73 protein-coding genes, 1 tRNA gene and 3 pseudogenes (2 of these 77 only partly in view) are annotated in these 115,343 nt (G+C 46.1%); 39 read left to right on the top strand and 38 right to left on the bottom strand.

Annotated features, from left to right (window positions below; all coding sequences use genetic code 11):
• Together C3V43_RS00695 and C3V43_RS00690 are read right to left on the bottom strand one after the other, a co-directional pair.
• Positions 1–676: the 5' portion of an alpha/beta hydrolase gene (locus tag C3V43_RS00695; protein ID WP_106068172.1), read on the bottom strand. It extends 617 nt beyond the left edge of the window; 676 of the gene's 1,293 nt are visible here — the first part of the coding sequence; its start codon is at positions 674–676; the stop codon falls past the left edge of the window.
• Positions 677–687: 11 nt separating this feature from the next.
• The gene (locus C3V43_RS00690; protein WP_106068171.1) at positions 688–1,656 is read right to left on the bottom strand and encodes an SPFH domain-containing protein; all 969 of its coding nucleotides are present in this window, start codon (positions 1,654–1,656) and stop codon (positions 688–690) included.
• A gap of 468 nt (positions 1,657–2,124) precedes the next feature.
• Between C3V43_RS00690 and C3V43_RS15125 the strand changes: the two are divergent.
• The 4 genes and pseudogenes from C3V43_RS15125 to C3V43_RS00670 all read left to right on the top strand — a co-directional run.
• Positions 2,125–2,220: pseudogene (locus C3V43_RS15125) on the top strand (IS982 family transposase); the annotation flags it as partial.
• Between the two features lie 407 nt (positions 2,221–2,627).
• Positions 2,628–3,416 carry a Cof-type HAD-IIB family hydrolase gene (locus C3V43_RS00680; protein ID WP_106068170.1) on the top strand — a complete coding sequence of 263 codons (789 nt, stop codon included), beginning with the start codon at positions 2,628–2,630 and terminating at the stop codon, positions 3,414–3,416.
• A 51-nt stretch (positions 3,417–3,467) separates the two neighbouring features.
• Positions 3,468–5,210 (top strand): ATP-dependent DNA helicase, encoded by a 1,743-nt coding sequence (locus tag C3V43_RS00675; protein WP_106068169.1) that lies wholly within the window; start codon positions 3,468–3,470, stop codon positions 5,208–5,210.
• A 65-nt stretch (positions 5,211–5,275) separates the two neighbouring features.
• Entirely contained in the window at positions 5,276–5,887 is a 612-nt protein-coding gene (locus C3V43_RS00670; RefSeq protein ID WP_106068168.1) for an L-threonylcarbamoyladenylate synthase, read from the top strand.
• A gap of 5 nt (positions 5,888–5,892) precedes the next feature.
• On the opposite strand, the gene C3V43_RS00665 is transcribed toward C3V43_RS00670, so the two are convergent.
• The 3 genes from C3V43_RS00665 to rsmA all read right to left on the bottom strand — a co-directional run bounded on the left by C3V43_RS00665 (position 5,893) and on the right by rsmA (position 10,084).
• Entirely contained in the window at positions 5,893–7,746 is a 1,854-nt protein-coding gene (locus tag C3V43_RS00665; RefSeq protein ID WP_106068167.1) for a DUF349 domain-containing protein, read from the bottom strand.
• Positions 7,747–7,861: 115 nt separating this feature from the next.
• The gene (mgtE, locus tag C3V43_RS00660) at positions 7,862–9,208 is read right to left on the bottom strand and encodes a magnesium transporter (RefSeq protein ID WP_164996202.1); all 1,347 of its coding nucleotides are present in this window, start codon (positions 9,206–9,208) and stop codon (positions 7,862–7,864) included.
• An 84-nt stretch (positions 9,209–9,292) separates the two neighbouring features.
• Positions 9,293–10,084, bottom strand: coding sequence for a 16S rRNA (adenine(1518)-N(6)/adenine(1519)-N(6))-dimethyltransferase RsmA (gene rsmA / locus C3V43_RS00655; RefSeq protein WP_106068166.1), 792 nt, complete (start codon positions 10,082–10,084; stop codon positions 9,293–9,295).
• 166 nt (positions 10,085–10,250) lie between these two features.
• Between rsmA and C3V43_RS00650 the strand changes: the two genes are divergently transcribed.
• Positions 10,251–11,267: a lysylphosphatidylglycerol synthase transmembrane domain-containing protein gene (locus tag C3V43_RS00650; protein WP_106068165.1), complete on the top strand. Its 1,017-nt coding sequence runs from the start codon at positions 10,251–10,253 to the stop codon at positions 11,265–11,267.
• A 274-nt stretch (positions 11,268–11,541) separates the two neighbouring features.
• Here C3V43_RS00650 and C3V43_RS00645 read toward each other — a convergent pair whose 3' ends face one another.
• Positions 11,542–15,504, bottom strand: coding sequence for a hybrid sensor histidine kinase/response regulator transcription factor (locus tag C3V43_RS00645; RefSeq protein ID WP_235655868.1), 3,963 nt, complete (start codon positions 15,502–15,504; stop codon positions 11,542–11,544).
• A gap of 254 nt (positions 15,505–15,758) precedes the next feature.
• Here C3V43_RS00645 and C3V43_RS00640 point away from each other — a divergent pair, with 254 nt between their 5' ends.
• A complete protein-coding gene (locus tag C3V43_RS00640; RefSeq protein ID WP_106070382.1) occupies positions 15,759–18,986 on the top strand; it encodes a SusC/RagA family TonB-linked outer membrane protein in 3,228 nt (1,075 codons plus the stop codon).
• Positions 18,987–19,007: 21 nt separating this feature from the next.
• Positions 19,008–20,783: a RagB/SusD family nutrient uptake outer membrane protein gene (locus tag C3V43_RS00635; RefSeq protein ID WP_106068163.1), complete on the top strand. Its 1,776-nt coding sequence runs from the start codon at positions 19,008–19,010 to the stop codon at positions 20,781–20,783.
• Between the two features lie 150 nt (positions 20,784–20,933).
• On the opposite strand, the gene C3V43_RS00630 is transcribed toward C3V43_RS00635, so the two are convergent.
• Complete coding sequence (locus C3V43_RS00630; RefSeq protein ID WP_106068162.1) at positions 20,934–25,397, bottom strand: hybrid sensor histidine kinase/response regulator transcription factor; 4,464 nt, start codon at positions 25,395–25,397, stop codon at positions 20,934–20,936.
• 94 nt (positions 25,398–25,491) lie between these two features.
• On the opposite strand from C3V43_RS00630, the gene C3V43_RS00625 reads away from it, so the two are divergent.
• From C3V43_RS00625 to C3V43_RS00600, 6 genes and pseudogenes are all read left to right on the top strand, one after another.
• A complete protein-coding gene (locus C3V43_RS00625; protein WP_106040528.1) occupies positions 25,492–26,646 on the top strand; it encodes a dienelactone hydrolase family protein in 1,155 nt (384 codons plus the stop codon).
• 292 nt (positions 26,647–26,938) lie between these two features.
• Positions 26,939–27,469, top strand: a complete 531-nt coding sequence (locus C3V43_RS00620; protein WP_106040529.1) for an RNA polymerase sigma-70 factor — start codon at positions 26,939–26,941, stop codon at positions 27,467–27,469.
• A 132-nt stretch (positions 27,470–27,601) separates the two neighbouring features.
• Positions 27,602–28,786: a FecR family protein gene (locus C3V43_RS00615; RefSeq protein ID WP_106068161.1), complete on the top strand. Its 1,185-nt coding sequence runs from the start codon at positions 27,602–27,604 to the stop codon at positions 28,784–28,786.
• Positions 28,787–28,960: 174 nt separating this feature from the next.
• A pseudogene (locus C3V43_RS00610) lies at positions 28,961–32,271 on the top strand (TonB-dependent receptor).
• An 18-nt stretch (positions 32,272–32,289) separates the two neighbouring features.
• Positions 32,290–34,128, top strand: a complete 1,839-nt coding sequence (locus C3V43_RS00605; RefSeq protein WP_106068160.1) for a RagB/SusD family nutrient uptake outer membrane protein — start codon at positions 32,290–32,292, stop codon at positions 34,126–34,128.
• Positions 34,129–34,380: 252 nt separating this feature from the next.
• Positions 34,381–35,925, top strand: coding sequence for a Gfo/Idh/MocA family protein (locus C3V43_RS00600; protein ID WP_106068159.1), 1,545 nt, complete (start codon positions 34,381–34,383; stop codon positions 35,923–35,925).
• 132 nt (positions 35,926–36,057) lie between these two features.
• Here the strand turns inward: C3V43_RS00600 and C3V43_RS00595 are convergent, their stop codons facing one another.
• From C3V43_RS00595 to C3V43_RS00580, 4 genes are read right to left on the bottom strand one after another with little or no spacing between them, the layout of a single operon-like run.
• Positions 36,058–37,368: an acetylxylan esterase gene (locus C3V43_RS00595; protein WP_106068158.1), complete on the bottom strand. Its 1,311-nt coding sequence runs from the start codon at positions 37,366–37,368 to the stop codon at positions 36,058–36,060.
• Between the two features lie 15 nt (positions 37,369–37,383).
• A complete protein-coding gene (locus C3V43_RS00590) occupies positions 37,384–39,156 on the bottom strand; it encodes a pectinesterase family protein (protein WP_106068157.1) in 1,773 nt (590 codons plus the stop codon).
• 34 nt (positions 39,157–39,190) lie between these two features.
• Entirely contained in the window at positions 39,191–40,168 is a 978-nt protein-coding gene (locus tag C3V43_RS00585) for a pectinesterase family protein (RefSeq protein WP_106068156.1), read from the bottom strand.
• Entirely contained in the window at positions 40,165–41,397 is a 1,233-nt protein-coding gene (locus tag C3V43_RS00580) for a glycoside hydrolase family 88/105 protein (RefSeq protein ID WP_106068155.1), read from the bottom strand. Before C3V43_RS00580 ends, C3V43_RS00585 begins: the two co-directional genes overlap by 4 nt.
• Before the next feature lie 292 nt (positions 41,398–41,689).
• On the opposite strand from C3V43_RS00580, the gene C3V43_RS00575 reads away from it, so the two are divergent.
• From C3V43_RS00575 to C3V43_RS00565, 3 genes are all read left to right on the top strand, one after another.
• Positions 41,690–43,084: a PTS galactitol transporter subunit IIC gene (locus C3V43_RS00575; protein WP_106068154.1), complete on the top strand. Its 1,395-nt coding sequence runs from the start codon at positions 41,690–41,692 to the stop codon at positions 43,082–43,084.
• A 59-nt stretch (positions 43,085–43,143) separates the two neighbouring features.
• Positions 43,144–44,100 (top strand): 5-dehydro-4-deoxy-D-glucuronate isomerase, encoded by a 957-nt coding sequence (kduI, locus tag C3V43_RS00570; protein ID WP_106068153.1) that lies wholly within the window; start codon positions 43,144–43,146, stop codon positions 44,098–44,100.
• Positions 44,101–44,283: 183 nt separating this feature from the next.
• Entirely contained in the window at positions 44,284–45,753 is a 1,470-nt protein-coding gene (locus tag C3V43_RS00565; protein WP_106068152.1) for an MFS transporter, read from the top strand.
• Positions 45,754–46,281: 528 nt separating this feature from the next.
• Here C3V43_RS00565 and C3V43_RS00555 read toward each other — a convergent pair.
• Positions 46,282–46,352, bottom strand: a tRNA-Gln gene (locus tag C3V43_RS00555).
• 215 nt (positions 46,353–46,567) lie between these two features.
• Here C3V43_RS00555 and rsfS point away from each other — a divergent pair.
• From rsfS to C3V43_RS00540, 3 genes are read left to right on the top strand one after another with little or no spacing between them, the layout of a single operon-like run.
• Entirely contained in the window at positions 46,568–46,927 is a 360-nt protein-coding gene (gene rsfS, locus C3V43_RS00550; RefSeq protein WP_106068150.1) for a ribosome silencing factor, read from the top strand.
• Positions 46,928–46,936: 9 nt separating this feature from the next.
• A complete protein-coding gene (ftsH, locus tag C3V43_RS00545) occupies positions 46,937–48,985 on the top strand; it encodes an ATP-dependent zinc metalloprotease FtsH (RefSeq protein ID WP_106068149.1) in 2,049 nt (682 codons plus the stop codon).
• A gap of 15 nt (positions 48,986–49,000) precedes the next feature.
• A complete protein-coding gene (locus C3V43_RS00540) occupies positions 49,001–49,840 on the top strand; it encodes a phosphatidate cytidylyltransferase (RefSeq protein WP_106068148.1) in 840 nt (279 codons plus the stop codon).
• Between the two features lie 6 nt (positions 49,841–49,846).
• Here the strand turns inward: C3V43_RS00540 and C3V43_RS00535 are convergent, their stop codons facing one another.
• From C3V43_RS00535 to surE, 3 genes are all read right to left on the bottom strand, one after another.
• Positions 49,847–50,590 carry a NigD1/NigD2 family lipoprotein gene (locus tag C3V43_RS00535; RefSeq protein ID WP_106070381.1) on the bottom strand — a complete coding sequence of 248 codons (744 nt, stop codon included), beginning with the start codon at positions 50,588–50,590 and terminating at the stop codon, positions 49,847–49,849.
• A gap of 125 nt (positions 50,591–50,715) precedes the next feature.
• Positions 50,716–51,864 carry a lipid-A-disaccharide synthase gene (gene lpxB, locus C3V43_RS00530; protein ID WP_106068147.1) on the bottom strand — a complete coding sequence of 383 codons (1,149 nt, stop codon included), beginning with the start codon at positions 51,862–51,864 and terminating at the stop codon, positions 50,716–50,718.
• A gap of 12 nt (positions 51,865–51,876) precedes the next feature.
• The gene (surE, locus tag C3V43_RS00525; protein ID WP_106068146.1) at positions 51,877–52,644 is read right to left on the bottom strand and encodes a 5'/3'-nucleotidase SurE; all 768 of its coding nucleotides are present in this window, start codon (positions 52,642–52,644) and stop codon (positions 51,877–51,879) included.
• Positions 52,645–53,383: 739 nt separating this feature from the next.
• Between surE and C3V43_RS00515 the strand changes: the two genes are divergently transcribed.
• The 5 genes and pseudogenes from C3V43_RS00515 (at position 53,384) to C3V43_RS00495 (ending at position 59,672) form a co-directional block, all read left to right on the top strand.
• Positions 53,384–54,175, top strand: coding sequence for a ParA family protein (locus C3V43_RS00515; RefSeq protein WP_106068144.1), 792 nt, complete (start codon positions 53,384–53,386; stop codon positions 54,173–54,175).
• A gap of 87 nt (positions 54,176–54,262) precedes the next feature.
• Positions 54,263–55,150: a ParB/RepB/Spo0J family partition protein gene (locus C3V43_RS00510; protein WP_106070380.1), complete on the top strand. Its 888-nt coding sequence runs from the start codon at positions 54,263–54,265 to the stop codon at positions 55,148–55,150.
• Positions 55,151–56,001 (top strand): annotated as a pseudogene (locus C3V43_RS00505) (DUF5683 domain-containing protein).
• Positions 56,002–56,049: 48 nt separating this feature from the next.
• Positions 56,050–57,342 (top strand): lytic transglycosylase domain-containing protein, encoded by a 1,293-nt coding sequence (locus C3V43_RS00500; RefSeq protein ID WP_235655867.1) that lies wholly within the window; start codon positions 56,050–56,052, stop codon positions 57,340–57,342.
• Positions 57,343–57,413: 71 nt separating this feature from the next.
• Positions 57,414–59,672, top strand: a complete 2,259-nt coding sequence (locus tag C3V43_RS00495) for a RelA/SpoT family protein (protein ID WP_106068142.1) — start codon at positions 57,414–57,416, stop codon at positions 59,670–59,672.
• An 86-nt stretch (positions 59,673–59,758) separates the two neighbouring features.
• Here C3V43_RS00495 and C3V43_RS00490 read toward each other — a convergent pair whose 3' ends face one another.
• The gene (locus C3V43_RS00490; protein WP_106068141.1) at positions 59,759–60,145 is read right to left on the bottom strand and encodes a MerR family transcriptional regulator; all 387 of its coding nucleotides are present in this window, start codon (positions 60,143–60,145) and stop codon (positions 59,759–59,761) included.
• A gap of 147 nt (positions 60,146–60,292) precedes the next feature.
• Here C3V43_RS00490 and C3V43_RS00485 point away from each other — a divergent pair, with 147 nt between their 5' ends.
• The 7 genes from C3V43_RS00485 to C3V43_RS00450 all read left to right on the top strand — a co-directional run bounded on the left by C3V43_RS00485 (position 60,293) and on the right by C3V43_RS00450 (position 65,001).
• Positions 60,293–61,243: a helix-turn-helix transcriptional regulator gene (locus tag C3V43_RS00485; protein WP_106068140.1), complete on the top strand. Its 951-nt coding sequence runs from the start codon at positions 60,293–60,295 to the stop codon at positions 61,241–61,243.
• Positions 61,240–61,605 (top strand): hypothetical protein, encoded by a 366-nt coding sequence (locus tag C3V43_RS00480; protein ID WP_106068139.1) that lies wholly within the window; start codon positions 61,240–61,242, stop codon positions 61,603–61,605. The genes C3V43_RS00485 and C3V43_RS00480 overlap by 4 nt, the downstream gene beginning before the upstream one ends.
• A 343-nt stretch (positions 61,606–61,948) precedes the next feature.
• Complete coding sequence (locus tag C3V43_RS00475) at positions 61,949–62,755, top strand: hypothetical protein (RefSeq protein WP_106068138.1); 807 nt, start codon at positions 61,949–61,951, stop codon at positions 62,753–62,755.
• A 441-nt stretch (positions 62,756–63,196) separates the two neighbouring features.
• On the top strand, positions 63,197–63,763 hold the full coding sequence (locus C3V43_RS00465) for an SH3 domain-containing protein (protein WP_106068136.1): 567 nt from the start codon (positions 63,197–63,199) through the stop codon (positions 63,761–63,763).
• Positions 63,764–63,782: 19 nt separating this feature from the next.
• The gene (locus C3V43_RS00460) at positions 63,783–64,361 is read left to right on the top strand and encodes a uracil-DNA glycosylase family protein (protein ID WP_164996201.1); all 579 of its coding nucleotides are present in this window, start codon (positions 63,783–63,785) and stop codon (positions 64,359–64,361) included.
• Positions 64,362–64,401: 40 nt separating this feature from the next.
• Complete coding sequence (locus tag C3V43_RS00455) at positions 64,402–64,704, top strand: DUF4373 domain-containing protein (protein WP_106068134.1); 303 nt, start codon at positions 64,402–64,404, stop codon at positions 64,702–64,704.
• 12 nt (positions 64,705–64,716) lie between these two features.
• Positions 64,717–65,001 (top strand): hypothetical protein, encoded by a 285-nt coding sequence (locus C3V43_RS00450; protein ID WP_106068133.1) that lies wholly within the window; start codon positions 64,717–64,719, stop codon positions 64,999–65,001.
• A gap of 653 nt (positions 65,002–65,654) precedes the next feature.
• Here the strand turns inward: C3V43_RS00450 and C3V43_RS00445 are convergent.
• Positions 65,655–66,623 carry a M23 family metallopeptidase gene (locus C3V43_RS00445; RefSeq protein ID WP_106068132.1) on the bottom strand — a complete coding sequence of 323 codons (969 nt, stop codon included), beginning with the start codon at positions 66,621–66,623 and terminating at the stop codon, positions 65,655–65,657.
• Between the two features lie 208 nt (positions 66,624–66,831).
• Between C3V43_RS00445 and alaS the strand changes: the two genes are divergently transcribed.
• On the top strand, positions 66,832–69,450 hold the full coding sequence (gene alaS / locus C3V43_RS00440) for an alanine--tRNA ligase (RefSeq protein ID WP_106068131.1): 2,619 nt from the start codon (positions 66,832–66,834) through the stop codon (positions 69,448–69,450).
• Positions 69,451–69,495: 45 nt separating this feature from the next.
• Positions 69,496–69,807, top strand: a complete 312-nt coding sequence (locus tag C3V43_RS00435; protein ID WP_106068130.1) for a DUF4298 domain-containing protein — start codon at positions 69,496–69,498, stop codon at positions 69,805–69,807.
• A gap of 73 nt (positions 69,808–69,880) precedes the next feature.
• Here the strand turns inward: C3V43_RS00435 and C3V43_RS00430 are convergent, their stop codons facing one another.
• The gene (locus C3V43_RS00430) at positions 69,881–71,299 is read right to left on the bottom strand and encodes an ATP-dependent DNA helicase (RefSeq protein ID WP_106068129.1); all 1,419 of its coding nucleotides are present in this window, start codon (positions 71,297–71,299) and stop codon (positions 69,881–69,883) included.
• A 95-nt stretch (positions 71,300–71,394) separates the two neighbouring features.
• Here C3V43_RS00430 and C3V43_RS00425 point away from each other — a divergent pair, with 95 nt between their 5' ends.
• From C3V43_RS00425 to C3V43_RS00415, 3 genes are read left to right on the top strand one after another with little or no spacing between them, the layout of a single operon-like run.
• Complete coding sequence (locus tag C3V43_RS00425; protein ID WP_106068128.1) at positions 71,395–72,081, top strand: hypothetical protein; 687 nt, start codon at positions 71,395–71,397, stop codon at positions 72,079–72,081.
• A 23-nt stretch (positions 72,082–72,104) separates the two neighbouring features.
• Complete coding sequence (locus tag C3V43_RS00420; RefSeq protein WP_106068127.1) at positions 72,105–72,884, top strand: DUF3822 family protein; 780 nt, start codon at positions 72,105–72,107, stop codon at positions 72,882–72,884.
• Positions 72,875–73,414 carry an RsmD family RNA methyltransferase gene (locus C3V43_RS00415; protein ID WP_106068126.1) on the top strand — a complete coding sequence of 180 codons (540 nt, stop codon included), beginning with the start codon at positions 72,875–72,877 and terminating at the stop codon, positions 73,412–73,414. Before C3V43_RS00420 ends, C3V43_RS00415 begins: the two co-directional genes overlap by 10 nt.
• 21 nt (positions 73,415–73,435) lie before the next feature.
• Here the strand turns inward: C3V43_RS00415 and cls are convergent, their stop codons facing one another.
• The 3 genes from cls to C3V43_RS00400 all read right to left on the bottom strand — a co-directional run bounded on the left by cls (position 73,436) and on the right by C3V43_RS00400 (position 78,742).
• A complete protein-coding gene (gene cls, locus C3V43_RS00410) occupies positions 73,436–74,875 on the bottom strand; it encodes a cardiolipin synthase (protein WP_106068125.1) in 1,440 nt (479 codons plus the stop codon).
• Positions 74,876–75,303: 428 nt separating this feature from the next.
• Positions 75,304–78,219: a TonB-dependent receptor gene (locus C3V43_RS00405; RefSeq protein WP_106068124.1), complete on the bottom strand. Its 2,916-nt coding sequence runs from the start codon at positions 78,217–78,219 to the stop codon at positions 75,304–75,306.
• Between the two features lie 109 nt (positions 78,220–78,328).
• A complete protein-coding gene (locus C3V43_RS00400; protein WP_106068123.1) occupies positions 78,329–78,742 on the bottom strand; it encodes a hypothetical protein in 414 nt (137 codons plus the stop codon).
• 286 nt (positions 78,743–79,028) lie between these two features.
• Between C3V43_RS00400 and aroB the strand changes: the two genes are divergently transcribed.
• A complete protein-coding gene (gene aroB / locus C3V43_RS00395; RefSeq protein WP_106068122.1) occupies positions 79,029–80,090 on the top strand; it encodes a 3-dehydroquinate synthase in 1,062 nt (353 codons plus the stop codon).
• 37 nt (positions 80,091–80,127) lie between these two features.
• On the opposite strand, the gene C3V43_RS00390 is transcribed toward aroB, so the two are convergent.
• The 15 genes from C3V43_RS00390 to C3V43_RS00315 all read right to left on the bottom strand — a co-directional run bounded on the left by C3V43_RS00390 (position 80,128) and on the right by C3V43_RS00315 (position 110,156).
• The gene (locus C3V43_RS00390; protein WP_106068121.1) at positions 80,128–80,760 is read right to left on the bottom strand and encodes a cytidylate kinase-like family protein; all 633 of its coding nucleotides are present in this window, start codon (positions 80,758–80,760) and stop codon (positions 80,128–80,130) included.
• A gap of 408 nt (positions 80,761–81,168) precedes the next feature.
• The gene (locus tag C3V43_RS00385) at positions 81,169–83,739 is read right to left on the bottom strand and encodes a DUF4962 domain-containing protein (RefSeq protein WP_235655891.1); all 2,571 of its coding nucleotides are present in this window, start codon (positions 83,737–83,739) and stop codon (positions 81,169–81,171) included.
• 302 nt (positions 83,740–84,041) lie between these two features.
• Complete coding sequence (locus tag C3V43_RS00375) at positions 84,042–84,971, bottom strand: ROK family protein (protein WP_106070378.1); 930 nt, start codon at positions 84,969–84,971, stop codon at positions 84,042–84,044.
• A gap of 25 nt (positions 84,972–84,996) precedes the next feature.
• The gene (locus C3V43_RS00370; protein ID WP_164996200.1) at positions 84,997–86,625 is read right to left on the bottom strand and encodes a Tat pathway signal sequence; all 1,629 of its coding nucleotides are present in this window, start codon (positions 86,623–86,625) and stop codon (positions 84,997–84,999) included.
• A 16-nt stretch (positions 86,626–86,641) separates the two neighbouring features.
• Positions 86,642–88,252 carry a sulfatase family protein gene (locus tag C3V43_RS00365; protein ID WP_106068120.1) on the bottom strand — a complete coding sequence of 537 codons (1,611 nt, stop codon included), beginning with the start codon at positions 88,250–88,252 and terminating at the stop codon, positions 86,642–86,644.
• A 29-nt stretch (positions 88,253–88,281) separates the two neighbouring features.
• Positions 88,282–89,949 (bottom strand): RagB/SusD family nutrient uptake outer membrane protein, encoded by a 1,668-nt coding sequence (locus C3V43_RS00360; RefSeq protein ID WP_106068119.1) that lies wholly within the window; start codon positions 89,947–89,949, stop codon positions 88,282–88,284.
• Between the two features lie 24 nt (positions 89,950–89,973).
• A complete protein-coding gene (locus C3V43_RS00355) occupies positions 89,974–93,162 on the bottom strand; it encodes a SusC/RagA family TonB-linked outer membrane protein (RefSeq protein WP_106070376.1) in 3,189 nt (1,062 codons plus the stop codon).
• 473 nt (positions 93,163–93,635) lie between these two features.
• Positions 93,636–95,633, bottom strand: coding sequence for a heparin-sulfate lyase HepC (hepC, locus tag C3V43_RS00350; protein WP_106068118.1), 1,998 nt, complete (start codon positions 95,631–95,633; stop codon positions 93,636–93,638).
• A gap of 23 nt (positions 95,634–95,656) precedes the next feature.
• Positions 95,657–96,946 (bottom strand): DUF4995 domain-containing protein, encoded by a 1,290-nt coding sequence (locus C3V43_RS00345; protein WP_106070375.1) that lies wholly within the window; start codon positions 96,944–96,946, stop codon positions 95,657–95,659.
• Between the two features lie 168 nt (positions 96,947–97,114).
• Positions 97,115–98,881, bottom strand: coding sequence for a RagB/SusD family nutrient uptake outer membrane protein (locus tag C3V43_RS00340; RefSeq protein WP_106068117.1), 1,767 nt, complete (start codon positions 98,879–98,881; stop codon positions 97,115–97,117).
• A gap of 24 nt (positions 98,882–98,905) precedes the next feature.
• Positions 98,906–102,112, bottom strand: coding sequence for a SusC/RagA family TonB-linked outer membrane protein (locus C3V43_RS00335; protein ID WP_106068116.1), 3,207 nt, complete (start codon positions 102,110–102,112; stop codon positions 98,906–98,908).
• A 447-nt stretch (positions 102,113–102,559) separates the two neighbouring features.
• Positions 102,560–103,015 carry a cupin domain-containing protein gene (locus tag C3V43_RS00330; RefSeq protein WP_174704377.1) on the bottom strand — a complete coding sequence of 152 codons (456 nt, stop codon included), beginning with the start codon at positions 103,013–103,015 and terminating at the stop codon, positions 102,560–102,562.
• Positions 103,016–103,044: 29 nt separating this feature from the next.
• On the bottom strand, positions 103,045–104,169 hold the full coding sequence (locus C3V43_RS00325) for an aldose epimerase family protein (RefSeq protein ID WP_106070373.1): 1,125 nt from the start codon (positions 104,167–104,169) through the stop codon (positions 103,045–103,047).
• A gap of 12 nt (positions 104,170–104,181) precedes the next feature.
• A complete protein-coding gene (locus C3V43_RS00320) occupies positions 104,182–108,219 on the bottom strand; it encodes a two-component regulator propeller domain-containing protein (RefSeq protein ID WP_106068115.1) in 4,038 nt (1,345 codons plus the stop codon).
• Positions 108,220–108,257: 38 nt separating this feature from the next.
• On the bottom strand, positions 108,258–110,156 hold the full coding sequence (locus tag C3V43_RS00315; protein WP_106068114.1) for an ulvan lysase-like protein: 1,899 nt from the start codon (positions 110,154–110,156) through the stop codon (positions 108,258–108,260).
• Between the two features lie 249 nt (positions 110,157–110,405).
• On the opposite strand from C3V43_RS00315, the gene C3V43_RS00310 reads away from it, so the two are divergent.
• Together C3V43_RS00310 and C3V43_RS00305 are read left to right on the top strand one after the other, a co-directional pair.
• Positions 110,406–112,373 carry a sulfatase family protein gene (locus tag C3V43_RS00310; protein ID WP_106068113.1) on the top strand — a complete coding sequence of 656 codons (1,968 nt, stop codon included), beginning with the start codon at positions 110,406–110,408 and terminating at the stop codon, positions 112,371–112,373.
• 4 nt (positions 112,374–112,377) lie between these two features.
• Complete coding sequence (locus C3V43_RS00305; protein ID WP_106068112.1) at positions 112,378–113,553, top strand: heparin lyase I family protein; 1,176 nt, start codon at positions 112,378–112,380, stop codon at positions 113,551–113,553.
• A gap of 49 nt (positions 113,554–113,602) precedes the next feature.
• On the opposite strand, the gene C3V43_RS00300 is transcribed toward C3V43_RS00305, so the two are convergent.
• Together C3V43_RS00300 and C3V43_RS00295 are read right to left on the bottom strand one after the other, a co-directional pair.
• On the bottom strand, positions 113,603–114,964 hold the full coding sequence (locus tag C3V43_RS00300; RefSeq protein WP_106068111.1) for an MATE family efflux transporter: 1,362 nt from the start codon (positions 114,962–114,964) through the stop codon (positions 113,603–113,605).
• 169 nt (positions 114,965–115,133) lie between these two features.
• On the bottom strand, positions 115,134–115,343 hold the 3' portion of the coding sequence (locus C3V43_RS00295) for a TlpA family protein disulfide reductase (protein ID WP_164996199.1). The gene runs 1,119 nt beyond the window's last position; 210 of the gene's 1,329 nt are visible here — the last part of the coding sequence; its start codon lies off the right edge, out of view; the stop codon is at positions 115,134–115,136.

Below are 115,343 nucleotides of genomic sequence, written 5' to 3'. Positions count from 1 at the left end.
TCTTCGCACCATATACTTTTGTCCGTTTATCGTAGCGGATAACGGCAACACCTCTCTCCGCCAGCCCCCAAGCAAGGTCTCGAAAGGGTTTATTAGGGCCTATCGTCTCGTCGCGGTCGTTAGGGCCGGAGCCATGTACCAGAATGACGCAAGGCACTTTACACTGCTCCGAAGCCGATAAAGGCAACGTCAATGTGCCGGGAAGTTCAAAGCCTTCAGCTCCTACGGTAATCTCCCGCTCCGTTATCTTCGCCACATCATACGCCACCGGTTTAGCAGAAGAAAGTGCAGGCACCGGAGCCAACCGGATGGTATTCATCCCTCCATCCGCATCAAAAGCCAATATAAACCGAAGGCTATAACGTTCGAATACTAAATCGCGATAATAAACGGTTACCCCCTGCACGGAATCTGTGTGCCAATCTCCTTCCGATTGCAACTTGCCAAAAGTTTTCTCCGTCTGTCGGTACGTATCATTGAACACGACAGGCGACAGTTCAGCCTGCAATTCTTTGTTCAGGGCAGCATGAATACTGTCGCCCTGACCTGCCACAAACTGTTCGTAGATGCGCTGTGCACGTACCATATGGCCGTCTTGTGCATGAACAGCACATACATAGCCTAACAGAAAGCCGACCCAGATCAGCCACCATCTCAAAGAGCCGAAAACCTCCATTTCCTGAAAGATTAATGATTCAACGTTCCTGTGTTCACTACCGGTTGTGCCGCCTCGTCTGCACAGAGCACCACCAGCAAATTGCTGACCATAGCCGCTTTTTTCTCTTCATCCAGTTCCACAATCCCTTCATCGGACAATTTATGAAGTGCCATTTTTACCATGGAAACTGCTCCTTCCACAATCTTCTCGCGGGCAGTAATGATGGCCGATGCCTGCTGGCGTCGCAACATCACTGCGGCAATCTCAGGCGCATAAGCCAGATAATTGATACGCGCTTCCACCACCTCCATGCCTGCCATTGCGAGGCGTTCATTCAGCTTCTGTTCCAATTGTTCGTTGATTTCCTCACCGCCCGAACGAAGGGTCAGCTCTTCCGTATCAGCCTCATTGTCATCATAAGCATACTGCCCCGCCACCTGACGAAGCGCAGCATCGCTTTGTATCTTGACGAAGTTCTCGAACGCATTCATCCGGCCGGCCACCGCATACCCGGCACTCGCCTGCCTGTTGTTTCCTACACCCACAGCAGATGCCGCCATAGTCTGTGAATCAATCTCAAACATCGCCTTATAAGTGTCCTTCAATTTCCACACCAGCACCAACCCTATCAGAATGGGATTACCAATCTTGTCATTAACCTTAATAGGCTCCACATCCAAATTGCGCGCACGAAGCGAGAGTTTCTTCTTATTCAAGAAAGGATTGACCAAAAAGAATCCGGTTTCCTTGAACGTTCCTTTGTATTTGCCGAAGAACACCATGGCTCGCGCCTCGTTCGGCTCCAACTCCATGTATCCGGCAAACAAAATGAACCAAAGCACCAATAGAATCATAGAGAAAAACATGAGGGGCACACTGCGACCGACTCCGATGATAAACCCGAATACGATTATCGCGCTAAACACCACCAGATGCAAGAATAGGGCTACAAAGCCATTCATCTTAAAACCATTGAAATCCAACTCTTTCGTTTCCATACTTAATAGATTTAATTAATATCATTATGATATCACAAATATATCTTATATTTTTAATGAAAAGCAAAGAAAGTGAGGAGAAAAGAATAGAAGATTAAAATAAATTAACATTGTTGAGGGATTTGTGCTATTCGTAAATGCAAGACATACTATTTAACGTCAGTTCGAGATAAGAAAAGTGTACTAAAAGTTAGTAATCTCACTTATTTATGGTTGAATACCGATAACTGTGTAAAACAAATCCTTTATCCCTGTCGATTGTAAAGATATTCTGTAAGGGCTATAATGCCATCATCTTCGTTTTACCATCTTCGTACCATGTTCGTATCATGTTCGTATCATGTTCGTGTGGAGTTGCTCGCTATAGACACGAAGAAAATACGAAGATGATAAGAGTGAGTATCAACTTTTTTCAAAGGAAGGAGGGGCTTTTATCGGGTAATGTCTTTCCCGGAAATAAGAATAAACAGTTTCCTCTTGTCAGGGCTGACAGCTTATAACCTGCTGCCAAAGAAGCCGTCCATGAATATTGACATTATTGACAAAAGCAGATTTATTGCATAAGAATTATATCGAATTCACGTTATTTAGCCTGAGTTCGGGATAAGAAGCAGGTCAGCTGTCTCACCCGACGGATTGTATTTCAAAATCAAACCTCATTGGTTATCAAACGTTTACACCTTCCTTGCCAGACACTTGCATCTGACGGTTCAAACACTTGTGTCTGTCACGTCAAACACTTGTGTCTGTCGGCTTGAACACTTGCCTCTGTCACGACAAAGGATTGCAGCCGTCAAACAGGGGGAAGACGACAAGCGTATAGAAACTATCAACGATGAACCCAAGAACATTTGCCAAACGGAACATACACGACACAGGTAATTTGCAAACTCATATTTATTTGCCTGCAAAAGCGCTAAAATTCATCCCTTTTTGAGTACTTTTGCACACAAGATACAAAGAACAACCTTATGATAAAAGCTCTTTTTTTTGACATCGACGGCACATTGGTCAGCTTTAAGACGCACGAAATACCCCTTCCGACCATCGAAGCGCTAACCGCCGCCAAAGCCAAAGGCATACATATTTTCATCTCAACAGGACGGCCGCCTGTCATCATCAACAACCTTTCGGCCTTGCAAGAAAGGAATCTGATAGACGGCTATATCACCATGAACGGGGCTTATTGCTTTGTAGAAGATACCGTCGTCTATAAAAGTCCCATCCCGACTGCCGAGGTGGACATTCTGACAGCCTTCTGCCACAATCGAAACATCCCATGCATCTTGGTTGAAGAGAACGACATCTACGTAAACCAACCGGACGAAATAGTGGAAGAGATTTTCCATAGACAACTAAAAGTGGATCCCATTGGAGCAAGACCTTATATCGGCAATCATTCGGGCCGAGAGATTTATCAGCTCACGCCATTCATCAATGCCGAAGAAGAACAGGCTCTACTGCCCACCCTTCCAAACTGTGAAATGGGGCGCTGGCATCCTGCTTTCGTCGACGTAACGGCCAGAGGAAACACCAAACAGAACGGAATTGACCGGATTAACCGCCATTTCAACATCCGGCGCGAGGAGGTCATGGCTTTTGGCGATGGAGGAAACGATATCGGTATGTTGCGCCACGCCGGCATCGGCATAGCTATGGGAAACGCCCAAGAGGATGTGAAATCCGCTGCCGACCACATAACCTCCGAAGTGGATGACAATGGCATAGCCAATGCCCTGAAACACTTCAAGATAATCTGATATCAGACAACAAGAACAGAACGCGAATCATTAATTAACTCCTGCCGAACATTGAACTTCGTTCCCGATAGCCAGAATAAAGAGTTTCAAGATGCCTTGCAGCTCATCCAATACACCCGCCAGTCCGTCTTTCTGACGGGCAAGGCAGGTACGGGGAAATCCACTTTCCTGCGCCACATTTGCAACATCACGAAGAAGAAACATGTGGTACTGGCTCCCACAGGCATTGCCGCCATCAATGCCGGGGGCAGCACGCTGCACAGCTTCTTCAAACTGCCTTTTTATCCTTTACTGCCCGAAGACCCTAACCTCAGCCTGCAACGGGGACGCATCCACGAGTTCCTCAAATATACCAAGACTCATCGCAAATTGCTTGAAGAGCTGGAGCTTGTCATCATCGACGAGATTTCCATGGTACGTGTAGACATCATCGATGCGATGGACCGTATTCTACGTGTCTATTCCCACAACCTGCGCGAGCCTTTCGGTGGCAAGCAGATACTGCTGGTGGGCGACGTTTTCCAGTTGGAACCGGTTGTAAAAGGAGATGAGCGGGAAATACTGAACCGTTTCTATCCCACCCCTTACTTCTTCTCGGCAAAAGTATTCAGTCAGATAGACCTTGTATCCATTGAATTGCAAAAAGTATATCGCCAAACCGACAAAGTATTTATCAACGTATTGGATCATATCCGCAACAACACAGTCAACTCCTCCGACCTGCAACTGCTGAATACCCGCTATGGCACACAAATCGAACAATCGGAAGCAGACATGTACATCACCCTCGCCACCCGCCGTGATAATGTGGACTATATCAATGATAAGAAGTTGGCAGAACTTCCCGGTGAGCCGGTCAGCCTCCATGGTGAAATCAAGGGCGACTTTCCGGAAAGCAGCCTCCCCACTTCTCAAGAACTCACTCTGAAACCCGGCGCACAAATCATCTTCATCAAGAATGATTTCGATCGTCGTTGGGTAAACGGAACCATCGGTGTCATCAGCGGTTTCGACCCCATGGAGGAAACAATCTACATTATTACTGATGACGGCAAGGAGGTAGACGTAAAACGAGAATCGTGGCGAAACATCCGCTATAAATATAACGAAGAGAAGAAACAGGTTGAGGAAGAGGAACTGGGTACATTCACTCAATACCCTATACGCCTGGCATGGGCCATCACCGTGCATAAGAGCCAAGGACTGACCTTCAGCCGAGTGGTCATCGACTTCACCGGCGGTGTATTTGCCGGCGGACAGACCTATGTAGCCCTCAGCCGCTGTACGGCACTCGAAGGCATACAACTGAAGAAACCCGTCAGTCGCGCCGACATATTCGTTCGCCCTGAGATTGTCAGCTTCGCAGCGCGTTTCAACAATCAGGCTGCCATTGACCGCGCCTTGAAACAGGCGCAGGCAGACGTGCAATATGTTGCTGCCACCAAAGCCTTCGACAAAGGCGACTTCGACACCTTCCTGAACGAGTTCTTTAAGGCCATTCACTCACGCTACGATATAGAAAAGCCCAATATCCAGCGCCTCATCCGCCGGAAGCTCCACACCATCAACACGCTGCGAGAAGAGAACCGAGCCTTGAAGCAAGCTGCTCTGGAGAAAGAGAAAGCGTTAGTGAAATATGCCCGCGAATACATCCAGATGGGCGATGAATGCTTGAAGCTGGACATGAAAGAGGCCGCCATGAGAAACTACAACAAGGCCGTCACCCTATGTCCCAAGTTCAAGGAAGCCTGGAAGAAGATAAAGAAGCTGGAAAAGGAGATGCTTAATAGGTAAAAACTTTGGTTATAAGCGTTTATTCTCTATTTTTGTATTATATATAATCCATATTCCTAACAACCATGCTTCTGAAACTCTATGAAAAGAATAACAATGCTGCCGACCTTCAACAGGTTATCGATATTTTGAACGACGGTGGCATCATTATCTATCCTACCGACACGATGTATGCCATCGGCTGTCATGGACTGAAAGAACGCGCCATCGAACGCATCTGTCGTCTCAAAGATATAGACCCGAAGAAGAATAACCTCTCCATCATCTGTTACGACTTGAGTAAGGTTAGCGAGTATGCCAAAGTGGACAATGCCACTTTCAAACTGATGAAGCGCAACCTTCCCGGCCCTTTCACCTTTATTCTGGCAGGTACTACCCGGCTTCCCAAGATATTCCGCAATCGCAAAGAAGTAGGCATCCGCATGCCCGACAATGCCATCATTCAGGAAATAGCCCGTCTGTTGGATGCTCCTATCATGACCGCCACACTACCTCACGACGAGCACGAAGACATAGAATATTGCACCGATCCTGAACTGATAAAAGAAAAATACGGAACCGCCGTCAATTTAATAATCGACGGCGGTATCGGCAGCACTGACCTTTCTACGGTGGTGGACTGCACTAATGGAGAGATAGAAATCGTACGACAAGGAACAGGATGGTTGGATGAATGACATCATCACTCCCTGCTTTCAATATTCTCGTCAATCACCTTGATTTTCTCTTTAACGAGTTCGATATCCGCTTTCAGTTTTTCCACCTTGCGGTTAATTTCCGTCAGTAGACTATTGCCTTTTTTGGACGACGCCGTGAGGAATCCGAGATTGTTCTCGTAAGTCTGCAGTTCGCTCTTCATATTTTCAAAGGCACGCACCAACTTCTCACGCTCGCGATAAAGAGCTTGCGGACTGTTTTCCTGAATGGAAACAACTGTTGATTTGAAGTTACTTAATTTTTTGTTCGATGCACTGATATTGAATTGGTTGAACAGTTTATCGATCCGATTGTGATATTGCTTATAGATTTTATCCTTTTCTTTGAAAGGCACATGTCCGATACTATTCCACTCCTTCATCAGATTGCGCACCAATTGTGAGGCTTCTTCTGTATCCATTTCATCGCTAATCGCGTCCAGCTGTTCAATGATAGCCCTTTTCTTTTCCAGATTATCATACTCCACGGAACGTTGAGAAGAAGCTGCTTTATTCTTTTGTTCGAAGAAATAATCGCAAGCAGAGATAAAGCGTTTCCACACGGCATCCGAATATTTCTTCGTCACCGGCCCGATGGTCTTCCATTCCTTTTGAAGCTTGGTCAGCTCGTCAGCGGTCTGTTTCCAATCCGTGCTCTCTTTCAGCGCCTCCGCCTTTTCACACAACAGCCGTTTCTTTTCCAGATTTTCGGCCATGCTCTCCTTCAAGGTCTTCACAAACTCACCTTTCTTGCGGAAGAATTCATCACACGCTTTGCGGAAGCGTTCGAAGATTCTCACGTTCATCTTTTGCGGAGCAAAGCCGATGGTTTTCCATTTATTTTGAAGGGCGATGATTTCCTGCGTCTTATTCTCCCAAGAAGCAAAGTTTGTCAGTTCGCTATAATCAATGGCCTCGATGATTTCACAAATCACAGTTTTTTGGTCCAGATTATTTTGCTCCACTTCTTTCAATGCTTCGAAATGTTGCTGGTGACGACGGTTTACGGCAGTAGAAGCAGCCTTGAAACGCACCCAGATTTCATCGCGTAACTCTTTGGCCACCGGCCCCGTATCACGAAATTCCTGATGCAACTTTTGCAACTGATGGAAAGCTGAAACCACATCAGCTTCATCCGCCAACTTCTCGGCTGCATCACACAAATGCATCTTGATTTCCAAGTTTTTCTTGAAGTCATACTCACGAAACTCATTGTTCAGCTTCAAGAGGTCATAGAACTTCTCTACATACAACTGATAGTTTTTCCAAAGTTCATTGATTTTTCCTTGCGGCAACAAGGTCACCTCGTTCCACTGCTGTTGCAGTTTCTTAAATTCCGTATAGTTTTTGTTCGGGTCATCGGGAGATTCCACCAACTCCTTTAGTTCTTCAATGATGGAAAGCTTGATTTGCAGATTCATCTCTTTCTGCTTTTCCTGTTCGGCCACAAATGCACTTCTCTTTTCTTTGATGACGGACATGACATGTTTAAACTCCTCTTCCAAGCTGTCTGCCTGCGGAATAAAATCTTCCGCCGCCCCACCGTTTTCCACAAACAACTTTCTCGCAACCTCTTGTTCGGCATTGTGCAATCTGTAGAAAATTTGCTTCAAGGTGTCTATCTCCGGTTTCGCCGCATTCTCCACATCAGCAGCCATTTCTTTCAGCTTGACCAGGATTTCCTCCTTTGTGAGTTTCCGATCAGATTCTACCGGCTTTGTTGAAACAACTTCTTCAGCGGGAGTTTCCGTAACTTTATTATCGGAAACCTCTGCTGCTTTTTTTTCTTCTTCTAACTCTACCTTTTTTTCAGGGAGATTAGTGTCATGAGCGTCCATCATTGTATTTATTTTTAGTAACGGGGGAAACCCGTTAGGGTTACATCAGACTACAAATTAATGAAATAAAAAGATTACTTCATATATTTTTCCTTAATATTTTCTCTTTTTCTTCCATTTATGATAACAGCACGGTAATACCCATGTAAAGCATCATGCCTATAATGTCATTGGTAATTGAAATAAACGGACCGGTAGCGATGGCCGGATCAACCTTCAACTTCTCCAATGTCATGGGCACCAACGTACCGAAGATAGAAGCGAACATCACGACCGCAAAGAGACTGATGGAAACGGAGTAAGTGACCGTGGCCGTTGCCCCGAAGCGAATAAAATTATAAATATATACCAGCAAAGAAATAATGGTGGCATTGATCACTGCCACAACAGATTCCTTAGCAATCTGCTTGAAAGTGTCTTTGGCATCCAAAGAGCTGTTGGCCAGTCCTTGCACAATGATGGCCGAAGACTGGGTTCCCACGTTTCCACCTGTACCGCCTATCAACGGAATGTAGAGAGCCATTTCGGGATGAGCGGCAAAGGTCGTATCGAAGTTGCCCAATATCATAGAGTTGCCTATACCGCCCAACATGCCGATGAGCAGCCACGGCAGGCGTGCAGATGTCTGACGCATTACGTTGTCGTCCGTCTCCACATCCTGAGACAAACCCGATGCCAACTGGTAATCGCGTTCCGACTGTTCACGCACCTCATCCATGACGTCGTCCACAGTGATCTGTCCCACCAGACGCCCTATACTGTCTATCACAGGAACCGCCACCAAGTCGTACTTTTCGATGACCTGCACCACTTCGTCGATGGAAGTGTCTACATGGACGGAAATAGGGTCTTTCTTCATCACATGTTTCACCTTAGAGACAGACGGAGAAGTTATCATCTTCTTCAACGGAAAGACTCCTTGCAGGCGGTCTTCATCGTCGATGACATACACGTAATAGATTTCGTCCAGTTTTTCAGCTTGCAAGCGCATCTCTTTCAGGCACTCCGGCATACTCCAATTCTCATTGACGGTCACCATCTCGGTTCCCATCAATCCACCGGCCGTGTCTTCATCATACTTCAACAAGTCTACGATGTCTCCCGCCTGTTCAATGTCCTCGATGTGCGAAAGGATTTCCTCCTGCTTTTCCTCATCAAGTTCGCGTATCAGGTCTACGGCATCGTCCGTATCCATGTAATCAACGAAGCGCTTGGCAATGGTCTCCGAAGGAAGGATTTCCAGAAATTCTTTCCGGACATCTTCATCCATCTCCACCAACACGTCGGCTGCGGTTTCATTGTCCAGAAGACGGTAGACGAAACGGGCCTCCTCCGAATCAAGGTCATTGCATAGCTCCGCAATATCCGCCGGGTGGAGGTCAATCAAAAGCGCCTTGACAGTATCTGCGTCCTTTTCTTCAATCAGCCCTTTGACTCTATCTATATATTCTTCAGTTATTTCCATGTGTAAATCAGTGATGAGTGATGAACGATTAACGATGAGTGATGAGCGGTGAACGGTGAACGATAAGCGGTGAATCACTAACCGCTAACCACGTTTTTCCGGAACTGCTGCCACTCTGTTTGTCAAATCAATAAATTCTTGCACGGATAGTTGTTCGGGACGTTTGTTGAACAACGGATCTTCCGTCAGCGGACAATCTTTTCCAAGTATCGGTTTTATGGAGTTCCGCAATGTCTTACGGCGTTGGTTAAAGGTCGTCTTCACTATCTGTTTGAACAGTTTCTCGTCACATCCCAACGCTTGCGTTTCGTTGCGCGTCATGCGGATAACGGCACTCTTCACTTTCGGCGGAGGATTGAACACATGTTCGTGCACAGTGAACAGATACTCTACCTTGTACCATGCCTGTATCAGCACGCTCAATATGCCGTATGCCTTGTTGCCTGGCCCTGAGGCAATGCGTTCGGCCACCTCTTTCTGTATCATGCCCGTGCAACAGGGAATCAAGTCTTTATACTCCAGCATCTTGAAAAATATCTGGCTGGAAATATTATAAGGATAGTTTCCCGTCAGCACAAAAGGCCGACCGCCGAACAATCGTTGCAGGTTCATCTTGAGGAAATCGTCCTCGATGATATGGTCTTCCAATTGCGGAAAGGCTTCCCTCAGATAAGCCACCGACTCGTAGTCCAGCTCCACCACTTTCACCTCACGCCCCTTAGGCAGGAGAAAACGTGTCAACACGCCCATCCCCGGCCCTACTTCGAGAATAGGTATTTCGGGACAAGCATCCACCGTGTCGGCAATGTCCTGCGCCACCTTCCGGTCGTTCAGGAAATGTTGGCCGAGAAACTTTTTGGGTTTAACTAATCTCATGTATCAACTAAATCATTACTTTTGCTCCGCAAACGTAAGCCGTCATTCGTCATTACAATCCCTACGGATTGGTTTTGTAATGAGGCATAACCTGCTTTTGCGGAACAAAGGTAATTCTTTTCAACGAAGAATAAAGAATGATGAATGAAGAATTTGGATATATCAGATGAAGAAACTGCTGAAAAAGACACTGAAAGCCGTACTGCCCATCCTTTTGGGGGGATTTATCCTTTATTGGGTATATCGTGATTTTGACTTCGGAAGGGTGAAGACAGTGCTTCTGCACGCCACAAACTGGTGGTGGATGCTTTATTCTCTCTTGTTCGGTGTCATGAGTCATGTGTTTCGCGGCTGGCGTTGGAAACAGACATTGGCGCCTTTGAATGCCCATCCCAAGACGAACGATTGCGTGGATGCCATTTTTGTGTCGTACGCGGCCAATCTGATACTGCCCCGTTTGGGCGAGGTGTCGCGTTGCGGCGTGCTTGCCAGATACGACAACGTGTCCTTTGCCAAATCGCTGGGGACGGTAGTAACCGAGCGGCTGGTCGATACACTCTGCATCTTGCTGATTATGGGTATCACCTTTCTGCTGCAAATGCCGGTATTTTTCCGTTTCTTTGAAGAAACGGGCACAAAAATCCCCTCATTGCTGCATCTGGTCACCTCTCCTTGGTTTTATGTCGTGCTTTTCTGCATCATCGGAGTGGCGGTGCTTCTTTATTTCTTGCTGCGGACGCTCTCTTTTTTTGAAAAAGTGAAAGGGGTCGTACTGAATGTGTGGGAAGGGGTGATGTCGCTCCGGAAAGTAAAAAACATCCCGTTATTCATCCTTTACACCCTGCTCATCTGGATTTGCTATTTCTACCATTTCTATATCACCTTTTACTGCTTTCCTTTTACGGAACAGCTTAGCTACCTTGCCGGATTGGTGATGTTTGTAGGCGGCACTTTTGCCGTCATTGTCCCTACGCCGAACGGTGCAGGGTCTTGGCACTTTGCCGTCATCACCATGATGATGCTTTATGGAGTGAATGCCACGGATGCCGGCATTTTTGCACTGATAGTGCATGGCGTACAGACATTGCTGGTCATCGTATTGGGCATTTGGGGATGGATGCACCTTTCGTTGACAAACCGGACGAAGAGCGACAAAACGGTAACAGAAGATGCTGTAAAATAAAAAAGGGAAGTCTCACGACTTCCACAATTCTTCTAACCTTAAATCTAAATCTCTATGAAAAAAACGTGTTGCAAAGATAGCGTTTTATTGCACACGACATTCCCTCCAAACCCTATAAAGAAGAAAAATATATATAATATATGCTAAAACAGACTTGTTTAATGGTATAGATTCACTTCTTCGTTCAATTATGGAGGTTGTAAACATGCCGGTGTCGCATCTTCCTCCCTACGGGATAGCACCTTCACCGTCTGCCACCGCTAATCCCTAATCGTCAACCGCTATTCTTCCGCCACTGCCCCGGCGTCATCCCCTTTTCGGACTTGAAGAGGGTGCTGAAATTGCGTGCATGGCGGAAGCCCGATTGTTCGGCCACTTCGGATATCCCCAAATCTGTCTCTTGAAGTAAGCGGATGGCATGTTCCATGCGGCAACGGACGATATACTCGCCCAAACCGATGTCCATCACCCCCTTCAGCTTATTGTAGAGCGTGGCACGGCTCATACCCATGTGGGAGGCAAGAAAGGAGACGTCCATCGCAGGGTTGCCAATGTTTTCGCAGATGATGTGTTGCAGTCGCAGCAGCAGTTCTTCGTCACGATGATTGCGCGGAGCAACGGGTGAAGCCGGCAAGTCGGCGGCAGGCCGATAGTGTTCCTTCACGATGTGGCGTGCATGCAAAATGGTATGTATGCGCAGGCTGAGCATCTCCATGTCGAACGGTTTGGTGATGTAGGCTTCGGCACCCGCCTTATAGCCCTCTTCCATCACCTCCTCGTCGGCACAAGCGGTGAGCAGTATCACGGGGATATAGTCCAGTTCGGGACGTTGCTTGATGTACCGGCACAGCTTCAAGCCGTCCATACGGGGCATCCGGATATCGCTCACCACGATTTGCGGCGCTTTGGAAGCAAGCAGGGACAATGCCTCCAGACCGTCGTGTGCCTCGTACACCTCCTCGAAGAGGGCTTGCAACTCGCACACCAGCAGGTGGCACAAGTCGCGGTCGTCCTCCACAATCAGTATCGAGTGGTACTTCTCCCGCCCCACCGATTGCACATTTTCCACCTTCGGCAAAGGCATGTCGGGGGCAAGGCGGTTCAACAGTTCGATGCGGGGAGAGGATTTGATGTGAGCGGCCTCTGTGCGGAGAGGCAAGGTAAACGAGAAAGTGGCTCCTTGTGTGCCGTCGTCGTTGGCATGCGCACTGATGACACCTCCGTGCATTTCGACCAACTGGCGGGCGTAGGAAAGGCCGATGCCCGTACCCTCCGAGCCATGATCGCCCCGATAGAAGCGGGTGAAAAGATGCGGAAGGTCTTCGTCGCGAAGCCCGATGCCGTGATCGGTGACTGTGACCCGCAGGTATGAGCCGCCGTCTTCGCACGAAGTGCGTACAACGGTTTCCGTCTCCGCTTCGCTGAACTTGTAAGCATTTGTCAGCAAGTTGTTCATCACAATTTCACATTGTGCGCGGTCGAGGCAGACCGTCCCTATACGCCGGTCCGGCTCGAAGCGGAGGGTGATGCCGCGTTCGCCGAACTCCATCCGGAAGTCGTCGAGCACACCTCCCAGCCACTCGTTGAAGGGAACGGCGGACATGCGCAGGATGTTCTCCTCCACCTCCATACGCCGTATGTTCAGAATCATGTCGATGAGGTTCTTCATCTGTCGCGTCTGCTTGAAGATGCCCCTCAACCGCATGCGCACCTCGTAGGGAATGTTCCGACCGGCTACAAGCTGCTTCAACGGCGTGTAAATCAGCGTGAGCGGCGTGCGCAGCTCGTGGCTGATATTGATGAGGGCGCGCACCTTGTCCTTGTATATCATCCGTTCTTTCTCCCTCAACCCATCTTGCATCCGCTTCTCGCGGGCACGAATGGCAAGCACCGCCGCCAACAGCAACAGCACACCCACCGCCACAAGAAAAGGAGTGCGCAGCCACCACGGGGGCAACACGGTAAGTGTCAGCAACGGGAAAAGTCCGGTCCATTCGCCGTTATCGGCAGTGCATTGACCTGTAATGCGATACGTGCCCGGAGGAAGAGTTTGCAAAGTCAGCTTCGGACGGGAAGTCTCGATATAGCCCTCGTTCAGTCCGCCGATACGGAAGCGATAAATGCGTTTATGGAACAGGTCGGCTCCACTGAGGCTTACAGAGAGGTTGAGCGAAGTGAAACCATTCTCCACTTCCATCATTCCGTCGGACGGCAGAGCCACAGGCGCACCTTCCAAAAGCGCCTCTTGCAGGAACAGCCTCGGAATGCGTGGAAGGGCGTCTTCCTTCAGTGCCGGGTTCACGCGCAACAGTCCTTCGGAGCCTCCCATATAGACACTACCGTCGCGAGCGTTCAGCACAGGCTTGGGCAGGAAATCGTTGGGCAACACGCCGTCCGTCTCGCTGTAAATGACGAAATGCCGCCGTTGTGGGTCGTAGGCATACAGCACGCCTACCGCACCCATCCACACCGTACCGTCGCGTCCGGCAACCAACGAAGTCACCAAATCATTGCCATCGGGAAGAACGATGTTCTCCGGTTTCTGCCCTGCGGGTAAAAGACGGCTCACACCTCCGGGTTCGGCAAACCACAACGTTCCGTCCGAGCCGAGAGCGGCGGTCAGTATTCGGTTGACAGCACGCTCTACGATGTATCGGAAGCTGTCGGTAGCCCGGTTGTGGCAGAAGATACGTGTGCGGTCGTGATAATAATCTTCGGTTCCCGCCGTACCTATGTATATCCACGAAGGAGCCGTCCGGGGCAAGCCGGTGCGTATGGGTGTCAACAATCCTTTATGAGGATGATAGCGATAGGCGGCCGAACCGTAAATCTCAATCCCTCCGTCAGAGGTAGGGCGCAGGTTGACGGGACTTCCCGAAGCCTCCAGCCTCCTCTGTATTTCCTTATCAGGCAAAGCGATGCGCCGATAAGCACCCGTGCGTTTGTTCAGAGCGAAAAGTCCGCGTGTAAAGCTGGAGAGCAACAGCTCGGTGTCCGACAAGGGACAAAGCGAAACAATCTTTTCGCCCTCCGTGGCCGGATAGTGTACAAACTCTTCCGTATCAGGCGAAAAGCGGTTCACTCCCCCACCGTCCGTACCTATCCAAAGCGTTCCGTCACTCTCTTCCCAAAGGCACAAAGGGCACTTGTCCGACAGCCCGAACCGTGGATTCAACGAGGCCTTGGTATAGGTCTTGATAAAACTCTTTCGTGCGCCGAGTACACCTTCGCGCACCATACCTATCCACAAATAGTCGTCCGTGGGACAAAGGCAGGTGGCGGAGTTGGCAGGGAAATTGGGAGAGTTTTGCGCAGTGATGTGCTGCACGGTTCCGGTATCCGTATAAAGCACATTGACGCCCCCGCCATCCGTAGCCATCCAAAGAGCGCCTCCCCACTCCTTGATGTCGAGCACGATGTCGTTATTCAACCTGCCGTTGGAACGGTTATACTCCGCCAGCAGTGTGCCATCGTGCGCATAGCACTTCACCCCCCTGCCGTAACAGGCAATCCAGTAGTGCTCCTTTTTGTCCCGATAGAGGTAATTCACCGCCGAAACATCTCCCTGCATGGGTGCCGCAATGATGTTTCCGTTTCGCTTGTTCAGCAACATCAACCGCCCGGATGAGTCGTTCATCAGAAAGTGCTCTTCATCATAGGGCAGCAACAGCTCCGGACGTACTCCTCGCAATGAAAAGGGAATGGCATATAGCGGCGCTTTGTTCAGATCGTAAATCAGCAAAGAGTCTGCCACGGGTACAATGACCTGATCTCCGTGGGGTACGACATGATTGGCCGCTACCGGCTTTCCGTCTCGAAACAACGGCTTCAGGTCTCGTTGCTCCGGTTCGTAACAAAGTACCCCGCCGATGGTGGTAAACCAGATGCGTCCGCTTTTATCCCCTTGTATGTGCAGTACGTGGTGGAGATTATTGGCAACGCCGACCATATCACACCCATCTGCGATATATTTCCTTATCTTCTCTCCATTGAACCGATATACGCCCTGTTTGGTTCCTATCCATAAAGACCCTCTGCCATCGTCGTAAAGTGCGGTGACGGACGAAGGCAAACCTTCGTTGATAGACAATTGCTTGAAGTGATAGTAAGGCGTTTTGTTTGCCCCCGCCCGTAATGAGAGCAGGCATAAGAAAAGCAAAACAAACAGGCTTCCGAACCTTTTCCCAAGGCTCTCCGCCAAGTATTCTTCCATGTATTTCAGATTTAAATTCAGCATAAAGGATCCTTATTAAAGCCATATAGTGAAACATTCCTATCAGCAACACAAAATTAATAGAAAGATTCCATATCCGCTGCTTTCTTTGATGAGTATTTCGGGAGGCCGCCACAGACAAAATCTCATTTTTTCCCATAAAACGACAAATATTTCCACATAGATATCCGCATCAATCCATAGCTTTGTGTTCGATAACGGGAAGCACCGTTCTGTCGATGTTAACCATACATTATTATAACTATAAAAACATGATTATGAATCTAAAAAGACTTGCCCAAAAGGCATTGGCTACTCTATCATTGAGTATGTTGTGTTCAGTCGCTTTTGCACAAGGACGCCTGATATCAGGTACCGTTGTCGACGGTACGGGCGAACCGATAATTGGCGCAAACGTATTGGAAGTTGGTACGACCAACGGAGTAATTACCGATATAGACGGTAATTTCAAACTTCAAGGCGTGCAGCCCGGCGCTAAAATTCAGGTATCGTTCATCGGTTATATTCCGCAAACCGTTGTCGCGGGCAACCAAACAAACCTCAGAATAACATTGAAGGAAGACGCGCAAGCATTGGACGAAGTGGTTGTGGTAGGCTACGGTACGATGAAAAAAACAGACGTAACAGGTTCCTTGTCTTCCGTATCGGCCGAAAAGCTCGCTGCACGCGGCGTTCTGCGCGTAGAAGACGCGTTGCAAGGTTCTGTTCCGGGCGTCAACATCACCCAGTCCAACAGCCGCGCCAATGGAGGATTCAATATCCAAATCCGCGGCCAGGCCTCCATCAACAACACAAGCGGTCCGCTCTATGTAGTAGACGGTATGGTCGTGTCTTCCATCGACTTTCTGAATCCGGAAGACATTGAACGCATCGACGTCTTGAAGGACGCTTCCTCCACAGCCATCTACGGATCGCGCGCATCCGAAGGCGTTATCATCATCTCCACCAAAGGAACCGGCGCCGGACAGAGCAAGGCACAACCCGTTGAAATCTCTTACGACGGCTATTATGGCATACGCAAAGTGGCACGCATGCCCGACTTCATGGATGCAACGGAATGGATGAACTACCGTTTTGCGCGTTATACCACCACAAGCGGCCCCAACAGTGACGGAACTGTCACCTATAAGATTTCGGACGGCGACCTCCAGTCAGTCTTCCAGAACGGTGCGGAATGGAAAGGCTCTCCCTTGTACAACCGCTGGATGAACAACGAGGGATATGATTGGGCAAACCAAGTACTTCGTACAGCTTCTCAACAGAATCATTTCATCAGTGCCTCCGGCGCTACAGAAAAAACGACCTACCGGTTGGGAGCAGGCTATCAAGGCGAAGAAAATGTCTTCAAGAAAAACGATTACAAGCGTTTCAACATCAAGGGTTCTTTTGACAGCAAACTGTCGAAGGCGGTAGAGGCCGGTATGTCCGTCAATCTGGTGCACGATGTGCAGAACGACTGGATTACAGACAGTTCCAACTCCTACTCTCCTTACAACAATGCTTTCTGGTTTGCTCCGGTAGTGTCGCCATGGGATGAAAACGGCAACCTTCTGGCCATTCCCGCCAAAGTGGGCAAGATGTCATTAACCTCCACTCCTTCTCCACTGGTAGACTTCGAAATCGATGCCTATCAAAATGAAACCCGCAAGTTTCATGTCTTCGGCAATATCTATATGCGTTTCAACATCATGGAAGGACTGAAGTTTACCACAACTTTCTCTCCTAACTACTACCACGGCCGCCAAGGAGTGTTCATGGGTACCGGCGTGTCGGAAAAACATCCTTTGGGAACCGCCTATTATCAAAACAAGAAGTACAATTATGCCGAAGCGACCAACACGGAACGTTTGGACTGGACTTGGGACAACCAGATCGACTTCAGCAAAACATGGGGCGACCACAGATTGAACGCAATGGCAATGTATTCACTCTACTCTACCAACAAAGAAATCTATTCGCAAAGCGTAACGAACATTTCTGACGACAAACTCTCATTCTACTCCATGGGGAAAGGTTCCGGCACAAAAGGCCTCGGCTCTTCCTATACCGAATCTTCTCTCGTATCCTTAGCTACGCGCCTGAACTATGCCTACAAAGAACGCTATATGGCTACCATAACCGTGCGTACCGACGGCTCTTCACGTTTTGCCAAAGACAACCGTTGGGGCTGGTTCCCCTCGGCAGCCGTTGCCTGGCGTGCTTCGGAAGAAGATTTCCTGAAAGATGTGAAATGGATAGACAACCTGAAACTTCGCCTCTCTTATGGTGTCACCGGTAACAACAACGTGGGCGACTACGTCACGGCTTCTTCCGCCGCAGGCCCTTCTTATGCCACCATTGGCGGACAAGAATATCAAGGCTATTATGCCAACGGATTAGTGGACAAGAATCTGATTTGGGAAAAAATAAAAGAGTTCAACTTCGGCGTAGACTTCGCCGTTCTTCAAAACCGCATCGGCCTGACGGCAGACGCTTACCGTCGTTTGTCCGACGGGCAGATAATGAAAGCCACCGTTCCTTTGGAGACGGGTGAAAGTTCCATAACCACCAACATCGGCTCCGTACAGAATACCGGCATCGAATTGGCCCTGAACCTCGGCATCATCCGCAACAATAGCTTTACATGGGATGTCAATCTGGCTTTTGCCCGCAACTGGAGTAAAATCAAGGAACTGCCGAATGGAGACGACGTAGCCAACAACTGGTTCATCGGCGAGCGTCTGAACGTGTTACGCGACTATACCAGTGCCGGAATCATCACCAAAGACGGCGTCACCATGCACACCATCAACGGCGACCGCCATTATACACTGCAAGAAGTCTATGACAAATTCGGCCCGAAAAGCAGCAACAAGCTGAAATGGTATGAAGGACAGATGGCTGTGAACGACTGGAACGATGACGGCAGGATAAACGATGACGACAAACAGATTTATGCCTGTACAGACCCCACATGGACAGGCAGTTTAAGCTCCTCCATGGCATACAAAGGCTTCGATTTTTCCTTCATGCTCTATACCAAGCAAGGACAATGGTCGCGCAGCTACTTTCACGAGCAATACATGAACTATGGCGACCGCGGACGCCAGAAAGTGAGCTTCGACTACTACATTCCCGCAGGAACGCCGGTAATGGATAAAGAGAGCGGTAATGTGACTTACCTGGAGACCGCCCATATTGGCAAATATCCTTATCCGAACAATACGGAAAAGACCGGAGGCGGTTACTTCAGCAGTAGCAGCGCATCTGTCCGCTATCACAAAACATCTTTCGTAAAAGTGAAGAACATCACCTTGGGTTACACTTTCCCCAAAGCATGGCTGAGTAAGATTGCTGTCAAGCACCTGCGCCTCTATGTAAATGTACTCAACCCATTCTGCTTCACTAATTACAAAGGATTCGATCCCGAATGGGCAAGTGCAAACCTGACCGATGGAGGCCCGGCTTCCATTACCTATCAAATCGGTACCAACATCAAGTTCTAACAAATCTAATAGTATAAGAAAATGAAGACTTACAAGAAATTACTATATACTGCATGCCTGGCAGGAACCTGTATACTGACCGGTTGCGACAGTTTCCTCACACCGGACAATAAAAGTTCTGTGACCGATGTCGACTATTTTGCGACAGCTCCCGGCTTTCAGTCACTCGTTTATGATGCATACGCACAACTTTCGAACATCTACAACAGTGACAATGTAGCCACTTATTTCAATTCAGGAACCGATCTCTACCAAGACGGACGCAACGACATAGAAGCGGCTCTGCATCGTTGGTCGAACTTTACCCCCGAAAACGGCACGGTAAAGACATTCTATACCGATTGCTATGACGGTATCCGCTCTTGTCTTGCCATCGGGTATTATGCTCCGTCGGCCATCGTCAGCGATGACGTCAAACAAAAGGCCATCGACGAAGGGCGTTTTGTGAAAGCCTTATTTTATTACCTGCTGGTGAACAATTACGGAGGCGTACCATTGATAACCGAGTATGCAAGCAGTGCAATCAAGGGCTATCCACGCGCAACAGCTGAACAGGTATACACTTACATCATAGACGAGTTGAAAGAGATTATCGGCAACAATAAACTGGCAGCCTCAACCGCAACACGTGGTGGGGGTGAAGCCAGCATCGAAGCGGCCAAAGCTTTGTTGGCGAAAACGTATCTTTCTGCCGCATGGGATTTAAACAAAGCAGACTACTTCAACGAAGCAGCCAGATATGCAGACGAAGTCATCAACGGACGTTCATTGACAACAGAATTTTCCGATCTATGGGCTGCCGATCGCTCGGGAGACGACAATGCGGAATTCCTATTCGACGTAGAATATGATTACGACAGCACCCACGATCAAACCATAGGCAATCGTTGGCAATCATTCTACTGTGGCTACTACGGCGGTGCCGAAGAAGGTATGAAGTATGGCGCTTCTGCATTCATCCCTCTCATGCACACACTGAAATACTTTGAGCCGGGAGACAAACGCTACGATGCAACATTCATGAAGACATTGCTGGTAAAAAAAGCATGGAATCCGAACAACGGCTTCAAGGAAAACGGTATGCCGATTGGCGACTACTTCGCTTTCTACGCCAACGGAAAGACGGCAAAAGGCAAAATGGTAGGTGTATATTATCCGGCCTATTGGGAATGTGATGCAATTTCCGTAGCGGCATGGCGTGCCGAAGATCCTGAGAACAGAGCCAACACATTCATTATTCCGCAAAACAATCTGACAGCCGAAATGGAGCCTATGAGCAACTACATCAAAGACTTGAAAGATTTTCCCGACGGAGTGATTGCCAAATACGACTTCACCGAAGCACAAAGGATGAGTTGGGCCGTCAGCCCATGCTGTAAATTTGACGACAGCAAGACTGCACAATACACTGCCGGCAAGAGTTTCCGCGATCTGCATGTCATCACCCTGCCGGAAATATTCCTCGTTGCGGCAGAAGCTTATTTGAAAATCAATAATAACGACAAAGCCCTTGCCCGTATGAATGCACTCCGTACACGTGCAGGCCTATCCGCCGCAACCCATATCGACATCGATGCCATACTCAAAGAATCGGCCTGTGAATCGTTCGGCAACGGTTATCGTCGCATGGATTTGCGTCGCACCGGCAAACTTGTGGAATATAACAATCTGTATAATCCCCATCTGATAGGTAGTGCAGAAACCGCTATCGGGAAAAAACTCTTGTGGCCTATTCCGCAAGCTGCTATCGATGCTAACGACCTGCTGAATGCAAATGACCAGAATCCCGGATATTAAGGAATACCAACAAATATTTCATGGATTAGTAATAAAAAAGAGACGAGTTTGCGAGTAAAGTCGAGAGATTAAAAAAACAGACATTCTTTGCAACGAAAGAGAGGGGGGACCATTTTACCGATGCCCCCCTGCTTTTATTCGCATAATGAATTATTTCTTCTTTCCTCTGTCCCTGTACTCCGTCGGGGTCATCCCCATCTTCTGCTTGAAGCACTTGCTGAAATAGCGCGGGTCGTTGATACCCACCATATAAGAGATTTGAGTCATGGTATATTCGCCTGTTTCAATGAGCTGAACGGCACGATTGATACGCATTTCCTTAATAAACTCAATCGGTGCCAAACCTGTCAATGTCTTCAGCTTCTTAAAGAAAACAGAACGGCTGACTGCCAACTCCTGCACCAAATCATCCACAACCAAATCACCGTTATCCATATTCTTCTCCATCAGTTCCCGCAGTTTATCCATAAATTTGCGGTCATTAGGCGATAGCTCCGGAGCTTTTTGTTCTTCTGCTCCTTCCGCCGTCAGAGACGAGGCTGCTGTTCCGGAAGAGATTAAATCAGCCCGGTATAGATCCTGAAGTTTACGGCGTTGTATCAACAGATTCTTGACACGCGCCTTCAGATACGTCGCGCTGAAAGGCTTCGTAATGTAATCGTCCGCACCGAACTCCAACCCTTCCACCTTACTTTCCATAGAGGTCTTTGCCGTCAGCAAAACAATGGGAATGTGGCTGGTGGTCATATCGGCTCGCAAATCGCGGGTCATGGAGATACCGTCTTTTTCCGGCATCATCACGTCGCTGATAATGATATCCGGAAGGAACTTCAGGGCCTTGCTCATCCCTTGCACACCGTCTACCGCCTCCACAACCCGATACTCGGATGCAAAAACTGTGCGCAGAAACAGCCGTAATTCCGAGTTATCTTCCACCAGCAACATGGTCTCCTTATCCACTGCCGCCTCTTCATCCTCTTGTTCCTGCAATTCTTCTTGTTCTGCCGTATGCGAATGAACCGCTTCATCCGCATCCATCACCTGCCCTGCCATTTCCACTCTTGCCGCCGCATCATCCTGAAGGAACTCCACTCCGTCATCGTAATGTTCTTTACCCTTCAGAAAATCGACCTTAAAACAACTGCCCTCGCCCAACTTGCTGTCAACGGAAATCACGGCTTTATGCATTTCAACCAGCTCTTTCACCAACGACAGGCCTATTCCTGTACTCGACTGATTAAACAACCCTCGGTCTACCAGATTCTCAAACCGCAGAAAGATTGACTTCTTCTTGTTTTCGGCAATGCCGATGCCTTGATCTTCCACCCCGACAGATACGGATTTCTCTTCTTCACGAACAAAGACCGTTATCATTTTCCCGTCAGGGGTGTATTTAAACGCATTGGATAACAGGTTGAACACTATCTTTTCATACTTGTCGACATCCACCCATAGATAAAGCTCTTCCTTCTCCGTCTCAAACAAAAAGTCGATACGATGCTCTTCGGCCATGGCATCGAAACTCTCCATAATCTTACGGGTAAACGCCACGACATTGACGCGCTGCACCTGCATCTTCATTTTCCTGTTCTGTATCTTGCGGAAATCGAGAATCTGATTAATCAGGCGAAGCATGCGGTTGGTATTGCGCTCTACTACCAGAAGCTGCTCGCGGGCGTCATCCGGCAGTGTGGTATTCGCCAAGACATGCTCCACAGGGCCTGAAATCAGAGTCAGGGGGGTGCGCAATTCATGGGAGATGTCCGTAAAGAAACGCAATTTCATATCAGCCATTTGCCGTTCCATATCTACCCGATGTTTCAACCGGTAGATGGTGAACAAGATATATACCGCCGTAATGATAATAAGCAGCACCAACAAGACGTAGAGGACATAGGCAAAAGGCGTTTCCCAAAACGAAGGAAGTACCTCTATATCGAGTGTACGGATATTATCCACCCATACTCCATCGGCATTCGTCGAGCGCACTTTAAAGACATAATCTCCTTTGGGAAGATTCGTATATGTAGCCATCCGTTGTTTCCCCACATAGTTCCATGATTTTTCAAATCCCTCCAGAATATAGGCATACTGAATCTCGGACGGAGCCGAGTAATCGAGCGCCGCATATTGAATGGTGAAGATATTTTCTTTGTGAGACAGCTCCAGTTTGCGCGTGTCGTCCAGACTTTGCTTCAAGACCGACTTCTCTCCAGGCATTACATTCTCATTGGAAAGCAACAGACCGGATAATACAATGGGAGGAACGTAATCGCTCTTGCGTGTGGAATCGGGGTTGAACACAAAGATGCCGTTGCTTGCACCGAACAGGACATTGCCCTGAGAAGTGCAGGCAGCAGCCGCCTCGCTGAAACGTACCCGGGAAAAAACACCTTTATTATCATAATTCTCAAATCTTTCTTCCGAAGGAATAAACTTGCTGATACCGTTCTCGGTACTCATCCAAAGATTGGCACTGCCATCCTCGATTATAGACAAAAGCACATCGGACGGCAACCCGTCTTGTACGGAGTAAGATTTGAACCGGGCATTGCCGTCCCGGTCCAGAGAAACCAGCTTGTTCAACCCTCCGCCGAAGGTGGCCAGATAAAGCTCTTTGTTCCGGGTGGAGATAATCCAGTGAACATCGTTATTGCTCAAGCTATGTATATCTTCCGGCACACGCACGTAATGATGAAAAACGGCATCTTCCGGAGAAGCAAAATCTTCGTTCAGCATCAAGGCTCCCACGGTTGTGCCAATCCAGATATGTCCCCGGCCGTCGCCGGTAATGAAACGTGCTTTGTAGCAATCGTCTATGGGATAACCCTTCAGGTTATTGCGATGATTGACGAAGATTTCCTTCTCCTCCTTGTCATGCGTCATGTAGTTTACACCGCCGGCAAAGGTAGCCACCCAGATTCTTCCGCGAGCGTCTTCGTACACACAATAAACGTTATCGTCACTCAAACTGTAAATATCATCTCTCCGATACCTGTAACGTGTCAGTTCATAGCGTGCATCGCCTTTCCGTTCGGCTTTTACCAAACCGTCTCCTTTCGTTGCAATCCAAAGGTTGCCTTTTTTGTCCTGTAAGATGAAATAAACATTCCCCCGCAACGGAACACCGGTATGTGCTATTACGCCTTCCTCCGTCAAATAGCCCCGCTCCTTACGATTTTTATCATACACCCTCAGTTTGCCGTCTTTCAGGCCTACCCAGAGATTGTGTTCCTTGTCCTCGCAAAGTCCCCTCACCTCGTTGCTCAACGATTCGTAATGATGGGGCACAGGGGTAATCATCTCAAATTGCGGGGGACGGAAAGTCACTTTCTCCAAGCCCTTTGAGTGGGTGCACATCCATAAATTGCCCTGCCTGTCCGAGAAAGCGGCATGAATCTTATTGGAGAAACGCCAGTTGCCGTCCGCCAAACTATTATAGAAAGGACGCAGACAGTTCTGCTTTCTGTCGAAATAGGAGAATCCTCCTCCGTAAGGATGTACCCACACCATACCGTGGATGTCTTCATGTACATGAAAAGCCGGGCGCGAACGGTCTGTACTGGTAGGTTCCACGGCGATGGTTTCGGTTTTCAGCGCCTGTGTTTGGGGATTAAAATGTGCAACGATGCCCGGTATGTGCTGTTCAAACCACACTTCCGAATATTTGTCCACATAGACGGAATGAACAGGAGCGTCCGGCAAGCGGGACGCCTCATAATGTTTCGTTGTCTTTGTACGGAACTGATACACGTAAAAGCCGTCGGTAGCGGTGGCTATAAGCATCTCGTGTTCATTCAGTTTCTTGATAGATACGATTTTTGAAGTACCCGGCAGTCGGAACAGGCTAAACTTGCCCGTCGGCTTCCGGTAGCACCATATACGCCCGTTCTCCGACCCAAAGAGTATTTCATCGCCCTGCTCCAGACAAGCATAGAATGGCTGTCCGTCCTTCGTTTCTTTTTCTGCCGTCTCCGTAAAAAAAGACACGGGCGTTTTCCTTCCGGACACAAGCATGCCCAATCCATTGTCGGTCAGCATCCACTCATGGCCGGAAAGGTCTTCATACACCTCGCGTACGCGTACGGCCGGAAACAGACCGGTTTCCGCAGCATACCATTCCGTAGTGAGCCTGTAAGTGTCAGGCGACGTTACGACCCGAATCGCTCCCTCCTTTTCGGTAAGCAACCATACGACACCACCGGGTAGAAGCTTGATAGACGTTATTGTGGCAGCGCTTCCTCCTGCATTTCCCGAAGGCACTTGCTCGAATATCTCGGTGCGGGGATCGAAACGATAGACGCGGTTATCATAAGTCAGAAGCCAGAGAAAACCATACCGGTCTTCATACATCCGGTCTATACGGTTATTGGTCAATGCTATTTGGTTGCCCAGCCTCGCTTTATACGTTTTGAATGTATATCCGTCAAAGCGGTTGAGGCCATCCCAAGTGGAGAACCACATGTTCCCCCTGCTGTCCTGCAAGATGCCCATCACCGTGTTTTGAGACAAGCCGTCCTCAGATGAATAATGAGTTAAAAAACAATCGGGCTGCGCGCAGACAGTCCATACATACATCAAACTCGTAATCAGATATAAGATTCTTTTTGCCATAATCAGTCCATTCTGTGCGGTAAAGATACATATTTCATAGAGAATTATCGTATCTTTGTTTTTTATTTAATAATCACAGACAAACCGCCAAGCCATGAGATACACCACCATTCTTTTCTGCCTATTCCTCCTTATGCACTCCACCGCCTCCGCACAAACCGACACCATCCCTTACGGGACAGTGAAGAACATGCCCACTTTCTATGAACAACTGAAGCGGCAGCTGACCTACCCCATGGCATGGGGCAACTCGCCGACAAAGGATTTTGACCGATGGCGTGCAGAAGCCCGCAACATCCTGACGGAATGCATGCAAAACCTTACTCCCGCCCCGCAGAGCTATGACATGGAAACCGTAGACACAGAATCTCGCAACGGATACAAAGCACATAAAATCCGCTTCAACGTCTCTGCATGGTGCCGCATCCCCGCCTATCTGCTGGTTCCCGATGGCAAGGGTCCTTTCCCCGCCATCGTCGTGCTGCACGACCACGGCGCCCATTTCTCCATCGGCAAGGAGAAGATGATACGCCCCTTCCATGTAGCGCCGGAAACATTGGCCGATGCCGACGACTGGGCAGAACGTTGTTACGACGGCCGGTATGTGGGCGATTATTTTGCAGCCCACGGCTATGCCGTTCTGTCCATCGACGCCTTGTTTTGGGGAGAACGCGGTCGAAAGGAGGGCGTCGACTATGACGGACAGCAGGCACTTGCATCCAATTTCCTGCAAATGGGCAGTTCTTGGGGCGCATTTATCCATATGGACGACGTGCGCAGCGCCGAATTTCTTGCTTCCTTGCCCTTTGTCGATAAAGAGCGAGTGGGATGCCTCGGTTTCTCCATGGGGGCTTATCGTTCATGGATGCTGTCCGCCCTCACCGACTGCGTGAAGGCCTCCGCCTCGATATGCTGGATGAACACCACAGACAGCCTGATGACGCCGAACAATAACCAGAACAAAGGCGGTTCGGCCTACGCCATGCTCATCCCCGGCCTGCGCCGCTATCTGGATTACCCCCATACCGCAAGCATAGCCTGCCCCAAGCCCACCCTCTTCTTCAACGGAACACAAGACAAGCTATTCCCGATAGCCGGAGTGAAAGACGCCTACGCCACCATGCAGTCCGTATGGAAGAGCCGGCATGCGGCAAATCGTCTTGTCACCAAAATCTGGGATGAGAAACATTTTTTCAGCCAAGAGATGCAAAATGAAACTTTGGATTTTTTCAACAAATGGCTGAAGTAACACGTGTTTCGCCACCATGAAACTTTTAGTTTCACCCCTTCTCTAAGGATGAGACCCTACTTCCCAATACAACTGAAACCACTTCCCAATACGACTGAGGCTGCCTCAGTCGTATTGGGAAGCGGCTTCTCCATACATGGGAACAAATAAGGCCGTAAACACCGTTTCACAACCGCCACACATCGTGCAGGCATGCATCACATATCGCAACCGGCCATTTCTATCCCAAATCCTTGCATACCTCAAGTATTTTAGCGAATATTGCACGTAATTCGTTACAATTATAGAATAGATGTTTCCGCATAATCATATAACAGACATGGACGAACAGCTCTTCAGAAGCTTTGTAGAGGCATATTCGGGCGACCTGTTGTATTATGCGCGCTACCTTGTCCGCTCCAAAGAGGAAGCGGAAGATATTGTGAGCGATGTCTTTGTCGAAGTCTGGCAGAACAGAAATAAACTGGCGGAAATAAAAAAGATAAAAGCATGGCTGCTGACCATTACCCACAACAAAGCTGTCTCTTACCTGCGCAAGAAAGCCGGCTCCATGACCTTCGTCTCATGGGACGATTTGGCCGCACACACCATGCCCGACGAATTGCAGACACCCGACGAACGACTCATCAGCCGGGAAGAGATGACCCGCATCAACAAAGCCATCAACGATTTGCCACCCCGCTGCAAGCAAGTATTTGTTCTGGCCAAGATAGAGAAACTCCCTTATAAAGAGATTGCCACGATGCTGGACATCTCCGTAAAGACCATCAACATACACGTGGCCAAAGCCTTAGAACACATAGCAACAGCCTTGGAAAAATAAATCGGAGAAACAAATAAGCACCCCATTGGGCCTTTCCGGCTGACCCGTTTTCCCACCCGCACAAAAAAAACTATCTTTCGGAATAGGAGATTTTAAAACAAGCTGCGTCATATTAATAACACTGTCACACAGATGGAAGATAAAAAGAACAAAGAAAACGAAAAATACCAACAGTTGGCCTCTTTCTTGGACAACCGTTCAGCCCGCCCCGATGAGAGTTTTTCTCAATCGGAAGAAGAAGATTTGCAGAAGTTGATTTTCTTATGGGACGAGTGCACACCTTCCCAGACAGAGGCAAACGAAGTGTGGGACAAAGCGCTTCGGAAGATAGAAGAGCAGGCCGGCAAACAAACGCCCCGTATCAAGAAGCGCACGGCCCTTATGCTGTATGGCGGACTGGTGGCAGCATCCATCGCCCTCTTGCTCGCCTTTTTCTATTTCCTTAATCAAGGAGGAAAAGACGTTGAAGACGAAAAGGCCAAGATGGAGCAGTTTCTGCTTGCCAACACGGGTGATGAAGAGATAAAAGAAGTGACACTGGTGGTTTCGGACAAGAAAAAAATAGAGATAGCCAACAATGCCCAAGTGGCTTACACACAGGGCGGTCAGGTACAGGTCAATTCCTCCAAAGTAGATGAAGCGCCCGTAGCGGAAGAAGCCGTGGAAGAAACTGAAGAATACAACCAGATCATCGTACCCAAAGGACGCCGCTCCATGATTGTGCTTGCCGACAATAGCCGTATATGGATAAATTCCGGCAGCAAGGTGATTTATCCGCGCACATTCAAAGGAAAGAAACGACAAATCTTTGTAGAGGGTGAAGCCTACTTGAAAGTAGCGCACAACAAGGAAAAGCCTTTTATAGTCAGTACTTCCGCCTTCGAAGTCGAAGTATTGGGCACATCTTTCAACATTGCCGCACGTAAGGGAAGCAATCGGGCCGATGTCGTACTGGTAGAAGGCTCGGTAGACGTAAAAGACCATCAGGAAAGACATATAAAGATGCAACCCAACGAACGGGTGGAACTGAACGAGGCGGGCATCGCAAAGAAAGAAAAAGTAAACGCGCTCGACTACATCCATTGGGTAGACGGAGTATGGGTGCTGAACGGAAAACCACTGAAAGAGGTATTGCGATATTTGACAGAGTACTATGGACGTCCGATAACTTGTCAACCTTCCATCGCAGATATTCCTTTCTTCGGAAAACTTTATTTGAATGAAGAGTTGGACGCCGTACTGGAATCAATCAAACAAACCTTAGCTCCGGAATTCACCTCTCGAAAAGACGCAATCTATATAGACGAAAACCAATGAGAAAGAAAAACATATTGTTAACCCTAAAACGTACTAACATGAAATCACAAAAAGAATCGACATAGAACACCCTCCAATAAGGATAAAGAATGGTCGGGCAATATAGCAGGTATTGCCCGACCGGAATTGATTTTAATCCAATCTATTTTTAGTAACCAAAATCAGTACGAAAGTATGAAAAAAGAAATGATTATCGAACGGATAAATAGTCGTTTTATGTCTATTTATCTATTATTATGCGTTTTTTTAGCGACAGAGGGCAGTTTGCTCTGCCTCTATGCTGCGGATTATCGCGGTTCTGAGAACGAGCAAAAAGTGGCAACGGCACAAACGGTGAAGCAAGTGTTTGACCATATCGAGCGCAACAGCAACTATGTCGTTCTGTATTCCGACAATGTGCTGCCGGAATTAGAGAAAAAAGTTTCCGTCAATACAAGCGGAAAGGCTGTGACGGAAATCTTGCAAGAACTCTCTTCTACCACGAACCTTGAGTACAAGATGAACGACCGCCAGATTACGGTAGCAAAGAAGTCTCCGTTCACCGCTCCTCAACCACAACAAAATGCAACGATTAAAGTAACCGGCCAAGTAGTGGACGAGAACGGGGAAACCATCCCCGGTGCCAACGTAGTGGTAAAAGGCCAGACCGGAATCGGCACGGTGACTGACTTGGACGGCAAATTTACGTTGGACGTTCCACAAGGCTCTGTATTGGTAATTTCTTTTATCGGATATGTAACACAAGAACATTCCGTGAAAGCCGGAGAAAAGCTGACAGTGAAATTGATTCCCGATGCTCAGGCCTTGGAAGAAGTTGTGGTAGTTGGCTATGGCGTACAAAAGAAAGAAAGTTTGACCGGTGCCATGCAGACAGTGAGTAGCAGTAAGCTGAAAGACATCACTACCCCTTCTGTTGAAAATATGTTGAACGGTAAAGCAGCAGGTGTATACGTGGCTCCGGGTTCCGGCCGACCGGGTGCTTCGGGTGCGGTGGTCATTCGCGGACAAGTGACTTTGAGTGGAGGAACCGCTCCGTTGTGGGTCATCGACGGTGTGATTGTAGGCAGCAGTGCCGGGCAGTTGAACCCGAATGACATCGAAACAATGACTATCTTGAAAGATGCTTCTTCAACAGCCATCTATGGTTCCGAAGGTGCCAACGGCGTAATTGTGGTTACTACAAAGAGCGGAAAGGCCGACAAGATGAGTATCAATATTTCTACCAAGTTGGGTATCAGCAACCTGAACAATGGAAATCTGGAAATGATGAATGGTGCGGAACTTTACGATTTATACAGTTCTTTCTCTAATTCTGGAAATATCAGTTTCCCTCGTTGGAATCCCGATTTGCGCAACAGCAATTTCAGCTGGTGGGATTTGGCAACCAAGACGGGCTTTACACAGGACTACAATATATCTTTGCAAGGTGGAAGCGAAAAGCTAAACTCTTTTGTTTCCGTAGGAGTATATGACGAAACCGGTTCTGTTAAGGGATATGACTACACCCGTTACAACTTCCGCACGAAAACAACCTATAAGCCCTTTAAATGGTTGACCGTAAAACCATCTTTGTCAGGAGCGCGCCGCAATATTACCGATACGCAGTATAGTGTAGGATCTATGTATTCCATGTTTCCATGGGATAGCCCTTATGATGAAAACAGCAATTTAGTACCTCACCGCTATTCGGGCTGGGTCAACAATACAGCGACCAACTATCTGCTCGACCTTAGTTATGGCAATAAATCCAGTTCTCGCTATCTTGAGTTCATGGGTAATTTTGATTTCGACATTCATCTTACCGACTGGCTGACCCTCTCCTCCGTAAACAGCTACAAGCTCATCTCCTATGCAAGTGAAAGCTACGCCGATCCTCGTTCTAACGGTGGTAAAAGCGTACAAGGACGTGTCACCGACTACAGATGGGAAGCCGCACGCCGCTATACCAATCAGATATTGCGCTTTAACAAGAACTTTGACAAACATTCTATACAAGCATTAGCGGCACACGAGTTCAAAGATTATTGGAGCAAAACACTTGATGTTAATGGAACAGGACTTATCTCTGGTTTTGAAGTATTAGATGTCACTTCATTAGCCGAAAAAGCAAAGGGAGGAATCACTGAGTGGGCTGTTGATTCTTACTTTTTCAGAGGAAATTACAGCTATGACAACAAATATTTGGTAGAAGCTTCGCTTCGTCGTGACGGTGCTTCCAACTTCGGTGACAACGCCAAGTGGGGTAACTTCTTCTCTATCAGTGCAGGTTGGAATATTAACCGTGAAGAATGGTTCAAATGGGACTTTGTGAATAACTTGAAACTTCGTGCTTCTTATGGCACAGTAGGAAATCGTCCGGACTCTCTTTATCCTCAATACGACCTCTACTCTGTATCTTCAAGTTATAGTTACGACGGTGTTCCCGGTGCCCTAATCAGTCAAATAGGAAATAAAGATTTGACTTGGGAAGAAACGAAAACCATCGGTATAGGTTTGGACTTATCAATGTGGCAAGACCGCTTCCGTTTTACCTTTGATTGGTATTCTAAAAACACTGACAACATCTTGTATGCCGTACCCATATCCGGTTTAACAGGCGTAACTCGACTTTATAAGAATGTTGGCAAAATGCAAAATCAAGGTTTTGAGGTATCTATTGGCGGAGATATTATCCGCACAAAGAACTGGTTATGGAGTATTGATGCCAATTTAGGGCACAACAGCAACAAGTTGAAAGATTTGTTCCAGACTCGTGCAGCTGACGGCACTATAGTACGGCTAGAATGATCATCAGCGACAATTCCGGAATTGCAGGAAGTGCACAGCGAGTTTTAGAAGTTGGTTCTCCGGTAGATACCTACTGGATGCCGGAATGGGCAGGAGTGAACCCTGAGAACGGTGCGCCGCAATGGTATGATAAAAACGGAGAAAAGACAAGCAAATACGCAGATGCCGCTTATCGTAAATGCGGAACTTCCAATCCAAAAATTTTCGGCGGATTCTCCACGGTATTGAAATGGAAAGATATAGATTTCAACGCAGTATTCGGCTATTCGTTGGGAGGACATCTTTATAACTACTCTCGTCAAGAATACGACTCTGATGGTACATATACAGACCGTAACCAAATGAAATTAAAAGACGGTTGGTCTCGTTGGGAAAAAGCCGGAGATATCGCAACCCATCCGGTAGCTTCTTACAACAACTCTAACAACTCTAACAAAATGTCTTCCCGATATATTGAAAAGAATGATTTCTTAAAATTACGTTCGATAAGTATCGGTTATAATTTACAGCTTCCCCAATATTATATTCAGAATATGCGTATATTCTTCACGGGTGAAAACCTGCTGACCTTCACCGGTTATTCGGGTGTTGACCCTGAACTTCCTCCCAAAGATGATGGTTCTGTAATAGGAACAACTGGACCTTCTGTTTATCCTTCGGTACGGAAATTCATGTTTGGCGTTAATCTTACATTCTAATTAAAAAGAGATAGATATATGAAAAAAATAATTCTTATCATATTAGCTGTTATATCGTTCACTGCTTGTGACATCGATCGCCTCCCTTATGGCTCGATGGCAGCAGAAAATATCACTGCAGATCCCAACTCTTCACTCGAGTCTTTATTGAACGGCTGTTATGCACAACTCAAACATTGGTCCGACCCCATGCACCGTTGTGGTGAATACGCAGGTGATAACATGATGATTCGCGGTTCGTCCACAGATGCATTCTATGAGTTTATTTCATTCAGCCGTACTCCGCAGAACTATCGTTTACAGAGCTTTTGGGATTACAGTTACAAAGCCATTGCTCAGAGTTCCAATATCATCAATATGATAGCTGAAGGACAAAATGATGAAGTAGATAATAAATTAGGAGAATGTTATTACATCCGTGGTATGCTCTATTTTTATTTATGCCGTGCTTACGGTCGTCCTTATGCCCAAAATCCTGAAACCAATCTCGGGGTTCCCATCGTAAACGGGACACCTGCAGATATCAACAACCTAAATTTACCGGATCGTGCAACCGTAAAGCAAACTTATGCACAAGCTATCAGCGACCTTCGCAAGGCGGCGGCAATGATGACTATAAACAACGGAGCAATCTATGCCTCCAAAGAAGCTGCACAAGCTATGCTTTCACGTATTTATCTGTATATGAGCGGTACTTACGAGAAACCCAATACAAATTATGCCGATTCTGCTGCCTATTTTGCCACACAGGTTATCAACTCTGATAAATATTCTTTATTATCCCGTTCCGACTTTATGAGATACAACACATTCACGCCGGAAGAGAATAGAGAAACGATCTTTGCAATCAAACGTGTTGCATCCGAGTATTCCGGATACGACCATTATTATGGTGTCGGCGGTATGTATGCCAATATTGGCGGTATGGGATGGGGTGAAATGTATGCCAGTGCTAAATACATTGGCCTTTTGAATGAAACCGGACGAAACGATTGGCGCGAAGACCACTACAAAATTGTTGATGCTCGCGCGGCTTTCATTGAACCCACGTATGATAAATCCAAAACAGAAGTTTTCCGATTTATCAAACCTACTTTTCCATTGGAGGTAAACATCTCAAAAGATAAAATCACCGGTTATAATTATGTGCAAGCCACTCTTTTGAAAGAGAATGGCAAATATTACGCAATAGAAAAGAATGTAACACAATATAAAATCAAAGCGGACGATCCTAATAAGCTGGAAGCTGATAAAGATAATACAGGAAAAGTTATAACAAAAGACATCAAATATGAACTGGAAATAATAGATGCAGAACAAGGTTATTTCAAGATACTCAACTACAACGCAGGAACAAATATTACCAATGTTCTTGTAGAAGTGAAAGGCGTTGAAGATTATTTCATCTCTTTGAATCGTGTTTATCCACAATTCTACATCGTCAAATGTTCGCGCGAAGGTGAAGATTCCCATTTACACTCTCCTGTTATTTCCCGTTTGGGCGAGATTTATCTGAATCGTGCAGAAGCTTATGCCAAACAAGGCAAATATACAGAGGCCCTTGCCGATTTGAATATAATTCGTAACCGTGCCATCGTAGGTGGAGGATATGAATCTTTAGACGCAAGTAATGCTAAAGAACGCATTGATAAAGAACGCCAGCTGGAATTGGCTTATCAGGCAGAACGTAGCTACGATGTGTTTCGCAACAACGACCCATTGGTACGTCGTTACCCGGGGCCTCATCGTCAACTCGAAGATATTCCCGCTACGGATTATCGTGTAGTTTATTACATTCCTCAAGATGCTATCAACTCATATCCGGGTACTTTGACACAAAATCCGACGCATAACTAAATTCACAAATTCTCTAACAAATCTAAATCAATAAACGTAAGAGGACTTGCTTACTGTAATGCTCTGAATTAAGCGGTAAGTAAGTCCTTCTTATTTTTCAAATAGTCAAAGACTGTAAAAATCAGGCATTTTATACAGAAGGATTTTTTTAGAATGCCTAAAAAAATAATATCTTTGATGCGGAAAAACAATATCTGAAACATATCTGATGCTTTGATAAATATATATTACTAACTTTAAGTTTTTTAAATCATGAGAAAAATCGGAATTTTATTGTTAGGCTTATGCCTTGTGTTAGGTGCATGCACCACCCGAACTTCCACCGCTCTGCAAACCACAGCAAAAGGAACCCAATGGGAATGGAAAAACGGAACGATTGTCGTGAAGTCTCCCGAACGTCCTGCCGGTCAGAAAAGCGCGATAGGCTTGACTGCTCCGAAACTGGAAGTAGTCCGTGTAGGATTCGTAGGTTTAGGAATGCGCGGTCCGGGTGCAGTAGAACGTTTCACATATATTCCCGGTACACAGATAGTGGCACTCTGCGACTATGAAGCATCACGTGCGGAAAGATGTCAGGAATATCTAAAGAAAGCTTCGATGCCAAAGGCAGCCATCTACTCCGGTGAAAATGGCTACGAAGAGTTGTGCAAGCGTGAAGATATAGACTTAGTGTACATCGCCGCCGACTGGCTACACCATTTCCCTGTGGCTAAATGCGCTCTTGAAAACGGAAAGCACGTAGCCATAGAAGTTCCTTCGGCCATGAATCTGCAAGAATGCTGGGATCTGATAAACCTCAGCGAAACCACCCGTAAACATTGTTTCATTCTGGAGAACTGTTGCTATGACTGGTTCGAAATGAACGCCTTGAACATGGCGCAGAACGGAGTGTTTGGTGAAGTTATCCGCGCACAAGGTGCATATATTCACAACTTGGCCCCCTTCTGGAATCATTATTGGAAAAACGGAGAAAACGACAAATTAGGATGGCGTCTGGACTACAACATGCGTCATCGCGGTGACGTATATGCCACTCACGGCCTCGGCCCCGTGGCACAAGCACTCGACATTCATCGCGGCGACCGCATGACCACGTTGGTAGCCATGGACACCAAATCGGTTGTCGGTGCAGAATTGGTTAAGGAACGTACGGATTCTGTTTGCAACAACTTCCGCAACGGCGATCACACCACGACCTTGATTCGCACAGCCAACGGCAAGGTAATCGAGATTCAACACAACGTAATGACGCCGCAACCCTATAACCGTCTTTATCAACTTACGGGTACTAAAGGTTTTGCCAACAAATACCCCGTTGCAGGATATGCTTTGGATGCAGCCCAACTGGCAGCATCGGGCGTACAACCCAAGGTAGACGACCTGAACTCTCACGGATTCTTGCCGGAAGCAGAAAAAACGGCTTTGGAAGCCAAATATCAACACCCTATTCTGAAGAAATACGGTGAAATGGCTAAAGAAGTAGGCGGTCACGGCGGTATGGACTTCATCATGGACAGCCGTCTGATATATTGCCTGCAAAATGGATTGCCTTTGGATATGGACGTATATGACTTGGCCGAATGGTGCTGCCTGGCCGAACTGGGCGAGATTTCGATGGACAATGGTTGTGCCGCCGTAGAGTTCCCCGACTTCACACGTGGCGAATGGAACGTAGTGAAAGGTTACAGACATGCCTATGCCACTCCTGAAGAAGAGGCTGCCTCTATGGAAAAAGCAAAAGCTTTTACCGCTCAACTGAAAGAGAGAGGTGCCAAAGAGTGGGCAGAAGAAAAATAAGAATCTAAGGAAATGTACTGAAATCCACTTATAACTTTTAGGCGCTGGTTTCACAGATTGGCACGGAAGGTTAAAACCTAACCCGTGAGATTCTGTGAAATCCGCGCCTTTCGATTTTACTGAACCATCCTCTTACCGAAGATGATTCAACATCCATGTCAGATGTCCGTATTCGGTATCTTCTGATGTCCAATGTTCATTAATCGGAGTAATCAATGCTTCCTTCGGACACTGCAATACATTATATACCGCATAACTCGTGGTAGGCGGACAAACATCGTCGTTATATCCCCAAGTCATACGAGTAGGCACTTTAATAGAGCGGGCAAAGTTCACCACATCATAGTAAGCCATCGTATTCAGCTTATCGGGAGTATCCATTCCTGCCACCCGAAAAAAGTGCGGATAGCCCCCCGCACGTCCCGCCATATATCCGGCCATATCGCTCAACGCCGGATGATTGGCGATACATGCCGTGACACGAGGGTCAAGACCGGCAGCAACCAAAGCCAAAGCACCGCCTTGACTGCCACCTTGCACAACCACATTTCTTCCATCCCATTCGGGTAGTGAAACAAGCAGGTCGATACTGCGGATACATGCCATATAGACACGCTTCATGTAGTAATTGTCGCGGTTGTCAAGTCCATTATTCAAATAACCGTTCTCCTTGCCATTGAAGGCATTGCTGATATCTTTAAAATCTTCTGTCGGCATTTTCGGATTCAAACCGTGAATTTCTATTTCAAAACGGATACAGCCGTGCTCTGCATAATATTTGTGACGCAAAGGCTCCTTAATCGTTTTGATGCCTGCTCCCGGAGGACAAAGTACCACAGGACAGGACGCCTCCTTTGCATGCTTTGGATAAAACAGATAACCGTAAATGGCTTGACCTCGCTCATTTACCTGTAATTTCAGCAAATAGCAATCCATCTGATCCGTGCAATACTCCTTAACCAACTCCTTGGTATATATCAAAGGGACTTTAGCAAGTTCGGCTTTGTTTTTATTCCAAAAATCCCCGAAGTCGGCCGGTATTTGGGTATAAGGCCGTATCTTCTCGGGAGAAAAGCCCACCTTGATATGGTGCTTATAGGTCTTACCATCAACGGTTGCAGTCATACGGCAATCACGAAAACCGGGCTCGCTCATCGTCCCCATCGGTATAACCGCCTTCCCGTTCTTCAAAACTATCGTTCCTTTGATTTCTGAGGGCATCATGTCCCCTCCCAGTTCATAGTTTACCGTAACTCCATTCTGAGGAATACCATATTTATAAAATTGAACCTCAACAGTTGCTTCCTCACCGGTCTTATAAAGCCAGTCGGCATGATTGGGAACAGTCACCCAAAGCACATCGCTTCTGTACGGATAGTTCTCTGCAAAAGCAGTCAATGAGAGCAATACTACACACAATACAGACAATAAATTTCTTTTCATAAGCACCTATTTGTTTCAACGTTTTATATCCGGCAACGCATTCCCGCCTTTAACCGGATTCCAACCATCAACTCCGGCAAGTACGGTTTCCATCTCATACCCCTTTACAGTTTTCAACTGATGGGAAAAGGCCGCACGCTCTTTCGGTGCAGCACCCTCACCCTTACTCTGGTATTCGGCATAGAAAGCCGTTTGTTCATTCCCTTTCTTTCCCCAATTGTCCCATCCGACAGGAATAATATGCCTGCCTAAATCACAGCATATAAAAACCGCCTGAGCATAAGGACGCCAAGGACGGGAAAGATATACCTTATCCACACCGGCGTCCGCCGTCAGCTTGCAGTCATGGAAGACGTAGCCATACCGTTGCCCTTTATCTGTGGAGGGCGCCGTCACATATCCATTACCTTTGCTATGAATACGGCAACGGTGGAATACCGCGACAGACCATCCGAAAATAAAATCGACCGTACCTTCTATATAGCACTCCTCAAAATAGAGCCGATCAGCCTTACCGTAAGTATAGAGTGTATCTTGATAACCAAGAAAACGGCAATTCTTGAAATATACACGATCGGCACTTACAAAGCATGCCACGGCCTGCCCCACCGGACCGGACGTATTTTCAAAGGTGATATTCTCCGCATAAAAATCGTGTGCATACACATAGCAGGAAGACGAACCGGAAGTTCCCTTGTTCTCGCCGAAGCGGTTAGCTTTACCGGCATAATCATCATAAGAGATAACAGCCCCCTCCTGCCCTATAAGGGAAATATTGATTTTACTTTCGGGTATGACGACCTTTTCCTTATACACCCCTTTTCTGACCAATATGGAACTACGCACATTCTTGCGATAATCAGGCACGGCGTCGATGGCTTCCTGCACCGTGAAGAAATCTCCGCTACCGTCTTTAGCCACTACAAAATCGTAGTGACGAACATACTTTGCCAATTCGGGCACTGCCTCGGCAATGGCATCCATAGCCAATCCCGCTATTACACGCCCGCCATATACATTGAGATGAGTATTGTCTTCACGTCCTTTAGGCATGGCGGGAACTATGTCGGGAGCCACCCACATAAACAATTTCTTTGACTCGTCCGGACCTAAACCCTCTACTAACTTATGGGTAATTCTGTTCATATCCACAAATGGCACATTCAGTTCTTCGGCAACATTGCGCGGAGAGTCAAGATAGGCTCCATGAGTATCTATCAGCCGCCCGCCTTCTTTCCGATGCGGTGAAGAGGAAGCATCGCGCTTGGCATCCGGATTAGCATCCTTGCGAAAATCATCTTGGCTGACGGCACTATCCACTGCCAGCATTCCGGCAACCGTCTCAAAGTTACGGCGTACAATGGAATTGAACAGTACAGGAATTCCTCCCCTTGCACGTGTATCCATCACGAAACGCTTCAGGTTGGCATCGAAAGAGCCTCCACCAGCATCAGTGTGACGTTTCGGGTCGGTTTTCTCATCGTTATGACCGAACTGGATAAAAACATAGTCACCTTTCTTAACCAAGGAAAGCACCTTGTTCCACCGGCCTTCATCGATAAAACTCTTGGAACTACGCCCATTCACGGCATGGTTATCCACCCGTATCTCCTCCGAAAGATAACCGGGCAACATCTGTCCCCATCCCCTTTCGGGATTTCCTCCGGTCAAGTCTTTATCGGCCATTGTGGAATCGCCGATCATGAAAATAGTGATGTCCGGTTTGTCCGCTTTGAAAGACGAAAATAAGAAAAAAAGCCCCCAAAGCAAAATAAGTTCACGTTTCATGGTTTTACTTATAAGATTATAAATGATTCAGACATTATTCGTTCATTGGATTCCAATCACTGCACATCCCGAAGACATAGCGCATATCGTTGTATTTATCAGCTTCCTCTCTTGTCAGTTGCCTTGCCCACTTTACGCGAGCGTAGGTCATTCCACCTTCTCCCGTACTGCCATATTCCGCATAACGGGCTGTTTTTTCATTCTCCCGATTACGCCAGTTGTCCCATCCATCAGGGCAGATATGCTTGCCCAACTCGCAATCGATGAACACAGTTGCAGCATAAGGACGCCACGGACGGCCCAAATAAACCTTACCCACTCGGTCATCAGCCGTCAGCCTGCAACTTCTGAAAACATAACCCACCGCCACATCCGCCGGAGTAGAAGCAGCCGTGATATACGAATCAGCCTTACTATGAATCCGGCATCCTTCAAACAAAGCTGTGGAAGGACCGAAAATAAAATCCGTGGTTCCCTCTATATAACAATTAAGGAAACAGAGACGAGTGCCTTTTGCTCCAGTGTAGACCGTATCCTGATTTCCCAGAAAACGACAGCCAATAAACAGCAGGCGATCGCCCTCCGTATGAAGTGCAACCGCTTGTCCCAACCGGGCTGCATTATTCTCTATCGTCAGATTCCTGAAAGAAATGCCACTTCCTTCCACTTTCATGGTATAAGTACGGAACGTTCCCATCTTATCGATATTGGCATGGTCATCATAGGTGATAACGGTATTCTCAGCACTCTCACCCACAAAATCAACGTTTTCAATCCACGACGGAATAACTACCTTCTCTTTATACGTACCGTTTTTGATGAAAACCGTCACTTTATAATCCATAAAGGCACGAATTCCTTCCATCGCTTCGGTCAAGTTACGATAATCGCCCGTCCCATCACGTGCCACTACGATATTACGCTTCCACTGCGTCTGTTGTGCAGCCAAAGACATTGCCATGCAGCACAAGGCTGCCACGAATATGCCCGACAAGCGTATCACTCCTCTCATCTGCATTTCCGGTTAACGATTTCTTTCACCTCCTGAAGGCGTTCCCACTCCAGCGAAGCCAAAATGAACGGTCCTACCGCCTTGGGATCATTGTTGCGGATGGTCTCATTGATGTAATAATCATAATCGCCCGAACGATAGACCTTACCACCCAGTCCGGCAACGGCACAAGCCCGTGTAATGGATACTACACCCTCCTTATCCACCTCAATAAAATGTCCGAGAATGCCTTTATATCCCTTGACTGCCACATCCAAATACGACTTGTCGAGATAGCCCTTACGCACGCCTTTGAACAAAGCATACACAAACATGGCAGAACAGGAAGATTCTAAATAATTTCCTTTGGCTCCGCTCCTGTCCAGCACTTGATACCACAACCCTGTTTTAGCATCCTGCAAACGTTTCACCATACCTGCCAGATGATCGAACACAACCAGCATTGAATCACGTCCCGCCTCGTGCTGCGGGATGAAGTCGAGCGCATCGACAAATGCCATGGCATACCACCCCATCGCACGCCCCCAACTATGGAGCGACTGCCCCGTTTCCTTATCCGACCAGCGCTCCTTACGGCTTACGTCGCAAGCATGACGGAACAAATCCGTTTTAGGGTCATAGGTATGACGGGCTGCCATCAGAAACTGATTGATGACATCCGCATAGTCGCCCACCCGATTGTTGCGATAAGCATATTCCGCATAGAAAGGCGCTCCCATATAAACTCCGTCCAGCCACACTTGATTCGGATAAATCTGCTTATGCCAAAAGCCGCCATCGTCATTACGCGGATGCTCGTCAAGCTGGCTTCGCAGCAGCGCCAGTGCTTTTTTATATTTTTCATCCTTTGTCTGCTCGTAGATGCGGAAAATGAATTTGCCGGAATTAAGACGGTCAAGGCTGAACTCCTCGCGCCGGTACATTTTGATAGTGCCGTCGTCATTGACCATCGTATCGGCATAAGCCAAAGCATAATCATAGATTTTCTTGTCTCCATAACGGTCGTACACATCCAACATGGATTGAAGTTCCAGCCCATGACAATAATCCCATTTCAGCTTCGTTTGAAAATCGAGCTGCCAAGACTTCGGGCAACGAATCATTTCCGATTCGACCATGCGCACAGACCAAGGTTGTTCACTACTTAAACGTTGTGCAGACATCCATAACGGGAAAGCCAAAGACAGCAATCCGGATACAATAAATTTACAAATCGAGTTCTTTTTCATGAAGTCGTTCTTTTTGGGTATCAGACTTGATTTATTTCATGAAACAAAAGTAAGGTTTTCCTTGCAAACAAGTGTGCACTTTTCAATACAGAGAGTGTATTATTTGATTTTCGTGTGCGAGAACGAGCATTTTTGTGCACGATAACGACAAGATTTGTCCAAAATCGTCCCATTTACTAATTATTATGTTCTCCAAATTTGATTAATTGATAAAAGGTCTTATTTTTGACCCCGATTTTTATTTATAACTATTGCAAAAACATTATCTATTATCCAATTAATTCACAAGAGAATGGAACAAGTTTTCGGTTACATCATCGGCTTAGGCGCAGCAGTAATGATGCCTATAATCTTTACAATTTTAGGAGTGTGCATCGGCATCAAATTCAGCAAAGCGTTGAAGAGCGGCTTGCTTGTAGGCGTCGGTTTCGTAGGTTTATCGGTCATTACGGCATTGCTGACCAGCAGCCTTGGCCCTGCCTTGAGCCAAGTGGTGGAGATTTACGGCCTTCAACTCAAGGTCTTCGATATGGGATGGCCCGCCGCTGCGGCCGTGGCCTATAACACATCGGTGGGAGCTTTCATCATTCCGGTATGTTTGGGTGTAAATCTGCTGATGTTATTGACGAAAACTACCCGCACGGTCAATATCGACCTTTGGAATTACTGGCATTTTGCATTTATCGGTGCTGTGGTATATTTTGCAAGTGACAACATCTGGTGGGGATTCTTTGCCGCCATCATTTGCTACATCATCACCTTGATTATGGCCGATTATACCGCCGACAAATTTCAAGGATTCTACGACAAGATGGAAGGAATATCCATCCCCCAACCTTTCTGTGCAGGTTTTGTACCTTTTGCCATCGTCATCAACAAAATGCTGGACAAGATTCCCGGATTCGACAAGTTGAACATCGATGCCGAAGGCATGAAGAAAAAGTTCGGTCTGATGGGTGAGCCTCTGTTTCTGGGTATTCTGGTAGGTTGCGGCATCGGTGCGCTGTCTTGCAAGAACGGGCAGGAATTGGTAGATAAAATACCTTATATATTGGGTCTGGGCATCAAGATGGGCGCCGTAATGGAATTGATTCCGCGTATCACCGCCTTGTTTATCGAAGGATTGAAACCGATTTCCGATGCTACGCGCGAACTGATTGCAAAGAAATTCAAAGGCGCTGTCGGCCTGAACATCGGCATGAGTCCTGCATTGGTCATCGGCCATCCCGCCACATTGGTGGTGTCTCTGCTGCTGATTCCGGTCACCATCCTGCTGGCTGTGATATTGCCGGGAAATCAGTTCCTCCCTTTAGCGTCTCTTGCCGGCATGTTCTACCTGTTTCCACTGGTATTGCCTATTACCAAAGGCAATGTAGTAAAGACATTCATCATCGGGCTTATAGTATTGACGATAGGGCTGTATTTCGTGACCGACCTTGCACCCTACTTTACACAAGCGGCCCATGATGTATATGTAAAGACGCAGGATGCCGCCGTAAATATTCCCGCCGGCTTTGAAGGCGGTGCGCTCGATTTTGCCTCCAGTCCTTTCGCTTGGATCATCTTCCACATGACTTACTCGTTGAAATGGCTTGGCGCAGGCGCTCTATTGTTGTTTACACTGTTTTTGATGCTTCTGAACCGCCGCGCCATCATCAAATACCGGGAAACGGTGGTAAAGAATTAGCGGTTAGTGATGAATGATTAGTGATGAATAAGTATATATTTAAAATAAAACTACGGATTATGAAAAAGTTAGCAATTGCATTGATGATGGGAGCGGCTGCATTGGCAGCCAATGCCCAAATGAACTACAAGGTGCAGACAGCCTGCCATCCGCAGGACGTAAAGCACTATGATACGGAGCGCCTGCGCAGTGCCTTCGTGATGGAAAAAGTGATGGTAGCGGACGAAATCAACATAACTTATACCCTCTACGACCGTTTGATTTACGGCGGAGTGATGCCGGTGAACAAGACTCTCAAGCTGGAGGTGTTCCGCGAACTCGGTCCGGAAATCACTTATTTCCTCGAACGTCGCGAATTGGGAGTAATCAATACCGGTGGTGACGGAGTGGTTACGGTAGACGGCAAAGAGTATCCAATGAAGTACAAAGAAGCGCTTTACGTGGGATGCGGCAACAAAGAAGTAACCTTTAGAAGCAACGATTCCACCCGACCGGCCAAATTCTACATCAACTCGGCTCCGGCCTATAAGCCCTATGTCACTCAATTAATTACCACCGATGCCAAACTTCAGAAAGCCAACTCCAAGAAATATGCATTGGGCATCTCCGACCGCTACGGAAAGATGGAAGACAGCAACGACCGCATCGTGAACCAACTGATTGTGAAGGATGTGTTGGAAAGAGTGAAAGACGGCGGTACGAACCAGTTGCAAATGGGGCTCACTGAACTGGCTCCCGGCTCGGTATGGAACACCATGCCCGCCCATACGCACACACGCCGCATGGAAGCCTACTACTATTTCAACGTGGCCGAAGGCAATGCCATCTGCCACCTGATGGGCGAACCGCAGGAAGAACGTCTGGTGTGGCTGCACAACGAACAAGCCATCACATCTCCCGAATGGTCTATCCACGCAGCAGCAGGAACACGCAACTATACTTTTATCTGGGGCATGGCAGGCGAAAACCTGAAATACAGCGACAAGGATGAAATAAAATATACGAATATGAAATAAGATTCGTACACGAAACACATACGGGCACAGAGCTTTTCATTCTATGCAACATGGGAAGCTCTGTGTTTCTGTATCTGCGTGTCCAATGTCCGTTTCGTCATTTTATACAGTTTTTCCACCAATTATTACACCTTGCACAACACACAAAACCCTATTTTTGCAACCAAATAATAAATCTATATCATGAGTACATTTTCAAACACATCGGGCAAGATGACCAATTACCGCTGGGTCATCTGCTGCATGCTCTTCTTTGCCACAACAGTCAACTATCTTGACCGCCAAGTCCTTTCTCTCACTTGGAAAGATTTCATCGCTCCGGAGTTCCATTGGACAGATGCCGATTATGGCGACATCACCGCCGTCTTCTCCATTGTATATGCCATCGCAAACCTGTTTGCCGGCCGTTTCATCGACTGGATGGGAACCAAGAAAGGCTATCTTTGGGCCATCTTCGTCTGGTCGTTGGGCGCATGTCTGCACGCAGCCTGCGGCTGGGCCACCGAACACGTAGTGGGCATTCATGATGCGGCAGCCATGGTTTCGGCCACGGGGGCAGTGGCATCGACCATCGCCATTACCAGCGTCTATTTCTTCATAGCCGCCCGCATCGTGCTAAGCGTGGGCGAGGCAGGCAACTTTCCGGCCGCCATCAAGGTGACGGCAGAATATTTTCCTAAAAAAGACCGAGCCTTTTCTACCTCCATCTTCAATGCCGGAGCCACGGTAGGCGCTTTAATCGCCCCGGTCACCATTCCCCCGCTGGCACGCTATTTCCAAAGCATAGGCATAGGCAACGGCTGGGAAATGGCATTTATCGTCATCGGCGCATTGGGCTTCGTATGGATGGGACTGTGGATGTTCCTTTATAAAAAGCCGAATGAAAACCCCGCAGTCAACGCCGCCGAGCTGGCATACATCGAACAAGACAAACCGGCCGAAGAAAACAACAGCTCCTCTAAAGACGATAAAAGGGAGCGGAAACTCTCATTCCTCGAATGCCTCAAGTACCGCCAGGCATGGGCGTTTGCCATAGGCAAATTCATGACGGACGGCGTATGGTGGTTCTTCCTATTTTGGACTCCCGCCTACATTTCGGACGTTTACGGTTTCTCATCGGATAGCGCAACCGCACAGTTGCTGATATTTGTGCTTTATGCCATCACGATGCTCTCTATCTATGGAGGCAAGCTGCCCACCATCATCATCAACAAGACCGGCATGAATCCATACGCTGCCCGTATGCGCGCCATGCTTGTTTTTGCCCTGTTCCCGTTGCTTGCCTTGTTTGCGCAGCCTTTGGGGGCTTATTCCTACTGGTTTCCCATCATCATCATCGGTATTGCGGGAGCCGCCCACCAGTCATGGTCGGCCAACATCTACTCCGTGGTAGGCGACATGTTTCCGAAGAGTGCGGTAGCCACCATCACCGGCTTCGGAGGCATGGCAGGCGGTGTCGGCGCATTCCTTATCAATAAAAGTTCCGGCATGCTCTTCACCTATGCCGACGAGAGCCAAATGGCGTTCATGGGTTTCGTCGGGAAACCTGCCGGCTACTTCATCATCTTCTGCGTCTGCGCCGTGGCTTACTTGATAGGTTGGTGCATCATGAAGGCGCTGGTGCCGAAATACAAACCGATTGTGGCAGACTGACACTTTCCAAACCGAATTTACCTGCAATATCGGGGTTGGGTGGTTTCACCCGACCCCGACACGTATTGCACATCAAAAAATCTTTCCAAAATTTCCATAAAAACAACCCTTGAAAAGCCGACAAAAGGAACGAGAAAAGTTCAGTTCCGTATTGAAGGTACATCAGTCGTATACTGATGTAGGATGAGTCGTATACTGAAGCCACATCAGTCGTATACTGATCTTCCCCCCTGCCAGAAGGTGCTCTGACAAGGGTATGACTTTCCTCGTCCGTTTTCTCCGAAAGCTCTTTTGAAGAAGTAAATATTCGCAACACCATATTCCCCAAAACGCCTCTTCATCGAAAGTTTTCGTAATATCAGCCGGAAGCCCATTATAGAAGAATGTTTTTTCGGAATGAATTGCAATAATATCACCAACACAATCTTCGGAGTAATCCGGAACAGCTCCATAACGACACATAATCTGAAAAGACCCAACAAAAAGAGAACGCTTTGCAGATTTCGTCTGCAAAGCGTTCTCTTTTTGTTGGGCTATCTGGACTCGAACCAGAAATGACAGGACCAGAATCTGTAGTGTTACCATTACACCATAGCCCAATAACAGGTTATTTCTGTTTTGCGGTTGCAAAGATACAAAAAAAACGAGAATCCAAAACTTTATCGAACATTTTTTTTCTATCAAAGCAGATAAGCCATGTCAAAGATTCGCACAACTAAAAAAAAGCAAAAAATCAAACTCTTTTCCTCTTTTGCGTGTTTGGTATGAGAAATCAATGTATATTTGCCATCTGTTTTTAATATAATAATGTATAATGAACGAAACCAAAAGACTGATTCAACAGATTACAGAAGGAATTCAAGATAAAAAAGGAAAGAAAATCGTCGTTGCCGACCTCACAAAAATAGACGATACAATATGCAACTATTTCGTCATCTGCCAAGGAAACTCACCCAGCCAAGTGACGGCCATCGTAGAATCCGTCAAGGATTTCACGCGCAAGGGGGCCGATACCAAACCTTTCGCCATCGACGGATTGCGCAACGCCGAATGGGTGGCAATGGACTATTCGGATATTCTGGTACATGTATTCCTGCCGGAGGCAAGAGAGTTCTATAACTTGGAACACCTTTGGGCAGACGCCAAATTAACCCAAATCCCCGACATAGATTAATCAAAATGTATGGACAATAATACCAACAAAAAGCCTAATAAAGTGAACATGCCCAAGTTCAACCTGAATTGGTTGTACATGATAATAGCAATCATGCTGGTGGGATTGTACCTCACCAACGAAAGCGGCACCACCTCCAAAAACATCTCCTATGATGAGTTTCAGCAATACGTGCGCAACGGCTATATCAGCAAAGTAATCGGCTACGACGACAACTCCGTTGAAGCATACATCAAGTCGCAACACGTAGGAAACGTCTTCCGCCAAGACTCTAACCGGGTAGGCAAAAACCCGCTCATCACAACCGAAGCACCTTCGCGCGAAAGCCTGGGAGACTTTTTGCAGAAAGAAAGAGATGAATCGCACTTCGACGGTTCCATCAATTACGAAAAGAAAAGAAACTATTTCGGCGCCTTCCTATGGCAGGTTCTTCCTTTTGCCTTCCTCATCGGTTTCTGGATTTACCTCTCGCGCCGGATGAGCGGCGGAGGCGGAGGCATGGGCGGCGGCGGAGGCATCTTCAGCGTAGGCAAATCCAAAGCCCAGCTCTTCGAGAAAGGTTCTACCATAAAGATAACCTTCAAGGATGTGGCAGGACTTGCCGAAGCCAAACAGGAGGTAGAAGAAATCGTAGAGTTCTTGAAAGAACCGCAGAAATACACCGACTTGGGAGGTAAAATACCCAAAGGCGCTTTGCTCGTAGGTCCTCCGGGAACCGGCAAGACACTGCTCGCAAAGGCCGTGGCAGGAGAGGCGAACGTACCATTCTTCTCGCTGGCCGGTTCTGATTTTGTCGAGATGTTTGTGGGTGTGGGGGCGTCCAGAGTGCGCGACCTCTTCCGCCAAGCAAAGGAGAAAGCTCCCTGCATCGTGTTTATCGACGAGATTGACGCCGTGGGACGTGCCCGCTCCAAGGCTGCCGCTATGGGTGGCAACGATGAACGCGAAAACACGTTGAACCAATTGCTGACCGAAATGGATGGCTTCGGCTCGAACAGCGGCGTCATCATTCTGGCCGCTACCAACCGTGTGGATGTTCTGGACAAAGCCTTGCTTCGCGCCGGACGCTTCGACAGACAGATACACGTGGACCTTCCCGATTTGAACGAACGCAAAGAGGTGTTCGGCGTACATTTACGCCCCATTAAGATAGACAATACGGTGGACATCGATTTACTGGCCCGCCAGACACCCGGCTTCTCCGGAGCCGACATTGCCAACGTCTGCAACGAAGCAGCCTTGATAGCCGCCCGCCACGGCAAGAAGTTTGTCGGCAAGCAGGATTTTCTGGATGCCGTAGACCGTATTGTCGGCGGTCTGGAAAAGAAAACCAAGATTACAACCGAAGCCGAACGCCGTTCCATAGCCATACACGAAGCCGGCCATGCCAGCATATCATGGCTGCTGGAATACGCCAACCCGTTGATTAAAGTAACCATCGTGCCCCGCGGACGCGCTTTGGGTGCAGCATGGTATCTGCCTGAAGAGCGACAAATCACCACCAAAGAACAGATGCTGGACGAAATGTGCGCCACTTTGGGAGGGCGTGCGGCAGAAGACCTCTTCTTGGGAAGAATATCCACAGGCGCCATGAACGACTTGGAGCGTGTGACGAAACAGGCTTACGGCATGGTGGCTTATCTGGGTATGAGCGAGAAGATTCCCAACCTCTGCTATTATAATAATGAAGAATACTCTTTCAACCGCCCGTACAGCGAAAAGACAGCCGAACTGATTGATGAAGAAGTGAAGCAAATGATAAACGAGCAATACGAACGTGCCAAGAAATTATTGTCCGAACATAAAGAAGGACACAACCGGTTGGCACAATTGCTGATTGACAAGGAGGTAATCTTTGCTGAAGACGTCGAACATATCTTCGGCAAACGCCCGTGGGCCTCACGCTCTGAAGAGATTATCAATGCCAAGGTTTCCGCCGAACAGGAAAAGGCGGAAGAAGAGGAAACAGAAAAGGCCGCAGAGGCAGAGAAAGAGGTGAAGGAAAAGGAAGGAGCAGCCGAGAACACCACATCGGCAGACCTTGTATCTCAAAACTAAAAAAAAGAAAGTAGCGTGAAAAACAACTTTATCCAACGTGCCGTCACCGGCGTGCTGTTCGTAACAGTATTGGTGGGCTGCATTCTTTACAGTCCCTTCTCATTCGGAATATTATTTACCATTATCAGCGCACTGAGCGTGCACGAGTTCGCCCGGTTAATCAATCAAAACGGCGAGATAAGCCTCAATAAGACCATCACCTCTTTAGGAGGAGCATACCTGTTTCTCGCATTGATGAGCTTCTGCACGCAACAGAGCGTAGGGGCACGGGTATTCCTCCCCTATCTGGCACTGTTGCTCTATCTGATGATAACGGAATTATATCTTAAGAAAAAGAACCCGACAGGTAATTGGGCATACTCCATGCTAAGCCAATTATACGTGGCATTACCTTTTGCCCTGTTGAACGTACTTGCGTTTCAAAACTCACCGGAAACAGGCAGTGTGACTTATAACCCCGTCCTTCCGTTATCTATCTTCGTCTTCATCTGGCTGAGCGATACCGGAGCTTATTGCGTAGGATCGTTAATCGGCAAACACCGCCTGTTCGAGCGTATCTCGCCCAAGAAATCGTGGGAGGGAAGCATTGGCGGCGGCGCATTCTCCATAGCCTCCTCCTTGGCTTTTGCCCATTTTTTCCCTTTCATGTCATGGTGGCAATGGGCCGGATTGGCAACAATCGTCGTCATTTTCGGTACGTGGGGAGACTTAACCGAATCGTTGATGAAACGCCAATTGGGCATCAAGGATTCCGGCAACATCTTGCCGGGACACGGTGGAATGCTCGACCGCTTCGACAGTGCACTGATGGCTATTCCGGCCGCAGTAGTCTATCTATATGCCTTGAGCATGTAAGCATTCTCATTGCAACTGCATGTCCGACAAGTCCGGAATGTTTATTTCCTTTATGTTGCTTGTCGAGCTCTTCAGATCGAATGCTATCTCCACCTTACCGTTTACTTCCGAGTGGAGTTTCAACTTGAAGCCTTTGATATCGTGAGTGATTTTCAGGCTATTCAGATTATAAGACACGGCAGCATAGGAGCGACGGCCGGTCAAGTCGTCATAATCATTGTAGCGCAGTTCCAAATGAATATAACCGTCATCGCCATATAAGTCCTCATCCTTCTGCGGACGCACCAGGCTTATGCGGTGTTTCTTCGCAGATGGCAGGTTCTGAACGAAAAAGATGTTCATATAACCGCCGCTGATGTTTATATCGCCCTTATATATCCGTACAGGGTCATTACCAAACTCCTGTTCGGTTTCGGGAGTCAGCGTTTCTACTCCTTTCGTCAGAACATTTTGCAGTTTCAGCAACTTTACGGCATGGTCGTATCCCTCGTAGTTATCCCACAAAGGGTTGAACACAGTCAGCACACGCTGCCCGTCCACGGCCTCATACCATCCAAGATCGACATTCACCGGCCAGAGGGTTCCCCACCTATCGCAATTCAGATAGAAAGCATTTCCCGTAACACGCACAGTGGCCCACAAAGGCGGAGTAAAATCACCTACCGAATATCCTTCGGAATCTCCACACGATTGCAATGACGGCATCAGCGCCAAGCATATCACCATAAATAAGCAATGTAGTTTTTTCATAATCAAAATCTTTTTCCGTTTGTTTCTGTCTGAAAAATACAAAAGCCGGGCGTTTACTGCACCGGCTTTTGTGTTTTTTATTGTTTTAACAGAATACTTCCGGCATCTGCCGTACTCTTCGCATCTCATCCTCCACGCCGTTTTTTAAGCAATGCCACCATCTTGGAGGCAGCATGCCGGGGTGCACCCGCTTTGCCCAAACGAGATGCCACATGCTCGTAACCGTCAAGCATCTGCCGTCGATATTGCTCGTCATATAGAATACTCTTCAACTCCGAGCGTATCCGTTCCACCGTCATGGTATCGGCAACCAGTTCCTTCACGACCTCACGATCAGCTATCAGGTTGACCAAAGAAATGTATTTTACTTTCAGCACATGCCTCTTCAGGAAAGCAATGATTTTCCCTATCGGGGTGTGGTAGCACACCACCTGAGGCACACGGAACAAAGCCGTCTCCAATGTTGCCGTGCCCGAAGTGACCAATGCCGCCTCGGCCTGCCGCAACAAGGGAAACGTCTTATTGAAAAGAATCTTCACATCAGCCTCTCCTACATATTGCTTATAGTATTCGGGGGAGATGCCGGGAGCACCGGCCAACACCAATTGATAATCGGGGAAAGAGACCGCCGCCCGAAGCATGTCCGGCAGGTTATCCTTGATTTCCTGTTTACGACTACCTGCCAACAAGGCAATTATCGGTTTATCGGATAGTAGGTTGACATGTGTGAAATCATCAAAAGCCTCGGAGCCGGAAGCACGGAAAGCCTCAACCTCATCTACCGTAGGATTGCCTACATAATGTATGGGATAGCGATGCTTCCCTTCAAAAAACTCCACCTCGAACGGTAGAATGGAAAACAACTCGTCCACATCCCGCTTGATATTTTTGATGCGGTATTCCTTCCACGCCCAAATCTTGGGAGAGATGTAATAGAAGACGGGAATCCGGGTATGTGCATGGACAAACTTGGCAATATTCAGATTAAAGCCCGGATAATCCACCAGAATCAGGACATCGGGCTGCCATGCCACAATATCTTCCTTACAGCGCTTCATGTTGGCAAAAATGGTGCGCAGGTGCAACAGCACAGGAACAAAGCCCATATATGCCAGCTCCTTATAATGCTTCACCATCGTACCGCCCACCGCCGCCATCAAGTCACCGCCAAAGAAACGAAATTCCGCCCGGGCATCCTCTTCTTTCAGTGCGGCCATTAAGTGGGAGGCATGCAAGTCGCCGGAAGCTTCACCAACAATCAAGTAATATTTCATAAGCAGGTCGTCTTATTGGAACCAAGTCTTCAGCTCATCCATCAACCCATAAGCCGTAGCATCTACCGTAGTCGGCGTAATGGCTACATAACCGTTCTCAAGCGCCCAATGGTCGTTCTTTTCATTGTCCGTATCCTGATTTTCGAACTCACCGGTCAGCCAGTAGTAATGCGTATCTCCCCGATGTGCAAAATTCTCCCACTCGTTTACCCATTGTCCTTTAGTCTGCTCACAAACTTTGATGCCTTTCAGTTCTTTCGTATCAGGGAAGTTGACATTCAGACACGTCAACGGAGGCAGCCCTTTCTCCAACACCCTGCGGGCTATTTCGCGGATGTACGGGCCGGCCGGCTCGAAGTCGGCATTCATCTCATGCGAACACAGCGAAAAGCCGATGGAGGGAACTCCCTTCAAGCAACCTTCGATGACCACCCCCATCGTTCCGGAATAGTGCACATTCACCGAAGAATTATCGCCATGATTGATACCCCCCACCACAAGGTCGGGCTTACGGTCAAGCACTGTGTGGAAAGCCAGTTTCACACAATCGGTCGGCGTACCGGAACATTTGTAGACCGTCACCCCCACTTCCTTGCGGAGCAAACGGTAATGGATAGGTTCCGTCACCGTAAGTGCACACGCACTGCCCGAACGCGGCGCATCCGGCGCCACCACCACTATCTCGCCCAACGGGCGGAGAAATCTAATCAACTCGCTAATGCCTTTTGCAATGATGCCATCATCATTGGAAATCAATATCAAAGGTCTCCGGTTTTCCATACTTTCAATTGTTTATGAGTGCAAAAGTAGCTAAAAAGGCAGAAAGAGACAACTCCCCGACGAGGAACTTTGAACCGGGCAACCGCTACTACGGGAAAAAACTCCTTGTATCCCGTGGAATAAAATCGCGGATGGCACACAGTAAACATGTTCTCTGCCCCGGATGAATCTCTGTACGCAGCTTGCGAACACAAAACCGCGCACTGCGGATAAATATTCGCACGGCGCGAACAAATATCTGCGCACTGCGAACAGAGATCCGGAAACAACTATAATGAAGATAGTTCCGACTATTGAAGTGTGTAAGTTAACAGTCTGGAGAAAAGTTTTGGCGGGCACTGATAAAAAAAACAAATCTTAATCTTCTGCAAGCGAGGCAAAAAGCTTTTACATTTCCATATAAAACATATATCTTTGTGTCGAAAAACCTGTTTAAATGCTGACGGCATTCCCTTAAGAAGTCTTTGAAAGCGCATATCGCTTCCTGCAAGGAGTATGGCACGGCCGTAGATTAAAAGACTTCGTGAAGGACGTACGGGAAGGCAGATACAGTATATAAACGTTTAGTTATCCAGAGGAGAAAAGCTGTTTTTGAAACAGTCGGAAACAAGAGGCGGGACATACGGTGAGTTATTAACAAAACAACCGACTTTTCAACCGATTTTGCAATCTTCCTCTTTTTTAGTTGGCACTATTCGAAAATAATCACTTATTTCGCTGCCGATAAAACATTGAGATTATGGGAAAAATTATTGCTATGGCTAATCAAAAGGGTGGCGTAGGTAAGACTACGACAACAATCAATCTGGCAGCCTCACTCGCCACTCTTGAAAAGAAAGTGCTCGTTGTAGATGCAGACCCGCAAGCCAATGCCTCTTCCGGCCTGGGTGTGGACATCAAGCAGTCGGAATGCACTATATACGAATGTATTATCGACCGTGCCAACGTGCGCGACGCCCTTCATGACACTGAAATAGATACCCTGAAGGTCATCTCCTCCCACATTAATCTGGTAGGAGCCGAGATAGAAATGCTCAATCTCAAAAATCGGGAGAAGATACTGAAAGAGGTACTCGCCCCGCTAAAAGATGAGTTTGATTATATATTGATAGACTGCTCCCCCTCTTTGGGGCTGATAACCGTCAATGCATTGACCGCCGCCGATTCCGTAATCATCCCCGTACAAGCGGAATATTTCGCATTGGAAGGTATCAGCAAACTGCTGAACACCATCAAAATCATCAAGTCGAAGTTGAATCCGACACTCGAAATCGAAGGCTTTCTGCTGACGATGTACGACTCACGTCTGCGCCAAGCCAACCAAATCTACGACGAAGTGAAACGCCACTTCCAAGAATTGGTGTTCAATACGGTAATCCAACGTAACGTAAAGTTGAGCGAAGCGCCCAGCTACGGCCTGCCCACCATCTTATACGATGCAGACTCCACCGGAGCCAAAAACCACATGGCGCTTGCCAAGGAACTGATTAATCGGAACGAGAAACCTGCGGTTACAAGCAGTAAACGATAAATTATAAATGCACCGTTTGCAATGTGGCTGCAACATCATCCGACATGATATTGTAAACAGCAAATGGTAAAATCGCAAGAAAAACAAATGGCACAGAAACGAAACGCATTAGGACGAGGTTTGGACGCCCTGCTATCTATGGACGAAGTGCAAACCGAAGGTTCCTCCTCCATCAACGAAATAGAGTTGTCGAAGATTTCCGTCAACCCTAACCAGCCTCGTCATGAATTTGACCAGACCGCACTGCAGGAGCTTGCCGACTCAATCTCCGAGATAGGCATCATCCAACCCATCACCCTGCGTAAACTGAGCGACGACGAATACCAGATTATCGCCGGCGAACGCCGTTTCCGCGCTTCGCAGCTTGCCGGGTTGAAAAGCATACCCGCTTATATACGCACAGCCGACGATGAGAACGTTATGGAAATGGCACTCATCGAAAACATACAACGCGAAGACTTGAACTCAGTGGAAATAGCTCTTGCCTATCAGCATTTGCTGGAACAATACGGCCTGACACAAGAACGCCTCAGCGAACGTGTGGGCAAGAAGCGCACCACCATTGCCAACTATCTGCGCCTGCTCAAGCTACCCGCTCCCATACAGATGGGGCTTCAAAACAAGCAGATAGACATGGGACATGCCCGAGCATTGGTGACACTCGGCGACCCGAAGCTGCAAGTAAAGATTTATGAGGAGATTCTGGAACACGGATATTCCGTGCGCAAAGTGGAAGAAATAGTCAAATCGCTGAGCGAAGGCGAAGCTGTGAAAAGCGGTAGCCGTAAGATTGCCCCCAAACGTGCCAAACTGCCCGAAGAATTCAACATGTTGAAACAGCAACTCTCAGGATTCTTCAACACAAAAGTGCAGTTCACCTGCTCGGAGAAAGGTAAAGGCAAAATAAGTATTCCGTTCAGTAACGAAGAAGAACTGGAACGCATCATCGGCATACTTGACACGCTGAAGAGATAAATGAGAAAAACAAGAAGAATATATCAGTTGACCGTCGCCCTGCTGCTTTGTTTTCTGCAAACGGCAGGGATTGCCATGTATGGTCAAGACCGCCCGCGAGCCGCTTCCAAACGGACGCACCGACTTCAGAATGATACAACAGGCATTGCGCGTCAACCCATCCATCCGCAAGCCGACAGTCTGAATATAGAGATAGCCCAACCGGAGACAATTCAACTGCCAGCCGATTCAGACAGTCTTGCCGTAGCTGACAGCCTTGCGGCCGAAAACAAAAGAAGCTGTTGGAAATGACAGCCGAACCCGACTTGAAGGTACAACCTGTTTCGACAGACAGCTTGCGAAAAGCAATCAACCCTCGAGTATGGATACCTAACCCCACCACAGCCACGTGGCTGGCTCTCGTCATCCCCGGAGGCGGACAAATCTACAATCGTAAATTCTGGAAATTACCCATCTTTTATGGCGGCTTTGCGGGTTGTGCCTATGCGCTTACTTGGAACAACAAAATGTACAAGGATTATTCGGCCGCATACAAAGACGCAGCAAACGGAAACTGGACTTCCACCAGTATCACCGACTTGTTGCCCCCCAACCACAATTATACCCAAAGCCAACTGTTGGAAGTGTTGCGGAAACGCAAAGACACCTATCGAAGATTTCGCGACCTGAGCATTTTTGCCTTCATCGGCGTATATCTGCTTTCTGTTGTCGATGCCTATGTAGACGCAGAGTTGTCCAACTTCGACATAACGCCGGACCTCAGCATGAGGGTAGAACCCGCCATAATCAACAACGGAATGATAGGTTCCTCTCAAAGAGCCGTCGGCATGCAATGCAGTTTCCGTTTCTGAAGAATAAATAAAAGCATTAATCACCCTATGACGAATAAACTCACAGATATGAAAAAAATAATCTTCGGTTTCTCCCTCTTTTCCGGTACGCTCTTTGCCACTTCTCAAGTACAGGCACAAGAAAGTGTAGAAGTTTTTGTCCGCGAGAACGGAACAGAACGCGAGGAAACCATCGAACTGCCCAAAAGCATGACTTATCCGCTGGACAGCCTGCTCAACGACTGGAAAGCTAAAAACCATATAGACTTGGGAAAAGACTGTGACACCTCCACCATCAATCCGGAGTTCAGCGACTCGGTATATATCGACCGCCTGTCACGCATCCCTGCTGTCATAGAGATGCCCTATAATGAAATTGTACGTAAATTCATCGACATGTATGCCGGACGCCTGCGCAATCAGGTGGCTTTCATGCTAAGCGCCTGCAACTTCTACATGCCCATCTTCGAGGAAGCATTGGATACCTATGGCCTTCCGCTTGAGCTGAAATACCTGCCCATCATAGAATCGGCTCTAAATCCTTCGGCCGTGTCCCGTGCCGGCGCTTGCGGATTATGGCAATTCATGCTTGCCACAGGAAAATTGTATGGTTTGGAAAGCAACAGCCTCGTAGATGAACGCCGCGACCCGATAAAAGCTACATGGGCTGCCGCGCGTTACCTGAAAGATATGTACGACATCTATAAAGATTGGAATCTGGTGATTGCCGCCTATAACTGTGGCCCCGGCACTATCAACAAAGCCATTCGTCGTGCCGGCGGAAAAACTGATTATTGGGAGATTTACAACTACCTGCCCAAAGAGACACGCGGATATGTGCCGGCTTTCATTGCGGCCAATTACGTCATGACTTATTACTGCAAGCACAACATTTGCCCCATGGAAACCAATATACCGAACGCCACAGACACCGTGCAAGTAAACCGCAACCTGCATTTCGAGCAGATTGCCGATATCTGTGGCATTGATATGGACCAGATAAAGAGTTTGAATCCGCAATTCACAAGAAACATAATTCCCGGAGAAAGCAAGCCCCAAACACTCCGTCTTCCCATCACCCATATCAGTACATTTATCGATAAACAAGATACAATCTACGCCCACCGCAGCAACGAACTGTTCAAAAACCGTAAAGTAATAGCCATTGCAGATACGCGTCCGGCAACACGCAACAGCAGAAACAGCACGGCAGGCAATGCCACCTACCACAAAATCCGCAATGGCGAAACATTATCGACCATTGCACGAAAATACGGCGTTACCGTCAATCAGTTGAAAAGTTGGAACGGATTGCACAGCACCCGAATATCGGCAGGAAAGCGTCTGAAGATTTATAAATAGAAAGGCAAAAACTTGTCCGGTATTGAAAAATGCTTATTTTTGCAGAAAGTGAAGAAAGGAGAAAGCAGTATATGGAAGAAAACATAAGCCAGAAGGGGAAGGAGATGGCTGAAGAAGAAATGATTGAACAGGCATTCCAAGAACTGTTGAACGACTATTTGGCAACCAAGCACCGCAAACGTGTAGAAATAATAACCAAAGCATTCAATTTTGCCAATCAGGCGCACAAAGGCATCAAGCGCCGTTCGGGCGAGCCTTACATCATGCACCCCATTGCCGTGGCAAAAATTGTCTGTAATGAAATAGGATTAGGCTCTACCTCCATCTGCTCGGCCTTGCTGCACGATGTGGTAGAAGACACCGACTATACCGTAGAAGACATTGAAAACATCTTCGGACCTAAAATAGCACAGATTGTAGACGGGCTTACCAAAATCTCCGGTGGCATCTTCGGCGACCGCGCTTCGGCACAAGCCGAGAACTTCAAGAAGCTGCTGCTCACCATGTCCGACGATGTGCGGGTTATTCTCATCAAGATAGCCGACCGGCTGCATAACATGCGCACGCTCGGCTCCATGCTTCCCAATAAGCAGTTTAAGATTGCAGGCGAAACGCTCTACATCTACGCTCCCCTCGCCAACCGCCTCGGTTTGTATAAAATCAAGACCGAACTGGAGAACCTGAGTTTCAAGTATGAGCATCCGGAAGAATATCACGAAATAGAAGAGAAACTTGAAGCAACTGCCGTTGAGCGCGACAGAGTGTTCAACGAATTTACGACCCCGATACGTGCGCAATTGGACAAAATGGGTCTGAAATATCGCATCCTCGCACGTATCAAGTCCATCTATTCCATCTGGAATAAAATGCAGACCAAGCATGTTCCTTTTGAAGAAATCTATGACCTGCTTGCCGTTCGTATCATTTTCGAGCCACGCAACATCGAAGAAGAACTGAACGATTGTTTCGACATCTATGTCTCCATATCCAAGATATATAAACCTCATCCCGATCGCCTGCGCGATTGGGTAAGCCATCCGAAGGCCAACGGATACCAAGCGCTGCACGTCACCCTTATGGGCAATAACGGACAGTGGATAGAGGTGCAAATCCGTAGCGAACGCATGAACGACGTTGCCGAACAGGGATTTGCCGCCCATTGGAAATACAAAGAAGGCGGAGGCAGCGAAGATGAAGGCGAATTGGAAAAGTGGCTACGCACCATCAAAGAGATTCTGGATGACCCGCAACCGGACGCCATAGACTTTCTCGACACCATCAAGCTCAATCTCTTTGCATCGGAAATATTTGTATTCACCCCGAAGGGAGATATAAAAACCATGCCGCAGAACTCTACGGCATTGGACTTTGCTTTCTCTCTGCACACCGATATAGGCAGCCACAGCATCGGCGCCAAGGTGAACCACAAGCTGGTTCCTCTAAGCCACAAACTGCAAAGCGGCGACCAAGTAGAGATATTGACCTCCAAATCGCAGCGCGTACAACCGGAATGGGAAATGTATGCCACCACAGCCCGTGCGCGTACAAAGATTGCAACAATCCTACGAAAAGAGGCTAAAACTTATCAAAAAGAAGGAGAAACCATCTTAAATGACTTCTTCAAGAATGAAGATATCCGTGTGGATGAAATCCTGCTGGACAAACTGACCAAGTTGCACAAATTCCACACCCACGACGAATTGCTCGTTGCCATCGGTAACAAAAGAATCGTGCTGGGTGATGCCGACAAGAATATCGCAAAGGAAAAACAAGGCAGCAACTGGAAAAAGTTCCTGAGTTTCTCATTCGGCAACAAAGAAAACAAAGACGAGAAGGAACAACCGAAAGAGAAACTCCCTCAAGAGAAAATCAATACCAAGCAAATTCTGAAGCTGACGGAAGAGACTATCTCGAAAAATTATATCATGGCTCCTTGCTGTCATCCCATCCCCGGCGACGATGTGCTGGGATATATAGACGACCAGAACCGGGTTGTCATACATAAGCGTCAATGCCCTGTTGCCTCACGCCTCAAGAGCAGCTACGGCAATCGCATCATCGCAACCGAATGGGACACGCATAAGGACCTTTCTTTCCTCGTCACCATCTATCTGAAAGGGATAGACAGCATGGGACTGCTGAACGAAGTGACCCAAGTCATATCGCGCCAACTGAACGTAAATATCCGTAAGCTCTCCATTGAAACAGACGACGGCATCTTTGAGGGAAAGATACAACTCTATGTACATGATGTGGATGACGTGCGTACCATCTGCAACAACCTGAAACAGATACAGAATATCAAGCAAGTGACAAGGATAGAAGACTGATATAGCTTGCTAAAAATGGGTACTGAATATAAGGATGTTACACTTGTACAAGCGTAAGTTCTCACTTGTACAAATGCAAAAAACGACTATTGTTTCTGTATTTCTTCCTTCAGTTTTTCCACATCCTCATAGGTGAAAGCATTCAACGCATCGCGCATGCCTATCAGTTCCTCGCGGATGGACTTAAGTCTTTCTACGATTTCAAAAGTACGCACGGTTGCCTCCTTGTTGTCTTTCATCCTCTGGCGGGCGCCGGACAGAGTCATGCCCCGTTCTTTCACCAAATGATAAATAAGCTTCAACGTTTCTATATCTTCTTTGCGATACTGACGTATGCTACGCCCTCCTTTCTTGGGCTTGAGCTGTGGAAACTCTTTTTCCCAAAAACGGAGCAGCGATTCGTTGACATCGAACATGGCAGCCACCTCGCCGATGGAATAATACAATTTCAGGTTCTTATCGGTGTTCAACATACCGGCATCATCTTTTAAGTAAGTACAAAATTAGACTTCTTTTTCCAAATTACCGCACAATGAGGCAGATAAGTGACAAGTTTTTGTTTCAGCGACATGTTTTGTCGCTCAGGGATGTTATCTTTGCTTATAGAAATCCAATAAGATATGGGCAGAAAAATAGAAGGATTGCAACGCATGTTGGTCATCATCAACAAGCTGAAAGGGCTACAAAAATATGTGCCGCGCGAAGAGTTGGAAAACTATGTAACGCTCCGCATGGAGGAACGGGATGGTACACCTGTGGATATCAGGACACTGCAACGGGATTTCAACGAGATTGAGACGCTGTTCGGCATTCGTATCTGTTTTGACAAGAAACGAAACGGCTACCATATCAACGAAGAGGATGACTTGAAGAAAGAACAATATGAACGGCTTTTGCTGAACTTCGATTTGCTGAACGCCATCGACAGCACCTCCAACCTACACACTTTTGTATTGGCAGAGCATCATCGCCCTTCGGACAGCGGATGCCTACCGTTATTGATAAAAGCCATCAAGTTTTCCCATCCGGTAACTTTCGACTACGCCTACATACGCGAAGAGGGTAAGATACGTCCGAAGAAAGTGCTACCCCATTACTTAAAGGAAGACCAGCAAAGATGGTATCTCCTTGCCTACGACAAAGGTACGTTGAAAACATTCAACATAGATTGCATCCGCAGTCTTAGGATGCACAATGAAGAGACCTTCACGAGGAATATGAATATCGATGTGAGCAGTCTGTTCAGAGACAGCTACGGCATTTGGAATCAAACGGATATCCCGGTAGAAGACATCGAGCTGAGTTATAATGCGTTGGACGGTAGTTTCCTGAAGTCCATTCCCCTGCACCACTCTCAAGAAATCATTACCGATAATGAAGAAGAGTTCCGCATCAGGCTACGCCTCCGCATCACCAACGACTTTGTGATGGCTCTGCTCTCGCGCAGCAACTCATTGACGGTAATCAAACCACAGCACCTGCGAGAGCGCATACGAAACATTTATGAAGAAGCATTGAGAAGAAACAGCGGAAGCAATGAACCAGCAGATAAAGAAAGGAGTGAAAGATGAGCAAGAAGCCTATAAATAAGACCTTTCTATTGAAAGCGGTATGCGTTTCGGTTCTCATGGCCACTCTTGCTTATTTCAGCTTTCAAAATCAGATGGCACAGAAACGGTCGGAAATGGAACTTGAGCTAAACGCCTCGCCACCTCAGCGGGATTTTGGCTACAAGCCATATCCCACGCCGTCCTCATCATTCAAAAGACAGGATGATGCTTCTCTTAGAAAGAACAATGCCCACGACTTCGACGCACACCTGGACGACTATCTTTCTGACCCGGAAGATGAGCTTACTTATCCGCCGGAAATCTTCGACGCCCGGATTGATGACAACGAGGAGGATATTATAGAGAACGAGATTGATTATTGAAAAAAAACAATACCCCGGAGTGTTATGTAACAAATTTTATCTATATTTGTACTGTTGTATAAGCAATTATATGACGAGACATAATTATTAGATGAAAGTGTTTGCTTTTATCCTTATTCGGGAAATCTGGTAAATTTCAAAAGGAACAGGGATAGCAATAACACTCATCACTTGTATTCCTATCATGCGTATTCACACGCATATACATACAAGTGTGGGGTATTGTTTATTTGTTCCTTAGGCTTACCAGAGCCTCCCGATAGATAAACATATTGACTCCACACTTTCTTTTTTATAACCAAATGCCATTCCGGAGTCATAATGGCATATATCTACCATAACCATGAAAGTTGAAATACCCAATAGCCCAATCGGGATAAAGGTTCTTTTATCTAAAATAATAGGAGTAAAGAAATATAAATTCCCCTATGCGTTGCAGACAACCTTAGCAGGTTTGTTTCTTATTTGTTGGATTCTTGCTTTCTTAAACCTATTAGGGATTTCTTTCAAAAGCAGTAAGAAAACTGCATATCACATAAATAAAAAAAACACTACAACTTCTCTAATTACTCCCCAAAGTATACCTATCAAGAAAGAGAGGATTGAAGAGAAAGAAATAGAGAAAATAGAGAAAACAGAGATAAGGATAGAGAATAAAGAAAACAAAAAACAATATCAAGAAATAGTTACTTGGCAAGGGAATAATATTTATGGAAATTACTGTTCTTACACTCTGCAAGAAAATGTCACAGATGGAACGTTCAAATTAAAAGAGAACAACACTAACACTACATTTGAATGCACCAAATATACCATTAGGAAGGCAACAGAATATTATCTATTCGACCCTGATATAGCAGATATAAATACTAATCTTGCATGTTTTAACCTTAAGAAAGGAACATCAATATACATCATACATAATTTTGACTATGACTCTGTCCAACAAGAAAGCATGGATGGGATATTAGTAATTTTTTCTAGAAATAATGCACGAATATATCTTGACATACTTATCAATGGGACTGCTTATTATTGTAATAATGGGAATCCTCCCATTAGCCGTCTCAATAAAAACGGTGTTTTGGAACATTATAATCATGATGGATCAAATGAACCTGCATACGAATGTTATGCCAAACTTCATTAACAGCAACACTACTACAACTATTAATATTGATAGAAAATGAATAATAAAGATAAACAAGAGGAACTTACGGAATATGAAAAAGCCCAACTAGAATACATGAAAGGAAAAGTGCAGGTTTTACAAGGCTGTGCGGGATGTATGATAATCCCCTGCATCCTCTTTATCCTATTTTGTATTTTGCTTTTAGTTGCTATACTTACTTCTCCATCAACGAATTAGCAAAAAAATGAATTACTATATCATAAGACATAAGAATCAGCATCTTAGTTTCATAAAGGGAGTGAAGTCCCTCCAAGGAAGGAGGGCAAGATTTGTTTTTGTAGGAAAATCATAAGATTACTTTAATGCATCGCTAATAACATTAAATTTCCTGTTTTACCATTCCTCAATATGTTAAGTTTTTAATTTTCATAGATATATACAAACTAATTTAATACGAATATGGAAAAAGATTTTATAAAAGAAAAAGTGAAGAATCCCGTGGTTGAATGCCCTTTCTGTCATAAACCTATTGAGGCGCCTCTAAAACCCGATATTATTTTTAAATGTCCACAATGCCAGAAAGAACTTATTACTTATGATAAAGAACAAGAGTTCTTGCGAGAGCAAAAAGCCATCGCAGCAAAAAAAGCAAAACAACAAAAAAAAGCAAAGCAGAACAAACTAATCCTAAAATGGGGAAGCATTGCTGCTTGCATAATATTACTTGCATATTTTTTCCATATTGACAGTCCAGATATGCAAGCAGTCTATATAGTCGCTAAAGACTACCGCGCTGCCATTAACGAAGAAGTAGAAAAAGAATTGGTGAAAGCAGCTCGAGATCACGATAATTTGAGAACTGTAGAACTTATAGGCAGCTATACTATTGATCTTAAACGAGGAGATCAAGTAAAAATCACAGGAGATGTTGTAAGAGGACTACCCGGTTATTATAAGATACAAAGGCAATCAGATGGAGCATCTGGCATCATTCCCCAAAATTATCTGAAAAAACAAGAAAAATAATCCATAAATCATGATAAGTATGAAAGAAGCGACATTAAAACCATTTGTGAGAGAGAATCTGGATATTCTTTTTGTGGGTTTGAACCCCGCAACCATATCCAATCAAAAGGGGCACTATTTTTCGGTCAAACAATCCTTATGGAATCAGTTGTACAGAAGTGGATTGATTTTAAAAGAAGTCAGTAAAGAAACTGCCGACGAACAAATATTTGGAGACACAGCTCTCAACATAAACCAATGCAATTTCGGCATCACAGATTTAGTCACCAACATCGCAGATAGTAATAGCAAAAAAATCAAGCCTACTGAAAACGAGTGTATGCAATTAGAAAAAAACATCTCAACGTATCAACCCAAGATGGTCATCATTTTGCATAGCAAGGTCATAAAGCATTTTGTTACAAAACATTTGAAGTTGAAGAAAATCCCGGCAAATTCAGGCAATATGGGTAAACTGCTTGCAAACTGCGACACAATATTTTACAATATAGCTTTCCCTCACGGCAATTCAATCCCCGATGAGGAAAAAATAAAGAGGTTAAAGAACTTATCTCAAAATAATACCGTCCACGACCGAAATATCGAACGTAACGACTAACCGATAAAGACGTAACTATACGTCAGTTCGGGATAAGAAAATGGTAATAAAAGTTGGAAATTTCGCTTATTTTGAGTTTAAACATCGCTTCAATCTGAGCCGCGACAGCAGGCTCTACAAACTCATCGACGAAGAGGGGGCACGGGACTACGGCAGCTACCTCTTCATCCTCGAACAGCTTTACAGTCAGGAGTCCGGCAGGCTTTTCATCGGGCAACTGAAACTGATACGGCAGAAAGGGTTCCCGCAGGCTTACCTCGAAAAAATAGTCCGGAACGACGGTTTGTTCATCATCAAGGACGATATGTTTTCATCGGCCATCGACTATTTGGGCACTTCGTGAAAGAAAGCGGAAGTGTCAAAGAAAAATACTATCGAGGGAGGAGCGGAAGAAGAGGAGGTGATGACGGATAGGATGAAGGTTGCCGAAGATACAGGGACGATGCCCGAAGAGACAGGGCCGGTTGCCGAAGAAGCAAGCCCGCTTGTAGAAGAGGACGGGGATTTTCAGGCGGCAACTCCTCCTGCCAATGCTGCGAAAGTGTCCGAAGCTTGCGCGGCGACTCCGGACGAACTTGTAGCCGGCTGCCTGCCGGCTCGTAGTCGGCAAGCAGTCCGAAAAGAGGCAAAAGCGGGATAACAAGCAGTTCCTTAGAGAGTTACTACACCGACCTCCCCTCGCGCGCGCGAAAGAAGAAAAGAATAGAGAAGAAAAGAATAGAAAATACCTCCTCCATATAATTCCTCCTCTTAAGGTGGAGGAGGTGGAGAAACGCCACACCGCATGCGCCATAACGTGAGGGCGCAACGGGTGCGAGGTGTGAGATTGCAGACGGTGAAGTGCGGGGTTACGGAAGCCGAAGTGCGGGCTTACGGGTGAGGAAGTGCGGAGTTGCGGACGATGCATCCGGTTTGTTCTCAAAATTGATTTATAGCCATAACGTTACAAAAAATAAGCGAGATTACCAACTTCTATTACCTTTTTCTTATCCCGAACTGACGTAACTATGAGCAGAATGCGAGTTTCACCTTTTTCCATAGGGTGAAACTTTGTTTCCCACTACGACTGAAGCTATTTCACTCGTAATGGGAAGTGCCTTCAGAATATAAGGGAAGAGAGGAATGCTTATTTTCTTGCCGATCAGTCTTCAAAACGAAAGTTATATGACATCGTTTTATCAGAGCACAAGCCGCTCTACCAATCCACGGCAGAGTGATTCATTTCAATAAATATATTTTATAAAGGCGGATCAGGGAATACTGTTTGGAAAATACAAGTCCGGGGAGAGTAAATCAATCCAGCATCTTCCCGTGGTTCTCGGCAATTTGAATCATACGGTCGTAATCTTCGGCGCTGAGGTCCATGAAGTAGTAATTGACGGGATTCACTACCTGCCCTTTCACATGCACCTCGTAGTGAAGGTGAGGGCCGGTACTCTTTCCCGTATTACCCACGCCGCCAATCACTTCGCCGCGCACCACACGCTTGCCGAGCTTCGTACGGAAGTCTCGAAGATGGGCATACCACGTCCGGTAGCCGAATCCGTGGTCGATGATAATGGTGTTGCCATAGCCGGTTTCCCAACCCATCTTCACCACGGTTCCGTTGCCTGTGGCATAGACGTCCGTACCGGAATTGGCAGAGAAATCCATGCCCGAATGAAAACGGGGCGTACCATAAATGGGGTCGATGCGCATGCCGTAGCCTGATGCCGTCTGCTTCAAATTCTTATTGGAAACGGGCTGGATAGCAGGAATGCACTTCAACATCTCGTCGTGATTCTTGCACATCTCCACCACATCGTCAAAAGAGTTCGACTGGATATAGAGTTGCTTGGCCAGCATGTCCAGCTTCTGCGTGGTGTTGATGACCAAATCCGCATCGGCCAGTTCCATCAGATGCTCATAACGGTTGGTTCCCCCATATCCGGCCTTGCGGATGGCAGAGGGGATGGGATCGGCCTGAAAGATGACACGATACAGGTTGTCATCACGCTGCTGTATATCCTGAAGTACGCCCATCGCCTCGTCCAGACGTGCCTCAAGCACATTGTATTGTGCACGCAGCTTGCTGTTTTCTTTCCTCAGTTCCTTCTCGGAAGGTGAACCGAAAATCAAAAGCAACAACAAAAAGCTGCCCGCACCCAGCCCCATGCCGATGAACAAACGGCGGAGGATGCTCAACGCCCGCTGCCGGACAGTGGGGTAAATACGGTCATACGTCTGTGTCTGCGGATTATAAATGTAGTAAACTTTGCGCATCTTAGGAAATATTTCGCTTGTCAATACGGCAAAAGTAATAAAAACAAGCTATCTTTGCACCGTTTTTTCAAGAATTATAAGATTTATGGTTTATGTTTTATGATTTATAGGAATATGGCAAAAAGAATTGATTGCCACCATTCAGGCAAATCATACAACGAAGGAATCATAAATTACAAACCGTAAATAAAAATCATAAATAAGACGTATGTTGACTGCAAATGAAATCAGAGACTCCTTCAAGAGTTTCTTTGAAAGCAAAGGACACCAGATTGTGCCTTCGGCTCCGATGGTGATTAAGGACGACCCCACACTGATGTTCACCAACGCGGGAATGAACCAGTTTAAGGACATTATCTTGGGGAATCAGCCGGCAAAACACAAAAGAGTGGCCGACTCGCAAAAGTGTCTTCGCGTCAGCGGAAAACACAACGACTTGGAAGAAGTGGGACACGACACCTACCACCACACCATGTTCGAGATGCTGGGCAACTGGTCGTTCGGCGACTATTTCAAGAAAGAGGCTATCTCTTGGGCATGGGAGTATCTGGTAGATGTGTTGAAAATCGACCCTAAGAACCTTTACGCCACCGTATTCGAGGGCAGTCCCGAAGAAGGGCTGGAACGCGATAACGAAGCGGCTTCCTATTGGGAGCAGTTCTTGCCGAAAGACCACATCCTTAACGGAAACAAGCACGACAATTTCTGGGAGATGGGTGATACAGGGCCATGTGGTCCGTGCTCGGAGATTCACATCGACTCGCGCTCCGAAGAAGAGAAAGCCAAAGTGCCCGGAAACCAATTGGTAAACAAAGACCATCCGCAGGTTATCGAGATATGGAATCTGGTGTTCATGCAGTTCAACCGCAAAGCCGACGGCAGCCTCGAAGGACTTCCCGCCAAGGTGATCGATACCGGCATGGGCTTCGAACGTCTGGTACGCACCTTGCAAGGTAAAACCTCCAATTACGACACCGACATCTTTCAACCGATACTGGCGGCCATTGCCGGCATGACCGGAAAGAAGTATGGCGAAGACGAGAAATCGGACATTGCCATGCGTGTCATTGCCGACCATATCCGCACCATCGCTTTCTCCGTGACAGACGGACAGTTGCCGAGCAATGCAAAAGCCGGCTACGTCATCCGCCGTATTCTCCGCCGTGCCGTACGCTACGGATACACGTTCCTCGACCAGAAACAGGCGTTCATGTACAAGCTCCTCCCCATACTGATAGAGAACATGGGTGCCGCCTATCCGGAGCTGAGTGCACAGAAAGACCTGATAACCAAAGTTATCAAGGAGGAAGAAGATTCCTTCCTGCGCACATTGGAGACGGGTATCCGTCTGCTCGAAAAGACCATGGCGGATGCCAAAGCTGCCGGCAAAACCGAAATCAGCGGCAAAGACGCCTTTACGTTATACGACACTTTCGGTTTCCCGCTCGACCTGACGGAACTGATTCTCCGCGAAAACGGAATGACTGCCGACCTCAAGGAGTTTGATGCCGAAATGCAACAGCAGAAACAGCGTGCCCGCAATGCGGCAACCGTAGAAACCGGCGACTGGATTGTCCTGAAAGAGGGTACCAGCGAATTTGTGGGTTACGACTATACCGAATACGAAACCTCCATCCTGCGCTACCGTCAGGTGAGGCAGAAAAACCAGACGCTGTATCAGATTGTGCTGGACAAAACTCCGTTTTATGCCGAAAGCGGCGGTCAGGTAGGCGACACCGGCGTATTGGTGAGCGAATTCGAGACCATCGAGATAATCGACACCAAAAAAGAAAACAACCTGCCCATCCATATCGCCAAGAAACTGCCCGAACACCTCGAAGCACCGATGATGGCTTGTGTGGATGCCGATAAACGTGCCGCCTGCGCAGCCAACCACTCGTGCACGCACTTGCTGGACGAGGCGCTCCGCAGCGTACTGGGCGACCACGTGGAGCAAAAAGGTTCTTTGGTTACGCCGGACTCCCTGCGTTTCGACTTCTCGCACTTCCAGAAGGTAACAGACGAACAGCTCCGTGAAGTAGAGCATTTGGTGAATGCCAAGATTCGCGCCAACATCCCCTTGACGGAATATCGCAGCATACCCATCGAAGAAGCCAAAGAGCTGGGCGCCATCGCCCTCTTCGGCGAGAAATACGGCGACCGTGTGCGTGTCATCCGCTTCGGCTCGTCCATCGAGTTCTGCGGCGGTACTCATGTATCCGCCACCGGTAACATCGGCATGGTGAAGATTATCAGCGAAAGTTCGGTTGCTGCCGGTGTGCGCCGCATCGAGGCCTACACAGGTGCGCGCGTAGAAGAGCTGATGAATACCATTGAAGATACATTGCGAGACCTCAAAGCCCTATTCAACAATGCCCCCGACCTTGCCGGAACCATCCGCAAGTATCTGGACGAGAATGCCGGGTTGAAGAAACAGGTGGAAGACTTCATGAAAGAAAAAGAAGCACAACTGAAAGAAAGGTTGCTGAAGAATGTACAGGAGGTTCACGGTGTCAAGGTCATCAAATGCTGTGCTCCGCTCCCTGCAGAAACGGTGAAGAACATCGCTTTCCAGTTGCGCGGTCAGATTACGGAAAACCTCTTCTTCGTGGCCGGAACAGAAAGCGAAGGCAAACCGATGCTGACCGTGATGCTGAGCGACGATCTTGTGGCCGGCGGTCTGAAAGCCGGAAACCTTGTGAAAGAAGCCGCCAAACTGATTCAAGGAGGCGGTGGCGGTCAGCCCCACTTCGCAACAGCCGGCGGCAAGAACCCGGACGGATTGAATGCCGCAGTAGACAAGGTGCTGGAATTGGCCGGACTGTAAAAAGCCCGCTTTCCGGGTAAATGAACCAAAACGGAGAAGAAGAAGATGGAAAAGGAAGACTTCAAGCACGTCTCGCAAATGGAGAGCTTCTTGGACAGGCATTCGGCTCTGCTGGAACAAATGAGCGACTTGTTGGAACGCTTCGACAAGAGTCAGGAAGAATACAAGCAACTGCGCGAATACTACCACAGCGAGCAATACCTGATTGACGTACAGCAAGCCGACCGTGGCAAAATACCCGCCGGCGTCAAATGCGGCGTACTATCGGAAGATGCCGTCTACAATATGATTGGCGATAATTACGACACCGCCGTACGCATGTTGGAAGTTGCCACCGGAATCTTAAAAGCGCATTGATGTGCATTCCGCATACAGCGACAAAGGCCACTCAAAGCAGAGTAGCCTTTGTTGTTTTCCTACATACCGATGATTATAGAATCTGCTCTTTCGGATAGTTCACCAGATAAAGTGTTCCCGTAGCCCGTGTAAAGGCGGTATAAAGCCAACGAAAATAGTCGGGTGTCAAAAGGTCGTCCGTCATATAGCCCTGATCAAGAAAAACATTTTTCCATTGCCCACCCTGCGCCTTATGGCACGTCACGGCATAAGCATACTTCACTTGCAGGGCATTGTAATAAGGATCGGCCTTCATTTTCTTCATTCGTTCGCGTTTGGAAGAGACGTCGGAATAGTCTTCGAGAACGGCATAAAAAAGACGGTCGTTATCGGCCTTTGGCAGAGCAGGCGCATCGGTGTGCAAGGTATCCAACAAGAGGTTTACCTCCAATTCAAAGTCGTCGCGGTCGGGAAACGACAACGTGACATCGGCAAAACGGAAACCGTACATCTCACGCGTGCGGCGCATGCGACGTACCACAGCCGTCTCGCCGTTGGCAATGAAATCCATCTCCTTCTCCTTCCCCGTCCAAAAATAGTTGTTCTTCGCCACCATCAGCAAATCGCCCGTATTCAGTTCATCCTCCCTCCAAAGTACCTGTGCACGGATGCCGTTGTTATAGATGTTTGCCCGCTTGTTGCTGCGGCATATCACGATGGTCTCGTCCGGCCCGTCACAATCGTAACAACTACTCAGTTCGTCTATCAATTCATTGCCGGGCAGCACTTTGATATCGGCAAATCCGGTAATCCTGATCTTAGGCAGACTGTAACAACTCTCCTCCGCTATCAGTTGCCGCAATCGGGTGGCATTCCACAAGATACCCGACTGCCGTTCCTGACGCACCACCTGTGTCAAATCAGCTTCCAGCACTTCCAGTCCATAGCCTTTCAGGATATCGGCAAACAAAGCCGGGCTCTGCTCTTCGCCCACCGGCGGAAGCTGTGCCGTGTCGCCCATCAGCAACAAGCGACAACCCTGACCGGAATAGACAAACTGCACCAAGTCGTCCAGCAACCTGCCTGTGCCGAACATAGACCCGGACAAACCTTCATTGGAAATCATCGACGCCTCGTCTACCACATACAACGTATGGGTTGTCAAATTATCGTTCACCGAAAAGTTGTTCATCTCGTTGGAAAAAGACTGCTGCCTGTATATCTTTTTATGGATAGTGAATGCCGGATGCTGCGCATAAGCCGAAAAGACCTTTGCCGCCCGCCCCGTCGGTGCCAGCAATACCGATTTCTGCTGTAACTTATCCAACGTCCGCACCAAAGCGGCAACCAACGATGTCTTACCTGTTCCGGCATAACCTCGAAGCAGAAAAACCGCTTCGTTACGGGGCGCCAGCAGGAACTCCGACAAAGATTTTAGCGCAAATTCCTGCTCCGGTGTTGGTTGGTAAGGAAAATTTTCCTTAATTTGCCTTTCTAAATAGTTATTTATCATTTTTGTAACAGAAAAAAGTAAAGGGAACCATCGTTTTTAAATTAATTTCTTTTATTTTTGCGGTGCGAATATAACAACTAAAAAACATATTTATCATGAAAACAGTATTTAATGTCGTTTTAGGCTTATGTGCTTTGGGACTGGTTTACATCTGCTACACCAGCATCATGGGTCCTATCAATTTTGACAAAGAGAAAAAGCACAGAGACGCAGCAGTCATTGCACGTCTGATTGACATTCGTAAAGCACAGTTGGAATACCGTGCCCTGCACAATCAGCAATACACTGCCAGCTTCGACACGCTGATCGACTTCGTGAAAAATCAAAAACTTCCATTCATCTTCAAGCAGGGCGAATTGAACGACAAGCAGTTGGAAGACGGCTTGACCGAAAAGAAAGCCATTGCCATAATCAACAAAGCCAAGAAAACCGGCAAGTATGATGAAGTAAAGAAATGGGGATTGGAAGATTTCAAACGCGACACGCTGTGGGTAGCCGTGTTGGATACTATTTTCCCGAACGGATTCAATGCCGACTCGATGAGATATGTACCTTTCGGAAACGGCGCACAGTTTGAAATGGCTATCAAGAATGATACGGCCAAATCCGGCGCTCCTTTCTGCCTGCTCGAAGTGAAGACACCGTACGAAGTTTATCTGAACGGTCTGGACAAGCAAGAAATCGCTAATCTCAAGGACGTACAAACCAAACTCGGCAAGTATTGCGGTCTGATGATCGGTAGTCTGGAAACAGCTAACAACAACGCCGGTAACTGGGAATAATCTCGTCCCCGACACACATACGTATGATAGAAACCATTGATTTTAATAAGTCAGAACAATACACGTTATCCATCCGTCTCAGCACGGATGGATTTTCTTTTTCAGTGTTCAACCCTCTGGGCGACGGTGAACTCAGTGTCTTTGACCGTAAAGTGGACGAATCACTCTCCCTCACGGCCAACCTGAAGCAAACTTTTCGAGAGACAGAATGGCTGAATCATCCGTTTCGTCAAGTCAATGCGCTCATCGCAAGCAGACGCTTCACCTTCATCCCGTTGGAATTTTTCGAGGACGAACAGGCGGAAATCATCTTCTATCATAATCACCCCAAACAGGAAAACGAGATTGTTCAATACAACATTTTGCAGAAGAACAATGTAGTCGTGCTGTTCGGAACAGACAAAAGCACGTACACTTACCTTCGCGAACAATATCCCGGTGTCAAGTTCTACTCCCAGGTCAGCCCTTTCATCGAGTTCTTCTCTGTGAAGAGCCGTTTGGGCAACAGCCGGAAAATGTATGCACATCTGCAAAGAAAAAGTATGGAACTGTTTGCCTACGAGCGCGGACGCTTGTTGCTTGCCAATGCTTTTGAATGCAAAACAACGCCCGACCGCATTTACTACCTGCTATACGTATGGAAACAACTCGGTTTTGAGCAGGAGCGCGACGAATTGCATCTCACCGGCAACTTGCACGACAAAGAGCAGCTATTGCCAGAACTACGAAAATTTATCCGGCAAGTATTCATCATGAATCCTGCCGCAAACCTTGACCTACAAGCCATAACCTCATGCGAGTAATCAGTGGAATATATAAAAGAAGGCGTTTTGACGTTCCTCGTTCTTTCAAAGCACGCCCCACAACGGATTTTGCCAAAGAGAACCTGTTCAATGTACTGTCCAGCAGATACATGAATCTTGAAGATGGCGGAGTTTGTGCCCTCGACCTTTTTGCCGGTACAGGCAGCATCAGCATCGAACTTGTGTCCAGAGGCTGCGATTTGGTCATCAGTGTGGAGAAAGACCGCGACCACTATACTTTCATTCGCAAAATAATGCAAGAGGTAAAGACCGACAAATGCCTGCCGGTTCATGCCGATGTATTCAAGTACATCAAAAACTGTCGGCAACAGTTCGACTTCATTTTTGCCGACCCTCCATACGAGCTTGCTGAACTGGAGACTTTGCCCGACCTGATTCTTGAGAATAATCTGTTGAAAGAAGAGGGACTGTTCGTACTTGAACACGGCAAGAAAAACAGCTTCGAGGAACATCCGCACTTTGTGGAAAGAAGAGCCTACGGAAGTGTAAATTTCTCGTTCTTCAAATAAAAGCGCTTTTAAGATTAAGCATCAAAGCAAAGGTGCCATCAACCTCACCACGCTTTCGGCAGCCTTTCGATGCCAAGAACGCTTCACCCAGTTTTTCAGGAATACCTGCACACAGTCGCGCTGGTCTTGCAAGAAGATTTCACGCATCTGCAGCGCCGTCTCCACATCATAGATAAAGGCATTTACCTCAAAATTGTGTTCAAAACTGCGGAAATCGACATTGGTAGAACCTACGGTGGATAACTCATCATCAGATACCATCAGCTTGGAATGCAGGAAGCCTTTTTTATAGAAGTAGACCTTGACACCCGAATCCAACACATCAGCCAGATAAGAACAAGAGCCCAAATGTGTCAACCGGTTGTCGGCCCTCATGGGAAGCATCAGACGCACATCTACCCCGGCCAGCGCTGCCGACTGCAAGGCAGTCATCACCGCCTCGGTGGGCAGGAAGTAGGGCGTTTGTATATAGAAGTATTTCTTCGCTCCCGAAATGGCCATGACTAATCCCTGCATGATTTCCTTCCACGGGCCTATCGGTTCGCTCGTCACAATCTGCACCAATGAAGTGCCGCAATTCTCTATTTTGGGGAAATAGCGGGCGGAAGTGACCAAAGTACGATCTACGAAATACCAGTCGAGCAGGAAGGCGGTTTGCAGTCCATGCACAGCCTTGCCCTCCAACAACAGATGCGTGTCGCGCCAAACGCCCCACGAAAACCCGCGTATATAACGCTCGGCCAGATTCATGCCGCCAACGAAGCCTACACGTCCGTCGATGACCACTATCTTCCGATGATTGCGATAGTTCACTTTATTGGTGAAGAGTGGGAAACGAACCTTGAGGAAACTGCGAACCTCAATGCCCGACTCGCGCATCTGTTCAAAAAAGCGGTTGGGAACATGCCAGCATCCCACATCATCATAAATGACACGTACTTCGACCCCCGCACGGGCTTTCTCTATCAGAACATCGCGCACCAAGCGTCCTATGGCATCGTCCTCAAAGATATAAAATTCGACATGGATGTGCTGCGTCGCTTTCTGCAACTCGCGCAGCAGGGACCGCAGCATGGCCTCCCCCGAGGTATATGCCTCCACCCGATTGCCATCGAAAGGGAAAGACTGGTTGGTATTGCGGAACATGGATATCAGGCGGCTGTAATTCTTGGGAAGCGCACATGAGTCTTGTGCCAGATATTCGGCCATCGGCTTCCTCAGCAAACGGCTGTAACTCTTTTTGCCGATGATGCGCACCCGACGCCGGCTACGCCCGAAAAAGAAGTAGAACACCAATCCTACTACGGGAAGGAACATCAACACCAATATCCACGCCATTGTCTTCACCGGATTGCGATTGTCGAGAATGATGACGACAATCGTTCCGATGACAGCGCCGAAATAAATAATATCAAATGCTACCCCGGCAATCTGACCGACAATGGCGTTCCAATCGAACATAGTCCACAAATCATTAAGCATGAAGCAAATGTAGGGAAAACTCAAAAACTTTCACAACAGATTACAGAGATTAACATACAACGGCATTCTAAAGAGCCGGCGGACGTGCCATCCTCCGAAGCGTTTAAGAAGGCCGACGGACATATTCCGAGTCCGAGGCCGACAGTAAGGAAAGAAGTCGACGGGATGCCTTTCAAAAGTCGGCGGCCACTGCATGAAAACATCCTCTTCCATAGGAAGAATTCTCTATCGCAAGCCTTGCGTTATATATCGCAAGCGCTAAGATGTATATCGCAAGCGCTAAGATGTATATCGCAAGGCGCAAGATATACATCGCAAGGCTTGCGATAGAGTTTTCTGCCTAATCTCTTCCTTCTTCGGATAAGGGCGGGACGGACTTTTTTCGCAGGCGACAGGATTTTTTTGTCTCAGAAAGGACGCTGTCCGCCACCGAACCTGCCACGTCCGGGGCCACTGCCGGGAGCTCCAAAGCCATGCCTGTTCTCCATCTTCTCACGGGCAGCCTTGCCTCCGAAGATGTTCAGGCGGTAGATGAAATGGAGCATGCAATAATTGTTTACCCCATTATAAGAGTAGACGGAACGACCGCCGGCCGTCAGCGAGCGGCTGATGTTGCTCTGCTGCTTCAAGATATCGTACATCTCGAAACTGATGGTGGCCGCCCCTTTCAGGAAAGTCTGCGCAAGCTGGGCATTCCAAATAAGTTCGTTGCGATTCATGCTGGTGTCCGTATAGCCGCGACGGCTCTGATTGGCAATGTTGGTAGAAAGGCTCATGTTCCAAGGCAGAGTGACGGTGGTGTTAGCGCCATACGAGAAGGTATATGGATTCTGATTATTGGACGGAGTCAGCTTATCCTTCTCTGCCGAGTACTGGAAACTTCCGTTCAAGCCCAGCTCCAGCCAGTCATTGCGATAAGAACCGTTCAGGCGTTCGCCGAAGTTGAGATTGGTTGTGGTGTTCTTCCGCTCCACCTTAGTCCGGGTATCCGTCAAGTAACCCACATTGTTGGAATAACCTACGTTGGAGAACGAATTGATGGTATATTTCTTGTCAGGCAGGGCCGTATTGAATCCAATCACGCCAAAAGCATTCCAATTGCCGTTAATGTTTTTCGGTGTCGTGGTCCACCCGCCGGTCTCCGGATTATACACACGGCTGTTACTGATACTGTTTTGGGTAAGATTAAATCGGACATGCGACATGATACCGCGCTGTTTCTCGGCATTATATGTATTATAGAACATACGCATCTCGTGGACAAACGAGGGTTTCAGCCCCGGATTACCCTTGCGGATGTTCAGAGGGTTGGAGTCGTCGGTCACGTCGAGCAGGTTCTCCATGCCGGGCTGACTGCTCCGGCCACGATAGAACAGACGTAACTGACTCACTTTAGAGAAACGGACACGCAAATCGATGTTCGGCGCAAAATTAAAGACATTACGTGCCGTATCTATTTTCACCGTTCCCTTCTCGTAAGAGAGGTTAGTGTGCTGCGGTTGAAAAGAAAGACCGGCGCTGAGCTGATACTTAGGGCGGATAAAACGCAAAGCCACCATGGCATCATGGTTGTAGTATCGATATTCGGCAAATTTGCTCTGCCCGGCATTCCATCTGTCGTCTGCACCGTCCGAGCCAAGAGGGCGGGTTATCTGACTGATGATTTCGTCCGAAGCAGGATTCTCGCCGAGGGTTCTGTCCAAATCGCAGACAGATTTATCGCTCTTGTTGTATCTATACCGGAACTGATAACTGAATTGCAAGAAAGTGGTTCGTGCCAGAGGTTCGCTATACGTCAGTTGTGCACTATAATTGTAGCTTTTGGTGGGAACGGTGATGTAACGCATCAATAATACATCGTCCTTAGTTCGATAATATATATTGGAATAGGAATATTGGTCGCTCTCGGAGTCGTTGTAACCGAAGCGTCCGCGAAAAGTGATGTTCCTTCCGCGCGCATTGAGCTTACGGTTCAGTTGCAGAGTAGCGTTGGCCGACAGAGTGTTGCCGTTGCTCAATGAAAGGTTGTCACTAAGGTTCACCAAACTGTCGCCAAACAGTTTCTTCATTTGTCGGGCATCGGCCAGATAGTTGTTGGGATCGACCACCACCTGATAGGGGTCGACATTGAACGTGGCCGATTTGGAGTTGGAGTAGTTGTCCGACTTACTGTAAGACAAGTCGGGACGGAAGATGATATTCGTCATCGTATCAGGCTTCCATTCCAAACGGAAATCAACATTGAAATCCCGGCTTTTATTGCGCTGCCGGCTATTGGAATTAGAGTAAGAGTTACCGTTCGTCAGGAAGTTCTCCGTGCTCCCTACACTGATACGGTCATTGTCTTTGTAGTTGTAGCGGACACTACCGCCCATTTCAATCTTATCCGTTTCCGTAGCAAAGTTTACACCCAGTTCTTTCGTGGCGGTCAGCCCGTTGTTGCGTCGCCAGCGCGGACCTCCTCCCCCACCCGAAAAGCCTTGGTCGTTCACATTGTTGGCTCCGGCAATTACAGATACCTGCGTATTCTCACGGAAATAGTTCAGCATGGCATGCCCCATATACCGGTCTTTCGTGCCACCGGCCAAGTCGAGATTGCCGAAGATACCCTGATTCATTCCCTTTTTCACTGTCAAATCAAGCACGGTTTCCTCCTCTCCGTCGTCAATACCGGTGATACGGGCCAAGTCGGACTTCTTATCGTACGTCTTCAACTTCTCCACCATATCTACGGGCAGATTCTTCAATCCGGTTTTCACGTCTCCGCCGAAGAATTCCTTGCCGTCTACCATAATCTTCTTTATCTCTTTGCCGTTTATCTTTACCGTACCTTCATCATCGACTTCGGCACCGGGCAATTTCTTCACCAATTCTTCCAGCATGGCACCTTCCGGAGTACGATAAGCAGATGAGTTGAAAGCAATGGTATCTTCCACAACCTGCACCTGCGGGGCTTCTGCCGTAACCACAGCTTCGGACAACATCACGGCATCCGTCTCCAACGTCAGTGTGCCCACATTCCTGTCGTGCATGGATTCAGAGAGTTGCAGTGGAAGATATTTAGTCTTGAAACCGATATAGGAAACTTTCAGTACATATTTACCGGCCTTCACCTTAGGGAGCGTGAAATAGCCTTGCGCCGAACTTGCCACACCCGCCGTTTGAGCACTGTCAGGCAAGGAAAGCAACTGTACGGTGGCTTGTATGGCAGGTTCCTTCGTGTCTTCCATAACACGCCCCGTGACTGTAATGTTTTTTGTTTGTGAGAAAGCAGACGACACCGTCAACAGCCACAGTGCCGCCCCAATCATAATTTTCTTCATGCGTTTATTCTTTGTCTATTCCTTATATATCCGGATAATGCCATCCACTGTTTCATTAGACAAGCATACGGACAAAAGGTTTAATGCCCCGCATGACAATTTGGTTTATTTATCGGCCATTCCGTTTAAACAGTTTGTCGACCGTTGCCTTTTTTATACCAAATTCCAGACAAAGTACATTCAATATAAGAAATATGAGGAAAGAAGAAGAGTCCACAGAAAGCAAATCGCCTTTCGCCACACGGTAGAGCATACCGCCGAAGATGAACAAGACGGTCAGGAAGACGGCATTGCGCGTGGCTTTGTTGCGCAATTGCTCCGTCTCACCGCTCTCGTTCTTTGTCAGCGCAAAAATAATCATCAGCGCTCCCATCATCATCAGAAGCTTGGAACACTCTTTATAGAACAACAAATTGGAATCCGTCACTTTTCCCCACATCAGCAGCAGGAAAGGAAGAAACAACGCTAAGGCTATGATGAAATAGCCCAACGGACGGCAATATACGGGTAACAAAGCTCTCATCTGATTTTCGTTTTTTACAGTTTATATACAAGGTCTGCTTAATATTCCCTCTCTCTTTTTATCAAGCTCTTTATCGGCTTCTTTCCGGTCTCTTTTCTTGTTCTTTCCTGCCGCACGGCATTGCCTTGTCGATGAAAGGATGCAGAAAACAGATTCGGAAAGGAATTTCACGGATATGACGGGCAAAAATCAAGCAGCCTCTTATTTTTCGTGACACAAAGGTAACACTTATTGTTGAAAGAACTATCTTTGTCGTGCAATAAATCAATAAAATACAAATCCTCTAATGAGTAAACAAGAAGTAATTCTTTGCGAAGAACTGGCTGACAGCCTTACACAGGCCATCGAAAGATGCCCTCATGACAGACTCTTCATTCTCGCCGATGAACATACCTGCCGCCTCTGCCTGCCGCAATTAAAAAGCATCCCCGCACTGAAAGATGCGGAAGAAATAGTCATCGGGGCAGAAGACATACACAAAAATCTGGAGACATTGGCTTCGGTGTGGCAAGCTTTGAGCGAGAAAGGCGCCAGCCGCCACTCCTTGCTCATCAATCTGGGTGGAGGCATGGTGACCGACCTCGGAGGTTTTGCCGCTTCAACCTTCAAACGCGGTATCGCTTACGTCAACATCCCCACCACCCTGCTTGCTATGGTCGACGCATCGGTAGGAGGCAAGACGGGGATTAACTTCAACGGCCTGAAGAATGAAATCGGCGTATTTGCACCCGCCGCCTGCGTGCTAATAGAGACCGAATTTCTTCGCAGCCTCGATGCCCACAACTTCTTCTCCGGCTATGCCGAAATGTTGAAGCATGGCCTCATCAGCACTCCCGGCCATCTGGCGGAACTGCTGGCTTTCGATACCGAAAGAATAGACTATGCGGCGTTGAAACAGATGGTGGGACGCTCCGTGCAAGTAAAAGAGCGCATTGTGGAAGAAGACCCGTTGGAGCATGGCATACGCAAAGCCCTGAATCTGGGACATACCGTAGGGCATGCCTTCGAGAGCCTCGCCCTTGCCGAAAACCGTCCGGTGCTACATGGCTATGCCGTGGCTTGGGGCATTGTCTGCGAGTTATACCTTTCTCATATAAAGGCGGGATTTCCCAAAGAAAGGATGTATCAGACCATCCGCTTCATCAAAGAGAACTATGGCGGCTTTGCCTTCGACTGCAAACAGTATGACCGCTTGTACGAATTGATGAAACACGATAAGAAGAATACGGCCGGTGTCATCAACTTCACCCTGTTGAAAGAAGTAGGCGACATCTGCCTGAACCAAACTGCGGACAAGGACGCCGTTTGCGAGATGTTCGACTTTTACAGGGAGTGTATGGGGGTATAGTTATATCATAACGCGAAGAGCTATGAATTGACACATATCAGCCGCCAGACAGTTTTCTCTTTACAAACTCTTCCAAGAAGTCTGCCGTAGCGTCGATGCCCAACACGGACGAGTCAATGCAGAGGTGATAGGTAGAGGCAGTTCCCCACGTCTTGTTGCTATAAAAATTATAGTAGTTGGCGCGCCTCTTGTCGGCTTTCTCCATCAACTCTTCCGCTTCCTTTTCCGAAATGGGGCGTTTTCTGCAAATGCGGGCAATGCGATCTTCCGGAGTGGAGGAAACAAAGATATTCACACAGCGGGGATGGTCGCGCAATATATAGTCGGCACAACGCCCCACAAACAGACAAGAGCCTTTGGAGGCAAGCTTTCTTATCACATCGCTCTGAATCTTGAAAAGCGCATCGTTGCTCAAGCAACTCGTTACGGGAATGGCCCCGTCGCTGATAAAAGGGAAACGCATGCCGTACAAGCCTCCCAACACGCCTTGCGATGTCTTCTCGTCGGCCTTCTCGAAAAGCTCGCAGCAAAAGCCGCTTTCTTCAGAAGCCAAGTTTATCAACTCTTTGTCATAGAAGCCGATGCCTAAGCGAGAGGCAAGTTTCTCGCCTACCTCATGTCCGCCGCTACCCAGCTGACGACCGATGTTTATTGCAAAGTTATTATCCATAAAATATATCTCCTATCTCATTTGCAGATAGCAAATATAAAAACTATTACGGAATATCCTTCAGATAAAAACATAAAACTTCTCCCGCTTCCGAAATCCTATCAAGACAGACTCCCACCGTGTCCATAACCTGATTTCAATATAATAAAGAAGGGAAAAAGACTCCGCCTATACGAAACGCCCCCAGAGATACACCCGAAGGGGGTAATCAGTGGTGCCAAGTCTCGTATATGCGACGTTCATGGTCTCGCATATGCGACATGCGTGGTCTCGTATATGCGACGTTCATAATCTCGCATATACGACGTTCGGCATCTCATATATGCGAGGAAAACGGCAAGATATATACGAGTATTTAACAGGCACATAATGCCTTATCTTATACCGAATTCGGGTTATCCATATAAGTTAGATTTCAAGATGAGGCAGAAAGTCGACCAACTTCTTCTTTACTTCTTTCCCGTCAACCCGGTCTACTATAATCGTAGCTCCTTTGTTCGAAGTGTAATTAAAGTCCAATGAAGTTCCTTTCTCTTTATTCTCTATACGTAAAAAAGCTTTTCCTTTACCATCCAAATTGCATTCAATCACCCATCCCTCCACTGTCACACGGTTTCCTTCCCGTTTGATGAAGGCATCGGCGCGATTATTGCCATGCACGTCGACCACATTCAGGAAGCAAGCCTTGGTACAGGCGGCAGTAGATGCGGTAAAATGATAGTGACCGGGAAGAGATTTACCAAGCCTGTTTTTCCAGTCCACGGCGGCTACAAAGAAGGTGTCGGTTTGCGCATACGACATTTTTTGCGAAGCAAACAAATGGGCCACAGATACCCCATCAGCCTTATTCCTGCCCCGTATCTGCAATCCGCCTTCATATTCGGCCACATCCATAGGAAGTTCAACCGTATGCAGCAGATAATCCCACCTTACCGGCTCTTTACCGACCAATTCATCGTAAATCACAAACAAGCCGGAAGTGCCCAACTGCACGACATGCCTGCGAAAGAAGTCGAGTTTATTTTCGTCCCATCCCTTCTCCGGAGTGAACCGAGTGCCCGATAAGCGCCCACGCTCCAACCATAAGGGAGACTGCACTTTTCCATACGCATTGGAGGCGTCTCCTACAACGTATGAAATCTCTTCGCCCTCATAATATCGGGGAATCCATCCATATCCATCAGTGCCGATTCTTTGCCCCATGCCATTGATTAATATCGAATTATGGGCACGGGTATTCCGATAGGCATACATACAGTGGTCATCAGTAAACCCCGTGCGATGACCGCTACTATAAAAAACCGCCTTACCGCCAAAGAATGTATTGAAAGCATTCTGATTGGCCAACGCATGCGATGTAGAACCGTAAGGACTGCTTCTGAAAGAGAGCATCGCATTGTTTTTGTAATGTCCGAGGTCGGTGTTCATTAAAGCTGTACCGGTTTCGTTAAACACTTTACATCCCGGCAAGTCCGACAAACGTAGCGCGCCGGCGGGTCTTTCCTTTTTGGTAACACAGCGATACCACGTCAAGTCGGCGGGCTTGGCTTCAAAGGCTTTCGACAAGATTCCGGGGTCTTCTCGCATAATCTCGTGCACATAAGCCGCCGCCCACCAATTGTTACACTCGCGCGCCAGCGCATCGGCATAGCCCACACGCCCTCCGTTGGGCATACGCTGGTTTTCATGCGAATTGCCATGGCCGCCCGATTTGGAAAAAGGAGGTTGTTGGTAAACGACATACAGGGCATTGTTATCATACCAAGGGTCTGCAAAGAAGTCAAACCCCGATATGCGCGAAAAGAATGCCGGCACTTCTATCAATGTGCGTATGTTGACGTGGAAATAAGAGTCGCCATTATGCCAAGCACCATCATGGTTCAGTCCCGGCAGACGGGATATCCATTCGTTATAGCAATAATCGGCCCATACGGATGCTTCGGGAATTTCGCCAACCGTGGCAAAAGCGGCCATCGTAAGAATGCGAAAGGTCATCTGCCACACGTGGTTGTCTGCAATACGGTTCTCCAAATGGTTTACATATTCATTGAAGAACTTATCACCGATGCTGCGGATATTATCCAACAGCATCCGCTTTTCTTCCGAAGTCAACAAATTATAGAAGCCATCATAGGCGGATGTGCTCATGGAAAGCAGCGTGGAGAGATTGAAGTCGCCTGCAAAATATTTGCTCGTCTGCCAAGAAAGAATCTCACTCAAGCGCTCGATGCCTTCCCGGTAATACTTCTCATCTTTAGTCAACAGATATGCCCGCACCAATGCTTCCACATTGGCCTCTTCGCGGTCTACAATTTTACGGCTCTCGCGAATAAGGGCCGACTCACGTTGCACGATATTGGTCAATGTAACGACATTGGTCGTATCTATTTCTTCCTGAAGATGCTTCAACGGAAGGGAAAAGCACCGGGAGGCTTTGTCCATATACGCATGAGCCTCCGGGTTGTTCTTGTTTCTCAGCATCACTTCTTCCCACTCTTCCGCATCCAGCAATATCCGGGGATGACGGGAAGAATAGCCGGCCAACACCTCTTTCAAAGCCGGCGGATTGAACTCCTCAGTATGCTCATCTATATAAAAATGATGGACCGGCGACCATTCTTCCTCTCCTTCGGGGCTGACATAAGCGTGTTGCCAATACCATTTGCCTTGTGCCAGACATCGGAACGGATTGTAAAAGGCCCATGCACGCTCCCCCGTCAGGACATCCTTCTCAAAGTTTTTATCCTGAGAGATACGAATCCTGTAAACCACTTTCGGCTTCTCTTCCACTTGCCCCGGCACGCCGTCCAACACCGCACCGAGATGAGGGAATTTGTCAGGCCACATGAAATGCGGCGGATTTACCCTGACATGCATCCCATCCTGTGGAGAAGGGGTTGCACGCACCTCATTCATCAATGTTGCCTCCGCGACTTTTATCACAGCCGACGGTTCGGAACTGACACAAGCCGCCAGCATACACAAGGCGGACAAACCTGCTATTATCTTTCTCATAAACATTTCCTTTCTTTTATACTTCAAAGAGAAGCAAAACCGCATCACGCCTCATGAATGCCGTGCATCCTTGTTGCAGTTCCACTGCATAGCCTTTGCAGCATCACTGTAATGCCTTTGCATTACCACTGCAACACTTTTGCAGTAACGCTGCAAGCATGTTTGCAGTGGAACTGCAGCAAGTTTGCAGTGGAACTGCGGCAGGCTTGCAGAATCTTGCAGCAATGACATGCAGGACTACAACGTCTTGCTTCACAACCCGACACTTATAATATCAACGATGCAGCACCAATCAGTCCGGCCCTGTTACCCAGTTCCGCAGCCACGATTTGCGTATTCAGGGCACAGTCCATGATAACATGCCCGCCGGCAACCTCCTTTATCTTTTCCACGTAAAAAGAACCGGCTTCTGCGACACCTCCTCCTATCACAACACGCTGAGGACTGAAGATATTAATGAATCCGGCAACGCCTCTTCCCAAATAATAAAAATGTTCGTTCATGCAATCGACAGCCAGCGGAAAAGCCTCGCGATACAAACGGACAATCAGTTCTCCGTCTATCTCCGCATCGAACTCCAATCCCCGCTCCTCTGCCAATGTACTGAAACGTCTTACCAAAGCCGCCGTCGAAGCATAATGCTCCAGACAGCCAACAGCGCCGCATGCGCAACGTTCTCCCGTGGCTATCAAGGGAACATGGCCCAACTCCGTGCCCCGGTTGGCATACCCGCCGAATAATTTGCCATCGATAATCACCGCACCGCCTATGCCTGTACCTACCGTCAAAAAGACAACATCGCTGCATCCTCTTCCGGCACCGAACTTGGTCTCGCCCAACCCCATCAGATTGGCATCATTTCCTACAACCACGGGTAGTTTCAACGCTTCTTCCAGCACGGAAGCCACGTCTATGTTTTCCCATCCCACAATGTTCTCGGCACCTCCCAGTACGATACGGTTGGTCTCATCGACAATGCCCGGAGTGCCAAGCCCTATGCCCCGTATGTTCCTATTCCGCCGCCCGGCCTCATGTTTCACAATGGAAGCAGCCTCCACCAGTCGGGCCATCACTTCCGCAGCCGACACGGAAGCAAAAGAAGGTAATTTCCCTTCAAAGAAAGAATTACCCGCTTCGTCCACCAAAGCGTATTTTATAGACGTACCGCCTAAATCAATGCCAATAGCATATTCCATAGCTCCCAACATTCATAAAGTTTTTTCAGACTCTTTCTGCCCATATAGGAGAACTCCAAGCCCATTGCCGATTACGCTGACGAACTCTTACATAATAATAGTCTGTATCCCTTTCGGGTTCTTTATCTTCCATGTAATGTTCGACCGTAAAGCAGCTTTCGGGCATGGCACGATTGAACAGAATAGCTTCGCTGAGCCATCCTATCATGAAATGAGAACGCGAACCTTCCAGAAGCTCGCCTAACGAATGCTCAAACTTCTTACCGTTAAATTCAGCCGAAATCACACCGTCTTTAAGCATAGACACGTCCAGAATCACACCTTGTGTGGCAGGAGTGGTCGTATTCGGATTCTTGGAACTGTACATATCCAGTTCAACAGTATTGCTCGTCACGGATACTATACGATTCACCTTTGTTTCAAATTCCGGTTCTCCCGGTTGGGGCGAAGTAAATGCAGCACCTCGGAAACAAGGTTCAACGGCATTAATTACTCCTTTATCCACCGACAGCATTCCCTGCCAATGCACATACTGCTCTTCACGGTTCCAACCGAAATCAATCTTTATCTTACAACGCACCATATCCCCGTCCGGCATCTCAGGCAGCAACGGACCACTTAAACGGGCAATACATTTCCTGTTTTTGACAATATCTATATAATCGATACAGCTTCCTCCCTCTACATTCAAATAAATGCGACGACTGTTTCCCCGCACCACATCACCCGGAAAAGCATCGTTCAAACGGAAATCGATATTGATTTTATCCCCGGTGGCACAACATACATGGCGGTTTTTCATGGCATCCCAAATCTTATCGCGAGACAACGATTCGGCCAGAACACCTATACGACCGTCGCCATAGCTGCCCGGATAGCCTGCGTGTTGGTCTGTCGACCCCATAATACCGAATTTCCTGCCTTGTTCCAATCCATATTGAACGGTTCCTTCCCACTGGCGAGGTCCCATGTCATGCAAATAATCATAGTCCCCTTGGTCACTCTCGGCCAACCCGTGCCGGGAATACATCTCTACAAACGGAGTTTGCTCTCCTTCCGTAAAACACTTCCAGTTATATCCGCGATAGCCGGTCTGATAGCCCATGTGGTGGGGAGTGATAAAAACCTTATGCCCACGGGCTTTCTGCTTCCAATCTTCTATGGAAGTACATTCCACCAACGGCGCATCCAAATCATAATTCAAAGCGACATGATCTCCATGTTCCATACTATGCGCCTCATAACCTATAAAAGTGAGAAACTCTCCTTCCTTATTATACTCATTGGTCATAGCCACATACTTCTCGTAGCCTCCCTCGCGCAGACGCTTGAAGGCGCCGGTATGATAATCAATCACCCACTTCAGGCGAGGGTCATCCGCGCCGGGAATATCGGGCCACATGGCATGTGGAGTTACAGAAACAAAATCCAACTGCGCCTTAGCCGCTTCGAATGCAGAACGCATATCGCCATGCCCATAAGTTATATTACAATGATTATGCAGGTCTCCCCAAAAATATTTCAGATTACCGGCAGAGGGCATCTTTCTTTTCTCCGCAGGAGTTCCCATCCGGCACGAAGACAACAAACTGCCCGATGCGGCTAACCCTAAAAAAGACCAACCGGTGTTCTTTATAAAACTTCTTCTATCCATACTATTGAACTTATAATTATCTGTTTTTCATAAACCTTCTGTCGCCCTTAAACAACTCCTTCACTTTCTCGTCCGGGTCATCATCCTTATATTGTTTTTGCAGTTGCTTCAACAAAGACAGCATGCTTGCCTGTTGTTCTGCATATTCCGCTTTCCCGAACACATTGTTCAATTCATTAGGGTCATTCTTCAAATCATACATTTCCCACTCGTCTATATCATTATAGAAATGAATCAACTTAAAATCGGCCGTACGAATGCCGTAATGTCTTTTAACAGAGTGTTCTGCCGGATATTCATAATAATGATAATAGGCAGCTTTTCTCCAATCGGCCGGCACCTTACCTTCATTACCCAGGACAGGCTTCAACGATTTGCCTTGAATGTCATCCGGAATGTCTACTCCTGCAAAATCCAGCAACGTAGGGGCAAAATCCACATTCATGGCAATGGCATTCGATGCGGTACCGGCTTTAATGGCTTTCGGATAGCGAATAATCAACGGCATCCGTTGGCACTCCTCATACATGAAACGCTTGTCGAACCAACCATGCTCTCCCAAAAAGAAACCTTGATCCGAAGTATAAATAATAATCGTATTATCCAATTCGCCGGTTTTCTCCAAATAACCAAGTAAGCGGCCGATATTCTCATCCACAGCCACAACCGTTGCCAGATAATCGCGCATGTATTGTTGGTACTTCCAACTTATCAATTCCTTACCTTTCAATTTCCCATTGCGATACTCGGAAATTCGTTGCGCATATACAGAATCCCACTTGCTTTGCACCTCGGCAGGCATACGCTTGTAGACTTGATAAAGACGGTTTGCAGTATCTTTCAGCATATCCTCACGAGACAGGAATTTCAAATCCCAGTCATCGGTCAATGTATGCTCTATTGACATATCCTGCTCCTTGGCCGCAGCACTTCTGCCTTCATAAGTATCGAACAGTGTGCCCGGTTCAGGAAAAGTGGTATTGTTGAACATTCCGAGATGGCGAGGTGCCGGCATCCAATTACGATGTGGTGCCTTTTGATGATACATCATACAGAACGGTTTGCTTTTGTCTCTGTGTTTCAGATACTCAATAGCCTTATCCGTGATAATGTCGGTGACGTATCCCTTCTCTGCAATCTGTTTTCCATTTTCATTAAAATCGGGATTGTAGTAATCACCCTGCTCATGCTGTCCGGTCAGGATACACCAATAATCAAACCCCTGAGGTTCTGTAATCAAATGCCATTTGCCTATTATTGAAGTCTGATACCCCGCCGCTTGCAACAATTTAGGGAAAGTCTGCTGGCTACCGTCAAAAGTGCTGGCATTATCCGTAAATCCATTGACATGACTGAATTTTCCCGTCAGTATACAAGCCCTTGACGGACCGGACAATGCATTGACCGCATAGCAATTATCCATACGGATGCCTTCATTGGCAATCCTGTCCATATTGGGTGTCTGGAGCAGACGACCTCCATAACAAGACATGGCTTGTGTGGTATGGTCGTCTGTCATCATAAAGATGATATTAGGTCGCTTCGCCTCTTCTTTAGGCCTACCGGAAGTACAAGCCGATAGACTAATGGCTGTAAGAGGTAAAAACAGATAGGATAGTTGATTCATTTTATTATTACATTAATTATATGTTAGTTCTACCTACCATCATTAGAATAGTCGGGGTTCTGCACCAAACTGCCCTTTGTCTCACGTATCTCATAAGAAGGAATAGGATAAAGTTCGTGTTTTCCTCCCTTGAAATAATTACCGGCAGCCCATACATAAGACGTTAATGTTCCGTCTGCAACAGCTGCATTAAATTTTGCGGCAAAATCATGAAGCACTACGGCAAGTTTATTCCAACGGATAAGATCAAAACGTCTGAATCCTTCAAAGCATAATTCTCTGGCACGTTCAATAAAAAGATAATCACGTACGCTTTGCTGATTAGGAAAATCGGCAGAAGTAAAATCAATGGCAGGAGTAGTGGCAGTAGGAACATATCCATAAGCTCTTCTACGCACTTGGTTAAGACATTCTATTGCCAGTTTATCTAACCGCCCATCAAGTTCATTGACGGCTTCTACATACATTAGCAGCACATCCGAATAGCGTAAAAGGATAAAATTAATATCCATATTCTCCAAATCCTTCGGCGGGCCGGGAATCCAATTCCTACGCCATTTGCCCGGAGCCCAAGTGTAACTGTTTTTACGTGGGATTGGAATAACATTATCATTGGCATTTATTTTAAATGTAGCTATTGCCGTTTCCCTGCGAGTATCTCCTTGCTCGTACAAATCATACGCAAAATGTGTTGTCTTTATGAAAGAGTTTCCCAAGCCATAAGAAGAATTCCTATTTATCTCCGGCGAATTATAAGAACCTATTTTACTACTATGATCATTCTCGCCGGAGGGATTATAAAACTGAACTTCATACATCACCTCATTAGGCTCCAGAATATTTTCGCATACATTCTTAAAAACTCTTTCATAATTAGCATTTAGAGCATGATGATGCGAATTTATCAATTCCGCACAAATAGCCTTTACTTTACCATAATATTCCAGATATTTACCCGGCCGCTCCATTTTACCATTTTGATGCAATGAGTATCCTGCCCTAAACAAGTATACCCTCGCCAACAATCCCATCGCAGCCCCTTTGGTCGGACGGCCCTCATAAGAACTCATCTCATCATGCCATGGCAAGTCACTAATGGCCTCTTCCATGTCTTTTACAATTTGCTCATACACCTCTTCCCTATCGGTACGAGTTAACGCAAAATTTTCTTTTTTATCTGAAGCTGTTAGTTTCAATGGTACATCTCCCCACATTCGTACCAAATCAAAATAACAAATTCCCCGTAACAGCTTAGCCTCAGCAATCAAACGATTAAACTTCTTTTTAGATTCATCATCGGGTAATGCAACACGTTCTTTATTGGCCATAATACGGTTCACACGATCTATACCGGTATAATAATATCCCCACGCTTGCTCAATCCAAGTATGAGAAGAATAGATATTGTAGTGCCCCAAATCTCGTGCCGTATGGCCGGTTCCAGAGCCTTTTATATGACTTAAATCCGTATCGCAATCGTTCACCAACATAAAATGGCCGTATGTCATCTTCTGACTTAGAACTTCGTAAGCACCATTGACTGCAAGTTCCAATTCAGAAACATCTTTATAGAAATTCTGTTCATCATAAAAATCATAAGGTGTTTCTGCAAGAAAATCTTCACAAGAAGTAAATAAAATCGGTAGACAGAACGCTATGATATACGCACTAATCAATCTTTTATATAATGTTCTCATAATCCTAAAATGTATAGTTAATATTCAGAAAGTGATATTTGCTCCAAACACAAACGAAACCGCAGATGGATATGCACCCCAATCAATACCAGGCGTTAACCCCTTATTCGAATAAGTATTAACCTCAGGATCGTATCCTGAATATTTAGTGAATGTATAAAGATTATAACCGGTTGCATAGAAACGCACATTAGACAGCTTTACTTTCCTCGTCAGGCTTTTCGGGAGCGTATACCCTAAAGAAATATTATTAATTTTAAGAAAAGAGCCATCTTCTACATATCCGGAGTGAAAAAACAAGTTGGAGCTCCCTTCTACTGAGACATAATCATGTCCCTGATTGACAGCAGTAAGCTGTATTGGATCATTCATGATATACTCACCTTCTGTATTGATAACCGTAAAACGGCGCATTCCTTCATCTTGCAAAGTATTTCTCCAACGATTATTGAATTTAGTGTAATACATCTTATTGGCACTATATATTTTATTACCTATTGAAAAGTTCAAAAAGACATTTAAATCGAAATTCTTCCAAGTAAGAGAATTTGTCAATCCACCATAAATCTTTGGATTAGCATTACCAATGACAGTTCTATCATCTGCTGTTATTTCTTTATTTCCATCTACGTCTTCAAATTTCCAATATCCGGGTTTCGGATAATAGTCTTTATCATAAGGAACTCCATCTCTTACTACATATTTCTTCCGTCCTGCATCATAATTAAAGTCATCTACGGTATAAATACCTTTTAAACGGTATCCATACATTTGCCCCAATGCTTGTCCTATCCGAATTATATAATCACTCTTATTGAATTCAGAAGTTTGCGCCCAATTAGATACAATCTCCATATAATCTGTATTATACAACGCCCTCACCTTATTTTTATTGTGAGAAAGATTCAAACTGGTACTCCAGCTAAAATCCTTTGTCTGTATATTATGTATGGTTACAGCTACTTCAATCCCCCTATTATTAGTTTTTCCCGCATTAATCATCATGGTTTTGTATCCTGACAACAATGGAATCGGAGCATCGAGTAATAAATTCTTAGTTTCAATATTATACAAATCTACACTCAATTGAATGCGCTGGTTCAAGAAGCCCACGTCAAGTCCGAAATTGGAAGTTATATTTGTTTCCCACTGCAAGTCCGGATTATGTAATTGTTTACTGACAAAACCCGCAACTGTATTTATCCCGTTGTATGGAATCCATACAGACCCCATCTTTGACAAACTCAAATAATTGTTTATTCTATTATTTCCTGCCGTACCATAACTCAACCGGAGTTTCAAGTTTGAAAAAATGCCCCATTCTTTAATAAAATTCTCTTCTGAAACTCTCCATGCAAAAGAAGCTGCCGGAAATATTCCCCATTTATGGTTAGATCCAAACTTACTAGAACCATCAGCACGTACAGAAGCTGCAAATAAATATTTGTCTTTAAAACTGTAATTACCACGCATAAAGTATGACAGCATTTTATCACTACCAAGTTCTGTTATCACCTTATCCGGACTAGCCCCCAAAGACATATCCGCCAAGCCAAAATTAATCTTATCAAACTTACGTGCACCAGCCTTTAAATAGTCTGTCTTGTATTGAATAAATTCCTGACCACCCACCAAAGTCAATTGATGTTTTCTATTGAATTTTTTATTCCAAGTAACAACATTATTATACATAAAACTTTGTTGTTCTTCTATTTCTCTCCAGCCATAAGGTGCACCCGCATTTTTTGCTTGCTTAGATCTTTCTGAATAAAAAATATTCGTATTAATAGTACGTTTACGAAGGCCTATGGTGCCACGATATGATAAATCTTTTAAGATTTTAAGTTGCACATCCCCATTAATAGACAAAATGCGATTACGTTTATCCCTTTGTTCACTCTCAATCGAAGCTATCGGGCTCTGCATCTGGCTCGCACCTTCTAATAACAACACAGGATCATCATCATCGATTAATAATTGCTCATCATTACCATTTTTACCAATAGTAGGTCTATATTGGATAACATGTTGCATACGACTGAAAGAGCCTCCTTCCTGAAGCGTGCCTAATCCTTCCGTTTTTTCATCAATATAACTAATGTTCGTGGAGAAGTTTAACCAAGAATTGGCTTCCTGATTAAGTTTTAAACGAAAGTTATCTCGCTTCAATCCGCTTCCGTACCAAACACCTTTATCATCATTACGCGTATAAGTAAGCATGTATTGAGAAGTTTTATTACCACCGCTGAGCGTAATTTTATGTTGCCGAGTTATTGCAGAACGCCGTTCAAAAACCTCTTTTTGCCAATCAATTCCTTTACGATTGCCATATAAATCATCTAATTCATTCCATGTGCCATAAGTCGGTATTATAAAATCACGCATTACATCGGGTTCATTCACAGCCCGCTCATAATCCAATTTTACAAAATCTTTCACATTCAGCAACTCATATCTTTTGTTCACTTTTTTTAAACCGACATACATATCATAATTTATATTGAACTTTTCAGTTTTTCCTCCTTTGGTTGTCACAAGAATAACGCCATTGGCTCCTCTTGCTCCATAAATAGCTGTTGAAGAAGCATCTTTCAGAATGTCGATAGATTCAATATCACTGGACTCTATTCCCTTTAAACCATCTTCACTAGGGAATCCATCAATTATATAAAGAGGCTCATTGCTTTGAGTAATAGAAGTTCCCCCACGTACTTTTATGGAAACATCTGCATCCGGCGAGCCTTGCGAACGGATAATTTGCACTCCTGCAATTTTACCACTCAATGCTTGAGCGATATCAGACACAGGAACTGCTGCCAAATCTTTTGAACTTACAGAAGAAACAGCACCTGTCAAATCCTTTTTCTTTACAGTAGCGTAACCAATGGTAACTACTTCATCCAACATAACCGCATCCGCTTCCAATGTTACGTTTATTACACTTTGCCCATTGACTCTTACCTCTTTAGACTTCATTCCGACATACGAAAACACTAATACATCGGTAGATGCATTATTTATTTTCAAAGAATAATTACCATCCACATCGGTAACCGTCCCAATACCGACAGACCCCTTCAAAACGACACTACCGCCAATCACTTCATAGCCCTCACTATCAGTCACTTTACCTACAACCACTATGTTTTGCGCAAATGTTACCATACAGGTAAAAGTGAGGATAAGCCCAATAATTCCTTTAATTTTATGCATAATCATAATCAATCTAAGGTTTAACATCGAATCTTTTATGAACCAAACATACAACAAACATCTATAAAAGGGTAAAAATAATGTTTCACAAATTCACACTTTTACACAATTCAGATGTTAACATTGTCCATTAAATAAGAGTTTTATGCAAAAAACGATGTCTTATAAAGTTCTTTCTCCGAATAAAGAAGGTTGCTATACTTCTTCAGCTTTTTATAGGATTCCTTTAGTGAATAGAAACGACACCCTTATCTAAGAAAACGAATCCATTTTGAATTTATTCCAGCTTTCCTCTTTGATTTGTTCTTTAGGTCTTTTATCTGCTTTCAGACAGAACTTAGTGAGTAATGTTCTTCATGAAAACAGATAAAAGACTTAGGATAAACTCTGAAGATGTTAAAAACATCCTTTAGGGAAATTAAAACAGATTCTAAATATCATATAACTTCCCTAACAAGAGAATAAGCATTTCGTTACCAGAAACACTCTAATCGACGTTTCTTGCCATTGACAGACACTTCTGCTCTTACGCCCTTCTCATCATAAGACTTATTCAGAAACTTCGCCTTGAATGTAGGACAAGTCATAGTGTTGTTTGCCGGATAGATAATTGTAATATAGCGCACCGCATCCGAGGTTTTCTTATCAATATTGAATGAAACGGCAGTACGAGGCACGCGCTGGCGATATGCAACGGAACGCCAACCTTCTTTTTCTTTCAATGTCATTTTCTTCTCTGCAAAACATTGCAGTTTCACATTGCTTGGTCCTTCAAAAGAAGAAATCAGCATGTTATTCTTTCCATCGACCTCAACAGCACCTTCGCACAAATTATAATTCAAATTGACAGTTCCCTTCGCATCGCCAACAGCCTCATCTACAATGACAAAATATGTCCGGTCAACAAAGAATACGGAACGCCTGTGCTTCAAGCCGTCATAATGCGGATTCTCAGTGACCAAAACTTGTTCATTACCTTCCGACTTCCAAAGTTTGGTAACAGATTCAGTGGTTTGCAGATTCTTTTCATCTAAAGTCAATGTATTATGCACACAAGTCTGACGAAACCAATTACGAAGCTTCATCACTTCAGCGTCTCCTGCATAAACATAAGAACCGCTATCAGGGAACAAATTCCTTCCGTTATACCAAAGTTCAAAAGTTCCGTTATCCGGTTGGCAATGCCATTCTCCTTTCGGACCGGCCTTCACTACCATAACCGTAGCATCTTGCTTCCATCCGTTTCTAAACGTAAAAAATCCGGATGTCAGAGCTCCATGAGAAAGGTAGGGTAAAGGAGAACCTTCCCGACCTTCTGTTGCATAATAGCGTATCCATTCACAATCCGGAAAAATCTTGAGCCAATCCTTGTAATTCCGAATCTCTTCAGAGCGTTCTCCCCTCTTTGCATCGCTAAAGCAAGGATTACTATAATCAGGAAAGCAGATATTGGAATAGAACTCAATCATGTTTTTCACCGTATTCACATATTCTGCGGGAAACTCTTGGCGGAAACCATTCACATCCGCCATACGCAAGGCCTTGCAAAAGATATTGATTGCCGCCAAATGATAATGGGGATCTAACTCATATTGCCCTCCATCAGGATAGACCTGCTTCTTTATTTCACGATTCAGGATACTGATGCCACTCTCTCTCCATGCAGAAGCCTCTCTAAATTCAGGAAAGAAAGCGCCTGCATATACCATGCGCTGGGCTTCAAACAATAAATGATTGCCTTGAGCTGAATAATTGGCCAGAATATGCAATGCATGACGATGATAATTCACCAAAAATTCTGTCAGAAACTCCGGAGTGAACGCAGGCGAGCTTACAAATAAAAGAAATTGCAATGTCTGATCCTGTAAGCGATTACTAACTTCCAACGGACGCCATGCAAAGCGTACATTCTCGGCAATCCCTTTCACCTCACCGGCACTCACCAACTCATACTCTTCCTGCTTTACTTGTGTCAATGGATTTTTCTTGATCCAATCCATATATTGATATGCCCATTCTTTGGCATACTTCTCATCTCCCGAAAGACGATATGCCTTTCCCATCGGAGTAAACCATTTATGGCGATGCAGCTGCCAACGCAGTTCATTGTCTTGCACGGGCCAATACTGCCAATTGATGTCTTTGCCGTAATTATAGGAAGGTTGATATCCTTTATGTACAAAGAAAGTATGCTCCAAAGCATCATCAGCCCATTTTTGTTCTTCTTTAGAGAGCTTGATATTCTTCAAATCAATATCAGGATGCATTACACCGCTTCGATGGCGGTAATAGTCCAATAAAGCTTGAGATGCTTCACTCCACTGTTGCCGTGCACATGCTGCTTTTACCTTTTCCAAACCCGGATAATCCAGATTCAACAGGTCGAAAGCCTCTTTACGCAATTGTTGCGCTTCCGCACATACGGAACTCATCAAAAAGACGACACCTAAAATATATCTTATTACTTTCATGGTAATGGTAAATCGAAATTAAATTAAAGCGATTTATATGTAAGCCCCTTTACTTGCATATAACGGTATAATGCTTCCAGATAATAATAATCGGCATAATTCAGAGGAGTGTCAATCTCTGAGCCGTTAGGAAGCGAACCCGTGGAATGCATTAATATAAACCCTTGATTAGTGCCCGTCTTCGCCAAATAAGCATCCGAAGAAAGAGATTTCAACAATTTCTCTGCGTAATCAAGATAGATTTGCCCGTCCTTTGCCAATGTGCCGAGTTCTATCAAAGCAGAAGCTGTAATAGAAGCCGCAGAAGCATCTCTGGGTGTATCAGGCCTATCGGGTGCATCATAATCCCACAAAGGAATATCGTCATTCGTCTTTACACGTGCCATAATGAGTGCCGCTATATTTTCAGCCTGCTTCAAGAAAACGGTATCCCTCGACTCACGATAGCAGGAAGTATATCCATATACTGCCCAAGCCTGTCCACGCGCCCACGACGAATCATCATTCTTTCCCTGATGCGTACACTTCAGTTCAACAGTACCGTCATTATTATAACTTACTACGTGGTAGGATGATTGGTCATCTCTGAAATGATTTTTTAAAGTTGTCTCAGCATGTCTCAGAGCTATTTCTTTGTATTTTGAATCGTTGGTAAGATGGCTTACATAAAACAGCAAATCCAGATTCATCATGTTGTCGATAATCACAGGAAAATTCCACTTCCCGAAATCCCACGAACGAATGCAACCGATATTGGAATCAAAACGTCCGCACAAATTATCTGCGGTTTGTATCAATGCCTGACGGACGCTATCTGAAGGGGATATACGATAGGCATTTCCAAAACTGCAATTCATCATAAAACCGATGTCATGTGTACCTTTATACTCGCGAACCGGATACAGATAGTTTGTATATTTCACAGCATCTGTTTTCAGTTCTTCATTATTCGTCAACAGATACGCATACCATAAACTTCCCGGAAAGAATCCGCTTGTCCAATCATATATGGAGGCACAATAGCGTCGGGTTCCCAAGGCTTCTTTTACGGGCTTTACTCTCAAAGAGTCCTTAAAAGTCGCCGGGTCTCTTTGTAATTGGCTGCAAAGAAAGTCCATATCATATCCCGTCCAAATAGAACGAGGTAACAAAATAGAATCTCCCACATCTGCAACTGTCTCCTCCAATTGTTTCACTGATGTGTCTATTGCATTCTTCAACCAACCGTAGCCGTCCTTAGTCTGACCGGATGAGCAGCCAAAAAGTCCTTGCAATGCAACCACCGTGCAACAAAACAACACAAATTTCTTCATAAAAAATATTTTATAAGTTATCATTTTCCTCGTATGCTCTATTTATGTATAAAATACCATCTGTGCATACAATAATGGAGAGACTATCAGTCTCATTTCACAGCCTCTCCATTAACAAATTTCTTCTTTTTTCGAAAGTATATCATTCACTCCCGGACAACCGAGGAGTTATTCGTATCCGGGATTATTCTCACCGTTCAAAGCCGCATTAGACTGGATTTCAACCAATGGAATGGGAAACAGTTCATGCTTTCCTGCAATAAAGGTATGGCCTGCCACATAATTGCTTTCTGCCCAAGCCTTCGGATTCCAACTCTTTAAAGTTGCCTTATTGATATGTTCGTCAGCGCCCGGATACCAAGACTCCATATAAGTTTGTGCTGCTTTCAAGGCTTCTTCTAAAATGCCCCAGCGAAGCAGGTCGTACTTGCGCTGGCCTTCATAACACAACTCAAAAGCACGCTCCCAATAAAGAGCCGTACGAAACTTTCCGGCATCGTCATCATCTGCAATAAAGGATAAATCATATACTTTAGGGGCTTTCATCAAACTTGAATAGTTTGCGGAAATTATCGGAGTGGCGCCGGCACGAACACGTACATCATTCAATAGTTTCCAAGCTTCGGAGGTATTGCCCGTTTCGTTATAAGCCTCGGCAGCCATTAAAACGGCATCGGCATAACGTAATGGAGAATAATTGACACCGGTATTGTTCGGGTCGACAAATCCCAAAGCCATCCACTCTCTGCGCCATTTGCCCGGATACCTATATAGACTTTTGGCTATTTCATTGCAGGTATATGATTTTTCCTGCGTTTCTGTTTTTTTATTCCATTTAATAGCATAATCCACAAAGTTCACATCACGACGCAAGTCTTTCGCACTACCGTCTGCATTCGACTCATAGAAAGACTTCCAATAAGGCAAAACCGAGAAGAAGGCATTGGCACGTCCTATATAGTTGCTTGTGCCGGAGTAACTACCCGGTGCATCTACCAGCGGTCCGTTGTAAGTGGCCCACATTCCCGCATTGTCAGTCTCACCCTGATTGGGTTCAAAGGCTATTTCCCAAAGAGTTTCCTGATTGTTCAATACCAACCGGGAATAATTCATAAACAGTTGTTCATAGCCGCCGGCATAAAAACCGTGATACCCTTCGGCTTTCAGAGCTTCCCATTCTTTTATAACGGCCTCAAAATAGGACTTACGGTCAGAATCAGCCGGACGGGTGAGTTTACGAGACGCACGATTCAGACTATAACCGGCTCTCTGCAGATAAACACGCATCAACAAGGCACGTGCCGCACCACGGCAAGGCACTTCGGAAGAAGCTACCTCGCTGCCCGGTTTCAAATGTTCTTTTGCAAAATTCAAATCTTCAACCATCCGGTCGTATATTTGCTCACGTTCAACACGAGGCTTAGTCGTATTCTCATAGCCATTAGTATATTCCGTGCTAAATGGCACGTCGCCAAAAAACTTGACCAAATCAAAAGCAAGGAAGGCGCGAAGGAACTTTGCCTGAGCAACCAACTCCTGCAAACTTTCTTTTTCAGCATACCCCGGCATGCCTTCGATACAAGTAATCGCCACATTGGCCCGGTCTATGCCCTGATAGGCATATTGCCAGATAGAAGCAATCCATGTATTGGCCGAATTGTACTTATAATGAGATATATCGCGACGGGTTCCATCAGAACCGACACCTCTCACCATAAACATATCATCCGAACCGAAGAACGGCATGATATTCTGCCCGTAATATTTTTGAGTTTCAATACAATCGTATATCCCGACAACAGCCATTCTGGCTTTGTCTTCCGTCACGAAGTAGGAATCTTTTTCATAGAACGAAGTAGGTTTCTCTGTCAAGTCACACGAAGTATATCCTACAAGCATCAGTGCGCCAAGCGCATATATAATTTTATTTTTCATTGTGTTCCCTTTTTATATCTGAAATTAGAATGCAACATTTACGCCAAATACGAACGAACGGCTTTTGGGATAAGCACCAAAGTCGACACCCGGTGTCAACGAACTTCCCATAGTAGAGACTTCCGGATCAAAACCCGTATAAGGAGTCCATGTCAACAAATTATTGCCTGTGGCATACAAGCGCAACTTGGTCAAACCCATCTTATTGATAATCCGCTTGGGAAATGTATAACCAACAGTGATATTGCTTAACTTCAGGAAAGAAGCATCTTCTACCGCCCAAGAATGGATATAGGCATTATTCAAACCATTATCACCAAAATGAGCCACCGTCTTGCCTTGGTTCATGGCGGCCAGTTCGTCAGGAGACGTTATCAATTCGCCATTATTGTTCACTGTCACCCAACGGTCGGCCTCATTGGCTATTGTCAAAACATTCTTATTGGTCAGAGCGGTTTTGGTATTCGTCAGTTTTGTCGCGTTCAACACCTCGGCGCCGTAGCTATAGGTCAGAAAGACGCTCAAATCAAGATTCTTCCAAGAAAAACTATTGTTGATACCTCCATAAAAATCCGGGAAAGAATTACCTATAACGGTCTTGTCGCTTTCTGTGATTAAATTATCGTCGCTTCCATCCACATTCCTGAACTTCCAATATCCGGGCTTCACATTCTTCTTGTCGCCATGATAGGGAACGCCATCTTTCAGTGTATAGGTCTTGGTTGAAGCATCATAATTAAAATCGCTTACTTGGTAAAGGCCCTCGGTTACATAACCATAAAACTGTCCCAATGGTTGGTCTACTCCGATCTGATGAGAAGCACCGGCACCATCATAGCCGAATTTCGCCAAGTATAACTGTACCTTTTCGCCAGTCAGCTTATTCACTTTATTCTTGTTATGGGAGAAAGTAACAGAAGTATTCCAAGTGAAATTCTTGCCGGCAATATTCACTGTATTAATGGTCAAGTCAATACCCATATTCTCTGTTTCGCCTGCATTAATCATCATATTTTGATAGCCGGAAGAGTAGGGCAATTTGGCATTAAGCAGCAAATTGGTACTGCGGTTAATGTAGAATTCAGGAGAGAACGTTATGCGCTGATTGAAGAAACCAAAATCCAAACCCAAGTTGAAAGTCTTATTCGCCTCCCACTTCAAATCGGGGTTGGGCACTTGTTTGGAAGCATAACCGGCTTGTGCCCCATTGCCATTAGCAGCAGTGACCGAACTCATGATAGCCAGACTCTGATAACTGCCTATGCGGTTATTACCGGCAAGACCATAACCAACCCTAAGCTTCAGATCGGAAAAAACAGCCAAATCCTTGATAAACTCTTCTTCACTTAAACGCCATGCGGCAGAGAAAGAGGGGAAATAGCCCCATTTATTGTTCTTTCCGAATTTAGACGAACCGTCTGCACGCAAAGAAGCCGTGAAAAGATATTTATCCATTAAGGTATAATTTACACGACCAAAGAAAGAAAGGAGTTTATCATCGTAATTCTCATTGGACGAGGGGGTGCTCGGCACTCCTAAAGACAAGTCGGCCAGTCCGATTTCATCGTTCGGAAACTGCGTGGCACCTGCTGAAAAGCTACGTGTCCACTTCGTCACATATTCATGTCCAACGATGGCAGTCACATCATGTTTTTTGTTTTTCCATCTATACGTCAACACGTTAGAGGTCTGAAAGCTGTTGCCTTCGAGGTTTGTGATATTTCCGTAAATACTGGAACGTTTGGCTGTTTGAGATTGGTCGCCATAAAACACATCGTTACGACGGGTTTGATAGCGCATACCTACTGTGCTGCGGAACGACAAACCTTTCAGCAACTTGACAGTTGCGCCGGCATTGGCCTGAAAAGTACGCCATTCTCTTTTGTTGGTTTCTTCGGCAGCAGAAATCAACGGATTCTGCATGACATTGCCGCTGTCATCTGCAAACAAGGGATCTTCCGTACCCAACAAGTCGGAATCCATACCTTTAATTCCGATAGTAGGACGATATTGGAGAATATGCTGCATTTTATTGAAACGGTCGCCCCCTTCCGAAGTTCCCATACCTTCCACACGCATCTGGTCGTAACTGATACGGGAGTTAATGCTCAACCAACTGTTCAGGTCATGGCTCATGTTGAACGAGATATTGTGCTTTTTACTACCACTATACACCATGGCGCCTTCTTCGTCATAATAGGCATAGGCCAAACTATAATTCAACTTATCCGTTTTTCCGGATACAGCCACACGATAATTTTGAGTAAAGGCATCGCGCCCCAAAGTTTCATCTTGCCAGTTAATGCCTTTACGCCCTGCATAATTGGAGGCAAGCTCACTATATTTGCCATATCTGCTTTCCCATGTACTCAAAGCCTCGGCACCAGCATCTCCCGTACCCATCCGCCACAGAGTGCGTTCATAATCCAACTTCACAAAATCATAAGGCGAAAGGACATCCAATGTCTTTGCAATCTTCTTAATACCCACATAGCTGTCGAACGTAACAGTGGCCTTGCCACCTGACTTGCTGCCGTTTTTGGTCGTAATTACCACAACGCCGTTGGCACCGCGTGCACCATAAATAGCAGTGGCCGAGGCATCTTTCAAGACGTCAATCGTTTCGATTTCGGCAGGGTCGAGAGACGACATACCGTCTTCACTGGGGAAGCCGTCGATAATATACAGAGGTTCATTACTTTGAGTAATTGAGATACCGCCACGCACGCGAACGGAGATGGATGCTCCGGGAGCACCTTCGCTTTGCTGCACCATCACACCCGCCATACGTCCGGACAAGGCTTGGGTGACGTCGCTTACAGGTACTTTAGAGAGTTCTTGGCTGCCTACTGAAGCAACCGACCCCGTCAGGTCTTTACGTTTCACGGTTGCATAACCGATAGCGACAACCTCGTCCAGCATCACGGCATCCGCCTTCAACGTCACATTAATAGTTTTTTGTCCATTGACTTTCACTTCTTGTGTAGTCATTCCCACATACGAAAAGACCAATACATCTTTCGAAGCATCATTCACTTTCAAGGCATAGTTACCATTAATATCGGTGACAGTACCTATACCGGCGGCACCTTTAATAGTAACACTACCCCCAATCACCTCATATCCTTCACTGTCAATCACCTTACCTGTAACAGTAAGGCTCTGTGCATAAGTTGCCAGACTGACGAAAGTGAGGATAAACATTAAAAACAATTCTTTTAATTTGTACATAATAAATTAATCTAAGGTTTAACTTTAGAATTTTTTTGTGGGGCAAACATACAACAACTGCCCTAAAAAGAGTGGAAGTATCGTTCTTGTTTCTCTCACTTTTACTCTTTTTCCATGCGAATATTGTTCATTATATGATATTTTTGTGTAAAACCCTGTTTGATTTCATGACAAGGCAGGAGGAGGATGCCGACAATGTAAATATCAATTACCTTTCTCTAAAATTCATCTGACAAAAAGGACGAAAATCCAAATCCCCTGCCAGAACACCTTCTGAGAGGGGGTAGGATCAGTATACGACTGATGTGCCTTCAGTATACGACTGATCCTACATCAGTATAGGACTGATGTACCTTCAATATACGACCTATCTTTCCTGTCTTTTTCATTAACCATTCAAGGCTTTTAGAAGAAAGGAAATTGGTGTGATTTTTTCAATACGAACTCCTATTTTAAGAAGTCTGCCCGCATCGGAGCAAAACAATCGACAAGAATTCCCGGCTCCAAACAGACGCAGCCATGCAAAACGTCCGGTTCGATGTAAATGCCATCTCCGGCCTCTACAATTTTCTTCTCGTCGCCCACTGTGAATTCGAACTTACCGCTTACTACATAGGTCGTTTGAATGTGATAATGAGAATGAGGAGTTCCTATGGCTCCCTTTTCAAACTTAACCTTAACCAACATCACCTGCCCGTCATAACCCATAATCTGTCTGGTCACGCCTTCACCGGCAGGTTCCCATTCTTTATCGTTCTCGTAAATAAAAGTAGCACTTCTTGTTTTCTTCACCGGACCATCCGGCGTTTTGTATTTATCCATACATACGGCATTTAAATTTGTAATAACAAACAGAGAAAATCCAATCATACATACACACTTTCTCCATGTACTTCGCTTCATAATCAATTCGTTTTTAGTAAATTAATATATTATTCGGATGTTGTTTCAAATTTATAAACGGTGACCTGCCTGTAAACCTCGCCCGGCAGAAGGCTGGTTGTCGGGAAGTGGGGAATATTGGGAGAATCAGGGAAATGCTGCATCTCAAGGCAAAACCCGTAATATTTTCCATAAATCCGTCCGCCGTGACCGGCCAGATAATCCATATTCGAATCCGGAATATAAAATTGCATGCCCGGTTCGGTGGTATATGCTTTCAATACCCGCCCCGATATGGGTTCGACTACCACAGCAGCCAATTCAAGCACACCGGGCAACTTACTCAATTTATAATTGACATCATACCCTTTTCCTTCTTCCTCCATACGCATCTTTGCCGGTTTCGGAGAAGTATAATCATACGCCGTCCCCGCCACCGCAACCAACTCTCCTGTGGGAATCCCCATGGAATCTACCGGAGTTATGGTATCGGCCTTTATCATATAAATATGATTCGATACGGCCTCCTTGCATCCGGCCAGATTAAAATAGCTATGGTTCGTAAGATTTATTACGGTAGGCTTGTCCGTAGTAGCCGTATACTCTAACACAATCTCATTCCGGTTGGTCAACTTATAAGCTATTGAAAGTTCCAAATTTCCGGGGAATCCTCCTTCCAGATGAACGCTTCTATACTTGAATACAACGATGGCCGTGTCTTTCACCGTATAAAACGTATCCGTCTCAAAGACTTGCCGATAGAATCCCTTTGTACCCCCATGAATGGAATACCCTCTATTGTTCTTTTCCAGATGATACACTTGCCCCTGCAACTTAAATTCCGCATTCCTGATTCTATTGGCAAATCGTCCTACCGTAGCTCCGAATTTAGGATGCTTCCCTAAATAATGCTCCACACTATCAAACCCCAACACTACATGTTCAAAGTTTCCTTGTCTGTCAGGGACAACAACATCAGTCAAAGAAGCCGCATAGTTCATCACCTTGACACACATTCCATTCTTATTTACCAATCTGAAAAGCCGGACAGCCTTATCCTCGAACCGAACAGTAGTTTTCTCCTCATATATGGCGGGCTTATACAAATCCGCTTGCCTGCATGCAACTGATAAGAACAAACCCGCAACCCCCAATAAAGCAATAAAATTTCTCATATACACCCCATGTCACTTCTTTCCATACTCCGTAGGCAGGCAACCTATATACTTCTTAAAACGAGCCGCAAAATAGGAAGGTGTATTATACCCTACCATAAAGCTTATTTCCGAAACAGAATACTTCCCTTCCTTCAACAACTGGCAAGCCCGATTAAACCGTATCTTGTGAATAAAGTCGATAGCAGATTTCCCGGTTATGGCTTTAAGTTTCAAATGCAAATTCGAGCGGCTCATATTCATCTCACGCGCAAACTGCTCCGTGGAGAACTCTACATTATCCATGTTTTTTTCAACAATGGCAATGGCTTTTCGCAACAGCTCTTCATCCATCGTGTTATTCGTAAGTTTTTCCGGTTCTACTTCCGTCGTATTGGAATAGCGTTCGAAAATACGGTAACGCGTACGTAGCGCATTCAGTATCTTAGCCCTCAAGATTTCAAGAGAAAAAGGTTTGGCTATATAATCATCGGCTCCAACATGCAAACCTTCCAACTGGTATTTTACATCCGCTTTTGCCGACAGCATGTAAACAGGGATGTGGCAAGTGCGCAAGTTCTGTTTCACCCACTTACACAATTTAACCCCATCCATTACAGGCATCATAACATCCGTAATAATCAAATCCACTTCTTGTTCCTTCAGGAGTTCCACTGCCTTTTGCCCATTCTCCGCCTCCAGCAGATTGAATAAGTCGACCATGCTGTTGACCAGATATTTCCTCAATTCCTTATTATCTTCCACAATCAGGATTGTTCCTCGCTTCCCCCCTTCAACATCCGTAACATTCTCTTCATCCGACTTCTCCTCGTCACCTATATATACATCATGGGCATTGGTGGAATAGACGCGTTGCTTCCTTATATCCTCACTTCCATCAAGCAACTCTTCCTGCGCATACACAGACTTGCTCTGAGGCAAATAAATAGAGAAGACAGAACCCTTTCCGACTTCACTTTGCAGTGCAATCCGACCATGATGCAATTCAACCAGCCTATGCACCAGAGAAAGCCCTATCCCACTCCCCTCACGACCATTTTCAAGCTGGTAGAAGCGTTCAAAAACCTTTTTTTGTTTCTCTGCCGGAATACCAATCCCCGTATCGGCAACTTGCAACACAAGGTCATCGTTCTCTATATATAACTTCACCGTAATGCTCTCACCCACTTCTGTATACTTAAAAGCATTCGAAAGCAGGTTATTCACAATCAAATCCAGATAATTCTCATCGAAAAGGACATTCTCGTCTTGTAGTTCCGTATAGAAATTATAGTCAATATCTTTTCTCTTGGCCAAGCTCTCATAATTCAAAAAACTATTCAACACCCGTTTATACGCATTAGAATATACGACTCTAAGTTCAAAGATACCCAACTCGGCCCGCCTGAAATCCATCAGTTGATTGACCAAATGCAACAAACGGCTCGTGTTTCGCTGTATATACAATAGTTGCTCATGCTCCCAATGCCCGCTGATACGGTTGAGCAATTCCTGCAAAGGAGCAATAATCAACGTCAACGGTGTTCGCAGTTCATGCGAAATGTTAACATAAAAACGAATCTTCATCTGATTGATTTCCTCCTGCTTCTCTTTATCCAATCTTTCCATCCGTATCTCGGCCTGCATGCTCTTACGCAACCAAAAGAAACGTACTATACCAAATATGAACAGAACCGCCGAAAGAGTGAATAAAGAAAGCGCCCACCAAGTACGATACCAGACAGGCAGAATCCGAATATGAAGTATAGTGGGGTCATCGTTCCACTTACCATCATTATTCGCAGCCTTTACATAAAAAGTATAATCCCCCGCGGGCAAATTGGAATATGAAACCGGACTTATGTCATTTTGCTCATACCATACATCATTATATCCCTCCAATTTATAAGCAAACGTATTATGTTTGCCCGCAATATAATTAGAGACGACAAACGAAATAGCGAAAGAATTTTGGGAAGAAGACAAGGTTATATGATTTACATACGCAACACTTTCTTTCAATATACCGGTTTCATCATTGGGCAATACTTCCTTATTGTAAATAAACAATTTATTAATAACAGGTTTAGGTGCATACGGATTATCAATCAATGTTTCAGGACGAAAAGAGGTGATACCGTTTACTCCTCCAAACAAAATGTCTCCATTAATCTTGCGACAATAAGAACCGGCATTGAACTGATTGCTTTGCAATCCGTCCAGAATCGTAAAGTTACGGAACTTTCCACTCTCCGGATTCAGACAACTCAACCCTTGATTGGTACTTATCCACAAGCGTCCGTATGCATCTTCCAGAATCCCATAAATAACATTGCTCGGCAAGCCGCTTGCCGTAGTATATTGAATTGTTTTGGATTCACCCTCTTTCAAAGCAAACAACCCATTGCGTGTACCTATCCACATATATCCGGAAGAAGATTCGTAAAAACAATTCACAAATGCTTGCCTCAACATGGAGTCCATACGAAATTCAGTGTTGGCAAGCAAAGAGGCGCCGATCTGGTTAAAGACGGAAATGCCCATTTCTCCTCCGGCCCATATACGTTTCTTAGAATCACGAAACAACAATCGGTTGTATTGTTGTAGTTTATGCCCTTTTTCATCTTTCTCGACAATCGTGAACCGACGCTTTTCTATATCAAAATGCAGCAAATATTCCAACGATGCAACCCAAAGGCCTCTATGCCCGTCCGAAATGATAGAGTAAATATTATTACTCGGCAAATTGCTGTTCTGACGATTATAATACTCCACATAACCGGATTTCCGATGTAGCGCCATCATTCCTCCGGCATGAGCTCCTACATAGACTTTATCTTGCGCTTCATCTACATATACTGTTTTAATGTCTTTTAAAGGTATATCCAGATTATCTGAGTTGAACAAATAATTCCTGTATTGCCGCGACACATTGTCATAGTAGTCCAAACCTCCGTCGCTCGTTCCAATCCATAGATTGTGCTTGCTATCTTCCACAATGCAACTGACGACATTATTGCTAAGCGAATTCAAGAACGGAACATGTTTGATACGTTGAAACCGATTGCATAAAGGATGGTAATAATTCAATCCTCCCCAATAAGTACCCAACCACATGCCGCCTTGCAAATCTCTGAAGATACTCCGGACAGAATTCTGGGAAAGGCTTCCCTCTTGTATTTCCGAACTTCTGATAGACAAGAAGCTATCCGTTCCTTCTTTATAAATATTCAGTCCTCCATACGTACCTACCCACAGCCGGTTCTCCGTGTCCAATGCCAAAGAGCGCACATAATCCGAATTCAATCCGGATTTACCGCTTGCATAACGATAGTTCTTCAACTCACCGGATTTCATATCATACAAATACAATCCGTCTCCCTCGGTTGCCAACCAAAGTTTATTAAACATTTGACACAAAATAGCATGCACTTTCACACCAGCAGGTATATCTACCAATTTTTCCAAAGTGGCGCTTGATAAAGCATAAACATACACTCCGCTTTCCGCACCTATGTAGACATTATCATCCTGCCGTACTAAAGCCGTAGGTTTCAGTCCATGCAAAACAGAAGACAACGTATCATTGAAAAAACGCTCCTCCTTTACATCAAAAAGCAAAATACCTTCTGCCGTACCCAACATCAACCAGTCCTTTTTTATTGCAACGATGCTGTTTACAGCTACATTTATTCCGTCTTTCTTATAATAATAATTAGAAAAAGCATCTTTATGGCGATTATACAAAGACAAACCCTCGCGCGTACCTACCCATACCCGGTTGGAGTCATCCACCGTAATGCAACGGGAAATATCACTGGCTATGCTGTTAGAATCTGTATATTGGTGACGATATACAGTAAAATTATAACCATCATACTTGTTCACGCCATCATAGGTTGCAAACCATAAATTCCCCTCTTTATCCTGATTAATCGCAAAAACCGTACTGTGCGATAATCCATCCTCCAAGCCGATGTGGGAAAAACGAATGTCTTCCATTATAGCGGCATACATCATACAGGGGAATAATCCTCCTAAAAACACAGACAAAAATTGAAAAATCTTCATAGTCACATATCTATTATGAGACAAATAAACAAAATATATTAGCGAAAAAAGAGAATAATCTTAATTTTCTTATTTGCATCATCAGGTTTTATTCGTAAAGGAACAAACGAAAAACCGGGGACGGGATTGAATATCCTGCCATCGTCATCCGTAGCCGCCACTTCAAGACGTCCTGCCTTACATGTAATGCCCAATATCCCGTTGTTCTTGGTTATGAAGGCCTCCTGCCGGGTGACTTTTACTACTTCTTCGGGCGATGCGATAACCGGTAAGACAAGATATACCGAATCTGGACACTGCTCCACCTCCATCATGACACCTTGCTCCGAATATGTATAATCTATTTTTACCGAAACTTCACCTTGCTTAGGAGCTCTTTGGTCAATATCGACCAAGTGTGTATTTACCCTGAATTTATAAATGCCATTCTCCACACAGCAGCTTATCTCCGTATCCAAATCATCCAGATTACTATATGTCACTCCATGCTGAACGGTTTCAAGCCGGGGAGTACCTCCCATCAAATACTTGCGGGCATTGCTCTGCATATTGGGAGCTTCTATCAGTTTATATTGATTCATGGTTGCAGCAAATATCGGTCCTGCCTGCGAATGCCATAATAACGAAAGAGCTCCTCCCATCGGATGGGTACCTTTTACTTTGTATTCCGCATCATAGCCGGTAAATGTAGCACGCCAAGAACCTTGAGACACCAGCCATGTACGTATATCCCGAAAATGTTTCATACCATACTCTGCATCACGCGGCAACTTTCCGCAAGGTTTAATCTCTAAAAGAGGCTGCTCCAAAAAGGAAGCCAATGCCTTGGCATGCCCGAAAGTATGGTGGATGCAAGGAGGAACACCCGAAACACAATAGTGCAGACCTCCATAAAGAAGTCCGCCGTGAGTAGACTCTTTCAGCAAGCTGATATTACGACGGATAGCCTCTACATACGATGGGTTATGCAAAGCCAGCAAATAATATCCTCCCATAAAACCATCGCTTGTGCGTCCTCCCCAATACGTCCACTTAAAGCTACGTGTTCCCCAACTATTATCCCAAGCACCATCGGGTAACATAAACTCCAGATGTGTATCCATTGAATGCTTTATCAGTGAGAGCAATGCCGTATCATTAGCCATCACTGCATAATAGGCCATATTGGGCAAAGACTCTTCTACGTTGTATAACAAATCTACCGGACGGCATCCGTTCGGAGTTTCAGACCATATATCCGGTCCTTCTCCATAGAGAAAAAAATCATGTTTCGTGAAGTAGCTTCTCAGGTCAACAGCAATTCTCATCGCCTCTTCTTTAAAATCCGGACGGTTGCACATTTCCCCGATGGCATACAAAGCGTATGTTGCCGAAGCCGAATAATTCACGTTCATATTCCTCATCCCTTTCCGGTTACGACTATATATGAAGGGGGTATTCATCATAAACTCACCGGCTTGCAGCAGTTGGTGTTTCCAATGGTTGCGGGTGGAGTCATCCAACAAGTGCCCATGATAATGCAAGGCTTCATAGAGAGCGATGGAAGCGAATACCGTTGTGCCGTTCCAATCGGAAACATGTACATCGTTCATCCATGAGCCATCAGGACGATGCACATTCTCCATCCAGCGCATCAAACGCTTGGCACCAAGCAGATATTTCTCATTTCCGGTTTTGTCGGCCAGATACATTAAAGGAAGTACGGCATCGCCAATACGCCCGTGCATACGAGCACATGCAGGACACAACACACCTCCATCAAGTGCCGGATGAGGACTTGTGCACTGATAGGTTAAAAAAGCATCCATCCACCCTGTCAACAAATTCTCCGCTTCACTACGTAAAGAAATAACAAACTGATTTTCGTGCGTATCAGCAACCTGTCCTGACAAGAACGACGCATATAACAGCAATATGACAAAGAGGATGTTCTTCATTTTTCTTATGTTTAGATTTCAATATTCAAAGATAGGCTTTCGGAGGTAATTTTTGAAGCTTTTTTATTCAATATACTGCCTACATACGTCCACAACCATCTGCAATTTCGTTGAATCAGTAGCAATTTTGTCGAAAAGCAGGCTTTAAAAACAATATTGGCACACTTTTAAACATAAAAAGCGTTTATCAAGCATAAACATCACTACTTTAGCAACAACAATCGAATATCCTTAAAGAGTTCATTTATTATGGAACACTTACCTTTATTAATGTGCACAGCTTTCTATGGATTGTATGCCGTACAGACAGAAGCAGCGGTAAAGAAAGACAAACGTCCCAATATCCTTTGGCTCACTTTCGAAGATACCAGCGCATACGAATTCGGATGCTACGGCAATAAAGACGTACATACGCCCAACACCGACAGTTTAGCCGCCCGCGGCATACAGTTCATGAACGCATGGTCGGTAGCCCCGCAAAGTTCGGCTGCGCGCTCATCACTTATCACCGGATGCTATGCCACAACGTATGGAATGGATATACACCCGGTTCCATACGACACTCCTGCAAACATTTTCTTCCCGCAAAACCTACGTGAAGCCGGGTATTATTGCACCAACAACAGTAAAACCCACTATAACTCCACGACCGATAACAAAATTTGTTGGGATGAATGTGCGCCAAACGCTTCATACAACAGTCCCAAACGAGAAAAAGGCCAACCGTTTTTCGCCGTATTCAATACGGTAACTTCCCACATGGGACGCATCCGTACTTTCCATACAGATGGACGTCGGGACTACACCAAAGAGGGCATTTATCCTGCATTGCTTTCTTTGCCTCCCTACGTACCGGACTTGCCGGAAGTACGCTCTGACTATGCGGGGCATCTGGAAGCGGTACAAGATGTGGACACTTGGTTGGGCTTCTTCTTGAGAGACTTGAAAGAAAAAGGGTTAGACGAGAATACCATCATATTCTTTTTCAGCGACCACGGAGGATGTGTTCCGCGAGGCAAGGGATATTTGTATGAAAGCGGTCTGAAAGTTCCTTTAATCATTTACTTTCCACCCAAATGGCAATATTTGGCAGATAAAATTCCGGGTAAAGAATGCGGTTTAGTCAACTTCACGGATTTAGGGCCTACCGTACTTAGTCTTGCGGGTGTAAAACCACCCAAACAAATGCAAGGCAAAGCTCTTTACGGAAAGTTTGCAAACAAAGAAAAACGTGAAGTGCAATTCGCACTGGCAGCCAACCAACTACATCATTATATGCCTGTACGAGCCGTTACCGACGGACGTTTCAAGTATATCCGCAGTTACATTCCATATCGCCAATTTGCCCTACGTAATTATTACCAATGGGGAATGCCATCCAACAAGGCATGGGATAAACTGGTATTAGAAGGACATAATACCAATCTCGACTGGGAACAGACTTTCAACGCTCATCCGGCAGAAATGTTGTTCGACCTTGAAAAAGATCCGGGGGAGTTGCACGACCTTTCCAACTCTCCCGAATATACCGAGACCCTCGTAAGAATGCGCCGGGCACTATCGGAGCATATTCGCTCTACCCACGACTTGGGATTTTTTCTTCCCACCTCGCGCACCGGACATATCCTATATGACAAAGTTCGCAAGGAGAAATACCCATTGGAAGCGTTATACACGCTTATAGAAACAGCCGGGACAGCCACTACCGCCTCTCTACCCTTATTAGAAAAAGCGATTGAAAGCCCTCTGCCGGAAATGCGTTTCTGGGGAGTAGTGGGATTTGCCAAACTCGCCAGAGAAAAGCAAATCAGGACTTGCCCGCAAACCTTGTCGAATCTCCTCCGAGACAATGACCCTTACATTGCTTCCGAAGCCGCCTATGCGGTTGCTTATACGGGTAAAGCCCAAGAAGGTATTTCGCGTTTAGTAACTCCTGTTTTGGAAAAAGATAGAAAAATCGGCTACTCTTCGCTGGAATGTCTATCTTTAGACCCGGAAATACGTGACAGCATCCGCCCCTTCATTCCGGAATTAAAGAAAGCTGCAGAAACCCTGCCACGTATTGAAAACGAGGATGCCGGACTCATGGCACGGGGCATCCTCATCAATTTGGGTGAAATGGATATAAAAGACCTGCACGGTCCCGAAGCATATGAAAAAGGCTTGAAGTTAAACCAAGGGCGCAGAGCAATGGTGCCTCTGCCCACTAAAAAATAAATTTATGCGTAACACAATCAGAATAGCCGTTTTACTGTCTTTTGCAATAACCGACACGATCTGTGCACAATCTGCCAAAATCATTCCTTTGACGGAACGGGTCAATGTACAAGCAGACTCTGCACGTACAAAGCAGATTATCGACAATCGTTGGGTAGCTGTCGGTACTAACAAGCCACACACCATTCAATCGGATTATTCACGCCCGTTTCAAGGCAAACCTTCCTATCGTTTTGAGCTGAAACAGGAAGACAATACACTGGAAGGTTATGCCAAGGGAGAAACCAAAGGTCGTGCAGAATTGTGTTATTGTTATGCGGTAGCCGACGACTTCCGAAACCATCCCGAAGAGGAATACCATAGCGCCCAAAAGATGAAGACCGTCTATCATTACGGCAAGGGGAGCTGTCCGCAAGGGGCATCCATGAGTTACACATTCTCCGTATATATCCCCCGCGATTTAGACCAAAACGTCTCCACCATCTTTGCCCAATGGCATGGAATGCCCAGCCGCACACTCGTGTCCGACCCATCGGGCAAGGTTATGAGGCTTAGTGTCAAAGAGTTTCTTGAACTGGAAAAACGGATGATATTCAAAAAGGACACTGCTCACGACAAAATAGCCAAAGTCAATGCCCAAGGAGACACGGTTTACAAAGCCGGAAAGCCCAATGGCTGGCTGATAGAACAAGGTGGTTATCCTCCTCTTGCCTTTGGATTCTCACAGGGATATTTTTACATAAAAGCCAATTCCGACCGCAAATGGCTGACCGATAAAACCGACCGTTGCAATGCCAACCCCGATAAAGCGGAAATCATGAAGCCTGTCACGTCTGCTTACAAAGCCTCGACAATAGCCTATAAAATGCCTTTCGAGCACTTTCCAAAAGATTGCTGGGTAACCTTCCGGGTAAATATAGACTGGACATTATACGGCAAAGAGAAAGAAACCATTCTGAGAAACGGCCTTCTGGACGTTACGATGTCTTATCGTCAGGCCGAAAAAGAAATCAAACGCCACATTGTGAACAACGAAAAGATATTGATAGGACGAAATGATGAAGAAGGGTATTATTTCAAATTCGGCATCTACCGTGTGGGAAACAGCACCACTCCGGTCTGTTACAATCTCGCCGGCTACGAGCAACATGAAAGGAATGCCTCTTCCCAACCCAATTAAAAGTTCTGTCTAACGCTATTCCCGAAAAGCCTTTACGGCTCTTGAGATGCTAACGCCCTTCCGCTGCGGCAACCTTGAATTTGCGAAACTGCATCACCAGCATCATCAATGCTATCAGGCTTGCAAGCAGGTCGGAAACCGGCATGCTGTACCACACTCCTTCCACCCCGAAAAACTGCGGCAGGATGAGCAGGCAAGGAAGCAGAATCAACATCTGGCGGGTAAGGGAAAGAAAGATGGCCTTGCCTGCCATTCCTATGCTTTGGAAAAAATTGGAAGTCACCATCTGAAAGCCGATTATAGGAAAGAACATGACGACAATCCTCAGTCCGTTTGCCGAAAGTCCTATCAGTTCGGCATCCGACGTAAAGATGCTGACCACCACGTCGGGCACCAGCATGCCTACCAGAAAGCCGAGAGAGGTTACGCCTGTGGCATAGATTATCGTCAACTTCAGTACTTTGTTGACACGCTCGTACTGCCGTGCCCCGAAATTATATCCGGCAATGGGCTGCATACCTTGATTCAAACCCATCACAATCATTACAACAATAAACACCAATCGGTTCACAATGCCATAGGCACCAATAGCCAAATCCCCACCGTGTTTTTTCAATCCTTGATTGATAAGAATCACAATGAAACAAGCTGCCAGATTCATAAGGAAAGGAGACATACCGATGGACAGTGAATCAAAAACAATCTTACGTTTCAACTTGAATATACCTCGATGAAAATGCAGCAAATCCTCTTTGTTACTAAACTGTTTGAGCTGCCAAACCAGCGACAAGAGTTGCGCCATGACGGTAGCAATTGCTGCTCCGCGTATTCCCCAATCGAAACCGTAAATAAACAAAGGGTCTAAAATGGTATTGACCACTACGGTGGCCACAGTGGCATACATCGCCTTTTGGGGATGTCCGGAAGAGCGCAATACAGCATTCAGACCAAAGTATAGATGGGTAACAATGTTGCCTATGAGAATAACTTGCATATAGTCTCTTGCATAGTCCACCGTCTGGTCGCTTCCGCCAAAGAAATAAAGAATAGGATCGAGAAAAGCCAGCATCACTACCATAAAAACCACACCCAACAAAATGTTCAGTACAAAGACATTACCCAACACACGCTGTGCCGTGTCATAATCTTTCTGTCCTAACCTGACGGAAATCAACGTAGAAGCCCCTACCCCTACCAACGAACCGAAAGCTGCCGATAAATTCATCAGCGGAAAAGTCAGTGCCAATCCCGAAATTGCCATCGTTCCTACTCCGCGACCGATGAAAATGCTGTCTACCATATTATATAAGGAGGAAGCCGTCATGGCTATGATTGCCGGAACGGCATATTGCATCAATAACCTGCCTATACTTTCCGTACCCAACGCTGTAGGTGTTCTTTGTCCTGCCATACTATACCCCTTTCTATTTCCGGGGGCAAAGGTACTCAAATTCTCAAAAGTGCACAAGGAATCTGGGCGTCATAAAGACATAATACAATGAAACAAACAGAAAACTTCGCTTATTAATTTAATCCATTAGTGCATCAAGCAAGCGTTTTTATATTTCCTCAAACTAACGTCAAAACAAAGAATCCAAAAATTCTATTGTTTTCGCCTCAGAAGGTCTGGACATCTTCACATCCACGATTTTTCCTTCGGGGTCAATTAAGATAAAACGAGGTATTAAAGAAATATGATAATCATTGCGAAATGTAGAATTCTTGTCAGCATGTAACTGAATAATTCCAAGATTATCAGCTTTCACCTTTCTTTTCCAAGCAGCTTCATC

The organism is Prevotella heparinolytica (assembly GCF_002998535.1).
Lineage (GTDB): Bacteria > Bacteroidota > Bacteroidia > Bacteroidales > Bacteroidaceae > Bacteroides > Bacteroides heparinolyticus.
Note: the sequence above shows the minus strand (reverse complement) of the source record. Positions and strands in the feature narration are given on the sequence as shown.

Excerpts from the sequence above, each read along its gene's own strand:
- C3V43_RS00690 (WP_106068171.1), bottom strand. The coding sequence starts at position 1,656 with ATGGAAACGAAAGAGTTGGATTTCAATGGTTTTAAGATGAATGGCTTT.
- C3V43_RS00680 (WP_106068170.1), top strand. The coding sequence starts at position 2,628 with ATGATAAAAGCTCTTTTTTTTGACATCGACGGCACATTGGTCAGCTTT.
- C3V43_RS00670 (WP_106068168.1), top strand. The coding sequence starts at position 5,276 with ATGCTTCTGAAACTCTATGAAAAGAATAACAATGCTGCCGACCTTCAA.
- C3V43_RS00665 (WP_106068167.1), bottom strand. The coding sequence starts at position 7,746 with ATGATGGACGCTCATGACACTAATCTCCCTGAAAAAAAGGTAGAGTTA.
- mgtE (WP_164996202.1), bottom strand. The coding sequence starts at position 9,208 with ATGGAAATAACTGAAGAATATATAGATAGAGTCAAAGGGCTGATTGAA.
- rsmA (WP_106068166.1), bottom strand. The coding sequence starts at position 10,084 with ATGAGATTAGTTAAACCCAAAAAGTTTCTCGGCCAACATTTCCTGAAC.
- C3V43_RS00650 (WP_106068165.1), top strand. The coding sequence starts at position 10,251 with ATGAAGAAACTGCTGAAAAAGACACTGAAAGCCGTACTGCCCATCCTT.
- C3V43_RS00645 (WP_235655868.1), bottom strand. The coding sequence starts at position 15,504 with ATGCTGAATTTAAATCTGAAATACATGGAAGAATACTTGGCGGAGAGC.
- C3V43_RS00640 (WP_106070382.1), top strand. The coding sequence starts at position 15,759 with ATGAATCTAAAAAGACTTGCCCAAAAGGCATTGGCTACTCTATCATTG.
- C3V43_RS00635 (WP_106068163.1), top strand. The coding sequence starts at position 19,008 with ATGAAGACTTACAAGAAATTACTATATACTGCATGCCTGGCAGGAACC.
- C3V43_RS00630 (WP_106068162.1), bottom strand. The coding sequence starts at position 25,397 with ATGGCAAAAAGAATCTTATATCTGATTACGAGTTTGATGTATGTATGG.
- C3V43_RS00625 (WP_106040528.1), top strand. The coding sequence starts at position 25,492 with ATGAGATACACCACCATTCTTTTCTGCCTATTCCTCCTTATGCACTCC.
- C3V43_RS00620 (WP_106040529.1), top strand. The coding sequence starts at position 26,939 with ATGTTTCCGCATAATCATATAACAGACATGGACGAACAGCTCTTCAGA.
- C3V43_RS00615 (WP_106068161.1), top strand. The coding sequence starts at position 27,602 with ATGGAAGATAAAAAGAACAAAGAAAACGAAAAATACCAACAGTTGGCC.
- C3V43_RS00605 (WP_106068160.1), top strand. The coding sequence starts at position 32,290 with ATGAAAAAAATAATTCTTATCATATTAGCTGTTATATCGTTCACTGCT.
- C3V43_RS00600 (WP_106068159.1), top strand. The coding sequence starts at position 34,381 with ATGAGAAAAATCGGAATTTTATTGTTAGGCTTATGCCTTGTGTTAGGT.
- C3V43_RS00595 (WP_106068158.1), bottom strand. The coding sequence starts at position 37,368 with ATGAAAAGAAATTTATTGTCTGTATTGTGTGTAGTATTGCTCTCATTG.
- C3V43_RS00590 (WP_106068157.1), bottom strand. The coding sequence starts at position 39,156 with ATGAAACGTGAACTTATTTTGCTTTGGGGGCTTTTTTTCTTATTTTCG.
- C3V43_RS00585 (WP_106068156.1), bottom strand. The coding sequence starts at position 40,168 with ATGAGAGGAGTGATACGCTTGTCGGGCATATTCGTGGCAGCCTTGTGC.
- C3V43_RS00580 (WP_106068155.1), bottom strand. The coding sequence starts at position 41,397 with ATGAAAAAGAACTCGATTTGTAAATTTATTGTATCCGGATTGCTGTCT.
- C3V43_RS00575 (WP_106068154.1), top strand. The coding sequence starts at position 41,690 with ATGGAACAAGTTTTCGGTTACATCATCGGCTTAGGCGCAGCAGTAATG.
- kduI (WP_106068153.1), top strand. The coding sequence starts at position 43,144 with ATGAAAAAGTTAGCAATTGCATTGATGATGGGAGCGGCTGCATTGGCA.
- C3V43_RS00565 (WP_106068152.1), top strand. The coding sequence starts at position 44,284 with ATGAGTACATTTTCAAACACATCGGGCAAGATGACCAATTACCGCTGG.
- rsfS (WP_106068150.1), top strand. The coding sequence starts at position 46,568 with ATGAACGAAACCAAAAGACTGATTCAACAGATTACAGAAGGAATTCAA.
- ftsH (WP_106068149.1), top strand. The coding sequence starts at position 46,937 with ATGGACAATAATACCAACAAAAAGCCTAATAAAGTGAACATGCCCAAG.
- C3V43_RS00535 (WP_106070381.1), bottom strand. The coding sequence starts at position 50,590 with ATGAAAAAACTACATTGCTTATTTATGGTGATATGCTTGGCGCTGATG.
- lpxB (WP_106068147.1), bottom strand. The coding sequence starts at position 51,864 with ATGAAATATTACTTGATTGTTGGTGAAGCTTCCGGCGACTTGCATGCC.
- surE (WP_106068146.1), bottom strand. The coding sequence starts at position 52,644 with ATGGAAAACCGGAGACCTTTGATATTGATTTCCAATGATGATGGCATC.
- C3V43_RS00515 (WP_106068144.1), top strand. The coding sequence starts at position 53,384 with ATGGGAAAAATTATTGCTATGGCTAATCAAAAGGGTGGCGTAGGTAAG.
- C3V43_RS00510 (WP_106070380.1), top strand. The coding sequence starts at position 54,263 with ATGGCACAGAAACGAAACGCATTAGGACGAGGTTTGGACGCCCTGCTA.
- C3V43_RS00500 (WP_235655867.1), top strand. The coding sequence starts at position 56,050 with ATGAAAAAAATAATCTTCGGTTTCTCCCTCTTTTCCGGTACGCTCTTT.
- C3V43_RS00495 (WP_106068142.1), top strand. The coding sequence starts at position 57,414 with ATGGAAGAAAACATAAGCCAGAAGGGGAAGGAGATGGCTGAAGAAGAA.
- C3V43_RS00490 (WP_106068141.1), bottom strand. The coding sequence starts at position 60,145 with ATGTTGAACACCGATAAGAACCTGAAATTGTATTATTCCATCGGCGAG.
- C3V43_RS00485 (WP_106068140.1), top strand. The coding sequence starts at position 60,293 with ATGGGCAGAAAAATAGAAGGATTGCAACGCATGTTGGTCATCATCAAC.
- C3V43_RS00480 (WP_106068139.1), top strand. The coding sequence starts at position 61,240 with ATGAGCAAGAAGCCTATAAATAAGACCTTTCTATTGAAAGCGGTATGC.
- C3V43_RS00475 (WP_106068138.1), top strand. The coding sequence starts at position 61,949 with ATGAAAGTTGAAATACCCAATAGCCCAATCGGGATAAAGGTTCTTTTA.
- C3V43_RS00465 (WP_106068136.1), top strand. The coding sequence starts at position 63,197 with ATGGAAAAAGATTTTATAAAAGAAAAAGTGAAGAATCCCGTGGTTGAA.
- C3V43_RS00460 (WP_164996201.1), top strand. The coding sequence starts at position 63,783 with ATGAAAGAAGCGACATTAAAACCATTTGTGAGAGAGAATCTGGATATT.
- C3V43_RS00455 (WP_106068134.1), top strand. The coding sequence starts at position 64,402 with ATGGTAATAAAAGTTGGAAATTTCGCTTATTTTGAGTTTAAACATCGC.
- C3V43_RS00445 (WP_106068132.1), bottom strand. The coding sequence starts at position 66,623 with ATGCGCAAAGTTTACTACATTTATAATCCGCAGACACAGACGTATGAC.
- alaS (WP_106068131.1), top strand. The coding sequence starts at position 66,832 with ATGTTGACTGCAAATGAAATCAGAGACTCCTTCAAGAGTTTCTTTGAA.
- C3V43_RS00435 (WP_106068130.1), top strand. The coding sequence starts at position 69,496 with ATGGAAAAGGAAGACTTCAAGCACGTCTCGCAAATGGAGAGCTTCTTG.
- C3V43_RS00430 (WP_106068129.1), bottom strand. The coding sequence starts at position 71,299 with ATGATAAATAACTATTTAGAAAGGCAAATTAAGGAAAATTTTCCTTAC.
- C3V43_RS00425 (WP_106068128.1), top strand. The coding sequence starts at position 71,395 with ATGAAAACAGTATTTAATGTCGTTTTAGGCTTATGTGCTTTGGGACTG.
- C3V43_RS00420 (WP_106068127.1), top strand. The coding sequence starts at position 72,105 with ATGATAGAAACCATTGATTTTAATAAGTCAGAACAATACACGTTATCC.
- C3V43_RS00415 (WP_106068126.1), top strand. The coding sequence starts at position 72,875 with ATGCGAGTAATCAGTGGAATATATAAAAGAAGGCGTTTTGACGTTCCT.
- cls (WP_106068125.1), bottom strand. The coding sequence starts at position 74,875 with ATGTTCGATTGGAACGCCATTGTCGGTCAGATTGCCGGGGTAGCATTT.
- C3V43_RS00405 (WP_106068124.1), bottom strand. The coding sequence starts at position 78,219 with ATGAAGAAAATTATGATTGGGGCGGCACTGTGGCTGTTGACGGTGTCG.
- C3V43_RS00400 (WP_106068123.1), bottom strand. The coding sequence starts at position 78,742 with ATGAGAGCTTTGTTACCCGTATATTGCCGTCCGTTGGGCTATTTCATC.
- aroB (WP_106068122.1), top strand. The coding sequence starts at position 79,029 with ATGAGTAAACAAGAAGTAATTCTTTGCGAAGAACTGGCTGACAGCCTT.
- C3V43_RS00390 (WP_106068121.1), bottom strand. The coding sequence starts at position 80,760 with ATGGATAATAACTTTGCAATAAACATCGGTCGTCAGCTGGGTAGCGGC.
- C3V43_RS00385 (WP_235655891.1), bottom strand. The coding sequence starts at position 83,739 with ATGCTGGCGGCTTGTGTCAGTTCCGAACCGTCGGCTGTGATAAAAGTC.
- C3V43_RS00375 (WP_106070378.1), bottom strand. The coding sequence starts at position 84,971 with ATGGAATATGCTATTGGCATTGATTTAGGCGGTACGTCTATAAAATAC.
- C3V43_RS00370 (WP_164996200.1), bottom strand. The coding sequence starts at position 86,625 with ATGGATAGAAGAAGTTTTATAAAGAACACCGGTTGGTCTTTTTTAGGG.
- C3V43_RS00365 (WP_106068120.1), bottom strand. The coding sequence starts at position 88,252 with ATGAATCAACTATCCTATCTGTTTTTACCTCTTACAGCCATTAGTCTA.
- C3V43_RS00360 (WP_106068119.1), bottom strand. The coding sequence starts at position 89,949 with ATGAGAACATTATATAAAAGATTGATTAGTGCGTATATCATAGCGTTC.
- C3V43_RS00355 (WP_106070376.1), bottom strand. The coding sequence starts at position 93,162 with ATGCATAAAATTAAAGGAATTATTGGGCTTATCCTCACTTTTACCTGT.
- hepC (WP_106068118.1), bottom strand. The coding sequence starts at position 95,633 with ATGAAAGTAATAAGATATATTTTAGGTGTCGTCTTTTTGATGAGTTCC.
- C3V43_RS00345 (WP_106070375.1), bottom strand. The coding sequence starts at position 96,946 with ATGAAGAAATTTGTGTTGTTTTGTTGCACGGTGGTTGCATTGCAAGGA.
- C3V43_RS00340 (WP_106068117.1), bottom strand. The coding sequence starts at position 98,881 with ATGAAAAATAAAATTATATATGCGCTTGGCGCACTGATGCTTGTAGGA.
- C3V43_RS00335 (WP_106068116.1), bottom strand. The coding sequence starts at position 102,112 with ATGTACAAATTAAAAGAATTGTTTTTAATGTTTATCCTCACTTTCGTC.
- C3V43_RS00330 (WP_174704377.1), bottom strand. The coding sequence starts at position 103,015 with ATGAAGCGAAGTACATGGAGAAAGTGTGTATGTATGATTGGATTTTCT.
- C3V43_RS00325 (WP_106070373.1), bottom strand. The coding sequence starts at position 104,169 with ATGAGAAATTTTATTGCTTTATTGGGGGTTGCGGGTTTGTTCTTATCA.
- C3V43_RS00320 (WP_106068115.1), bottom strand. The coding sequence starts at position 108,219 with ATGAAGATTTTTCAATTTTTGTCTGTGTTTTTAGGAGGATTATTCCCC.
- C3V43_RS00315 (WP_106068114.1), bottom strand. The coding sequence starts at position 110,156 with ATGAAGAACATCCTCTTTGTCATATTGCTGTTATATGCGTCGTTCTTG.
- C3V43_RS00310 (WP_106068113.1), top strand. The coding sequence starts at position 110,406 with ATGGAACACTTACCTTTATTAATGTGCACAGCTTTCTATGGATTGTAT.
- C3V43_RS00305 (WP_106068112.1), top strand. The coding sequence starts at position 112,378 with ATGCGTAACACAATCAGAATAGCCGTTTTACTGTCTTTTGCAATAACC.
- C3V43_RS00300 (WP_106068111.1), bottom strand. The coding sequence starts at position 114,964 with ATGGCAGGACAAAGAACACCTACAGCGTTGGGTACGGAAAGTATAGGC.